Origin of the sequence: Streptomyces sp. NPDC005878, assembly GCF_040629815.1 — a bacterium.
GTDB lineage: Bacteria > Actinomycetota > Actinomycetes > Streptomycetales > Streptomycetaceae > Streptomyces.
Window position 1 is genome coordinate 113,892 of record NZ_JBEXWK010000006.1, and the last position, 111,694, is coordinate 225,585.

Sequence of the window (111,694 nt, forward strand, 5' to 3'; positions counted from 1 at the left end):
GGCCGGGACCCCGAGCACGCCCGCGAGGGGGTTGAGCACCGTCCGGACGATCGGCACGAAGCGGGCCAGGACGACCGCCCTCGCATGGCCGTACCTGGCGAGCAGCTCCTCGGCGCGGGCCGCGCCCTCGTGGAGCTTGCGGGACCGGGCGCGGGCGAGCAGGGCCCGGCCGCCGCGGCGCCCGATCCAGTACCCCGCCTGCGCCCCGGCGAGCGCACCCGTCATAGAGGCGAGCAGGACCTGCGGCAGGGAGAGCGAGACCGGCCCGTCGCCGCCCGGCACGCACAGCAGCCCGGCGGTGAACAGCAGCGAGTCGCCCGGCAGGAAGAAGCCGACGAGCAGACCGGTCTCGGCGAACAGCACGACGGCGACGCCGATCGCGCCGAAGGCCGAGAGCAGCGAGCCCGCGTCCAGCACGTTCACCGCCTGGGGGGTGGTGGCGAACAGGGGTACGGCCATGGCGGGGTGCCCTCCCATAATGGCTTCCGGGCCGAGAGCAGCACACGGCCCGACTGACTACAGTGCTGTAGACGGTCTACAGAACTGTAGACGAAAGATCGAGGAGGATCGTTCCCATGGGCGTCGTTGACGGGTCCGGCCCCTTCGCCGGCCGCGCGGGCGGCGACGCGCGGCGGCCCTCCGGGGAGCTGGAGGCGGGCGTGCTCGCGGCGCTGTGGGCCGCCGACGGCCCCCTGACACCCGGCGAAGTCCAGGGCGCCCTCGGCGGCGGCCTCGCCCGTACCACCGTGACCACGATCCTCACCCGGCTCTACGAGAAGGGCGCCGTCACCCGCGACCGCTTCGGCCGGGGCTTCGCCTATACCCCCACCGAGGACTCACCGGGCCTGACCGCCCGCCGGATGCACACCGAACTCGCCAAGGAGGAGGACCGCTCCACGGTCCTCGCCCGCTTCGTCTCCCAACTCAGCGACGAGGACGAACGCCTGCTGCGGACCCTGCTGGAAGGGGAGGCCGGCGCGTCCGGCGGGGCGATACCCGGCGACCGGACCGTTCCCCGCCCGGAATCGAGACCGCTCAGGGCGAGGACCGACCTGCCCCGCGACTGAGGACCCCGGCGGCCCGGCGACGGCGTTTGCGACCCGTACGGCCCAGCAACACCGGGGCCCCGGGGCCCGCGCCACGGAGAGTGGAGTGGGTACGCCCATGGGGGCGTGCCGCGCCACGAACGGCCACCGCGGGAGGCAGCCATGACATGCATCAACCGACGGGACCTGGGACTGCTGGTCCTGCGGGTGGGCACCGGTGCCGTGCTCGCGGCGCACGGCAGCCAGAAGCTCCTGGGCTGGTTCGGCGGCGGCGGGATCGAGGGCACGGCCGCGGCGATGGAGCACATGGGGTTCCGGCCCGGCAGGCAGAGCGCGGTGGCCGCGGGCCTCGGCGAGGCGGGCGGCGGCGCGCTCCTGGCCCTCGGGCTCGCCACGCCGGCGGCCGGGGCGGCGGCGGCAGGGGCGATGGCGGGCGCGGTCTCGGTGCACGCGCCGGCGGGCTTCTTCGCCACGGCCGGCGGCTTCGAGTATCCGGCGTTCCTCGGCTTCACGGCCGCCGCGATCGGCGTGGCCGGCGCCGGACGCTACTCCCTCGACCACGCCACCGGCCATGTCCTGGACCGCCCGTGGACGGTCGCCCTGGCGTTCCTCGCCAGCGCGGCGGCGGCAGCGGTGGTGGTGGGACGGCGGGCACAGGGGCAGGGCGGGGGAGGGGACGAGGACGCGGGGGCGGACGCCTCCCCGGAGGCGGGGGAGCCCGCGTAACGCTCCGGGGCCGCGGGGGCCGGGCCAGGGGAGGCGACCGGGACGGCACTCGAAGAGGGAGGGGGAGGGGGAGGTCACAGAGCCACGGGGCGGACAGGGGCCTTACTCTGTCAGGCGACGGCGCGTACCCCGACCGGGGCGCGACCCTTTGTCCGGCAGGAGTGACGCTGTGCTGCGCACCATGTTCAAGTCCAAGATCTAGCATTTGGACGTCTGCGCAGGTCAGGGGCATGATAGGGGCCCCTCGGGTCAGCAAAAGGTCAGCATGCGTCGCAGCTCTGTCTCCGCTTGCTGACCTTCCGCCCTCTGCGCAGCGACTGTGCATGGTTCCTCGCTCCCGCTCGGAAGGTTCGACACATGGCTCGACAGCTCGCCCGCGGCATGGGCTCCTTCTTCAAGGAATGTGACTGCGCCAAGCCCACCCGCTGCCCGCACCCGTACACGATTCGCTTCAGGGACGCGCTCGGGAAGCAGCGCGAGGAGTCCGGGTACGACACGCAGGACGACGCGATCGAGCGCCTTACGGAGATCTACAAAGAGAAGAAGAGCACGGCGCCATCCGTCGCCGAGGCCCGCCGTGAGTTGGGCCAGCAGACGGTCGAGGAATACGCGAAGCAGTGGCGACCCCGGCAGCGCAAGATGACGGAGTACTCCACGGGCGAGCACGTCGACAGCTCGATCAACGTGCACATCGTTCCCCGCCTCGGATCGCGAAAGCTGAACTCGGTTACGCCTATCGTCGTCGAGCGCTTCTTGGACGAACTGGAGACCGACAAGGTCGGTCGCGGAAATCAGGTGAACATATTCCGCACCCTTAAGGCCATCTTGCGAGACGCTTACGGCAAGGGCGCCATGGCGGACGACCCCGTGAAGGGAGTTCAAGAACCGGAGTACGTCCGTGAGAAGGTGGTCATCCCGTCCCTCGCCTATGTGAAAAGGGCTCTGACGGTCGCTGACGAGAAGCTCGCACTCGAAATCGCGATGATGGTGGGCTGTGGCCTGCGAAACGGTGAGGCCCGGGCGGTGAACGTCAACAACGTCGTGGCAGACGACGTCTACAGAGTGCACGAGCAGATCCATTCCAACACGCACAAGCCGGCGAAACTGAAGCACCGGAAGGCGGGCGAGTTCCGGGAGGTTCCTCTTCCGCGCTCCGTGCGGGAGGCCCTGGAGCGCTACGAGCAGCAGCACGGGACCACGAAAGATGGCTACCTGCTCCATGGACCCAGCGGGTACTACACGGAGCCGATGGAACGTCGCCGTGTGCAGCGGCTATTCGAGAACCTCCCTGCAGCGGAAGGCGTCGGAATGTATAGCTTCCGTCACTATTTCGCCTCGAACGCTCTCGGGAGCGGCATACCTATTACCGACGTGGCGGAGTGGATGGGGCACAAGTCCATCGAGGAGACGTACCGAACGTATCGACACCTGATGCCGGGCAGCATCACCAAGGCAGCCCGGATCCTGGATGCTGGCCTCTGGGAAGCGGCCTGATGAGTGCATAGAGGGAGGATGATCTGCGGCACCAGGGGAGATTGTCATGAAGTTGCCTACGTGTTGGTGCTGACCTGCATCGATGCGGCTGCACCCACCCCTGACCTGCGCGGATAAGTCGTTCAGCGTCTTTCTTCGCGGTCGATTCTCCCCACGCGCTCCCCAGGCCCGTCGTTACTTCCCCAGATTCTCCCCAGGGAGTGTCGTTGCGGCGGGCTGTGGTGGCAGCAGACATCAGCCCATCGGAGGCGCATCGTGGGCCACGCTGAGTGACTGCCTGAGTGGACAGGGCAGAAGCCTGTTGCCAAGCGGATGAGGACAAGGTCTGACGCTGCCCGAGCAGGCTCACCTTCGAACCCCGCTTTTGGAAGCCCACGTCCTCCCGATGACGCATCACGTGGAGTGCGTGGCGATCCTGAACCGGTTACGAAGGGCTCCTGACCTGCGGTTTTGCCTGTGCGCATTATGTGCGGTGTGGGCGTTACGGGCGATATCTTGACGCCGAAATGACGCTCGTGACGCTCATTTGACGCTCGTTCTGATGGGGTGTCAGGTGTGTTGCTTCGCTGGTCAGGGCATCCGTAAGGACGGAGGTCGCAGAGCTCTTAGAAAAGGCCATGACGACGTTAGGGGGTGCCCGTAAAGTCATGACATGGGCAAGTCCTCCAAGAAGTCGAAGCTGAAGCGCCGCCACCACACCGTTCCGCGTCTGCTTTTGCGACGCTTCGCCGATGGCGAGCGGATCATCCGCGTGCCTCTTGACGGGGGCGAGCGCCGTTCGGTCGGGATCGCCGACGTCACCGTCCGCCGCGACTTTTATTCGATGGTGGATCAGGAAGGCCAGCTCGACGACACTGTGGAGGACCTGCTCGCCGAGCTTGAGGACAAGGCGGCGAAGGTCATCCGCAAGGTCATCAACGGGGCGTGGCCCCTACCGATTGACGAGCGGGCGGTCCTAGCCGAGTGGATCGCGGCACAACACGCGCGGATCCCTGCTGCCCGTGCGAGAAATAACGAGATCGCCGATCATCTTGGCAAGGTCCTGATTGCCATGGGCGGCAAGCCCGAGATCCGCAAGCGCCTCGAAAAGAAGACCGCAGAGCCCGTCCAGGAGAAGGAGGTCGAGGCGCTCTGGGAAGAGCTAACGGACTTCGAGGGCTACTACGCCGAGATATCAGTCAACGACCACATGGCGGCGATGGGCCAGTCCATGAAGACGGCGTACGAGGTGTTCATGGCGCGCTCCTGGGGTCTGATCAAGTTCGAGCGCCGAACGCTGCTCATGCCAGATCATCCGGTGACGCTGGTGCGTGAAGAGAACATGCCGAGGTTTTTGGGCGTCGGCGTCGGCAACGCAGCTGCGATCCTGATCCCCATCGATCGCCGGGCGGCCATCATCATGGCGTCGCCGGGACACGATGACTTCGTAGTGCGAACCCATACCAAGCTGGCCAAGGAGCTGAACCAGCGCTTCGCATGCAACGCGCGCAGGGAGCTGTTCCACCACCCCGACGACACCCCTTTGCACGGAGTTGAACTGCCGCCGGTGCGTGACCGCGAGATACAGGTCAGTCAGCAGCCCCAGCGGTATCTGATGCCCGACGGGCCCTCCGACGCCTTCAAAAGCGCGATGAGCGATGTCCATGATCCGCCGCCCGATGCCCAACCGCCACGGTTCGCGAAGGAGTAACGGCATAGGCCGAGGGAAAAGCCCCCTCGGCATCCGAGCAACAACAACCTGCCGACGTGGTCTAGTGTTTGCCCTTCAAATCCTTGACGCCGGGGGGCACTCGGGGTGATCGATCTGAAGGAAGCCATCCAGGCGACGTATGACGAGCTGACGGCTGCGGCACAAGGGGGCGCCAATAACCCCCTGCGCTTTCGCTACAGCAGCATCGAGCTGGAGATGACCATCGCGCCATGAGCGACCCACGAGAGCGCAGGGCGGACTGAAGGTTTGGGTCTTGGATGGCTTCCGGAAGTGGATTCGCGGCAAGACCTCTACACATATGGTCCAGGGCGCCATCGAGCCGCACCTGGTCCGGGTTCCAGACGCCTTCGCTGGTCGCGTCGGAGGTGTGAAGGTTGGGCCGTGGTGCCGGTATCGCACAACACCGTGGCCCAACGGGCCGACATGGTCGAAAAGTATTACGGAGCGCTGGGTCGGTCCCGGCAGATCGCGGTAAAGTCGCAGGCGGCGCAGGTGCCGCACCATGAGGTCTTGCGGGGCATGTCGTTGTGACGGAGTTGGTCCCCGGCCTTGGCGACCTTGCCGGAGATCTCGTTCAGCAGGGTGTCGTTGACCTCCTCGCGGCTGCTGCGGCTGCCCTCGTCGAGGTTCAGGACCTCGACGAGGTCGGCGCGCTTGCCGCTCAGCTCTTCGTACCCCGCAACGTAGATGTGCAGTTGATCGCGGGTGACAGCGTCAGCCTGGGCGCGCTCCTTGGACTTGAAGTCCACGATGGACTGCTCGCCCGTGTCGATCCGGCGGATCAGGTCGATGCGTCCGCTGACGGTCACCCCCGGCGTGAGGTGCACCTCCACCGGCTGCTCGGAGTGCTCGGTGAGCGCCAGTCGAGAGCCGTTCTCGCGGAGGTAGCGGTGGACAGAGCGGATGGCCGCGTTGCGCAGCTGTTCCTTGAGCGGCTCCGGTGCGAACGGAGCGTGCAGGTGCCGGTCGACCAGCGCCTCCACCTCCGTCTTGTCGACGATGTCGCCCTTCACGGCGCGCTTGTGTACCTCCGCCATCACGTCATGGAGCGACTTGCCGTACCCGAGTTCCTTCTGCAACGGCGAGTCGAAGCCGTACAGGAACCGCAGCTTGAACTGGTACGGGCATTCGAACAGGTACTTGAGCTCACTGAAGCTGAACACGATGTCGGGTGTGTCGGCCAGGGCGGTTGAAGGCAGCCGGTTCAGCGTGGATTCGTCGGGCCTGGCGGCCTCCCGGGTCAGGACGTATGTGTTGCGGGTCGCCTCCGCGAAGAACTGCGACTCCCGCTGGTAGAACTTGCCCGGCCCGGGGGAGAAAGAGATGGCGAGGTACTTCTGGGCTCGGGTCGCGGCCACGTAGAAGAGCCGGCGCTCGTCGTCCTCGCTGCCGCGGTAGCGGTCGGCGTCGTTGACGGCTACCTCCGGGACGATGTGGAACACACCGAGTCCGCCCTGCCGTTTGCTGGGGAAGCGGTTGCGGCGCATACAGGGCACGAACACCGCCGGCCACTGCATGCCCTTGGCTTGGTGGACGGTGGCGATCGTGACGGCGTCGGGCCGGGCGTATCCGGCGTCGGCGTCACTCTCCTCGTAGTAGTCGCCGGCCTGGTGCTCAAGCCACTTTGCGAAGGCGGCGAACCGGTCGGGCGGGCTGCTGAGGAAGTGGATGCGCTCGTAGTCGCCGATGGCGGTGCTGAACCGCCCCAGGTTGTAGAAGGCGAGCTCACTGCGCTCGCGGCCGACCTCGGCCGTGAGGTGTTCCTCGCGGACGCCGACCTCGCCCAGGAAACGCTGGTAGGTGCCCTGGATCGTGTAGGTGTCCCAGGGCATGTTCTCCGCCCAACCGCGGGCCTCGTCGAGGATCTTCACCCCACGCTTCAGGGCCTCCTGGCGGAGTCCGAGCCGGGCGTCCGTCCAGGCCGTCACGACGGCGTCGCCGTCGACGGTTCCGGCGATGTAGTCGAAGCAGGTCTTGGCGGCCTGGACCTCGGGCGTCTGGAACAGGCGGCTCAGGCCCTTGATGATGTAGCGGATGCCCCTGGCGCGCATCTCCGTGACCAGCGGATCGGCGTCACCTGACACGCTGCGGAAGAGGACGGCGAAGTCCGAGTACGCCAGGCCCCGTGGTGGCGCGCCGGCACGGTCGGTGAAGGGCAGGCCGATCATCCACTCGATGCGGTCGCAGATCCAGGTGGCCTCCTCCTGCGGCGTGCCGAAGGAGAGGGCCAGCAGGTCGCCGCGGTCATAGCTCTGGTGGCCACTGGCGATCATCGACTTGCTCAGCCGATGCGAGGGATCGATGCCCTCCGCCACCCGGCGTGCAAGGTCCACCACCGCTTTGGACGAGCGGAAGTTCTCGTTGAGCGTCACGGTCTTGGCGCTGCTGTGGCGGGTGGTAAACGTCAGGATGTTGTTCACCGCGCTTCCGCGCCACTGGTAGATCGTCTGGTCGTCGTCCCCCACGACGCACAGGTTCGCGCCGAACTGGATGAGGCCGGCGATCAACTGCTCCTGGACGGGGTTGGTGTCCTGGTATTCGTCCACCACGACGTAGCGGACCGTGTCCCGCACGTGGGCGCGCAGATTGACCACGGGTTCGGTGGCCGGCCCTCCGATACTCGGCGGCGGGAGCAGCAGGTCCGCGGCGAGGCGGAGGATCTCGCTGTAGTCGAGGTAGTGAAGGCGCTGGAGCAACGCTCGGTAACTGCTCAGGCCGTCGAGTACGTCCGACGGCAACTCGTCCTGATCGATCTCGTCCTCGCGGAGCATGCCCAAAACGCGTTGGTAGAGACGGGAGTTGACGTACCGCTTCATCGGGCGGGTCGGTTTGCCCTTGGTGCGGATCTGTGTTGTCGTCAGGCCGCTGGCTCGGCTGTTGCGGTCGATCAGAACACGAGCCTGCACATCGCTGAGGACAGTGCATTTGAACGTTTCCGGTACCTGGGACTGCAGCATGCTCAAGGCGTAGCCGTGCATGGTGCCGACGAAAAGCTCGGCCAATCCACGGACATCTCCCAGTTCCTCTCGGACGCGAGAGACGATGCGCTGCTTCAGCTCTCCGGCCGCCCGGTCGGTGAACGTGAAGGCGACGATGTGCCGAGGCTCCACACCTGGCAGTCGGAGCAACTTCACCACCCGCCGGGCGATGACTTCGGTCTTTCCGGATCCAGCGCACGCGACGATTCCCAGGTGCCTGTCCACGGTGTCGATCGCTGCCAGCTGATTTGAGGTCAGTTGCACCGAGGTGCCTCCACTCGTCACGTCGGGGACCTGCTCCCCGAGCGACGAACTGTGTACCAAGCGGCACTGACAGTCGCTTCATTGCTGCAACGCGTTGTCTATCACCAGTTCGAATTCCGCTTGGTGCGTCTGTCGGGCAATCCGTCTAATGGCCTCTGATGATTTCCATCGAAGGTGCATTAATCGCCTCACTCCAATGGGTGTGCCTGTTCGATGTCCGTCTCTGGTGTGTTCGATGCGCCCATCGGGGCTGGGGTGGCGGCGGCATGCCGGGGTGGCTCCCGCGCCAGGAGACGTACCCCGCCCTCGATTGCAGCTTCGAGATTTCGTTGACGAGCAGCGAGGTTTGACGGAATGAGTCGTAAGTCCGTGCGTCCGTGCGGGCATACAGATGAGAAATGGCCAGGTAGTGGTACGAATGACGCGGTGCCGACGGCGTCGGCTGACGTCCGAACGATCGCCGTACAGCGCAAGCGACTTATGCCGGAAAATCGAGCCTGAGTCAGGATGGTGCCGCTAGCGCAGATGTATCGCGCCGTGCCGAAGGCGCCAGGCGCTTAGAAGGCACGTGCTCTATCCGCTGAGCTACGGGGGCTGACCTGCGTAAACGCAGCTTCCGGGTGCTGTCCCCCGGGCGGCGGGGGACGCATGGGGGAACCGTGGTCTCCCGGTGATCGGGGGCGTGGGCGCTCCCTGATCGGCCGTACGCAGGGTCTCACACTATCTTCACGTCCCCGAAGCCTCGCGCGGAAACAATCCCGCACCTCCTCGGTGTTGTTGCTCTCCTAACCGAGGAGGGGAAGGTGTCGGGCCTGAAGCTGTTCCGCACGGACACGACGAATAGCGGCATGACCGAGGTCATGCCGCGACTTGCTGAGATCGAGGCGGATGTGCAGGGTCTCGTCGAGACTCACATGGAGACGCTGTTGGGTGTCCGGTTCCTCGCGAGCGAGTACAGCACCGGACCGGTGCACGGGGGCCGGATCGACTCGCTCGGGCTGGACGAGAACGGATCGCCGGTCATCGTCGAGTACAAGCGCGGCACGGATGCCGGCGTGATCAACCAGGGCCTGTTCTACCTGGCCTGGCTGATGGATCACCGGGCCGAGTTCGAGCACCTGGTCCGCGACCGGCTCGGGGGGACGGCCGCGTCCCAGGTGCTGTGGAGCGGACCGCGCCTCATCTGCATCGCCGGCGACTTCACCCGCTATGACGTGCACGCCGTACGCGAGCACCGGCGCTCGATCGACCTGGTCCGCTACCGACTTTTCGGCAGCGACTTACTCGGCCTTGAGACCGTGGCCTCCGTCACCGGGCATCCGGCGCCAGCCAAACGGGTACGCCGCCGTGGGGCTGGGGCGTCCCCGGTCCGGAAGCAGGGCGGCCCGATGGTCGAGCTTGCCGACGCGGTCGACGAGGTCCTGGTCGGGCTCGGGGACGGCGTCACCCGGGTGCAGCGCAAGCAGTACCGCGCTTATCGACGGCTGCGGAACTTCGCCAGCCTCTGCCCGCCGCAGCAGACCAAACTCCTCGTCTACCTCAAAGCCGACCCGAAGGAGGTCGACCTCGTCCCCGGCTTTACCCGGGACGTGACGGGCCTCGGTCACCACGGCACGGGCGACCTGGAGCTGCAACTGCGCACGGAGCGGGACCTGGAACGTGCTGGAGACCTCCTCCGTCTCAGCTACGACGCGGCATGAAGGTTCTCGCCCGGGTGGGGCCAACTCAGGCGGAATGTGGCGTTGTGGGCTGTCGTCGTGGTGGCCTTTCGACGTGACGGGCAGAGAGTGGCGGTGGACCACTAATGGTCCGGCGGATCCCCGGTTTTGCTAACCGGGGATCCGCCGTTATATTGCCGCGTTCACGTCGCCTGGTCGGTCGTCAGCGGAGCAGACCGCCGCTGGGGTGTCGGCGGTGGCCTGCCGATACAGGGGAGGGGCGATATGGGCTGGAAGCGCACCCGGACCGAAGTTCTGCACGAGGGCTCCTTCGTCTCCCTGCGGCGGGACGAGGTGATCCGTCCCGTTTCCTGGGGTTCTTCGCCCTGTAGTGGGACGTGGCGCCCGCTGGTGTCTCAGCTTGTTCTGCGACAACTCCGTGACTGTGTGGTTCACGTGGCGGTTGACGTACACGTAAACCAGGACATACGGAGTCGAACGTGCAAGCATTCCCGATCACCCTCCCCTCCGGGGCGCGGTACTGGACAGTTCTGGATGCGGACTACGACGTCGTCGCGGAGGCTGACAGCCATCTTCGGAACCTGAGACTTGCCAGGGACCTTGCCGAGCTGACGACGAAGACGTACGCCCACTGCATCGCTCTTTACCTGAGGTGGTGCGAACGCACGGGCCGCGACTGGCGGACTGCCGCTGCAGACCTCGGCATGTTCATCCTGTGGCTGCGGCACACTCCGCGGGAGTTAGCCGCCTGCGACGCTGATCCCGGAAACGTGCTGGTCGTTCCGGGTGCAGGTGCCAAGCCGGTACGCGGCGGAACGCGGATCAATCTTGTGCTGACCGCGGTCCGTGGCTTTCTCCGACATGCTTCACAGGTTCGGGCTGTGCCGTCGTGGGTGGTGCCTGCGCTCTACGAGGGTGCGGCCCTCCCGGAGGTCGAGCCGCGGGTGCAGGCCGGCGGGGAAGCGCGTTGCCACGTGCGTGCGACGCATCGGGTGCGGTCGGAGTCGAAGGCGGTCGACCGAGCTTCTGATGAGGAGGTTTTGGCCCTGTTCAGGGCTTGCCGCTCGCGCCGTGATCGTCTCATCGTGCTGCTGATGGCCCGTGCCGGTCTACGCCGTAGCCAGGTCGTCGGGCTCCGTCGTTCCGACGTGCACTTCGCAGTGGACTCCTCGGCCCTGGGATGCCGGTACCAAGGTGCCCACCTGCACGTGATCCGGCGGCAGAACGTTAACGGTGCGTGGTCCAAGTCCCGTCTCAGCCGGGTGGTGCCGGTCGATTTCCTGGTGGTGCAGGCCCACGACGGGTACGTCTTCGAGCGGGCCGGATACGCCGGCGCGGAGGCGAGCGACTTTATGTTCGTCAACCTCTTCCGCGAACCCCTCGGCGTGCCGATGAAGCCCGGTGCCATCAACGAGCTGGTCACCGGGCTCGGCGCCCGGGCGGGCCTGGAGCGGCACGTGACGCCGCATCAACTGCGCCACGCTTTCAGCGGGAACGTCTTGGACGCCGGCGGCACGATCGACGAACTGCAGGTGCTCTTGGGACAGTCATCGCCCAGGTCATCCCTGCCCTACCAGCACCCCGCCGAGCAGCGTCTGCGGGAAGCCGTGGAGCGGGTTGCCACGCCGAGGCTGGAAGGGGAGGCGGAACTGTGAGGGCGGGAACGGCCCTGCGCGTTCTGCCCCTGCACCGGGCGCCAGGCGGCGGGGAGGAGGAGGCGACGCGGCTGAGCGGCATGATCAGCGACGCCTTCCTGTGCGAGGCCGGGTGGGACGCCGAGCAGCAGGTGCTGCGGTTGCCGGCGGAGCACCCGCTCCTGGGCCGGCCCGTGTGTCGCGTCGACGACTGCACGAAACACGGGGTGGGGCTTCGGCAGCTGTGCGACTCGTGCGGGAACCGCTTCGAGGTAAGCCGCCTGCCCTTCGACGAGTTCCGAGTGCTGCCGAGACCCGCGCGGAACACGCGGCAGGTCATGTGTGCGGTGGCCGACTGCGGCCTTCCCCGCATGACGGCCCCGGCGCAGATGTGCCGCATCCACCACTACCGGCGCACGAAGCTGCAGTTGTCGCTGGAGGACTTCCTGGCGCATCCCGGGACCGTCGCGTTGGCCGGCTTCGGGCCGTGCCTGGTGGTGGCCTGTCTGCGTGTACGCGAAGGCGCCGGTCCTTACTGCACACCCCACCAGAACCGGTGGGCGAGGCTGAGCAAGCGCGGGAGCGGAGTCAGCGAAGAGCTCTGGCGCCGGACGAGTCCGGGCATCGCCCAGGAGGGCGAGGTCAGCCTGCGCGGGCTGTCGTCCTTCGCGGTCGTCCAGGTGCTGCTCGGCCTGCAGATGAGAACCCGAGACGGCACGAAGACGAACGACGATGCCCTGCGCATCCTGTGCGACCGGCTACGCGAGCGTCGTGCCGCAGCCCTCCGGGACCTTCCTGAGCACGGCTTGTCCAAGACGCAGCTGAACCTGCTGCGCATGCTGCGGCGTTACGTCGAGCAGGCGCTGCTCGATCCGGAGTCGGAGCGGCGCAAGTCCTGCTGGGACACGCGTGCCTTCGGGCATTCGGGACTGCTCGACTTCAGCAGGATCACCCAGCAGTGGCTTCGGCAGGGCTGCATGCGGTGGGCGGCGGATAACCTGCCGAAACGGCGTGGCAAGAACGTCACCTCGCGGGTGCGGATGCAGCTCGACGGCATGGTACTGCTGTCTGACAGCCTGCGTGCCCAACGTGTCGACAACGGCGAGGTGCCTGCTGTCCTCGGCCGCAGGGACATCGAGAACTTCCTGGCCCGACTGGCGCTCCTGGACAGCTGCGGGGAGCTCAGCGCCTACATGCGCCACCGGGCATGCAGCGCGGTACGGCTCGTGCTGGGGCGCATGCGCTCACTGGGACTGACCCGGCCTGGCGAGCCCGCGGAGGCGTTGCCCGACGACTTTCACCTCGGCCGGGCGGACATGCCGGCCGAGCCTGACCGCAAGGACGAAGAACGCGATCTTCCTCAGGAGGTGATGCGGCAGCTGTGCGCCCGCCTCCCCGCGATCGAAGCCGACGGCGCCGACCGGCAGACCCGCGTCGCGATCGAGCTCATGATCGACACCGGACGGCGCCCGGACGAGATCTGCGCCCTGCCCTTCGACTGCCTGAGCTCGGACCGAGACGGCAAACCGCTGCTGATCTACAACAACTACAAGGAGCACCGGTTCGCCCGCCGGCTGCCGATCGCGCAGGCCACCGCTGACCTCATCGCCGACCAGCAGCGCCTCACGCACAGCCGGTTCCCCGATACCTCGCCGTCCCGGTTGATGCTGCTGCCCTCACGGGTACGCAACGCCGACGGCAGCCGCCCCATCGGCGAGAACGGTGTCGCCGCTCGCCACCGAACCTGGGTCGACGCGATGCCGCCCTTCACGGTCCTCGTCGGCGACACCACCGTGGAATTCGACAAGGCCCGCATCGTCTTGTACGCCTACCGGCACTGCTACGCGCAACGGCATGCTGACGCGGGCGTGCCGGCCGACGTTCTGCGCGAGCTGCTGGACCACGAAGGCTACGACTGTCTCCAGCGGTACTACCGCGTGAGCGAGCAGCGGCGCCGCCAGGCCGTGGAGAAGGTCACCTCCATGCAGTTCGACCGGCACGGCCGACGCATGTGGCGCGAGGCGGTCCACATCCTGGCCGCCGACCGCGCCCGCCACAGTGTCGAGGAGGTCGCTGTTCCCTTCGGGCGCTGTACCGAGCCGAGCAACGTGCAAGCAGGAGGCGGCTCCTGCCCCATCCGCTACCGCTGTGCGGGCTGCGACCACTTCACCACCGACGTCTCCTACCTGCCCGACCTGAAGGCGTACCTGGACGATCTCCTGCGCAGCCGTGAACGCATCCGATCCATGGCCGCGGCCGACGCCTGGGCCAAAACCGAGGCAACACCCTCCGACGAAGAGATCCGCCGGATCCGGCGCCTCATCAGCCGTGTCACCCAGGACCTGGACTCCTTGTCGCCCGAGGAACGCGAACAGATCGAGCGAGCCTGCGCGACCGTCCGTAAGAGCCGTCAGACCCTCCTGGGCATGCCCCGGGTCCGCCCGCCACTGCCCGACCTACGACCGGAGCGTTCCGATGCCCCGTAGCACCACCGCCATGATGCAGGGCCGCCGAGCCGACTCCGAACGCCGGCGCCAACGAGTTCTGGAAGCCGTCCGCCTCAGCGAGCAGCGCGGCCAAGAACTCACCGCTACCTCCATCGCCCGGAAAGCCAAGGTCGACCGTACCTTCCTCTACCGGCACCGTGACCTCCTGCAGATCATCCACGCGGCACAGCAGGAACCCACGGCGACTGCGGGCACGGCTCCCGAAGCCTCTAAGGCATCACTTCGCGCTGATCTCCTCAACGCCCGGGAGCGAGCGGAACGGCTGAACAGGCGCGTGCTCCAACTGGAGAAGAAGCTCTCCGCCGTCCTCGGCCAGCAGGTCTGGCAAGCCGCGGGCAGTGGAACCCATCCCGAACACGACCTGGACACGCTGCGGCGCCGTGTCGCCAGCCTGGAACAAGAGTGCGCCGACCTCCGCCTCCAGCTGGAAGAGCGCACGGAAGAACTCGCCGCGGCTCGCGCCGCCAACCGCGAACTCATGCTGGGGTTGAATGCCCGTTCCTGATACTCCAGTCGGACTTCTCTAGTTGTCCTGGTCAACGGCCTGGCGGTGGTGTTCGGCAGGTCGTGCGGAGACCACTGCTGACCAGAACGGGGACCAGGCCGCGCTCCGTTCGTGAAGGGTGCTTGGCACCCTCATCGCTTCATGATCGGCAAGGAGAATGAGGGCCCCTTCTATCGGGTGACGTCGGCCCCGGCCCGGGCCAAGACGCGGGTGTTCTCGCTGACGAGGCCGCCGATGGCGATAGCCTGTGTGTCACCGCCTGTCGGCCCGCGTCCCTGACAGCGCGCCCGCTCCCTGCGCATGGGGGCCCGCATACAACTTTCCCTGATGAACACGCAGTTGGGGAGGGAGTAGCCGGTCGTTGCGCTAGGCAACTTTGAATAGGTGGTGCGTACTCGGCACCTTGCCTTCACGTCCGAGATCCGGGCCTTGAAGAGCACCTTCCCCTAGCCCTATGGCAGAGGACCCCGGTGGTTTCGCCGGGGTCCTCCGCTGTGCCACCCTTGCTCCGAACGTTACCGAAGAGGTCGGCAGGTATTAATCCGTGGCGGGCGTGAAGTCAGAAGGTCTGCACACCAATCCAGTTGACATGGAAACCGTACTGCTGGGCCTGGGCGACCGTGACGGTTGGGTTGGAGCGGTCCATGTCCCGCAGGTAGACCCTGAAGCCGTTCAAGGTCGGCTCGTAGACCGCCGAGGAACCTGAGCTGTCCCACATGGTCCCCTGGCCGCCGAGCGAGATGGTGTAGACCGGTGTGCCGAAAGCCGGAGAGAACTGCGCCGCACTGGCGTTGACGTCGATGAAAATACCCAGGCCCCCGGGGGTCGGTTGCCAGCCCTGGCCAGGCGTAGTGCTGCCAGAACCGATGACATTATTGGGCATGCTGCTCCTTCTGCTGTGACTTACAAGACTGCTGACGCATCGGCTACGGAGCCGGGACGGGGACCGTCCCGAGAGTTCCCCGCTTCCCTTTCTCGCTGCGTCGGTCTCATCGCTTCAAGCATTTCTGCGGCGGCCTGTCGGTATGCCGTTCCAACAGGTCGCAGCCGGAACCTGTCGCCACAGCGGTGCTTTCTCCCCTGGCTCGAAATCATGCACCGCTCGGTACGGGGACGGGCGCGCCGGTGAGTGCGGACCTGGCTCCCCGGATCGCAGAAAGGTTTGCGCGCGCAGAAGGCCGACCCGTGCACTCGCGGCACAGAGACAGTGGGCGCCATGTGTCGCACGATCGAATCTCAAGCGCCATCCTGAATGGGCCAGTTGCGGGTCACCGTAGGTGGCAACCGCCGACGCAGAGGGCTGGATCTCGTTCACTCCCAGGTGTGACGAGCAGTCAACGAGTGTTGAGTACGGGGCAAGTTCAGCCAGTTGACAGCGACCAAGACCGGTTTCCCCACGTACGGCCAGTAACCAGTAACTCCCCGCTGGCGGCCCCCGTCGGCGGCCAATTTGGGGCGGATCCCCGGTTTCGCCAACCGCGGATCCGCAGCTATGTATGGGAATGTGTGCGTCAGGGCTAGCCCAGCGATCGCGGCCCGGGTCGCCGCCGACATCGGCGCCGAACTTGTCGTGGTCGAGTCGGACCCGAACGCAAGTGCATTCACCGCACCCGTGAGGAGCTCGGCATCGCCGCCTGATCAACCAGCTCACCCCTCCTGGTGTGGCTCGCAGGACTCGCCCAACAGAGCGATCAGACGCTTCGCCTCGCTGATGTGGGGGATGTGGGGTTGGCCGCGGGCCATCACCCTGGCCAGCCGCTTGCGGTGATCGAAAACGGCAAACCCGGCGGCCTCCTCGATCAGGTGGAGGTGCGCGTTGAACGTCGTGCGGGCGACGCCGATGGTGAGGGCGGCTGAGCGGTGTGTTGGCAGTGACAACTACTGAACGGTACCGCTGTCCACGATCATGCGGAAATGCTCGAACGGTGCTCGTGATTGCGCGGAATTGCTCACGCAACTGCGGTCCCTAGAACACGCAACGTCACCAGGCGCGCTGGAGTGCCCACCCGTGACGACCGACAGACTCCCTGGGACGCTGATCTTGTCCTCATTGCCCTGGCACCCGTCTGGAGCAGCCAGTGGCGTCTGGGGTGGCGATGCGGGGTAGGGATGGGCTCCGGATACACGGTGAAGGAGTGAGGATCCATGGCGGTGCTTGAGGTGACGAGCGCGGAGCAGTTCGAAGAGATGCTCCGCGCGAACGAGAAGGTGGCCGTGATGTTCACGGCCACGTGGTGCGGACCTGGCAGGCTCATCAGCCCTGCCTTCAAGCAACTCTCCGAGCAGTACAAGGACATCATGTTCGTATCTGTGGACGCCGACAAGGTTGCCCCCGCGGCTCAGAAGCACAGCATCCGATCCATGCCCACCTTCATCTACTTCAAGAACGGCGAGAAGAGCGGCGACTTGTTGGGCGCGGACAAGACGGCGCTTGAAGACAAGGTGAAGATGTGGGCCGCGTAGTACCCGGTGCATGGCCGACGACCGTCAGGCGAGCCGTGGTCTTCCTCGGAGGCCCCGACCTCGCCTCGCGAGGACACTGAAGGACCTCCCCGGGCCGCCGTTGGAGAGCGGATCCCCGGGGTGCCGGCCATTGTCACTGATATTTCTCGTGGCCAGGTGACTTCCCGTCAGGCGATGGTCGCGGGGGAGAAAGATCGCTGCACTTCGTTGCCGTGCGCGCTGCGCCGGTCGGGTGAACTTCCGGCGAGTGGCACGCCCGTCAGCTGACGGAGAGCCGACCATCAGCGGAGGTAGTTCGCACGAGGGAAAGGTCTTCCATGCGTCGTGCACTGATCATTGTTGATGTGCAGAAGGACTTCTGTGAGGGCGGCAGCGTTCCGGTGAAGGGCGGCGCGGATCGGGCCGCCGCCATCGCCGAGTTCGTGCGGCGCGCCGACGGGCCGTACGCGTTCGTCGTCGCCACCCGTGACCATCACGTCGACCCGGGCGCCCACTTCTCCGAGAACCCCGACTTTAAGGACTCGTTCCCCGTGCACTGCGTGGTCGGCAGTGAGGGAGGCGAGTTCCATCCGGACTTCGTGCCCGCCGTGGAGTCCGGGCACGTCGACGAGGTCGTCTTCAAGGGCGCGCACTCCGCCTCGAAGAGCGGTTTCGAGGGCTTCACCCAGGACGGTACGACACTCTCCGCCTGGCTGAACGCCCGCGACATCACTGACCTCGACGTCGTCGGCATCGCGACCGATCACTGCGTGAAGGCCACCGCACTGGACGGAGTGCGCGCGGGCTTCAGCGTGCGGGTCCTGCTCGACTACACCGCCGGCGTCGCCGCCGACACCACACACACCGCACTCGACGAGCTGCGTCGGGCCGGTGTCGCACTGAGCGGTGAACCTGTCGTCATCGCCTGAACAGGCGGGGCTGCTGAGCGCCCTGCGGCAGGCTGGGCGGAGTATCGCAGCCCCATATCTAGGGTCTGTCCGATAGGTCCTGCCGACAGCAGTCAGCCAGCCTCGGCGCCACCCCTGGTTTGGGCCGGGGCTTGTCGCAGATGGGTTCGATGGAGTCCTGGTCGGCGAACCGATGGTGTGGCTGCGCGGCCCTCAGTAACGTCTCACTCATGACAGAGAGCCAGGCCATCAAGGCCGAGCACATGATTACTGGCGGCTGGTATCAAACCTGGCCGGAGGAGTCCAAGGGGTGGGTCTATAACTACGCATTCACCATCGTGGCCAACAAGGCGCCTGTTCCCTTCTGGGAGCTCGCATTTGAAGTGGCAGAGGGTGTGCAAGCGCAGATGAACCCCCAGGATGCAAGCGGGCAGTTCGAGATCGTCGATAACGGACCGAGCAGGTTCGTCCTCCGGACCCGCAGCAACGAGCACGCGCTTGAACCGGGCCAGGAAATCCAGGTGGCCATCCAAGTGCTCTTCCCCGGCCGCGCACATCACGAAGTCGGCGACGGAGAGCTGTATGACGTAACCGTCACCGAAGTTGAGTCGCTCTAGAAACCGCCTGGCAGGTCGTCAGCGGAGCCATAGTCGGATCGCGGCGAGGGTGACCGTGCCCTGGAAGACATACGCTCTCTTGTCGTATCTGGTTGCTACGGCCCGGAAGCCTTTGAGGGCGTTGATCGTGCGTTCGACTTCGTTCCTGCGGGAGTAGCGGGCACGGTCGAAGCCGGCAAGCCGGCCGCCGCGGCTTCCACGCCGTTGGCGGTTGGCCCGCTGATCCCGGCGTTCAGGGATCGTGTGCCGAATCTGCCGTCGTCGCAGGTAAAGACGGTTGCGGCGGGAACTGTACGCCTTGTCGCCGCAGACATAGACCGGGCGCGTCCTCGGATGCCCTCCAGCCGGGCGCGGGACACGGATTCGGTCCAGGACCGGGATCATCTGCCGGGCGTCACCCCACTGTCCTGGTGTGATCAGGATGGCCAGCGGTCGGCAGCCTCCCTCACTCGCCAAGTGAATCTTCGTTGTGAGTCCGCCCCGTGAACGGCCGATCGCCTCGTCGTCCCGATGCCAGGTAGCAAGACGGCGCCGTCCCGGTATCCGTGCTGGCCGTCGCCGGGCCCCGGCGGCGTGCTGGTGAACACGGCACACCGTGGAGTCCACACTCACCACGCTCCAGTCGATTCGTCCCTCCGCATCAGCATCTGTCTGGACGACCCGCAGGACCTTCTCCCACGTGCCGTCTGCTGACCACCTGCGATGCCTGTCGTGGCAGGTCTTCCACTTCCCGAACCGAGCGGGGAGGTCACGCCACGGGATACCGGTCCGCTGACGGACGAGAATCCCGTTGATGACCACGCGGTGGTTCTTCCAACGCCCGTCCCGCCCCACGCTCTTCGGAAGGCACGGCTCCAGCCGACTCCACTCCGCGTCCGAAAGATCACCCCGCCCCACACCGAGCGGAACGAGGACCGATAGCGGTAGTCACGCGACCCGTCGGACAGGCCCTAGGGCAACCGCCGAAGCCTTGGCTGAACTCTGGCACCGGGTCAGCTGATGGCCCCGGTGCCGTTGACCGCGTGGTGATCGACACGGTGGTCGTTCGTGCTGGTACGGCTCACGGCGGCGAGGGTGGTGCGTATCGCCTGGGCAGCGAAGGCGGTGTCGAGGACGCGGTTGTATCCGGTCCCGCCGACAGCCGGCGCAAGCCAAGCGGGCGAGGGGTCCCATGAGCCGTCGGGGTGCTGCGTGGCGAGCAGACGTTCGTAGTCGATGGCGTTGGGGACGCGCAGGGCACGGCTCATGATGACGCGAAGTGCCTGGGCGGCGGGTTCGTTTGTTGTGCCGATGCGTTAGCTGAGCCGGGTAACCAGCAGGCTTTCGAAGCGGTCACGGAAGCGGGGGGAACGAAGGGCGATCCGGAAGAGGGCGTAGAGGAAGAAGTCGGGGGAGGGGGTGTAGAGGGTGCCGTACTCGTAGCCACGGTTGTCCAGCAGGGCGTGGAGGAAGTCCTCCGTGGCCCGGGCAGCGGGAGCGCCGTCGCGGCCGGCCACGTGCAGCAGGCACAGGGCACTGGCGCAGACGACGCTGTCGATGCGGGGGCGTTCGGGGGTGAAGTACAGCTGGAGCAGGCCGTCGGCGTCGGCGTTGGCCAGGATGCGGTCGGCTGCGCGTTGGAGGGTGGACTCGTCGGCCAGACCGTGGGTGTACAGGACGGTAAGGGCCAGCGCGGTGTCGTCGGCGTCCAGGGGCATCGTGCCGAGTGCGTCCTGCGGTGCAGTGAGGAAGGTGTAGAGGCCGTCGTGTCCGAGAGAGGCGATCCAGCGCAGGAGGGCCTGGCCGGGTTCGGTCCGGGCGATGGTCTGGTGGGCATCGAGGAGGTAGAGGGGGGATGAGATCTCCTCCACGGGGAGACGCTCACCGGTGCCGAGGACTACTTCGGAGCCCAGGGTGTTGGTGAGGACAGCATCGGCGACGAAGTCCTGGGCGGCCTTCAGCCGGCCGGCCTGGTCGCGCAACCGCCACAGGTCGGCAGGGGTGCGGTAGCGGACGGAGAGGATGCCGTGCGCGCGGGTGAACTGAAGGACGTGCTGATCCGCTCCGAGGTAGACGGTGTCGTCCGGGGGGATGTCCCAGTGGCGGCACAGGCGGGCGACACCGCTGCGGCTTGTGAGGCCGGTGCGCAATGCGGCGGTGGTGACGACGCTGGTGAACCGCAGCCACAGGTCGGGCATGCGTTCGCGAAGGAGGGCATGGTGGGCCGCGGGCATCAGAGCGACGCACAGGCGCCTGCCCTGGGCCGTGAGGGCGTCGAGCATGCCGGTCAGTCCGGGTGGGCTGCGCCAGCTGTGCGTGTGCGCGGTGACGGCGTCCGCGACTGCGGCCGCACTCACGTTCAAGGTGGCGGCGATCGTGCCGAACGCCTCGTGTTCGGAGAGCTCTCCGCGGCTGTGGCGCATCCAGGCGGTGCTATGGAAGATCCTGCGGACAGGCACGCCGGCGAGTTCCCCGGTGAGGCTCTGCCCGCCGTGGAAGAGGACTCCCTCGGCCTCGATGACGATGTTGGTGCGCCCTGTAGGGGTCAAGCGGTGCACGCTCCTTCGTCGTGGCGGCACGGAGTGGGGACGGAGGCTGTGCCCAGCGTGGTGGCGGTGAGCGTGTGGCGGTCGGCCAGCGGCCAGCCGTGACGGCGGGCGGCGGCGGCCAGGCGGGGACCGGCCTCGAAGGCGACGGGGTGTCCGACACCGGCGAGGAGTTCGATGTCGGTGGAGGAATTGCCGACCGCGGCGCAGTGCGCGAGGTTGCCCTCGCCGCCGATCAGCTCAGTGGCGAGGGCGAGTTTCTCGTCGGTCATCGCGGGGGTGTGCAGGTAGGTCCCGGTGTAGTGGCCGTTGCGCGAGGCCAGCACGGCGCCGCGCCAGCGGTGGAAACCCAGTGAACGGGCCACCTGCTCCACGATTTCGTGAGGGCTGCCGGAGATTAGGACCAGGGTGGTGCCCCGCGCACGCAGTTCTTCAAGGAGCGGGGCGGCGTAGGCGAAGACCCGGTGTCGCTCCCTTTCCCACAGCAGGCGGGCCCGGTCCCGTACCTGCCGGGCGTCGCAGCCGCGCAGGGCCTGGGCGTGCAGCCTGTAGGCCGTGCCGACCCTGTCGGGTTCGTGCAGCTGCTCATGGTCGAAGGCACGCAAGAACGCGAACAGGCGTTCCGCCGGCTCGCGTGCGCAGATCCCGGCGGCGTGCAGGTCCCTCAGCAGGAGGATGCCCAGGACGTCCGGGTGGAGCGTGCCGTCGAGGTCGAAAACCGCATGCCGCACAGCGCGCGTCGCACCGCCGTACGGGGGGTGCCCGGCCTTGTGGTCGGATGTCCCGGTCATGAGCACGCCTTCCCCTGGCCATGCGCGTTGAGAAGCCTCCCTCTCCGTGCCCAGCCGCACCGCCCACCATGCCGAACCGGAACAGCGCACATACGGTCGACACAGGGACCCGCCTTCGGCCCCGTAGCGAGCACACGGGGGCGGAGCCGCCGTCGCGTCTGGCCCTCCGGCCAAGGGCGAGCCGAACAGGGGGGCGGCGGAATGATCTCGGCCTTGCCCAGGAGAGCTGCCGCCGAGAGCCCATTGCCCGATGCCGCTAGAGATTGCACTCGCGGTGGTTGTGACTTGCAAGATGAAGCGTCCACCTCCGCGCTGGGCGCCGTGGTTGTGCAGATCTGCCTTGCATTTTGGGGCTGCGAGGAGAGGCGCCCCGGCACAGGTGAGGGCGAGGACTGTTGTGCTCCTCGCCCCCGTGTTCGGCATCAGTGCTTGGCGATCACATCCTTGGCGACGTCGATGTACTTCTGCGTCGCATCGGTCTGCGTCATGCCCGCCAGGTTATTCCAGGCGTTCCACTTCGCTTTCCCGGTGAAATCCATCATCCCAGGTGCATCGGTGGTGTTGTCACCGACGGTCGCCTGTTTGAAGTAGGCATAGAGCTCCAGAAGGGTGTCGTTGCCCGGCTTACTGCTCACGTTCTTCACATCTTCGGCCAACTGCTTGAACTCGGGGTTGTCCAGTCCTACTGACATTCCTGTCCTTCCGTGGCTGCTCGGGTACCGAATGCTCCCGTGCGTCTGCTCGGGTCAACGACCGCTGCTGGTGGCGAGTGACGCTTGGCTCGGGCGAGTGTGACGCTGCTGAGAGGCGGCATCGTCAGCCCAGGTAACCGAGCCTCTCACCGTTGGTGGCGCCCTACGTTTTTCCTATGGCGCGATCGAGCCATTCGTAGGGTGCTGTCACCCGGGGGCGCTGGGTGTAGCTGTGATGGCGCTGCCGCTTGCGTGGCTGAAAGAGCTTGGCCGCTCAGCGGCCCGCGACGACTCGACCGCTCATGGGGATGCGCGAACAAGATCGCCGGGTAGGGCCACGACGGCGAGGCCGTCTGCGGGACAGCTGACGGAGCCAACCGGAGTGGAGGCATCGCAGTGGGGGCGATAGCCCCGATGCGGTGCCGCGCAGTGCCGCATCCGGAATGAACCCGGGCTCCGGTGTCCGAATGCGGCGCAGACGGGCGTCAGGAGGTGCGCTCCTCCACGTAGGCGATCAAGTCGCCGACCGTTGTGAGGTTCTTGGCCTCGTCCTTGGGCAGCTGGATCTGCAGTTCCGTTTCGATCTGCCGACGCAGCAGCGCGGACTGCTTGGCGTCGATTCCCAGGTCAGCGGCGAAGGCAGCCGCAGCGGTCACCTCTGCCGGGTCGATGCCGAGCTGGTCGGCGACGATACGGGTGACCTGTTGCTGGACGGTACTCATGGCTACTCCCTCGCGGCTACGCCTGGTGGACGGTGACGTAGTCGATGGCGGCCTGCACGGTCCTGATCTTCTCGGCCTCTTCGTCGGGGATTTCGGTGCCGAACTCCTGTCCCAGGGCCAGGGCGAGTTCAACAGTGTCCAGTGAGTCCGCTCCCAGGTCCTCGACGAAGGAGGCGCTGTTCATCACCTCTTCCTGCCTGACACCCAGTTGCTTGGCGACGATGCGCTTCACGCGTTCTTCGATGGTGGACAAACCGTGGTCTCCTCTTTCCGGCCTCGAACGGGACAAAAAGAACTTGGAGCGGAAACAGGCCACTCAAACCCTCCCGGTCGGCAGAAGCACGAAGTGACCTGTTCCTTACTCTCAGGTGGCCGGATTGCCTCCAACGGCCCAGGCTCACAGTTGTCCGTCGGACGGGAAGCGGCTGCCCGGGGGCAGGGAGATGCCGTTGTCCGCTCTCAGCCGGGTTCGTCGACACAAGCCAGACCAGATGAGAACCAAACCGTCCTGAAGGTGGAAAACCGGACGCAGATCTACATGCCCCACCGAGATCGACCGCACCGGACGCAACCTCGCCTGAGAACAACAGGCTTCGCCGACACGGGATAGAGACTGAGCAGGCGTATGCAAGATCGCCCTGCACTGCGCAACCTCTCATGCGAGGTAGAGCTGCAAAGTGCAAGGTCCACCTGGACAAGACACCCATCATCTGTTGGAGACGCCCCAAGAAGACCCGGACATCATCGTGTTACGGCTCGTAGCGCACACCGCGGCCGGCGGGCACAGTGGTCGGCCATGGGCAGCAATTGGCAACGCACCGAGCACCGCCGCGTCCTCTACGAAGGGGGGCCCGGCGGTCGCATCCGACTGACCGTCGACCAGGCCGTACGCCCCGACGGCAACACCGTGGCCTACCCCTACGTGCAGACACCCGACACCGTCCGCGTCCTGGCTGTGCACCGCGGCCGGATACCGCTGGTGAGACAGCACATCTACCTCCACGACACTGTGCTCCAGGACCTACCCGGCGGGATGGTCGATCAAGACGAAACCCCCGAGGCAGCTGCCCGCCGCGAGTTGGCGGAGGAGACCGGCTTGACCGCCGCGTGGCTACACCGGCTCGGCACGGTCGTCACCGCCCGTTCGGCATGCACCGAGACGGCCCACCTCTACCTCGCCCACGCCTTCACATGCGGTCCGGCCGCCACAGAACCCGGGGAGGACCTCACCACGCAGTGGCGGACCTGGCACGAGCTCCTGACGCCGACTGGAGCTGCGGGAGAATCCTCTGACGCGTCCTCCCTCGCCGCCATCCTGTACGCAGACGCCCTTCTGCGCCGCACCACCGGAACCCTCCCGGCCGAGGGACAGCTCCCCGCCACAGCCCACGCGGCATACACCGCCATCCGCACACGGAACCCTGCGGTCGACAGTCGCCTGCTGCTGTGCTGGCTGGACATCGCGCTCGGAGCCCACCCGCCGGGGCGCCGCGTCGTCAGCGAGTGTGAGGAGAACAGCCACACCGCCGGCTGGAACGCAGCGTGGCTCCAGGCGGAACTGCGACTCTCCAAAATGGTCGGGCATCCCGACGAACCGTGACTCGGACACGCCCACCCATCCTTGCACCACGGGTGTTGCGCTCGGTACCTTGTCGCTCACCGCTGCTGAACTGCGCAAATACGAGACGTCCGGCACGACTTGCGGTTGACCCCAAGAGAAGGCCGGATGGCAGCCCGGGTACGTACGAGCACGTGTCTGTCGTAGACAGTGTGCGAGTGGTCGCTATCGATCGCGGGCAGCACGTGGCCCTCGTCGAGGACGATTTCTATCTTCAGGGTCGCCGTGTGCTGCACCTGCCAGGCGGGGGGACGGATGGTCAGACTCCCCGCGTTGCGGCTGTGCGGGAGTTGGAGGAGGAGACGGGGCTGGTTGCCAACGTCGTGCGGCCCCTGGGCGTCATCGACCCGCTGCCAGCGACCACGGCCGCGCGTACGTACCTGTTCCTGGCCACAGGGTTGGCGCCGGGTTCCGCGCATAGGGACGCCACTGAGGCTGGCATGACGCTGGAGTGGAGGCCCCTGTCGGCCGTGCTCAACGCCATCGAGAACGGTGAGATCACGGAAGCGGGGAGTGTGGTGGCATTGCTCCTGGCCGAGCGCATACTTCGCTCTACGCCGCCAGCCAAGCTGAGGCAGTGACGTCGCGACCACAGAACTCCGCAAGCTCTGCCTGGAGTTGCGCGATCCTCGTGGTCGCACGCCCGTGGGCGGCCTGGCCCTCGGCGAACCGTGGCCAAGCGCGCACGAGGTCCGCGGATACCCACTGGCGGGACATTTCACTTCGACTGTCGCCGGCGTCTTGGACGAGGGCGAGCGTGTCGTTGCAGTAGGCGATCCACGAAGGCCGTAGCACCAGCAGGCCGGATACTGCCGAGAGTGCGACGGCTGTCGACGCGGCCACCGGCCGGGTGGGATGGAGGCCATAGGCCAGCGTGGTGTGAGGGCTTCATGGACCGCCTCGCTGTCGTAGACCGACTCGCCGATCAGCGAATCTGGGTCGTCGTGCAGCGATGCGGCGACGGTAGGTGCGAATGATGCGCAGATCGCGACGGACACCTGGGTCTGCCAGGCCAGATCGCGCTCCTGCTTGGACCCGATGAGCATGATGCCCTCCCCTCGTCGACAGCACATGCAGCGCACGGAATGTCTACCTGACCGCGTGGCCTCCTCACAATGAGGAGTGCGGGGGCGAGCACGTTGCCCTGCTGTCCTATCGGCCGAAACTCAGACACACGAACAGGGCACCCAGCAGCGTGAAGGCCCCGGTGATGAGGACGCAGAAGAGGTGGCCGAACAGGGGCGACCAGGTGCCGCCTTGGCCCATGATCGTGGCGGACCGTGCGGGGTTGTTGGGCAAGGTACCGCACGGTGACGGTGCCGCCCGGTTCGAGGAGCAGAGCATCTTCCTCGAACTCGACGTACTGCCCGTCGAGGGTGGTGAAGGCATGGACGTGGTGCCAGGAGGTGTTGCCTTCGCTCCCTTCTGACGAGTATCGGCGGATGCAGCGGCCTTCGACGGCGACGCCGCTCGTGACGGAGCGCAGGCGGCAGATCAACCGACGCGAGAGGGAGAAGCAGAGCATCCCGAAGGCGGCCACGATGGCGAGGCCGACCCAGAACATCGTCATCTGCACCGGGTTGAGGCTCATCGACTGCGCCCGGGAAGGTGGACGGCCTGCGGCGCTGCTGCTACCCGTGCTGGGGCTTGTGCGGTGCGACGCACTGGGCCCCGAGTAGCCGGATGTACGAGGCGGCTTCCATGGCCCTCGGTCATTTCGAAGGCGATGTCGTGCACCAGGGTCATCGGTGTGTGCGTGGACAGTCGGAGTGCCCAGACGGGCTGGTGGGCGGCGTGGCCGCCCCAGAAAGTCCATATGGGAAGGGAGCCGTCGGCCTTTTGGATGTCGAACGCATCGAAGAGCATGCCGCCCTTTTGGGGGCCGGGGGCCTCCCAGGCGATGTAGCGCCCGTGAATGGACTGCTTCCAGCCCGCATCCGCGAGCGGACGGGTCGCCTTGGCGATGTCAGCCTCGGTAACGCGGGTGGACGGACCGCGGCCCCAGACGTCCTCGGTGGTGACCGTGTCCAGCAGTGCGCTGATGATCGCGGTCGGCGTGGAGGCGGTGGCTGTGCCGTGCCACAGGCGGTCGCCCACGGGGGTCTCGTAGGCGGCGACGGTCCAGTTGATGTCGCGCGGCCCGGTTTCGTGCTCGAACTCCAAGCGCAGGGTGAGGGATTCGTGGCTGGCGATGGTGCTCTCGTCGTACGGGCGGTACTTCTCCCAGGCGGGTTGGGAGTTGAGGAAGTCCTTGAGGAGCGCTTCGTGGTCGCCGGGGTCGGCGGCGTACACCGGTACCAACTCCGTCTTCAGCGCCTGCGATTCGACCGGGGTGTCGGTGTCAGCGGCGGTGGCTGCCCCCGACGCCGAGGTGCCGGCGAGAGCTTGGGTGGCCTGCCGTTCTGTGTCGGTGGGCGGAGGCGGGCCGGGGCGGATGACGGCGCCGTACAGGCGCTCGAAGTCGGCGATGGCTTCGCTGGGGGTGTCGTAGGAGCCGCTGACGACCCGCAGGTGGTCCTCGCCATGGAGATGGACGCTGTCGGCATGCCGGTAGGTGCCGACCGCGCCGGTGGTGTGGCCGTCATGGGCGTGGAGGTGGATGGTGAGGAAACCCGAGGCGATGTCGTCGTGGATCTTCTGGGCGTCGGCGGAGACGAGCCGGATCTCATCACGGTCGAGCCAGGTCATTGGGTGGCTCGCCCAGGTCCACTCGGTGTTGATCTCCTCCCGCAGCGGCTCGGTGATCTCAACGGAGATCCCGGCGTCGCGTAGGAGATCTGCGGTGATGTTGGCGTAGTAGGGCTCCTCGTGGTCGATCCGGACGAGGAGCATCGTGGTCTCGGTGACCGGCTGGAAGCCTTCCGAGGCGAGGGTGGCGCAGGCGGTGTGGAGCGTGTTGCCGCTGAGGGTGGCGACGACGGCGCTGGGGTGCTGGGGGTGCAGGGCGAGGCGAACGTGGGCGTCGGGTGCGGTGTCGGGCATAGCGGGCTCGTTTCGCCGGTCCGGGCAGACGCGGAGGTCGGCCCGGACCGGGGGTTCTAGCGAGTGACTCGGACGGGGAGTGGGGCGGTCCGTGGTGACGGCCCAGCCCGAGGAGCAGCGGGGGTGCGGGCCGGACGTGCGGTGCGCGGTGCGGCTGGGCTGGTGGCCTGGTGCCAGCGGGAGCGCACAGCGGTCAGGTCGGCCAGCGCCCGCCGGCTGCCGGTGATGAGCTGGTGGGGGCTGTTGGCGGGGTCGTCGGTGAAGGCGGCGATGGTCACGGCGACGCTCTGGGCGCGGCTGAGCAGGGCACGCTCAAGGACCTTCTCGCCCCAGTGTTCGGGGGAGCCGACCGGCGTGGACAGCAGGGCCAGCAGATCCGCAGGAGCGATCCCCTTTACGAGGGGGCCGCGGTGCTGGGCTTCCCAGAGCACCGTGATCGGGTCGACCGGATCGCCGCGATGGGAGAGCGCGGCCACACATCGCCACAGCGTCGCGTGCACCGGAAGCGCGAAGTCCTCGGGGACAAGCCAGCGCATCTGGCTGGCCTGGGCAGGGTGGGCGGTAGCGGTGGCGATGAGGAGACGTTCCTCGTCGAGGGCGTCCTCGCTGGTGTCCCGGGCCGGGGACGGTGGCAGCGCGGTGCGCGGCACAGAACCCGCGTGCGGGGCGAAGCGGCCCGCCAGGTCATCCAGGAACCGGGTTAGGGCGTCGGCCTGGCGGACCGTGTCCTTCGCACGGTGGGGCAGGGTGATGTCCATCGCGGTCTGGGCGAGGCGTTCGGCGTGGAGGCGCAGGCTGCGGCGGGCATGGTCGGCGAGGATCATCCGCGCGTACGCGGCTGCGTGTTGGGGCCAGGGGCAGACCTGGATGAGCAGGTGCAGGTAGGAGACGGTCAGTCCGGGGGCGTGGGGGCGGGCCGCGGCCAGGACTGTGTTCAGCCAGGCCGGGCTGGTGCGGTGCTGCTCGGCGTCCGGGGCCGGCACCGTGCGCATCGCGCGGAACACTTCGCCGTGCGCTTGATGGGAGAAGTGGCCCGGATCTATGGGGCCGAGTTCGTCGAGGCGGTGGGGGTCGAGCAGGAGGGCGCCGAGCAGGGCTTGTTCGGCGTAGTGCACGGGCGCCGGCGGCGGGGCGTCATCCAGGTCGTCGTTCTCATCGGGTATGGGGTTGGGCATCAGGCGGCCAGGGTGAAGTCGTCGGGGGTGAGGGTTTTGCCGAGGTGGGGGGCCAGCAGGTGGGCTGCGAGGCGGGGCGGCACGGCGTTGCCGACCTGGCTGAAGACCTGGCCCTTGTTGCCCTGCCAGGGGTAGTCGGCGGGGAAGGTCTGAAGGATGCCGGCCTCGGCGGCGGTGATCCGGATCGGATCAGGAGCGCGGGCGGTGCCGGGCGTCGCGGGGGCAACTGGTTCGGCCTGCCACACACATTCGTTGACACGGTGGCCGAAGAACAGGGTTCCGGCCGGCTGGTCGAGGGTGCGGGTCGTGGCGTTGGCCTGGCTGTTGCTGCGCAGACTCCAGCGCCACGCGGTCGCCGTGCCCGCGGAGGGGTGAGGGAGACGGTTGGTCTTCTCCACCGGACAATGCGCCTCGGGCCGAACGGAGTTGGCGGGCGGGTGCGGTTTCCAGGTGCCGCGGTCACGGGCGTCGCGGAGGGTCTTGCGGGAGCCGGAGGGGAACGGCTCGGGCCCGCCACCGGGTCCGCCTCCGGCACACACAGTGGGGACGGGGCGGTCGGTGGCGCCCCAGCCGAGGGCCTCGGCCATGGACACCCACCGGGCGCGGCCCGGCCCGAACAGCGAGTCGGGCTCGGCCAGTTTGGCGTGGGTGGGTGGCGGGGGCCCGGCGGTGCACGTACGTGAGGCGAGCAGGATTGCCCGCCGCCTGGTCTGCGGGACCCCATAGTCGGCGGCGTTCAGGATCCCGGTCCACACCGAGTACCCCCAGGTCCGCAGGATCGCGGCGTACTGACGCCACAGCGGAAGGACGTCGGGGACCTCCTCCATCGCGACCCATTCCGGCTGGCCGTGCTGGTGGAAGGCGTGCAGGTAGCGCATGGGTTCGGCGGCGAGCAGACTCCGCGGATCCTGGCAGGCGGCCAGGAGCTGGGCACGGGTGTCGAAGCCCCGGGCGAGGTCAGCGACAGCCTGGTGGACCAGGGGCTGGTCGAGGAGCCCGAGGCGTTTGCCGGCCATCGACCATGCCTGACAGGGCGGTGACGCGATCAGCCCGGTGATCCGGCCGAGAAACGGCCACAACGGGTAGGCCGCGACATCGGTTTGGATGGTCAACTGCCCGGCTGCGGCACGGGTTTTGCATGCCCAGGCGTCCCATTCCAGGCCCACGTCCCGTGCGCCCAGCACGGTCAGGGCCTGGCTCCATCCGCCCGGGCCGGCGAACAGATCAAGTATCAAGAGGCCAGTCCGAAGCCGTCCTGGACCACGTCGGTTTCACCGCGGCAGGCCCATGGGGAACAGCCGTCGACAACGCCGTCTTCCAGGTCTTGGGCTTCTGCTTCGCTGTCGCCGAGTTCCTGCTGGAGGGCTGCCCATTCGGCGGCGGTGACGTGGTCGATCGGCGCTTGGTCGAGTGGCACGCGTGAGCGGTGGAGGAATGCCTCGCCCAGCAGCCGGTTGCCGCTTGCGTTGGCGCGTGCGTTGCCCTTCCGGATGGCCGCGTCAAAGGCCACCACGTCCTCCCACTCCTGTGGCGAGGAGTCGCGGATGGATCTCCACTGCGCGTTTCCGTGGAAAGGGCATCCCAGGCAGCTCGATTTGGGTGTATCCGCCAGGCCGAGTGACGTCAGGTATTTGATGCAGTCGGCCCTCGACCAGTCCATATCGATGAGAGGGTGCCGGTTGCGCATGTATTTGACGTCCGAGTCCTTGGCCCGATGAAATTCATCCGTTGAAATGCCGACCCACTGCTCCACGAAGACATCGCGTGGGATGCGGATTGGATACGGGTATCCGAGGAGTTCACGCACCTGCTTCTTCAGTGGCTTAATTTTATATTCGCCGGTGCATTGACGCCTGGTCATCCCGGCCTTGCCGTCCTGGTTCAGGATGTACAAAGGCATGGAAGCGAAGCGGTGGTGCGGGTCGAGTGCGTCTTGTCGGATGTTCCCGGAGGAGACGCGCAGGATGGGAATTCCGGCGGGAGCGGCTATGTCCCGCTCCAGCCGGTCCAGATGGCGATAAACGGCCTGCGGCTCCCAGCCGGTATCTGCGAATATAGCGTAATCGACCCTGGGGAGGTCGCCCTTCGCGGACAGGGCGAGCAGGGCGCTGGATTGCACTCCGGCGCCCAGAGAAATTATTCGGAGGGCAGGTTCAGGCATGAAGGAGTTTCTGTTCGGGGAGCAGGGGTGCGCGTCGGTGACGGCGGATTCGCCTGGTTTTCCGGCGTGTGGCCAGGAGTAAATGGCGAGTGGGGTCAGTGCCGTGTTCGGCCCGCGCGGGGCGAGGCGGCGGCCATGCGGGGTAGGGGGCGCGGCGTCGACAGCGCGGTGTGGGCCTGACTGGCCCGGCGGGCCTGGGCGGTGGCTGCGATGTAGCGGGGGAGGAGGCGGTCGGTGATGCGCCAGGCAGCCGGTGCCGGTTCGGCGGGCACGGCCAGGGACGGCGGGGCGCTCATCCGGTCGCTGAGGTCCTCGTGGATGTCGTCGGGGACCAGGGGGCAGACCAGGATGCGACTGGTGCGGTGGCCCAGGAGGTAGAGCCGGAGTCCGTCGGGGCCGGTGAGTACGGCGTCCTCCAGGCGGTGGAAGCCGGCGAGGGGCGGCCGGGCGCCACTGGGTGTCCAGACACGGGCTATGCGTTCGAACCGGGAGGCAATGGTTGCGTGTTGCTGGACGTCTGCGGCCCAGTGGCCGGGCAGTCTGGCAGCCAGCTTGCGGGAGAAGTCGGCAAGGTCAGGGATGGGGTGGTTCCCTTCAAATCGACCGGCGGCGCCGTCCGGGGCAATGAGGACCTGAGCACCGCGCGGAGACCAATGGAAGCGACGGCGCCCGTGGAGGTCTCGTCACAGAGGGCGTGGGCAACGGGGGCGCGAGCCGACCCGGGACGACGTCCTGCGGCCCACGGATTACGCAATGCCGTCGGTGGGCGGTTGGAGGCCCTGGTTGTACCGCGGTGCCGCCAGGCGGCTCACAGTGAGGTGGACGACGAGGCGCGGGGTGAGGTGGAGCGGCTGTGGTGTCATCGGGTGCGCGGCCGGGCGAGGGCCGCGCTCGTGGCAGGTAGCGCCGACGGGATGCTGTTGGTGCGCCGATGGGCTGCCGTGCCGCGGATGGTTTCGAGGTAGGCGCCATTTTCGGCGAGGCGCCAGAAAGTCCATCCCGTGCGGATCGGTGAGATCTCCGGGCGTAGCGCTGTGACGACAGCGCGGGCGGCGCCGCTGGCGGTCTTGTAGTGACCTGCGCCTGGACCTGCGGGGATGGTCAGGGCACCAGTGGAGAGGGTGAAGTGGCCCTCAATGCGCGTGCGCTGGTAGATGGCATACACGGGAACGACCGTGTCTGGGCCGTCTGGTGTTGCGGGTGCGGGCTGAGCGTAGGCACGCAGGAGGTGAGCGATGACATCGCTGGTACTGAGCCCCAGGGCGCGGCCGAGGAGGGTCAGTTGATCGTGCGTCTCTGTGTTGAGAGGGAGGTGCTGAGGGCCTGACGTCAGAGGGTCCTCCTGGAGGGTGCTGGCGTGACGACTGACTACGCTGGCGGCGGGGGTGGCGGTTTGGTCACGGCGAGCGGACTTGGTGCGGTTCACGGGGGCGGTGGCAGTCAGCCGAGCGGGCGGCGTGGAGCCGTGCCGGGGCCGCAGGACGCTGATGACGGCGGGGTGGTGGAGCTTCTCGGCGCGGAGGGATGCGAGCTGGGGGCCGGCAGGGCGGAGGACGGTGCGGGGGTGAGGCGTACCGCGTGGTGGGTGACGCCCTGCGGCAGGTGGGCCGGGTCCCGCGGGGCGGGTTCGGGATCGGTGAGCGCACGGACGAAAGCGGTGACCACCAGGGCGGGGGTGCCCTCGGTGAAGGACGCCTCCCAGCGGTGGATGAATCGACCGGCCTGGATCCGTCCCGTCACCGTCCAGCAGGTCAGGGCGTCTTCGGGGGTCGTGGGCTTCGGTTTCGCGCAGCAGGGACGCGGTGTGGTCGGGCGAGGTCAGGCGCACGGTGCCGTGCGAACCGGTGGCACTCCATCCGGCGTTCCGCAGGGCCTGGACCGGGTCAACGGGGAGCGCCGGGTGGTGGGGTGCGGCCAGCGCGTGGAGCAGATCGGTGAGGATCTCGGCGGGGACGTTCCGGGTGAACTCGCCCGACCATGCCGGTGCTCCATCGGCGTCCGGCGCGCCGTACAGCCGCCAGGCTGGGTGCGGGAACGGGGCTGTGACGAGGGCGAGTTGCTGGTCGGGTGCTCGGTAGACGGTGTGGCCGTAGACCGGGTCCTGGGCTGCGCTCCAGTGGTGCTGGCGGGTGAGGACGTCGGTGACCTGGGTGGGGTCTCCGGGGCCGGCCAGGTGGCGGGGCGTGACCAGTACGTGCCCCGCGGGCAGCGGGGTGGAGGTGTTCACCGGCTTCGCCGGGCCGGGGAGCCCGGTTGCCGGGCAGCACAGCAGGGTGATCGTGGCCGGTCATGGGGACGGTGTCCTTGGCAGGGCTGCTTTGGTGGTGAAGTCAGCGAGGTGCGTGGCGGGTTGAACGGGAGAGGCCGGGACGGTCGGGGTTGGCGGGTGTCATGTCGTCGGGCTCGGGGGCGTAAGCGTCGATGAGGGTGCCCTGCCAGGGGCTTGCCACAGAGTGCGGGCGATCTGGGCGGTCCCGCGGTCGGTCCGTGGCCGGGACGGTGTGTGCCAGCCCGGCCGTGGAGGACGCTGCGCTAGGACGCGCCATCCGGCGCCGCGCAGCGAGGCACCGCTCTCACCTGCCTGCGTGTAGGTGATCAGACGCCGGTATCCGAGCGCCTTGGCCGCTCTCCAGGCGGCGCCGTAGAGCAGGGAGTTGGCGTTGCGCGCGCCGTCACTGGCCGTGCGGGTGACTTCGAGGGTGGTGCCGTCGTCCAGGTGCCGTGCGACGGGGCGGCCGACTACGGCCACGGCGCGCAGGATGCCGTCCTCGTCGGCGGCGCCGACCGAGAAGATCTGTCCGGCAGGCGGAGGGTGGTGCCGATGCCAGAGGCGGACGAACTCCTTGGCATCGCGTGAGCGGACGGGCACCAGATGCATGCGGGACTCGCTCATGCCGCCGTCCCGAAGTCGGACTGCACGGGGGCGTGCTTCGCGACGGCACGGGTGGTGATCGCCTTCGAAGCGCGGGCGGAGGCGGCGGACAGCTGGTCGGCGCCGGGTTCGAGATACCAGGGGCGCAGGTCGAGCATGGCCGCCCGCAGGCCGGTGGCGAAGCAGAGCGCGGTGCCCTTGGGCAGCGCGCGGATGGCGTCGGCGGCCAGGATTCGCTCCTGGCGCATCGACACCGACGTGCTCTTGCCGGACTCGGAGTGCGAGGTGGAGGTGGTCTCGACGTCGTGGTCGCCGATCAGACGTGAGAGCTTGTCGGCGAAGTCGGGGTCGTCGATACCCGAGCCGATGACCTTGATGGTGGAGGCGGACCACATGGCGTCCATGGCCGCGTCCCCCCAGACCTTCTGGCCCTGGCGGTAGGACTGCAAGATCGTGATGGGGATGATCCCGCGGCTGCCGAGGTGGGAGTACAGGTCCGGCAGGTCACTGATCTTGCAGACGTTCGCGGCCTCATCCAGGATCGCGAGCATCGGCGGGTCCAGACGGCCGCCGGCGCGTTCGGCCTGGGCGGTCGCGGCCCGCATCACGGAGTCCGCGCACGCGGCGATCAGGGCGCTGGCTCCGCCGCCGCCGTCCTTGGAGAGCAGGTACAAGGTGTCGGTGGAGGTGACGAACACCTCCGGCCGGAACTCCTCGGCATCCTTCTGCGGCGTCACCCACGCCGCGATCTCCGAGTTCAGCAGCGCGGCGGCGTACTGCCGCGCGGTCTCGTAGATGCCGTCGCGGGTCTCCGGCGGGCCCTCCACCGTGCCCTTGAGTTGAGCGGCGACCGCGGTGAAACCGTGGTCGCGCAGGATGTCGAGAGGGGTGCGGTCGGCGGGGAAGGCCAGCCACTGCATCACGTCGGTGATGGGACGCTCGTCCAGGGCTGCGGCGAGGAACAGCTGGGAGAGGATGTTGGATCCGGCCTTGGACCAGAAGTCGCCCTGCTGGCTCGCGTCCACGCTCGCGGCGAGGAAGTGGCCGGCGAGCCTGCCCGCCCCGTCGAGGGTCTTGGCGGTGGCGAGCGGATTCCACCACATCTCTCTCTGGGCGTGGGCGATCTGCTGCGGGTCCATCGACCAGGTCCGCCCGACTGCCGCCCGCGCGTCGAGCGTGGCGGTGAAGGCATCGCCCGCCGCCTTGTTCGAGGTGAGCAGGACTGGGCCGGGCGCGCTGAGGATGGAGGGGATTGCCAGGGAGGTGGTCTTGCCGGAGCGCGGCGCCATGATGGCGACGGCCACGTCCTCGTACCCCATGCGCACCTCGTACTTCGTGCCCTGGAGATTGCCGAGAAGGATGCCGGTGTCCCGGGCGTCGATGTGCTTGGCGTCCTTCAGGCTCGGGCGCAGCGAGCGGGCTTTGGAGGTGATGGCCTTGGCCATCAGCGGCTCGATGTCCGTGTGCTTGGCCATGCCCTCGATGCGCTTCCTGCGCCCGCCACTGCCGGCCTTGTACCGCTTGTAGAGCACGGCGGCGGTGATACCGAGGGCGATCAGGACGGCGCAGGGCAGGACGCGCGTGCCGAATAGAAGGAACGTTTCTTCTGTGTTGGGCCAGAGTCGGGCGGGGTGCAGGAGGGCCTGCACGGGCTGATAGGGGGCGCCTGGCCCGGAGCCGGTGGCCCAGGCGGTGATCTGCCCGCCGAGCCAGGCGAGGTTGGCCAGGGGAACGCCGACGGCGAGCGCTCCGAGAAGGATTTTGAACGCGATGTCGGTCGCGTCGGTGGACTTGGTGGAGGGCTGGGGCAAGAGGGCGGTTCCAGTGGGGAGTTGGGGCGCCTGCGGGTCAGCGGGGCCGGCGCGGCTTGGGCGTGTTCGGCGAGGAGGGCCCCGTGGCCGGTGGCGGAGGGGTGCGACGCTTGGCCAGGGTGGTGGTGCGGCGTTCCAGCGCGAAGGCGAAGGTCTCGGCGCTGACCTGGCCGGGGCTGGTGCGACCGTGAGTGGCGGCAAGGTGAGGTACGCGGTGCGGTTCGCGGATCAGGGGCGTTGTGTCGGCCAGCGCGCCGAAGAGCGCCGCGACCAGGTGGGGCGGGGTATCGCCGTCCACGTATCCGCGCCAGATGGAGGGGAGGTGGTGGACGGAGGTCTCGACGATCCAGCTGGCGGTGCGGCCGTCTTCGTGAACGGTGCGGTCGACGCGGGCCAGGCCGTCGGGTGCGGTCATGCCCTGGGGTGAGGTGTGACCGTCGTGGTGGCGGGGAGCGTGCCAGCCCGCCGCGCGCAGTGGCTCGTACGGGTCGCCCGACACCATCGGCTGTGGGCCAGGGGCGGTGAGGGCGTCGGTGACTGCGGCGATGATCTCGACCGGCGTGTGGGCATCGAAGGTCATCGACCAGGCCCGCTGGTCCCCGTGGCGTGCGTGGCGCAGGCTCCACCATGGCTCGGCCGGGTCCGGGTCGGGGGCGATGCGCAACTGGGCGAGCTGGTCGGGGCTGGTCAAGATGACCCGGGGGACCAGAGGGTCCTCGGCGCTGCTCCACCGGCAAGCGCGGTGGAGCGGGACGGTGACCCAGGCCGGGTCGCCGGGGCCGGCGAGGTAGCGGGGGGCGACCAGGACCACGTCGATGTCGTGCGGCATGCCGGTCACCTCCGGGCCGCAGAGGGCGCTGCTGCGACGGGAGCCGCAGGGCATGCGCGCGTCGTGGTTGGGGCCAGAGCCGGTGAGCGTGGCGGGAGATCTTGGGCGGCGGCGTGGATTTCCAGGAGCGCCTTGCCGTGGGTGGACCAGTCGTCGAGGTAGGACCAGGCTTCATCGTTGCGTTCCGCGACCGCGTCGTCGTACGCGAAGGTGCCGGGCCGGGCGGTCGGGGGCAGCGCGTCACGGGCTTCGAGCCAGTTCTCCTGTAGCGCGTCGAGCTGCTTGACCGCGTGGTCGAGAACACCTAGCTGCCAGGGCCAGCGGGACTGGAGGTGCGCGGGGTTGAGCTGCTGTACCTGGACCTCGGCGGTGGCCACCAGATCCTTGGCGAAGGCGCGGACGCGGTTGAAGGACCGCCAGGTGTCCGCGTCGCGTTTGACGGCACGACGGCTGTGTTCGTCATCGTCGAGGGGCCAGCCATCGAGGTCACTGTGCTCCTCTCGCCAGGCATCGAAGTCGGCGAGGATCTGCTCGCTTTCGCGCAGGAAGGCGGCGAGCTGGTGCAGGCGCTCGCGCTGGATTTCATCGGGGGCAGGGGCAGTTGGGGACAAGGACGCTCTCAGAGACGGAAGACGGGAAAAGGGGGGGCGGTGAGCTGGGCGGGGGCGCCGCCCGGCTCGATCAGCGGGCCCGGCCCAGGGAGGGAACGGCCGATGAGCGGAGGGACGTTGGTGGAGACGGGGTGAGTGCGGCGGGCCTTGCGCGCCACGGCACGCATCGTCTTGAGCCGCGCCTCGTGCGCGGCGGCGAGCTGCTCGCCCTGCGGGCCGCGCTGCTCCTGGGTGACCAGGTGAGTGTGCGGAACGTCGTACATGCCGCGTTGGACGGGCTCGCTGGTGGCCAGTGCGGTGGTGAATGCGGCGATCAGGTGGGCCGGCATCTGTTCGTCGAGGTAGGCGTGCTAAATGTGCCGGAAGCCACCGCCGCCGTTGGGCAGGGCGGCCTGGGCTCGCCAGTGAAAGGTCTCGCCAGGCTCGACGGCCCACCGCTCCAGGCTGAGGATGTTGTCAGGGTGGCGGGCGATCTCATTGCCCCGCTCGTCGCGCTCGTAGGACCAGCCCGCCGCTGTCAGGGGCGACCAGACGGGCGGAGCGTGTTCGGGGGCGGGTTCGAGCAGCGCGTCGGTGAGGGAGGCGAGGATTTCCACGGGGGTGTGCGCGCCGAACTCGGTGTACCACCGGCCGCCGTCCTCTTCCTGCCCGCGGATACGCCACCATGCCCCGTACGCCTCGGGGTCGGGCTCCAGCACCACGGTGTGCCGGTAGTCGGGGCTGACCAGCAGGACGTGGGGGAAGTCCGGATCGGAGCGGTTGGCCCAGCCTGCGGCCCGCAGCGCCTGGGTGATGTGCCGGGGATCTCCGCGCCCGGCGAGATGACGGGGCTGGGTCTCGAACCAGATGGTGCCGTGTGGGGAGTTGGCGCGGGTGGGCAGGTAGGGGTCGGTCATCGCCTTGGGGTGGCGGACTGCGTACGCAGCCGCTGTACGTCCCAGTGCAAGACGTGCCAGTCGGTGACCTCCTGGGCGGCCTCGCGGAAGGCTTCCATGGCCCGGAGGGTTTCATCGCTGACGGGGAGCGCGGCCTGCTGGCCGATGAGGTGCTCGGTGCAGCGCAGGATGCTGCCGAGCACGATCGGGACGCCGCGGTGCTCGTTGAGCAGCGGGGCCAGCAGCGGCAGCACCTCGGCGAGCGGGGGATGCTCCCGGAGATAGGCCGCCAGGTGGGCCAGGGTGTCGGCGGCCTGACGGATCCGCATGCCGCTAGGGGCCTGGGGTGTGTCGGAGGATGCCGGCTCCTGGGCGTCCGGGGCCGGGCGGCGGCCCCGGGGGGTGCGGGTGACGTGCGGGGCGAATGTGCGGAACTGCGCATCGAGGTCGTGGACCTGGCTCAGCAGGCTCCTCAACCGGTCGAACGCATCGTCGCTCTCGCCCTGCAGCTCAAAGGCGTAGCGGTCCTGGAGGGCGAAGTCGTTGCAGATGTCGCCGACCGCTTCGAAGATCTGCGTGAGGCGGCGAAGGGCTCCGTCATGTCGGTCGACGATCGGGGCCAGGGCCTCAGCGATGTCTGCCGGGCATTCGGCCCGGTCGAGCTGGTGGCTCAGGCGGAGCAGTCCGCTGGTGATGGCCTTGATGTCACTGGAGGAGAGGGAGTCGTCGTGCTGGGGCAAGGGTGATGGGCTTCCGTTGGGGTGTGCGGGGGTGTTCAGCGGCGGGCCCGGCCGCCTGCGGCGGTGTACGGCCCGGCGGTGGGTGTCTGGCGTCGTGGCCGGGTGGTGGCCCAGGAGTTGCGGGCCCAGGTAGCGGCGCGTGCGGCCTGGATGCGGGCCTGTTGCCAGGCGGACAGCTCCTCGGGCCGCACGGACACCGAGGTGGTGCGGATGCGGGTGGAGGGCGGCACGTGTCCGCGCGGGCGCATGACCTGCTGCGGGTCGGACAGGGCGGTACTGAACGCCTGGACGAGGTGCATCGGCGTGGTGGCCGTGAAGTGGGCGTCCCAGACGCGGCCGTGTTCATTGCGGGCGCCGGCCCACCAGTGCGCTTCGCCGGGCTTGGACTGGTGGAACTGCATCCAGGCGCCGCCGTCGGGGCTCATGGCGGTGACGTGCTGGTCCTGTTCGGTCGTCCAGTGCTGCTCGTGCAGGGGCGCCCACACGTTGGGTGCGTGCGCGGTGCGGGGGCGGGTGAGCGCGTCGGTGAACCCGGCGACGATCTCCACGGGCATCTGACGGGTGAAGGTCGCATGCCACGCTTCCTGGCCGGGGGTGGCCCTCCCGGAGATCGTCCACCCGCCGGGCTGGGTGAACGGGTCGTATCCGAGGCGGACGGACTTGTCCGGGCTGTCGAAGACCAGCGGCCCGCCGGTCTTGGACTTGTCGTTCCAGCCGGAGGCGCGCAGGAACTCGCTGACGTAGCGGATGTCGCCGCCGCCGGCGAGGTAGCGGGGCTCGACCAGGTAGTGCTGTTCGGCATGTTGGGCGCCGGGGCCCCAGCCGGTCCACTGCTGCTGTTTCACCGGCTCCTCCTGACGACCATGGGGGAGGCGACGGGGGTGGGCGGCAGGGTGCTTGCCGTGGTGGGCGGTGTCCCGAGCTGCTTGATGGCGTCGGCATGGTCGTCAAGGTCTATGCCGACGCTGTGGAGTTCGTTGGAGGCCCGGCCCATGGCGAGCCATACCTCGGGCGGGAGCATCCCTCGGTGGGCCTGGCTCTGGGCGAACCGGGTGCCGGTCTCCACCAGGTCGGTGACCCGGGTCAGGACGCCGCCCTCGGGGTCGAGGACTTTGCCGAGGATTTGGGCCGCTTGGCGAGGGGCGGCCTGGTCGAGGTAGTCGTCCAGGGTCTTGATGAGGCCGGCGATGTCCTCGGCGAGGCGTATGGGATAGGACGACAGGTCGGTCATGGGCCTCCTGGGGGCGAAGGGAAGGGGCGGTCAGCTACGTCGGCCGAGACGGCGGGCTTCACTGAGGGCGGCCTCTGGCCGGGCGCCGGCCAGAGGGAGGGGCCGCTCTGGGCTGCCGACAGCGACGGCGCGCAGGTAGCGGCGGAACAGGGCTGCCGCCAGGCGCGGGTTTCTGCTGACGGTGATGGGCGGGGGAGTGCGGTCGGGCGTGGGGATGAGCGTCTCTCTCGGATGACGGGCCGGCCCCCGGCAGCGGGGCCGGCCGGGGGAGGGTTACGGGGAGCGGCGGGAGGAGTGGCTTTCCGCTGCGGGCGGTGTTGCCGGGCGTGAGGCGGGGCGGGCGCGACCAGGGCTCTTGGACGCGAGCTGGGCGGCAGCCGGGGGCACGACGGCGGGACGGCTGGGGTTGCGGATGACCGCGACCGCTTCCTGGTAGGCGGTGGGGTCGAAGAGGTCATCGGGGATGTTGACCACGTATCCGGCCTGGAGCAGGGCGGGGATGGGCCGGGTAGCGGCCTTCTTCTGCTCGTCCTCGCTGAGGTGGCCGGGGACTTCGTGCCAGACGTAGACGGGTCCGGCCGTCACCGTGGTCTTGCGCTCCAGACCGAGCGTGTCGAGCAGCGCCAGCAGATGCTCGGGCGCCGCGGTGCGCGTCTCGGCGAAGATCGTGTCGGTTAGGGGCTTTCGGTAGATCTCGACATCACTGCCGTATTCGTCGGCACGGTTACCCATAGGGGCCTCTCCGTTCTGATGGGGTTATCGCCGCCGGACAGGCGACTTGGACGGGGCCGTGACCGCGGCGGTCTCCAACGCCGGCTTGGTCTGCGGGAGCCGCACGCTGACGCCGACACCGAGCCGGTCCAGCTGTGCTGCCGCGCGCTGGATCGCCTGGGCCTGTACGGCGGTGTCCTCACCGGACAGCACGAACGCGTTCAAGTCCTGGTCGTAGACACCGCCGTTGTCGGTGAGGATCTGTGCGGCGCCCGCCCGCTCGGGCTTGGCGACGTGGAAGTCGCGGCCCGCCAGCGTGATCACCACAAGCTCCGGCGGCGCAGGCGGAGTGAGACGTGCAGCGTGGTCATGGACCTCGGCGAGGGCCTTGTCGTAGCGGGGCAGCAGGTCGGTGGTGATGTCGGCTGCCGCCTTGACCGGGTCGTCGGGGACGACGATGCCGTCGGGCTCGCGTACGGTGCGGAAGGCTTCCGCGGGGATGCCGGCCGGTGCAACGGCGCCGACGAGGAACTCCTCGCCGCCGCGGGGACGTGCGATGACGTACAGGCGGGCGCCGTCCTCGCGGGTGAGGACCGCGTCCTGGTCCAGGACGTGCTCGGCAATCGCGTGGGCGAGAAGGTTCATGTCCCACACGTGTTCCGCGCGGGCGAACTGGTCGGGGTAGTGCGCATGCGTCTGGTGCTCGCTGGTCCAGTTGCCTGGGAGTTCATCGGCGAGGGCAAGGGCGAAGGACGCGAGATCGGGGGCGGGGTCGTGGTCGTGCATGGGTTCCTCGGGGATGGTGATGAGCGCCGCCGCTTGGGGGAAGCCGGGAGAGCGGGCGGCGGGCCGGGCGGCGTGGTGGTCCTCGGCGGAAGCGCGCAGCCGCACAGAGGCAGCGGGCCGGCAAGAGCCAAGAGCGCTGCGTCTTCGGGGGTGTTCAGCGGGAGCGGCGCGCGGAAGCCGAGTGAGGTGCGGGCGGTGTGACGGAGCGCGCTGCGGCGCGCTGGCTTGCTCCGGGCAGATCCGCGGTGGTGGCGTCGAGGTCCTGTTGGATGCCGTACAGGCGGCCGGCGATCCACTCCAGCTCGTGGGCCGCGTGGGGCCCGTAGGCGTGGGGCAGCTCATCGAGGCGGTGGGCGGCCTGTTCGATCAGACCGCGTACCGAGGCGATCGGCCCGTTGGCCTCGTCGGCGAGCTGGTGCATCAGCGTGGCGACCTGGGCCGCCACCGCAGACGGCGACTGATCCGCCGCCATCCACGGCAGCGCCGGGGGTCGGGCCAGCCGATGCGCGGTCGACGGACGTCCGCCGTGGCTCTGCGCCGGCACCAGGCCCAGGTCGGTTTCGATGCGCCGGCACTCTTCACTCAGCGTCCGCGCGAGCGGGTGGGGCTGCTGGGCCCAGGCGCCGTCGCCGCGGATGCGATTGGCAATCACGTCGAGTCGGTCGGGCCGGGCCTGAAGCGCGACCCACCGGCATGCGTGCTCATCTCCGGTGGGTGCGAGACCGGCGACGTGGGTCAGCCGTTGGGCGATCTCTGCCCACTCCGGCCGGTGCAGTGCCCGGTCGGAGGGGTGCAGCCGAACCGCCATGTGGAAGATCTCCGGCTCCATCCCGGTCGGCCCGTCGGCGTGCGGATGGAGATCCCGCGGTGCCTGCAAGTACTCCTCCCAGTCGGTGAACATCCACTCCTGGGGTCCGTCTTCGGCGACGGCGGGGTCCAGGGGTGCGTGGGTCACCACGGCATCGCCCAGCACGTCCTGTTCGGCAACCGGGATGCCCATCGCCGCCGACAGCGCGATGGCAGGGAAGAGCTGTTCTCCAACGATGTGCGGGATCACCGGCCACCCTCTGCATCCAGGACGTGCACGAGCTGGTTCAGTGCGGTGACCGAGTACCAACCGCAGTCGATCACGGCGCCTGCGTCGGCGAACTTCGGGATCAGGTAGTCCTCCAGAGCGCGCAGGTAAATCAGGCAGTCGGGACAGCGCCGCGAGAGATGGACCAGATAGCGGGGGTGGCCGGTGATGAAGGTCTGCTGCCCGCCGTTGGGGTCGCGCAGCCGCCACCCGTCCTCGTCGGTAGGCGTATGCCAGGACGGCGTCACCACCGTCATAGCGTCGCCCCACAGCTCGCCGCCTGCGACGCCCTTAAGGACGACGACCTGGTCGCCAGGCCGGAAGTGGCCATGGGTCATGTCCCTCTTGGGCGTGAGGATGTCGTCGGGAACGTACGGCGGACGAACAGCTTCGGGCACAGCGGGGGCTTCCTTCCACGAACGGCACAGGGTGGCGGTGGGAAGGACAATGGTCCGGAGGATCCCCGGTTTTGCTAACCGGGGAACGTGGGGTACAAGGCATCCCTCGTATGCCCCGGTGAGGCCACCGGCCCCCTAGCGGAAGGGATTTTCGTTGCCCCGGTCGGCTTCCGTGGCGGCGTCGAGAAGCTCGGGAAGGTCGCTGCCCTCGGCATCGCGCTGGTCGATCCACCACCCGGCACGAGTGATCGTGCGGATCGTCTCTTCGAGTGCGGACCAGTCCACCTCGTCCCAGGTGCCCTCGGTGACCAGCGCGGTGTAGGCGGCGGTGACCAGCTGGTGGCGCGTGCGTTCGCCCCACTCCAGAGCGCGGTCGGGGCCTTCGAGCGCGGGCATGTCGAACTGGGCGGCCCAGTCGGCAGCCGCCTGCTGTTCGGCGGCGCGACGGGCGGCAATCCACTCCTCCTTGCCGGCGCTGTCGTTGTCGCGGGCGGCCCTCCAGCAGTCGGTGCAGTCCTTCGATGCGAGCCAGCGGGCGAAGGCGGCCCGCTTGTCGGCGGGGCGGTCGGACAGGTTGTGGGTTATGGCGTGTCCACAGGTGTGGACAACTTCGTAGGACGTTCGGATTGCCACGTAATTGTTCCTGCTTTCTGTTTTCTAGGTCGTTTCAACGTGTCCTGCGGATGGCGTCTGTGGCCGCCGTGGCGATGGCGGCGGGAGCGCTGGAGGGCCGGGGCAGGTGCAACAAGGTGGTCCCCGGCAAGTGGAGAGACCTCGGGGCGAGGGTGAGCTGGAGTACGGCGCAGCCGGCGGTCGTGAGCTGCTTGACGCGGGTGACGGCTTGAGCGGTTTCGTCGGGGGTGTAGATGGCGTCGGTGACGATCACGAGGAGGCGGCCGGCGCCGGGGCGGGTGAGTTCGAGGCCGTGGTCGAGTGCGTCGATGGCGTCACCGAGGTTGTGACTGCTGCCGTTGGCACCGAACGTCGTCACGCGCTCCGGTGCTCGGTGGGTGGGTCGGGTCAACGCGGTCAGATGCGTGTCGTAGGCGATGGTGGCGGTGCGGGAGTCGGGGTCGGTCAGGGCTGCTGCGCGTGCCACGATCCAGGCAGCGGACGCGACGGGCGCGCAGGCGTCACGCATGGAGCCGGAGACGTCGACGGCTATACCCACACGCAGCGGTGGGGTGGGGGAGTTCCGGCGGCGGGTGTGGGTGAACGGTTCCGCGGTAGGGACCGACCCGGCCGCGCGCTGAGCGTCGCGGGCGAGGGCCGCGCGCATGTTGAGGCGGCCGGGCGGGGTGGGGCTGGTGGTCCGCTCCTCTGTCCGCTCGCGGTAGGCCGCGGCCCGGAGCGCGCGGCTCAGGCGAGCTGCGGCACTCTTCTCAGCGGCGGTAGGCCGACGGGTGCCGGTGACAGGGTTGCTGTAGGGCGCGGGTGTGCCGTCGGGGTTGACGGTGCCGCCGCCGGAGTTGAAGACGGACCTCGCGGTGGCGGCGGCCTGGCGTCGCCGACTGGCCTGCTGGGCACGGTCGTTGGCCTGTGCCCTTGACCGGGTGGCCATGGCGGCGGTCGCTGCGGCCTGTGCCGCGAGGTCGGCGGCGTCGGCGGCTGCCGCGTTGTCCATGACCACCCCCACCGCGCCGGACAGCAGATCGGCGAGGTTCTCCGGCACGGGCAGGGCAGGGGCCGCGGCGTCCAGAGCGTCACACCATTCTTGAGCGTGCGCGAGCATGGCCGTGGCGTCGTGGTCGGCGCACTGGTGAGCTGCGGTCCAGATGCCGGTGAGTGTGGCCAGCAGGTTTGCGCCCAACACCTTTTCGCACAGGTCGGCGACGGCCCGGGTCTCGCCGGCGTCCAGGATGCCGACATCACGGCGGCCGAGGATCAGGGCCGCCACGCCGGCGGCGTGCTCGATGCCCTGGAGGGTGGGGTGAGCGATGTCGGGCATGACCAGCGTGCGGGCACTGGTGCGCAGGTACCTGCGGTCCGTGGGCCGCGCGATGAGGTGTGCGCCTTCGACCCGGCTCTCCTCCAGCAGGAGCGCGGCCTCGACGACACGGGGGTCCGCTCCGGCAGGCTCCGTCCAGACGGAGTGGGCCGCGTGCGCGGCCTCGTGGACGAACACCCCCCAGGCGGCGGGATACCGCTCCTCATCGCCCACGATCCGCGGATGGATCTCGTGAGGCTTAAGCGGGGCGAACAGACCGGCGTCGAACTCGACCTCTCCCAGAGCGGGGAAGAACGCGGCCGGTGCACCACTGCGGGTGCCGGGGCGGCACGTGACGAGGAGGTCCTGACGGCCGGAAAGGGCGACCAGCCGATCGCCGAGTTCGGCTCCCACGCGCAGCCACGCGGCCGGGGAGGAACGCGGTTGCGCGGGCGGCGCGCCGTCGTCGTCCCATCGCGCGAGCTCGGCAGCATCGTCTGGCCTGGACTGGACGTGGCGGTGGGCGCTCATCGCGACCGTCCCCGGTGCGCGGAGCCGGTGCTGCCCGCGGGCTGCCGGACGGCCGAGGCGGAAAGCTGCTTGCCAAGGGTGAGGGGGCGGACCTCCTTGACGCCGACAGCCTTGATGACGGCGGCAGCGACGGCGTCGCGATCCTCCAGAGGGGCGATGCCGACCAGGTTCGCGAGGGCTGCTTTGGTGCCGAGGACGGCCTCGGTCTTCTGGTAGCTGAGCAACTCTCGCAGCTGAGGGGCCCAGCCCAGCTCTCCGAGTTCGACCTGGCGCGAGAGGTGCCGGGCGACCCGGACCACCCGCGCATCGATCCTCAGCGCCAGCGCGAGGTCATAGTCCGTGCCGATCTGGATCTGCACGCTGAACCGGCTCGCGAGCGCCTCCGTCAAAACCGCCCCGTGGACGCCGGGATTGTGGCCCGCCACCACGTAGAAGCCCGGCTCGGCCTTGATGGTCTCGCCCTTGTGGGCCTTGACCTGGATCTGCCTGCGCCCGTCCATCGCGGGATACAGCGCCGCCAGGACCTTCGGTGAGATCAAGGTGGCATCGTCGATCAGCAGGGCGCGGCCCTCGGTCATCGCGGTGACCAGCGGACCGTACTGGAAGACGTAGGCTCCCGCGTCGTCCTGTGTGTACTCGCCGATCAAGTCGCCGACCGTGGTGTCGCCGTCACCGGCGACGGTGAGCAGGTCCGGGAACGCCGCCTCGACCAGACTCGTCTTGCCGGTGCCCGGAGGGCCGTAGAGCAGCACCGGCACGTCGGCGTCGCGCAAGCGGTTCAACGCCTCAACGTCGGGCAGATCGGCCAGCTCCCGGGGGTGGTAGATCTGGCCCCCCGCGCGGCGGATCGGGCCGGTCTGCCTGGGAGTGGCTGCTGCGGGAATGGCCGTGCGGGCCGTCGCCGCCTGGGCGCGGGGAGAGTGGGTGCCCGGTGGGCTGATCACAGCGGTCTGCGCGGCTGCGGCGGTTTTGGCGTTCGCGCGGAACTTCGGTTGTCCGGTTCCATTTTGGTCGGCCTCGCCGCGTCGCACCAGGGTGAGGGCGGCGTTGCGGACGGCGCCGTGGGAGTGGCCCAGATGCCTGGCCATGTCCCCGATGGTGAGCGTGTCCGCCGGCCGGTCGGCCAGCAGCCGGGCCACCTTGGCCCGCAGTTCGCCGCCCTTGGTGCGCGCTGGACCGGTAGGCGTTCCGGGTGTGGTCAAAACGAGAATCCTTCAACAGGTGCGGGTGCGAACGGGGTTGGCGATGCGCTGGAGAGGCTGGCCGCTCTCGGAGCGGATCACGGACTGTGCCGACATCGGCGACCGGGCCAACCGGGGCGTACCGTCGGCGCTCACCAGCCGACCGTGGGCTCGGTCCAGGGGCACAGGGTGGCCGGCGACGAGCAGCTCGCTGGCTGCCGAGCAGGCCCGTGCGTCCGCTCCGTACCGGGTTCCGTCGCTCGGCAGGCGCAGCCTGGCGTCTCTTCGAAGCCGTCCTGGAGCAGGATCCGCCGGGCGGCGGCGTTGTAGCCGGTGGTGGTGATCTCGCCGGTGATGGCGTGCCGGATCGTCATGAAAGGCTCTGCTGGTGTTTCGGGCAAGGCGGATCTCCTATCGGTGGTGGCGGGAAAGCCGTGGGGTGTTGGCGAAGGCGAGGGGGGTCCGGAGCTTCCAGCACACAACGGTGCGTGGCTGGACCACGAACGATGGGAAATGCCTGCCGACATGCGGGCTTCAACGCCTCGCAGCGACCTGACTCGCCCTTCCGCACGTTCCGATAGCCGGGTGTACCTACAGCGGCCATAGACGAATCTCCTTTTAGGTAAAGGGCGTTCAGCGGGCAGCGTGCGCCGGAGCACGGCGATGCCGGCCCCGGCGGCGGGCGGCGGCTCCCGGGACCGCGAGGTGGCGGTGGGCGGCGACCAGGACAAACATGGTGAGCGTGGCGCCGACGGCGGGCAGGGCCGAACCGAGGTGAGGATGCTCGGCGAGCGCGCCAGCCACAGCGGTCCCGGCGGCCTGCCCGGTGCCGACCGCGGCGATCAGCCAGGCGTACCCCTCGGTCGTGGAGCCCGCAGGGGCGAGGGCGTCCACGGTCAGGAACGCCGATGTGATCACGGCGGTCAGCAGCAGTCCCGGCACTGCGGTCAGCGCGACGGCCGTGGTAGGGCCGGCGGCCACCACCAGGGGTGCCCAACCGGCGGCGAACAGGAGGGCCGAAGTAAGGAGTTGCCCGGTAAGCGTTCCCGGCCAGGTCCGGCGCCCGTACAGGAAGCCGCCGACGAGGCTGCCGGTGGACAGCGCGGCGGGGATCAATCCGGACAGCAGATCCATGCCGAGGGTGTCGGCGAGCGAGACGGCCCACACATTCATCGCGCCCAAGGCGAAACCCACGCCGCTCACCGCGACGAACAACCACCGAAGCCCCGGGTGGGCCAGGGGCCCGAGCGTCCCGGTGCGGTGCGCTTTGGGGGCGGGGCGCCAGTGGCGGGAAGGCGCGGCGCTCAGCACCACCGTGGCACCGACCAGCCCCAGCGCGGCGCTCACCACCATCGCGGTGCGCGGCCCGGTCGTCGTGGACAGCACGGCGACCAGTGGGGGTCCGGTGACGTAGATCAGCCCCTGGGCGCCGGTGTCGAGCGCGAGCGCCGCCCGGCGCCGCGCCTCGTCGGGCAGGACCACAGGCCACAGGGCCCGCAGTCCTGCCTCCAGCGGCGGGGTGCTCAGCCCGGCGGCCGCGACGAGACCGGCCGCGGTGCCCGGCCGGGCGGCGACCTCAACCATCGACAGGGCGAGCAGGCAGATCGTGGTGAGCAGGACCGCGGTGCCGGTGACCAGACTCTGTCCACGCCGGTCGACCATGCGGCCCAGGACCGGCTGCCCGACGGCGGAGACCAGTCCGTACAGCGCGCACAGCAGTCCGCCCGTCTTCAGCGAGCCGCCCTGGTCGGTGACGAGCAGGAGGATCGCGACGGGTGCCATACCGCTTGGCAGGCGGCCGATCAGGGTGCCGAACAGCAGGCGTGCGACGTGGCGTTGCGCGAGCAGCGGGCCCGAGCCGGTGGTGGAGGTCAACGCGTGCTTTCTGGGGTGAGGCACCCCGGTGGTGTGGGGGCGCTAACGACGGCGGGCAGCGCCGGGGGGCGGGGGTGCGGCAGGCCCTGCGGGCGGTGTGGGCGTAGGTGCAGGGGGTGGGGGAGGGAGGTGGAACAGGGGGTGGGGCGTGCGGTGGGGTGGCAGAACGCCGGCCCCCAGGCTCTCGGCCACGGACTCGATTTCCTCTCGCAGCGCGTCGAGCTGCCGCGCGAGGACGGACAGGCGGGCGGCTGAGCGCTGCCCCTGCTTTGTTTCCAGCGCGTCGGCGAACGATGCGGCCCGGTCCAGGAGTTCGGTCAGGCGGGGCAGCGGGCCGCGGGAGCGGCCGGAGGTGTCGACGGCGTCGAGCAGCGCCATGGAGACGTCCCCGGTGTGCCGTGCCTCGTCGACCTGCCGCACCAGCTTCACGACCGAAACCTCTGCTGCGGGAGGCTGGGGTGCGAAGGGCGCGAAGTCCCGGTTCAGGATGCCCGCGGGTACTGCGGGCGGGGATGCCTGGACCGCCTTGTTCACAGTGTCGTAGTGGCCAAGGACCCGCATCTGTTCGCTGCCGAGTTCACCGGCGAGCACCACCACGGTCGGCTCGCCGTCCTCGACGAGGTGCGCCACGGTGATCAGCTCGTTGTCGGCGCTGTACCACACATCGTCGGCATCCAAGTCCCCGCGCCGCCAGGCCGCCTGCGCCATATCCGTCCAGAGCTGTTGCTCCTCACCAGTCAGCGGCGGGCCGGCGGGGCGGTGCTGTTCGGCAAGGTCGCTGATGATGAAGGAGCGCTCGGCCCAGGCCAGGACGTAGGGCCACTGCTGGAGGTGACGGACGCTAGGAGCGTCGGCGTGGGGCTGGCCGGTGGGCGCGGACCGGATGCGGTGGATCTGCCCTGTGGCGTGAACCAGGTCGTCGATCAGCTCGTGCCAGGCAGCATGGTGTCGGGCCGGCGGCATCGCGTCCACGGCGCTGCGCGCGGCGGCCAGCAGCGTTTCCGCGTGCGGCAGGATGTGCCGCTCGAATGCCTCGACGCCTTCCTGACGCTGGCCGCGTGCAATGGCTGCCATGGTCTGCGAGGCGTCCGCGGCTGTGGCCGCGTGGGCCCAAGCGCGCTCGTAACGCGTGTGGATCAGCGTGAACTGGCCGCAGAAGAGGCTCAGTTCGTAGAGGGCAGTGCCGAGGGTTTCGGTGGGTCGGGCAGTAATCAGGTGCTCCGGGAGAGGGGTCAGCGGCGCGGGCCGGGGGCGGTTGCGACCATGGCCGGCGGGGGCAGCGTGGCGGCGGGCGGCGACTTGGGGGTGGCCCGGCGGGCAGACGCGGGGGGTGTGGCGGCGCGGGCCATCTCGATCAGTTCCTTGCCGTCGATGAGCCACACTGCCTTCGCGTCGGCGAGGGCCTCGGGATCCGCGTCATCCAGTTCTTGGAGACTCAGGCCGTCCTCTATACGGTCGAGGAAGATGGCCTGCTCGACCGGAAGCGGCGTGGCGCGCAGGGTGGCGATGAAGGCGACGGCGTGGGTGCGGAACCGGGAGAGCGCGGACTCCAACCCGACGGTGTCGTGCGTCCCGGATTCGCGTTCCTGGGCCCAGCGCAGGTCGTGCTCGGCTTCGTCGAGCCGAGAGAGGTGGACGGCCCGCTCGTAATCCGGCAGCAGGCGCCTCTGGATCAACCCGGCGGCGAGCCAGGCTTCGTCTGCGGTGATGCTGCGTGGGGCCGGTGCCGTCACACGGACGTAGTCAGGGCTCGGGACCAGGGCGCCGACCGCGTATGAGCCGTCCGAGGGATGCTCGATCAGGAGCAGCTCGGTGCCGCCGCCGTCACGAAGGACTGCCGCGAAGCCCGGACCGTTCTTGTCCAGGGAGTGGTTCATAGCGTCGGTCGCCCACAAGTACTCCCGCAGGTGGTGCTTGTCGTGTTCCTCGCGCAGGGGCTCGACGTCTGCCATCCAGTGGCCGGGCAGTGCCGCCACGATGGCCTCGGCGACGTCGCCGAGATAGGGGTGGGGGTGGGTGACGACGCTCACCTGGCAGTCGCGGGCGGTTTGGTGGAGATGCGTGAGTGCTTGACGCGCCCCGGCCTGGTCAGCCAGTGGCAGGGTGCGGACCTGGTCGTGGTTCCTGGTGAAGCCGGCCAGGTCCAGTGCGGTCTCCGCCCACCTGCGACTGGCCCCGCTCGCCAGGGCGATGATCTTGTCGTGGGCGCTGAGGTACAGCGTGATCTCGGCGGATGGGGTCATGGTGCCTTGTGTCGTGAGGGATCAACGTCGGTGAGAATGCGCAGAGGCGGGTGCAGGCGGCGCCGGCATCGAAGGTGCCGTGCGCGGCGGCCACCAGTTCACCGGCGAGCGGTGTCCGGCGGCGGGGAGCAGGTTCGGGTCGAGATCGACCTGGTAGCCCGCCGCGCTGAGCATCTGGACGGCATGGGTGGCCTGCTCGTTCTCGTGATCCTGGCCGGTGTCGAAGTGCAGCCGGATCCACATGCCGCGCAGGGTCGGGCGGAAGATGAAGCCCGCACGGTCGAGGATCCGGGCGGCGAACTCGTCAACGGGGCCCTCGACTTCGACTTCGCCGCCGCTTTTTCGGGCGATGCGGATCGGCTCGGTGCTCATGTTCACCGGCCCCGTGCCGGAGTGGGGCCATGGGGGCGTCCGCTGATGGCCGGGGCGGCCGGTTGTGCCGGAGGTCGTGCAGGGGCGGTGGTCAGCGCGGGGGCGCGTTGCGGTGAGGTGGCCGCCGCGGCGTGGGCGATGCGCTGGCGTCGCTCCATCAGCCCGTTGCGGACGTACGGGTGGGCGGGTTCGGGAGTGATCGCGGGGTCGAGCGAGTAGTCGGCCTGGACACTGAATCCGTGGCGGCGCAGGTCCTGTACGGCCTGGCGGGTGCGGCGCCGGCCGTCCTGTTCCGGTTGAGTGATCCGGTACAGACCCGGCAGGTCGGGGACGGGCTCGAACTGCTCGCGGATCAGGAACCACTCGGCCAGGTGCTCGGTGACCGCCGCCGTGGAGGCGGCAACGAAGCCGTATTCAGGGTGGACGGCGAAGTGGAAATGGTCGGACAGAAGGCGGATCCTTTCTGCGAGGGTCAGCGTGCAGGCCGCGATACGGCAACCGTGACCGCGAGGGGCGGGGGCTGAACGGGCTCAGGGGCCACCGCGACCGTGGCAAGCCGGGGCTGTTGGGCTCTGCCGCCGGCCTCCGTATGGAGCTGTGCGGCAGTGGCGACCAACTGGGTTCGGGCCGTGCTGCACTTCTCGGCCGCGATGATCCGCAGCGCCTTGGAGTCGCCTCGCAGGTGCGAGGTCTCCACCCCAGGGAGGGCTTCGCAGTAGAAGCCGGTGGAGGCGCAGTGGAGGGCTTCGGTGAGGTAGCCCATGGCGCGGGTGACGGCGGTCATTGCCTCGCCGAGCCGCACCAGAGTGTGGCGCTCGGGTAGATGCACCGTCTCGGGGGCGGCGAAGCGGTCCTGTGCGCGTTCGCTGGCGTAGGTGAGGTGATGGGCGAGCAGGGCGATGTCGTCGGCGAGCGCCGCGGCGTCCACGTCCGCATGGCAGGTGGGAAGTTGTGCGGCGATGTCGTTGAGCCGCCGGGCGAGATGGTCCAAGGTCGCCTGTGTGACGCCGGAAGTCATCAGACCGCCAACTCCAGCCCGTCGGTGCGCGAACGTTTCAGCGCGCTGCGCAGTGCCTGGCCGTGCCGGAACGCGAACTCTCGGGAGGGTCCCTCTAGTTCAAGAAATGCGGTGCCGCCGGCGGTCATCTGGGCGGGATGCTGTCGGTAGTAGTAGACGACGTGCGGCAGCAGCTCGCCCGGTGCGAGGTTGGTGACACCGTTGACCATGACGAAGTCCTCACCCTGGGGCAGCCCCCCATGCCCACCGGCGGCAACGACCAGTTCGGTGCGGGCCAGGAGCATGGTCTGGCCGAGCGGGATCTGGGCTTCGGGACTGGTCCAGTACCCGGTCACGTCACCGGGCCGGTGCACGCCGGGTGGCGTCGGGCAGCGCCAGATCGTGGTGGAGCCGTCCGTTTTCCGGCTGGGGCAAGGGCTGTTCGGGATGTTCGCCGAGCCAGTGACTGCGAGCGTCACGTACTCGTTTGCCGACCGCGGCCGTGATGTTCGCCATGTTGGTGAACAGGTCGGCTCGGAGGAACTGTGGTGCGAAAGCTGTCGGTTGGTCAACTCAGGGTGCAGTCGGTGCTGCACCGCGATGGTCGTGAGGCGTACACCATCTTCGACTCGCTGCGAGGAGTGCACGGCGGGGCGGACCTGTACCTGTCCGGCTATGCCTGCACGGGATCGGACCGGACGTACGCCTACCTCCTGGTCGATCACCTTCGGTGGCTGGAGCATGAAGGACTGACGCCGGAGGGCGTCGGGTACGGCGATCTTGAACGCTACATGGGTGCGATCGGAGCGAAGATCGCCGGGCCCTACGGACGTCCGTGGCGGGTGGGCAAGAGGCCGTATGGCAATGACGCTCTGCGCGGAGCCGCCGCGTGTGTGAAGGGCTTCTATCTGAAGCAGGCCGAGGCGGGCGTCAACACCGAGCTGGTGGGGGCGCTGAAGCTGCACCGGATGCCGACCCAGCGGGATCGGGACCGGTCGCTGCTCGGCCATCTGCAGCGGAGCATGCCGGCGAATCCGCTGGCGCCGAAGTCGGTGCGGCGCCGGCACAAGAAGATGCTGCCGGACGGTGCTCGGGCGGTGCTGCTGGATGAGGTCAACTCCTTGCGGGATCGGTTGGTGGTGGAGTGGCTGAGCGACGGCGGGTTCCGTGCCGGCGAGATGTGCGGCCTTCACCTGTGCGACCTGCATCTGCGGGAGGAGGCCGCGTGCGGGGAGTGCCGGGGGCCGCACGCCCACGTTTGTCATCGGGACGGGCTGGCCAACGGGGCGCGCGCCAAGACGAAGTGGGAGTGGGAGCTGCGTGACGGGGTGATCCACGGCGGTCTGATCAAGCGTGTCAGCCCGGCCATGGTCCATGCGTACTTCGACTACCTGACCCAGGAGTACCCGCGCGGCGCAGCCCACGGCATGCTGCTCGTTCAGCAGCACGGTCCCGGGCGCGGTCTGCCGTGGGCCCCGGAGGGGGCTCGCAAGATGCTCAAGCGGGCCGGCCGCCGGGCGGGCCTAGGGCTGATCAAGCCGCACATGTTCCGGCATACCTGGGCCAGCGCCGTTCTGGAGGCGGCCGAGGGGAACCTGTCCATCGTTCGTGACGCGGGCGGGTGGGCCTCGACTGCCGTTGTCGATGAGATCTACGCCCACGTCGACGTGAACGATCCGGTGTTTCATGGCGCCCTCCTGACGACGTGGGGTGAGTTGCTGTGAGCGAGACGCGGCGCATCCCTCTGCGCCTGCTGGCCAGCACGTCGGGCCGTGACCGGCGGGATCGGTTGGAGATCCTCACGGCTCTCCTGGCGGCCCCGGGTGTCGAGCCGGTCTACAGCGAGTCCGTGCTGCGCTGGGCCGGCGACCACCCGGTCTACGGCTGGTTCTGCCGGGTCAACGGCTGCCGCAACACCCGCACCAACACCGTCGATCTGTGCCATCCGCACCGGGCCGAGTGGCGAGCCGCGAAGCAGGAGCCCGGCGCCACACGCCGGGAGTTCCTGCGCACAGCACAGCCCAAGATCCTCGACCTTCGGCTGATGGAGCCGCCGGACTGCCGGTTCTGCCCTGAGCGCCCGTCCCGACATCTCGGACTGCGGCTGTGCCTGACCCACTTCAGCCGGTGGAACAAGGTCCTGTTCAGGAAGATGGACCGCACCTACGACGAGTTCGTCGCACTGCAGACCGAAGCACTGCCCGGCTACGGCGACTGTCTGGTCGCCTCCTGCGTCGGCCGGGCGGACAGCCCCCTGCGGCTTTGCTACATCCACGACGAGCGCTACCGCAATGACGGACGGCCCGGCGGAGCCCAGAGACCGGAAGGATGGGGCGGCGACCGGGTCGTCGGACGAGAGCCTGTCGAGATCGCCTGCACCGACCTCGACACCTTCCGAGACTGGTGCCGCACGGCCCGTCCCGCTTCGCGTGCCGGCACCACCAATCTCCTTGGCCTGCCGCCTCTGGTCCAGGCGGAGATCCGATGGGGGCTGCTGACTCATGCTCAGAAGACCCAGCGCTCTGCCTGGCCCCTGTGGCACATCCAGGCGGTGGCGAACCTGGCCCGGCTGCGCGGCGTCCAATCCGTGCTCGATCTCCTGGCCGATCCGGCGGTGCTCGCCGAACACGAACTGAGGATCCTGCGCGAGACCGCGGACGAACTGAGGATCGTCTACGTCACTCCGCAGGAGGCCAAGGCGGCCGGGTTCGTGGAGACCGAGCACTATGGCATCCGCTACCGGCGTCGCACCAGCCACTTCGACTTCACCGACGTACCGCAGCGCTGGCTGCGCGACCTGCTCTGGGATCGTGTCACCCGGCGCCTGCGCTCTCCGCAGTGCCCCCGCAGCCCGCAGCACATCGACTGCGGGCGCCGGGCGTGCGTCGAGCTCGGAGTCTTCCTGAGCGCCGTCGCTCCCGGAGGCGGCCATGATCCCGCCGTGCTCACCGAGGACCATATGCGGCGCTTCGTGGCCGATCAGAACAAGCGGGCGCGTGAGGGGCTGCCGTCGCTGGGGATCAGGCGTGACGGACGGCCGATGAAGGTCACCGGCTACACCCGCCGTCAGACCTTCAACGAGGCCCGGTCCATCCTGCGCGACGCCATGGACTCCGGCGATGCCGAACTCCTTGGCCTGCCGCGTGAATTCATCATCGCCCTGCCGACTGGGCCACGGGCCGACCGCACCCGCAACCCGTTCCCCGACCCGGTGGCACGTGCCCTGGCCGACGAGTCGAACCTGCAACTGCTGTCCGACCGCTTCGATCCGAGCGACATGGGCTATCGCGACGTCTGGGAGGCTCTGGTGTTCACCGGCCGCAGGGCCTCGGAGATCACCGAACTTCGGCTGGAGTGCACCTCGATCCACCGCAAGGTCCCCTTCCTCTGGCACGACCAGACGAAGGTGGGCAACCTCGACGAGGCCATCCGTATCCCGCAACGTCTCTACGAGCAGTTGGAGCGGCGCAAGGAGCTCACCGTCGGTCGCTTTCAGGACCTCTACGGCCGCGTGCCCCGGCCGAAGGAACGCAAGAGCCTTGCCCTGTTCCCCTCGTCCCAGAAGAACCCGGACGGCACGGTCGCGATCAGCTACAGCATTTTCGGTAACGCGTTCCGGGACTGGCTGGAGGCGCTGGACATCGGAACGTGGGTGCCACACCAGGCCCGCCACACGCTGGCCACGAACCTGCTGAAGAACGGCGCCGGCCTCCACCACATCAAGCAGTACCTCGGTCAGATCTCCGTACGGATGGCCGAGCACTACGCGAAGGTCGCCTCCTCGGAGGTCGACGACGCACTCGAGCGCGTCTGGGTCAGCGGGCCAGGCTCCGCAGCGCCGGGCATGCTGCTCGCAGCCCCGGGCGAGCACATGACCCGGGCCGAAGCCCAGGCCATGGCGATCGACCTCAGCCGCCGCAGCACCCCGGCCGAGGGCGGGTTCTGCACCTACCAGCCCGTGGTCCGCGGAGACGCCTGCCCGTGGAACCTCGACTGCCACAACTGCGACCAGTTCGTGATGTCCGGGGCCGATCTCCTCTACTGGCGCCGCAAGGCCGAGCAGTGGGCCTCGCTGGCCGAACGCGCCCCGAACGACAAGATCGCCGACTACCTCCACAGCCTCTTCGAACCCAGCGCCCGCGCCATCAGCGGCCTGGAGAAGGCACTGGCCGGCCTCGGCATGCTGGAGGACGCCCTCGCCCTGGACCTCAGGCGCCCCCAGGACTACTTCGACCGCATGTGGACGCTCGCCTTCAAAGCCAGTGACCTCGCAGCCATCAACCCCGATGACACCGACTCGTACGAGGAACCCGCATGACCTCTTCATCACAGCGCACCGCCCAGGCTCTCCGAGCACGGAGCCAGAAGACCGAAGCCAGCCTCGTCCGCATCAAGAGCGTCGTGGACCTGCTCGCCAAGAGCGGCGGCCCGATCACCGTTGCCGCGGTCGCCCGGCAGGCCGATGTCTCGCGCACCTTCCTTTACGAACACACCGAAGCCAGGAACGTCGTTGCCGAGGCCGCCCTCCGGACCCGCGGACTGCGAGCGCAGACGGATCAAACGCAACGCGAGGTGGTGGTGGCTTCCTGGCGTGAACGCGCACTCAACACCGAGGAGGCTCTCAGGACCACCAACGCGGAGGTCGTCAACCAGCGGGAGCGGATCGCCGAACTCCTCGGCCAGATCACTGAACTGCAGGGAGAGTGGACCGACGCCGATGTCGTGCGCATCACCAGCGCCAACGTCGCCCTGCAACGCGAAGTCAGGGCCCTGACGGCCGAACGTGACCGCCTCACCAAGCGTCTTGCTGCTGCCCGGGACAACGCACGGTTCGCCGACAAGCGAATCGCCGCCCTCGAAGCTCGGATTGCCGAGCAGCTCTCCGCCCCACCCTCCTAGAGACGCTCGGCCCTCACTACCGGGCTTGCAACCGGTACCCAGGTACAGGTTTACCGTCGTAGGTGTCTCCACCACCGGAGATGTGACGACGGGAGCGAGCGCGATGAGTGATCTTGACTGGGTGCCGCAGTCCTGCACGCTGCCCACCACGGAGCAGCCTCTCCGCGTCGCCGAGTGGGATGCGCTGTTCTCTGACCGCTTGAGGTCGCTGTCCCGGCCGCAGCCGCTCCACCTGCTCCTTGACCTAGCGGGTGGTGAGGGCGTCGACGGCCGGGTCCGTGACCTGGTGGAACGCGAAAGCGGCTGCTGCTCGTTCTTCATCTTCACCACCATTGCGGGCCAGGACCTGATCCATCTGGACATTTCGGTGGACCAGGCGCACGAGACGGTCTTGGACGCCCTGGCAGTGCGGACTGCTGCCGTCGTGGAGCAGCGATGAGTGCGGGGCTGCGCAGCGGGCAGGTCGCCGAGGCGGCCGGGGTGAACATCCAGACGCTGCGCTACTACGAGCGGCGCGGACTGCTGGCCGAGCCGGAACGCAGCAACGGCGGTCATCGCCTGTACGGCGACGATGCGGTGACCGCGCTGCGGGTGATCAAAGCTGCTCAGCGGCTCGGCTTCACGCTGGATGAGGTCGCCGACCTCCTGGACGCCGGCCGCCACCGGCATGGCCGACCCGTGGCCGGGCTGCAGGGCCGCGCCGCGGCCAAGCTCGCTGAAGTCGATGCGAAGATCGCCGACCTCACCACGATCCGCACGGCTCTCGCTGCCGCGGTAGAAGCGGGCTGCGACGACCTGACCGCGTGCGCCTCGATGGCCTGCTGCCCAATTCCCTTCACCGACCTCGCCGAGGAGAACCGCCATGCCGAACCCTGCTGCTGACCCTCGCCCCGGGCGTGCCCCGAAGGCACTGGGAGGTCTGGCCGCGCTCGCCTGCATCGCGTGCTGCGCGCTGCCCGTCCTGATCACCGCTGGGGTCATCAGAGCCGGAGCCGGAGCCGGAGCTGGGGCCGGGGCCGGGGCGGTGGTGGGCTGGTTGCCCGTCCTCGCTGTCGTCCTGGCGGTGCTCGCCGCCAGCACTTGGTGGCTCGGCCAGCGCCGCCCCTCCTGTTCCTGCGCACCCAAGACCGCAGGTGAGAGTGGGTGCAGCTGCAAGGGATCCGCCGCCCCGCTGAAGTTCAGCGGCACGGACCGCCGGTAGGGTCCGGCCGTATGACTGTCGCTCGTTCGGTTGCCCTGTTCGTCGTCGCCGCCCTCTTCGAGATCGGGGGTGCCTGGCTGGTGTGGCAGGGCATCCGCGAACACAAGGGATGGATCTGGATCGGTGCCGGCGTCATCGCCCTCGGCATCTACGGCGTCGTCGCCACCTGGCAGAACGACGACAACTTCGGCCGCATCCTCGCCGCCTACGGCGGCATTTTCGTCGCCGGATCGATCGCCTGGGGCATGGTCGCCGACGGCTACCGCCCCGACCGCTACGACATCACCGGAGCTCTGGTCTGCCTCGCAGGCATGGCCGTGATCATGTACGCGCCGCGCGGGCACTGACCATGCTCCTCGAAGGTGCGGCCGTCCCACAGCAGGCAGGGATCGCCACCAGCGAAGGTTCGCCTCAAGGCTATCGCCCAGACCCTCGCTACTCGCGCAACGGAGGCGCATGTGCACTGCAGGGAGCGCGGCTTCATGAGCACTACTTCCTGCGGACACACCGGAATCCGCGATCAATGCGTAGTGCGCGTGTTCAGTGGTCATGAGCAGAATCGCCCGCCAGGCTCTGAATAGTAGTCATTCCCGGTGGTGCGTTCTGTTGCCGAGGCCGCAAGGGGATGGATTTTCCATTTCTCCGCAGGAAGTTCGTGGTGTGGGGTTGAGCTTCAATGGTCGCTACGATCGCCGGTTACCCAAACCGGTGATCGTCGGCTATGTTGCGGTCGCTTGTATGGACGTTTGAGCGCGCGTTACCTCGTGGTTCCCGAGGAACGTCCGAGAGGGCAGCAGCCTGGCGACGGTGCGGTACGCGGTTCTCCAAGGGGCTGGGCTGTAGGCAGTGCGTGGTCAGCGGGCCCGGCGCATGCAAGCCCATGTTCCCCAGCTGGCTTCTGCTTCTATGCCCGTCGGGTGTGGGTGCCGGTGGCGGTCGTCACTGGTGCTTGCCGTGTTCGCCGTGGGTTTGGTCCTGGCTGGTGTCGGGGTCGCCGCCCATCATGCGGAGCATGTCGCGCCCGCCGGTGCGCAGGAAGCGGATGAGGAGGGCTGCGGCCAGGACGAGGAAGGCGATGTTGAGGAAGGTGGTGTAGTTCCAGGTGATGCCCTCCATGGGGAGCTTCGCGTCGGCCTGGTCGGGGATCAGACCGAGACCACCGAAGGTGAACTCCACGACGTACCCGGCGATGACGGTGGCGAGGTAGAAGGTGCCGAGGAGGAACAGGGCCATCTTCGCGCCGTAGTACTTGCGGTAGATGTTGAGGATCGGCAGGATCAGCAGGTCGGCGAAGATGAACGCGACGACGCCGCCGAAGCTGATGCCGCCCTTCCACAGCACGACCGCGAGGGGCACGTTGCCGATCGAGCAGACGAATGAGGCGATCGCGACGAGCGGGCCGATGATCGGGCCCCAGAGCTTGGCCGCGAGCGGGTGGCCTTCGAAGAAGAAGGTGCTCCAGAACGAGTCGGGCACCCAGGCGGCGATGGCGCCGGCGATGAGCAGGCCAATGACCAGATCGCGCAGGATCGCCGCCCATTCCATGACGAACACATGGCTCGTTGAGGTGAACCCTTCGGAGGACAGCAGTCGGCGGGCGAAGGAACCCTCGCGCTGGACGGACATGTCCATCGCGGCGTGGCCTTCCATGGACCCGGCCAGTCCGCGTTCGGCCTGCTCGCGAGCTTGGCGCAGGAGCTTGTCGCGCAGGAACAGGCGAAAGAGCACGGCCAGGACGACGATCATGATGGGGCCGCCGACGAACTCCGCCGCGGTGAACTGCCAGCCCATCAGCAGAGCGAGGATGACGCCGAGTTCGACGACGAGGTTGGTGGAGGCGATCTCGAAGGCCATCGCGGCGGTGAAGTTCGCGCCCTTGCGGAACAGCGAGCGGGCGAGTGCGACTGCGGCGTACGAGCAGGAGGACGAGGCGGCGCCGAGGCCGGCGGCGACGGCGAGGGTACGGGGGCGGTCGTCGCCGAGCAGGGAGACGACGGTGGACTTGCGGACGACGGCCTGGACGACGGCGGACAGGGCGAACCCGAGGATCAGGGCCCAGGTGATCTCCCAGGTCATGGAACCGGTGATCGACAGTGCGTGCAATACGGCGTGGATCATCTCTGAAGCCTTCCGAGGCGAGCACGAGATGGGGCCGACCGACACGTCGCACTTGCGCGGCGCGGGCGGCTGGGTGTGGGGGCGCCACCCGCGTGGGGTGGCGCCCCACGCGGGGTCAGCCGACGCTCAGGGTCAGGGCTGCGGTGTGGAGCTTGCCGCCGGTCTGGAACTGCAGGAACAGCCGCCAGTTACCGGACGTCGGCAGTTCCGCGTTGAAGGACAGCTCCGGCCCGCCGTGGTCGCCATCGACCTTGGTGATCGGGTGCAGGTGGGCGAACGCGGTGTCGCCCTCGTGGAAGGCGGTCAGGTGGGCGTACGTGTCGAGGTAGGGCTGGAGGTCGGTGACGGGCTTGCCGTCCTTGGTGACGGTCACCGTCATCGGGTGCTCCATCCCGGCCATCGGTTCGCCCTTGACGGTGACGGTGTAACCGTCGACCTCCGCGGTCTTGCCGGCGGCCGGCAACGGCGTCTTCGACGCCGTGCCCGGAACGGTGGCGGTGCGGGACAGGACGAGCGCGGTGTCCTTCCCGGCCCCGGTGTCGGGGGTGAAGGAGGCGAACATGCGCCACGAGCCGGGTGCGAGTGCGGCCAGGTCGGCGGTCCAGGTGCCGTCGGCGGCCATGGTCGGGTGGAGGTGCTGGAAGCCGGTCAGGTCGGAGCGGATGGCGTAGAAGTGCATCCGCTTGGTCTGGTCGACGGCGAAGCTGGTGACGGGCTTTTTGTCCGGGCCGGTGACCGTGAACCGGTACCCGGTCGGCTTGCCCGCCGCCAGCGTCGTGTCCTTGCCGGTGAGGCGGTAGCCGTCCTTGTTGTCCGCGAGGCCGTTGCCGGCGGCCATGTGGTCCATGCCGGGCATGTCGCCCATCGAGGGCGAAGTGCTGGCCGAGGCGGACGGGGACGACTTGGCGCCGTGGTCCATGCCCGGCATCGAAGAGGAATCGCTGGACGAGCCGCAGGCGGCCAAGCTCACCGCCAGGACAGCAGCGGTGCCGGCCGCCGCGAGAGCACGACGACGCACGGCGGGAAGGGAAGTAGCGAACATGTGAGTGGTCTTTCCGGGTGGGCGCACCACGCCGGGCGGGCGCGCGCAGATGAGCAGGACACGTCGCCGGCTCCCGGTGAACATCCGGGTTCCGGCACAGGTCCACTCAGGTCCGCGCGATGCACACCTGGAGCAGCAGGCTCCGCCCACCTGGCGGAGGTGGGCCGCGCCGTCCGGTCCGCCCCAGCGGCACGTGCCGGCCCACGATGAGCGCGATGGCCAGCACGGCGACGACGGTCATCAGGCCATCCGTCGGTAGCGGGTTCATGTCGCGGGCGGGCGTCGAGACGCACATCGCCCCATCCATCGAAGGCGTCGTTGATGCCTGCTGCGCACCGGCGTGGGGCATCGCCGGTGGTGTCGCAGATTCCATCGCGGCGTCTGCGTGGCCTTCGGCCATCGGAGCGTTCGCAGACATCGTGCCGTGGCAGCCTTCGGCGGCGGTGGCCGGTGCCCCGTGCATGAGGAACAGGCCGAACAGGACCGCACACAGCGCGAGTAGCCGGGCGATACGCCGCTTGCGCGCTGTGCTGGTGCCTGTCACCGTCGTCCCTTCCTCGTATGAGCGGGCGCGTTCAGGACGCGCAACTGGTCCAACAATACCCGGGCGGGGTATCTGGCGGAGGTGTCCCACTGCTGCCGGTCAAAGCGTATGGCGTTTGGCCAGCATCTCGCGTGGCGGGCCGGGGCGACATCGGGGAGCAGAGTGATGGGTGGCCGGGTGTCTCTAGGTGCGATGACGAGTGGGGGTGGTTTATTGGCGGCCGACTGCGGCGGCTTGCTGGGCGGCTGCCCTGGGGTTGAGGTAGGTACCGCCGGTGGCCTTGGGGCGCAGGCCCTTATCGAGGTCGTAGCGCAGGGGCTGCCCGGTGGGAATGTTGAGGATCTCTACCTCTGGCGTGGTGAGTTGGTCGAGGTGGGTGACCAGGGCGCGTAGTGAGTTGCCGTGGGCGACGACCAGGGTGGTGCGGTTGGCCGTGAGGTCTGTGCAGATGCGGTCGGCCCAGTACGGGAGCAGTCGTGCGTGGACGTCGGCCAGTGACTCGGTCAGTGGCCAGGCGTCGGGTGGCAGGCTGCGATAGCGGTCGTCGTTCCAGGGAGTGAGGGCTCCGGGCAGGGCGGCTGGCGGCGGGGTGGCCCAGGAGCGGCGCCAGGCGTGGTAGGTCGCTTCGTCGGTGCGTTCGCTTACCTGGGTTTTGGTGAGGCCGGTGAGGGCGCCGTAGTGGCGTTCGTTCAGTCGCCAGCTGCGGGTGACGGGGATCCAGGGGCGGTCCAGGACGTCCAGGACGATGTCGGCGGTGGTGATGGTGCGGCGCAGGAGCGAGGTATGGACGACGTCGGGCAGCAGGTCGGCGGCGGCCATCAGGTGGGCGGCGTCGTTGGCCTGCTCGTGTCCGGTGGGGGTGAGGGGTGCGTCGGTCCAGCCGGTGAAGATTCCGTCCGCGTTGGCGGTGCTCTCTCCGTGGCGGAGCAGGATCAGTGTTCCGGTCATGCTTGCTTGCCTGTGAGGCCGTAGGGGAGTTCGGGGTGGGATGCGGCGATGGCGAGGAGGCGGTTGTACTTGGCGACGCGTTCGCCGCGGGCGGGGGCGCCGGATTTGATCTGTCCGCAGCCGGTGGCGACGGCGAGGTCGGCGATGAAGGTGTCGGGGGTTTCGCCGGAGCGGTGGGAGACCATGGCCGCGTAGCCGGCGTCGCGGCAGATGGTCATGGCTTGGAGGGTTTCGGTGACGGTGCCGATCTGGTTGACCTTGATCAGGGCGGCGTTGGCGATGTGGTCTTTGATGGCCTGGGTGATGATGGCGGGGTTGGTGACGAAGTTGTCGTCGCCGACGAGCTGGATGCGGTTCCCCAGGGTGGTGGTGAGCTGCTGCCAGCCGGCGGTGTCGTCCTCGCCGAGGCCGTCCTCGATGGACCAGACGGGGAAGTCGGCGATGATCTGTTCGTAGCGGGCGATCATGTCGGCGCTGGTCAGGGCTTCGCCTGCCACGCGGTAGGTTCCGTCCTTCTGTCGGAATTCGCTGGCGGCGGGGTCCAGGGCGATGGCGATGCCGTCGCGGCCGGGGGTGTATCCGGCGTCGGTGATCGCGGCGACGATCATGCGCAGGGCGTCTTCGGGCTGGGCGATGTCGGGGGCGAAGCCGCCCTCGTCGCCGAGGCCGGTGGCGTGTCCGGCCTCGTGCAGGCGCGTGCGCAGGGCGGTGTAGACCTCTGCTCCGGCCCGGATCGCCTCGGGCAGGGAGGGGGCACCGAGCGGGGCGATCATGAATTCCTGGAAGTCGAGCGGGTTGGGGGCGTGCGCCCCGCCGTTGAGGACGTTGAAGTGCGGTACAGGCAGGCGCGGCGTGACACCGGGCGGGGCGAGGTGGGTGTGCAGTTCCTTTCCGGCGGACTGGGCCAGGGCGCGGGCCAGGGCGAGGGAGCAGCCGATGATCGCGTTGGCGCCCAGGCGCGCTTTGGTGCCGGTGGCGTCCAGGTCGTTCATTGCGGTGTCCGCGTCGGCGAGGGTGTCCCAGGTGCGGGAGCGCAGCAGGTCGGCGAGTTCGCCGTGGACGTGGTGGAGGGCGTGCTGTACGCCGGCGCCGTTGTAGCGGGCTCTGTCGTCGTCGCGGAGTTCGACGGCTTCGCGGGTGCCGGTGGAGGCCCCGGAGGGCACACCTGCGTCAGCGGTGGTGCCGTCCGCGAGGCGGAGGGTGACGTGGAGGGTGGGGCGGCCCCGGGAGTCGAGGATCTCGGTGGCGTCCAGTGCGCTGACGGTGAAAGTCATGATCTGCTTCCTTCTGTGAACGGGATCAGGCGGCGGGGCAGATGCGGCCCGGCCGGGTGATGGCGAGGAGGATTAGGGCGGCTGCCTGGATGCAGGCGGTGACGATGATCAGGGCGGGAATGGACACGTCGTACAGGACACCGGCCAGCGCGCCGCCGGCCGCGGTGGCGGCGCCGACGACGGCGGCGAAGATGCCATACGCGGTGGCCCGGCGGTGCGGGCCGACGAGGTCGGCGACGGTGGCGCGCAGGGTGGACTCCTGTACACCCATGGCAGCACCCCACACCAGCGCCCCTGCCACCGCGAGCGGGACACTGCGCGTGAACGCCAGGACGGGGACCGCTGCTGCCAGGAGGGGCAGGACGGCCAGGACTTTGGGGCCGATGCGGTCGTAGGCCCAGCCGGTGGCCAGGGCCGCTATCGCGTCGACTGCCATGGCCCCGGCGTACAGAACCGGCACGGCGGCGGCGGTGAGCAGGTGGTGGGTGACGAGGTGGAAGGACAGGACGCCGAAAGTGGCGAAGCCGGACATGGTCGCCGCGGTGAACGCCGCGTAGATCCAAAACGCCCGGGGCAGCCTCTCCCGGGCCTGTGCGCCTTGTGCGGGTTCGGCGGTGGGTGCGGGTGCTTCGTACTGGGTGGGGTCGGGTACCCGGGCGCGCAGCCAGAACAGCAGGATCAGGACGGCGAGGCCGGGCAGGGCCAGGACACCGAGTGCGGGGGCGTAGTCGTCGCCGGTGGCGGCCAGGATCCCCGCGACGACGAGCGGTCCGACGATGGCGCCGATCTGGTCCATCGCTTCGTGCACGGCGAAGCCCTTGCCGCGGCCGGTGACGGCCGCGGCGTGCGAGAGCAGGGTGTCCTTGGCCGGCGAGCGGACCGCTTTGCCGACCCGTTCCGCGATGACCAGGGCGCAGGCCACCCACAGGGCCGAGGCGAGTCCCAGGACGGGCACGGTGATGACGGTGAGGGCGTAGCCGGAGATGGTCCAGGCCCAGAAGCGGCGGGTGCGGTCCGCGAGCGGCCCCGATCCCAGGCGCAGGATGAGGGCTGCGGCTTCTCCGATGCCGGTGACGATGCCGACAACGGCGGCGGTGGCGCCGAGGTGGGCCAGGAGGGGGCCGGTGATGGAGCGGGCGCCTTCGTAGACGAAGTCCGCCAGGAGGCTGATGGTGCCGAACGCGATGACGAACCGCCATGCGCCCATGCCCGGGGTGCGCCGCCCGCCGGTTGTCTTGAGGGTGTCGGGCGGGGTCACGCGAACAGCGCCTGGGAGAGGGCGAAGCCGACGAAGACGGCGCCGAGACCGGCCACGATGGAGGCGGCGATGTTGGCGGCGGCGAAGAATTTGGCGCCGCTTTCGGCTAGGCGCAGCGTCTCGTAGGAGAACGTCGAGTACGTGGTCAGCGCCCCGCACAGTCCCGTGCCCAGCAGCAGCTGCACGGTGTGCCCGGCGGTGCCGGACAGGGCCGCGCCGGTAAGGACGCCCAGGATGAGGGAGCCGACGACATTGACGGTGAAGGTGCCCCAGGGGAAGACCGTGTCGTGGCGGGCCTGGACGGCCCGGTCGGTGAGATAGCGCAAGGGGGCGCCGACCGCGCCGCCGAGGGCCACCAGCAGGAAATCGCTCACCGGTCCGCCCGGTGTGCGCCGTCGAAGTGCACGACCTGGACGGGTTCCAGGGTGATCAGCCCTTCGATGTTCATCTCCTCCAGCTGCGGGACGAAAGCCTGGATACGTTCCTCGGTATCCACGATCACCACGGCCACGGGAAGGTCGTCGGCCATGGACAGCAGGCGGGTGGTGTGGACGATCTGCCGGCCGCCGAAACCTTCCATACCGTGGAAGACCGAAGCGCCGGAAAGCCCGGCCGCGTGGGCCCGGTGGACGATCTCGCTGCACACGGGCTTGTGGTGCCAGGTGTCGGTGTCATCGACCAGGACGGTCAGCCGCAGCGCCGCCTGCGTATGCCAGCTCATGACTCGCTCCACTTCGCCAGGATGCGGCGCGTGCTCCACGCGCCCACGGTCACCGCAGCCAGTGCGGCCACGGCGGTTGCCGCCAGATAGGTGAGCGCGATCCCCGCACGGCCGCCGGTGACGAGACGCTCGATGTCCACGCAGTAGGTGGAAAACGTGGTGAAGCCGCCCAGCACCCCGGTCCCGAAGAACGGGCGCAACAGGGGGTGGGTGGAGAAGACCTCGGTGACGGCGACGAGGAAGACGCCGATCACCAGGCACCCGGCGGCGTTCACCGCCAGGGTGGTGAAGGGGAAGCTGTTGGCCGGGGTCGGCCATGCCTGGGCGGCGCCGAAGCGGGCGAGCGCGCCCAGCGCCCCGCCGCACGCGATCACCGGCAGGACGCCGTAGTGCGTACGCCGCAGTTCTTGGCGCTGTTCGGCGTCCGTCAGGTCGATATCGGGGTCGGTGGGCTCCGCCGCTATCGACAGTCCCGTCTCGTCCGAACGCATACCTCTCCCTACACGTGGTGCCCTGTGCGCGTGCGCGGACAGGGTTCTTCACGGGTAGGGACTGTTGGCGGCAGCATTGCCGCGGTTCGGGTACGGCGAGCCCCACCGCCGTAGCGGCGCACAAGGGCACCGCTACGGATCAGGTTACCGTGCGCCGCCTCGCACACGTGGAGCAACGCCCGGCAGCGCCGGGGCAGTGTGGCTGGCAGGTCGGACGGTGTGTGGCTCAGGGCGGAAAGTCCACGCGGGGTGTGTTCGAGGTGCCGTGTGGTGCCTGGTCGTTATTGCGAGGTTGCTGCGGTCCGGCAGGTGGTGCAGGTGATCCGACGTGCGGCGGTCGGCAGCGTACTGACGCCCATGCCGGCCGTACGGTGCAGTGCCTCCCGGGCGATCTGTGCGTGGTCGACGCAGACCGCGGCCCCGCACTGCCGGCAGACGGCGACAGCGGCGACGACGGTGTGATGGGTGCTCTGGCAGTCGTAGCAGTGCATCACTGACTCCCTGCGGGTGAGGCGGACATGGTGGCGGCGCGGGCGCCGCTGCTGCGGACGGCGGTGGCTCGGCGGTCCCGGCGTGGATGAGGGCGCGTTGCATCCCCGGCAGCAGCCGTAGTGGCCGGGTGTCTGGGGGTGCGATTCCCGCGGGGGTTCCGGCGTCCTTCCGGGCAGTGCCGGACGACACGTCGCGGGCGCAAGTGAGCCGGGCATCGTCGCACGCGGCAGCGCGGGGGCGGATCGTCTCGTCGTGCTCGTCCTCGGTGTTCTCCCGGACGCGTCTGTTCGGGACGGTGCGGCGAGGGACACGACGGTGGATGAAGGCCATGTGGTCGCTCTCCTGAGGGCATGGGTTCCTGACGTCTTCGGTCAGGAAGCCATCAGCCCAGGAGGGCGGTTCGGGCTCTGCGTGGCCCAGGCGGGATCCATCGCCTGACATGGAGTCAACTGCGCGGCAGCAGAGAGGTCAAGGCCCCGCCCGGGTGCTACGGGGATACGCGCACCCTCGCCGTCTCAGCGCAGGCCGGCGAGTCCTGCCCGGGTCTTCACGGGGCACCGGATGGGTCGTGCTGGTAGACGTCGGGGATTCCGTCGCCGTCGGCGTCGCGGTTCTCCTCTTCGGACAGGCGCCGGTAGACTCGGTCACGTCTCTTGATCAGGACCGCGGCGATCGCGGCGGCGATCAGCGAGCCGACCAGCACAGCGGCTTTGGCCTGCTCCGCCTGTGCGGGGTCGGGGAAGGCCAGTTCGCCGATCAGCAGGGCAACGGTGAACCCGATCCCGGCCAGCACGGCCAGGGCGAACACATCAGCCCAGGCCAGGTCCGGATTCAGGCGCGCACGCGTGAAGCGCGCCGCGAGATACGTGCCGGCGAAGACTCCCACGATCTTGCCGACGACCAGACCGATCACGATTCCGAGGGGCTCGGGACGGGTGAAGACCCCTTGCAGGGACGGTGCCGACACGCTCACCCCGGCTGCGAACAGGGCGAACAGTGGCACCGCGATGCCTGCGGAGAAGGGCCGCAGCAGGTGTGCGGTGTGATCGCCGGGCGAGTGCTTCTCGGGTTTCCGGCCGCGCCGGCCCTCGTCCGGGCGGGTGCGCAGGATCAGCCCCATCGCGACTCCGGCGACCGTGGCGTGCACCCGGCCGTTGTACATCAGCGCCCAGATGACCACTCCGAGCGGCACGTACCACCACCAGCCCCGCACGCGCAGGCGCTGGAGGACGTAGAACAGGACGAGTCCGGCGAAGGCGCCGGCCAGCGCGTAGAGGTTGAGGTCGCTGGTGAAGAACACAGCGATGATCAGGATCGCCCCCAGGTCGTCGACCACCGCGAGGGTCAACAGGAAGGCGCGCAGCGCGGAGGGCAGATGCGTGCTCAGGACGGCCAGGACCGCGAGAGCGAACGCGATGTCGGTGGCCATCGGCACCGCCCACCCGTTCCGTGAGCCACCCCCGGCAGAGGCCACCGCGACATAGAGGACGGCGGGCACCAGCATGCCGCACGCGGCGGCGATGACGGGCAGGGCCGCTGTGGCGGGGGTGCGCAGTTCACCCACGACCAGCTCGCGCTTCAGCTCTATCCCGGCCACCAGGAAGAACACGGTGAGCAGACCGTCCGAGGCCCAGTGCCCCACCGACAGGTCCAGGCCGAGCGCCGGGATCCCGAAGTGCGCCTCGCGCACTGCTTCATAGGCCGGTGCCCACGGCGAATACGCCCATATCAGTGAGGCGATCGCGGCGGCCAGCAGCACCAGCCCGCCGACTGTCTCGGTCCGCAGGGCCTGCGCAACTACCCGGCGCTCGCCCCAGGGCAGCAGACCCAGAAAGGGCAGACGTTCACGAGGAGCGGCACACATCGGAAAGAAGCCTCCGGGCACGATCGGCCAGCGGACACAGCGGTCCCTTGTCGCCGACCAGACTTCCCGGCACACCAGCGCGCATCTTGACGCGTTCCCTACACCCTATGCGTCGGGGCGGTGTGCCGTGCCCTGACGCTACTGCCGGCCGTCGGCCGGGCGGGAGTGGGTGCGGCGCCGGGTCCGCAGGTATTCGAAGGCCACCGGCAGTACGGACAGGGCGACGATGGCGATCAGGATGAGTTCGATGTGCGCGTTGACGAAGTGGATCTGGCCGAGGAAGTAGCCGAGCACGGTGACGCCCACGGCCCACAGCGTGCCTCCGATGATGTTGAACAGTACGAAGGTGCGGTAGCGCATGGCGCTCACCCCGGCCACGATCGGAGTGAAGGTCCGCACGACGGGCACGAAGCGGGCCAGCACGATCGAGCGCGGCCCGTACGTGTCGAAGAAGGTGTTCGCCTTTTCCACGTTCTCCCGCTTGAACAGGCGGGAGTCGGGGCGGTTGAACAAGGCGGGGCCGGCCTTGCGGCCGAAGAGGTAGCCGGCCTGGTCACCGGCGACTGCTGCCACTGCCACGAGCAGGCACACCAGCCACAGCGGCTGGGTGAGGTACTGGTGCCCGGCGACCAGCAGCCCCGTGGTGAACAGCAGGGAGTCGCCGGGAAGGAAGAAACCGATCAGCAGCCCGGACTCGGCGAAGACGATGACCAGGATGCCGATCAGGCCGAAGGTGGAGATCAGGTAGTCGGGGTCGAGCCACTGCGGGCCGAGCGCGAGGGTGGTCACCGGTCGGTCCTCCTGTCCATGGACGAGCGGAAAAAGTAAAGGGCTCTGGGCGCTGAACAGCTCCGGGGCGGCGCGTGCGGGCCGGGCCGCTGTCAGGCGCCCAGGGTGCCGGTGGCCAGCAGGGCGAACAGCAGGACGCCGATGATGATCCGGTAGATGACGAACGCGTTGAAGGTGTGCTTGGCGACGAACCTCAGCAGCCAGGCGATGGAGGCGTAGGCGACGACGAACGACACCAGGGTGCCGACGATCAGCGGGGTGACGTCCACTCCGGCCCCGACCGCGTCCTTGAGCTCGTACAGGCCCGCCCCGGTCAGGGCAGGGATGCCGAGGAAGAAGGAGAGGCGGGTGGCGGCGAGCCGGTTCAGGTCGAGGATGAGGCCGGTGGACATCGTGGCGCCGGAGCGGGAGAAACCGGGGAAGAGAAGGGCCAGGATCTGCGAGGAGCCGACCAGCATGGCGTCCTTGAAAGTGGTGTCCTCCTCGCCGCGCTTGTGGCGGCCCATCTGGTCGGCGGCCCACATCAGGCCACTGCCGACGATCAACGATCCGGCGACCACCCACAGCGAGGCGAGCGGCCCCTCGATCAGCGGCTTCGCCGCCAGCCCGACGATCACGATGGGGATGGTGGCGTAGATGACCCACCAGGCGAACTTGTAGTCGTGGTGGTGACGCTCGTCCCGGTTGCGCAGACCGCGCCCCCAGGCGGACACGATCCGCACGATGTCCTTGAAGAAGTACACCAGTACCGCGGCAATGGCCCCGACCTGGATCACGGCGGTGAAGGCGACCACGGACTTGTCGTCCACCGGGATGTCCATCAGTCCCTCGGTGATCTTCAGGTGGCCTGTCGAGGAGACCGGCAGGAACTCCGTCACCCCCTCCACCACGCCCAGAATCACTGCCTGTCCGATACTGATCGCGCTCACGGGCGCTGCCTTTCCTTCGAAGTGACGGCACCGGTCTTCCGGCACCGGAGCCCATGAACAACGAGCGCGGCCGAACCGGCCCAGCAGGCCGCCAGCAGCCACCCGGCCAGCACGTCGGTCGGCCAGTGCACGCCGAGAACCACCCGGCTGACACCCACCGCCACCGCCCACACCACGGGCAGAGCGAGCAGGACGGGCCGAAGGCGACTGCGGGCCCTGCGGTGTGCGGCGACGGTGAGCAGGACCGCGACGGCCATCGACGTGGTGGTGTGCCCGGACGGCATGGCCCAGCCGCTCGCCGAGAAGGCCCAGTCCGCGGCCGGCGGCCGGGGCCGAGCCAGCACGGAAGCCAGCACGATGCGCGGCAGCTGTGCCGAAGCCAACGCCACAATCCCCAACAGAGCCCCGTACCAGCGGACGGTTCGCGCGGCGAGCGCTCCGGCCAGCGCCGCCAGCACATAGGCGGGCACCCCGCTGCCTGTCACCGTGATCCCCACCGCCCCATCCCGCACCCACGACGGGCGGTGAGCCAGCACCCATCCGTGCACAGGGGAGTCCACCCCGAACGGCGCACCATGCGCCTCGTCGGTGGCGATCACGAGCGCCGCAAGGAGGCTCCCGCACACCACTACCAGCCCGGCAGGAAGCCACCACGCACCCCTGGCGCGGGGGCCGTCCGCATCGGGAGGGGGCATCAGGCATCCTGTCGGCACGGGCCGCATCGGCGGTGCAGCCGGACGGCATGGGAGACTGGTCGGACACAGTAACTTCTATTCGCGAATAGAAGTTATGGGTGACTGTAGACGACGCGCGAGGGAGACAGGACCGTGGGTGCTGACGAGCGACTGCCCGGCCTCGGCGGCAGACGCCGGGCGAACGGCGCCCTGGAGGGCGAAATCCTGTCGCTGCTGCAGAGCGCCGAGACCGCTCTTACGCCCGGTGATGTGGCGGCGGGGCTGACCACACCGCTCGCCCACACGACGGTGGCCACCACCCTGGCGCGCCTGCACGCCCGCGGCGTACTGGAACGCACCCCGCAGGGACGCAGCTACGCCTACTCTCCCGTCACCGACGAGCCGGGCCTGACCGCCAGGCACATGCACCAGGTCATGAACGGGGGAACCGACCGCGAAACGGTCCTGACCCGATTCGTGGACGAGCTGTCCGACCACGACGAAGACCTGCTGCGCCGCCTGCTGGGCACCGACGAGTAGAAGGGCAGTCGCCGCGATGCATCTGGCCGTCTACCTGCCGCTGCTCTTCCCTCTGCTGGCCGGCCCGGCCGCCGGCCCGCTGTCCCGCCGTCTGGAACCACGGCAGGCGACCTGGCTGCTGACCGCCGCCGCCCTGATCCTGGCCGCCTCCAGCACCGTGGTCCTGGGCCTGCTGGCCCTGGCCGGCCTGGTCCGCATCCCGCTCGTGGCCGCCCTCAAGGACTACTCACCCGACGTGATCGCCCACGAGGACCCGGCCGCATGGCCCGCCGCCCTGGCCGGCGCCATCCTGCTCACCCTGGCCGCCATCGCTACGGTCCGCCTCACCGCACGCAGAGCCGGAGCCCTGTGGTCCGCGGCCCTGGACGCCGCCTGCCTGCCCGGCCCCAACCCCGTCGTCGTCACCGATGACGACAGCGCCGACGCCTACACCATGCCCGGCCTGCCGGGCCGCATCGTCATCTCCCACGGCATGCTCGACGCCCTCGACCCCGCCGGACAAGAGATCCTCCTCGCCCACGAACAGGCCCATCTCAACCACCACCACTACGCGTTCGTCTCCCTCGCGCAGCTCTCCGCCGCCGCCAATCCACTGCTGCGGCCGCTGGCCACCGCCGTCGCCTACACCGTCGAACGCTGGGCCGACGAACACGCCGCCCACCACACAGGAAACCGCCGCGCCGTCGCCGAAACCGTCGCCAAGGCAGCCGTCGCCACCAAACGCACCCGCACCCCACGCCGCATCCCGGCCGCCGCCCTCGGCATGCTCGGCCGCCACCCCGCCCCGGGCACCGTGCCCCGCCGCGTCACCGCCCTCCTCGCACCCCCACCCCACAGCCCGCCCCTGCTGCTCCTGGCCGCCGGAGCACTCCTGGCCGCCAGCGGCCTGTCCGCCGTGGAAGCCGCCCACGACCTCCACCAGTTCCTGGAACTCGCCCACGCCCACTGAACCCTCCGATGTGTTCGGGAACGAGTAGTAACCGAAGCAACGTCATCACTGTCGTCTACCTGCCGTGCACCGTCCGTCGTTCTCCCACGGACCTGTCAGTGGGGATGGACTTCGGTGAGCAGAACGTGGATGCGCTCCGATCTCGTCGCGGATCCCGCGGACCGAATCAACGCGCTGCCCGGCGAAGTCGTTGCAGGCCGTAGACGGCAGCCCCGAGGAGGAGAACTGCGGCGCCGGAGATGACGGTGCCCAGGGGCAGCGAGAAGGCGAGGACTGCGCAGCCGGCCAGGCCGATGACCGGGACGAGGCGGATGGGTCGGCCCTCTTGGGGGGTGAGGGTCCAAGCGGAGGCGTTAGCGATGGCGTAGTAGGCCAGGACGCCGAAGGAGGAGAAGCCGATTGCCCCTCGTACGTCGGTGGTGGCAGCGAGCAGGGCGACGACGGCGCCGACGGCGAGTTCGGCACGGTGCGGGACGCCGTAGCGGGGGTGGACGGCGGACAGGGCGTGCGGGAGGTGGCGATCGCGGGCCATGGCCAGGGTGGTGCGGGAGACTCCGAGGATCAAGGCGAGCAGTGAGCCGAGCGCGGCTACGGCGCCGCCGACGCGGACGACGGGCACCAGCCAGTCGGCACCCGAGGCCCGTACGGCGTCCGACAGCGGGGCGGAGGCGTCCGCAAGTCCGCCTGGGCCCAGCACGCTCAGGACGGCAACGGCGACGAGGGCGTAGACGGCGAGGGTGATGCCGAGCGCGATCGGGATGGCGCGTGGGATGGTGCGGGCGGGGTCACGGACTTCCTCGCCGAGGGTGGCGATGCGGGCGTATCCGGCGAAGGCGAAGAACAGCAGGCCCGCCGCGCGGAGTACGCCGCCGACGGTGGCGTCCGCGTCGAAGTCCAGCCGCGCGGTGTCCACGCCCTCTGAGGTCAGGGCCGTGACGGCCACGGCGGCGAGCACGGCCAGGACGACCGCGACGATCGCCCGGGTCAGGAGCGCGGACTTCTGGACCCCGGCGTAGTTGACCGCGGTCAGTGCCACCACGGCGGCCACCGCCACCGCGTGCGCCTGGCCGGGCCACAGGTATACGCCGACCGTGAGAGCCATGGCCGCACAGGAGGCGGTCTTGCCGACGACGAATGCCCATCCGGCCAGGTAGCCCCATACGGTGCCCAGTCGTTGTCGGCCGTAGACGTAGGTGCCGCCGGACTGCGGGTAGAGGGCGGCCAGCCGCGCCGAGGACGTGGCGTTGCAGTAGGCCACGACCGCGGCTAGGACCAGAGCCAGCAGCAGCCCGGAACCGCCCGCGCCGGCCGCCGGGCCGAGCGCGGCGAAGATCCCGGCTCCGACCATGGAACCCAGTCCGATCACCACCGCGTCGGACACCCCCAGACGGCGCTCTATCACGCCTTCCCCGCTCGGGTCTCGCACCGTTTTCATCCCTGACTCCTTCTCGCGCGGGCCTTCGCTCGGCGCACCGTAGCGGAGGAAGGTGTCCGACTGGGGTGCCGCCGCAGGCGTGGTCTGTCGTCCTGGCGTGGTCAGTTGTGGCAGGCGAGCCGTGTGCGCAGACGAGCAAGATGACAGCCAACGCGGGGATGAGCACCAAGACCTGTTCGGCGTACTCGGGCCGCATCGCCGTGATGTGTCCACTGGTCGCCGGTGCGGCGGTCATGCCGCGCCGATTCCGAGTTCGGCGAGCAGTCCGCGGATGCGTTGCTCGATGTCGTCCCTGATAGGTGGGACTGCTCCGACGCCTTGTCCGGCGGGGTCGTCGAGCTTCCAGTCGAGGTACCGCTTTCCGGGGAAGACGGGGCAGTGTCGCCGCAGCCCATGGTGATCACCACGTCGGATGCCTGCACCGCTTCCATGGCCAGCACCATTGCGGAACCTACATGCGTATAGGTTCCGCGACTTCATAAGCACTCAATCCTGCGGGAACGCCGGAATCCGCGTCTCATGAGCAGCGCTCGTTCGCGGTGATCATGAGCAGAATCGCCCGCCAGATCCTGGGCGGCAGCCACTGCCGGTAGCGGGACCTCGTGCCGTTGCCGCACCAAGGTCGCGTTCCGCCCGCGATTGGCTTGGAGCACACCAGGGGGAGTCGTAAGCGGCGAGCGGGACGCTTGGTGCGATCAGGAGCGTGCTGTCGCTGGGGGTTGGGCGGTGGCCGTGTCCGGAGGGGGGGTGTGTGCGACGAGGGCGTGGGCGGCGGTGGGGTGGGCGGGCAGCAGGGTGCTGAGCCCGGTGAGGTCCAGCAGCCGCTGAAGGCGGTCGGGGACGGCGGCAAGGACCAGGGTGCCGTCGGCGGTCTTGGCGCAGCGGTAGATGCCGACCAGGGCGTTGAAGCCGGAGGAGTCGCAGAAGGTGACGGCTGCGAGGTCCAGGATCAGGTGGCGGTGGCCTTGTTCGATCAGGGCCAGCGCCTGGGCGCGCAGTTCGGGGGCGGTGGCTACGTCGAGTTCGCCTGCGATGTGGGCCAGGGCGAGGTCGCCGTCGGTGTGCTGCGCGGTGAGACGGAAGTCGGTCACGGGCGGCTCTCCGGCATCTCGCCGGCGGGGGCGATGGTGTGGGCGGTGGCGCTGGCGGTGAGGCCGTCCGCAGCGTCGCCGACTGGGACGGACAGGGCCAGCAGGGCGACGTCGTCACCGGCCCCGTGAGGCGTGGCGTCGAGGAGGGCGACGGCGTCCTCGACGACTGCCGCCGCGCTCACCGGTGCGGTGCGGGCGGTAAGGAATGCGGCCAGGCCCTCTTCGCCGAGCATGCCCCCACCGAGGGTGCGGGCCTCGGTCAGCCCGTCGGTGTACAGCAGCAGTCCCTCGCCCGGGGCGAGGTGAATGCTGCGGGAGGCGAATCGCGCCTCGGCGATGGCGCCGATGAGCATGCCTCCATGGGCCTGCACCACCTCCACCGCCCCTGGCCCACGCAGGTGGTAGGCCGGGGGGTGACCGCCGGTGGCCACCGTGACGGTGAATCCTTGCTTCTCGTGCGGTTCGAGGAGGCCGAAGATGGCGGTGCAGAACCGGGTGCCGACGGCCGGGTCGAGGAGCAGCGCCTTGTTCAGCGCGGTGAGGACCCTTTCGGGGTCGGGGTTGATCTGCGCGGCGGCGCGCAGGGTGTAGCGGGTCAGGGAGGTGACGACGGCTGCTTCCGGTCCCTTTCCGCACACGTCTCCGAGGAAGAACGCCCACCTCTTGTCGTCGAGGGGAAAGACGTCGTAGAAGTCGCCGCCCACCTCCTGCGGGGAGGCGGTGGCGTAGTGGCAGGCCAGCTCCAGCCCGGCCACCACGGGCAGCGCCGGTGGTAGCAGGGTGCGCTGGAGGGTGGAGGCGAACCCATGGATAGCGGCCTTGTCACGCTCCGCGCGCTCGCGGGCCTCCTCCTGCTCGACGCGCCGCTCCTGTTCGGTGCGCAGAGCCTTCAAGGCCGCCAGGCGCATCTCCAGCTCGTCCAGCACGATCGCGGCCAGGTCCGCGAGGGTGGTCGTGTCGTCCTGGGTGATCAGACGAGGCTGGGTATCGAGGATGTTGACGGTTCCCAGCCGGTGGCCGTCGTGCGTGATGATCGGGGCGGCTGCGTAGAAGCGGACCGCCATCGGTCCGGTGACCAGGCCGTTGTCGCAGGCGACGGGGTCGGTGAGAGTGTCCGGAATCACCAGCGTCTCGTCGGAGAGGATGGCCGAGCCGCACAGGCCCGGCTCCCGGCCGATCTCGCTCACGCCCTCCAGGCCGTGGGCCGCCTTGAACCAGATCCGGTCCTCGTCCACGATCGTCACGCTCGCCACCGGCACCTTGAACAACCGGGCCGCCATCGCCGCGACGCGGTCGAACGCGCCGTCCGGAGGGGTGTCGAGGATGTCGTATCGGCGCACCGCCTCGATGCGGTCGGCCTCTTGCACCGCGCTGAGCGACCGGGGCCGCGGCGTGTCCGCTGGGCCGGTCGTATATCCCGCTTGCGGCATCGGCTGTCCCTCCTTGACGTGCCGGCCTCCCGGCCGAGGACGCAGGCAGCCTAGACCAGCCTCCCAGCCTCAAGAAATCCAGGGCGCCCAGATGGCTAACCGGAGGATCACAACCAACCTACTGAACGTTACCGCTGCCCATGATCACGCGGAAATGTCCAAACGGTGCCCATGATCACGCGGAAATGCTCACGGAATCGCGGAACCTACAATGCGGGCCTCCTTTCGCAGCGCCTCCAGGTGCTTTCCGTGCTCCCAAGCGAAGCGGCGGGCCTGCAGCTCCATGGCTGGATATTCGGGCTGGGAGGTCATCTGTTCCGCGTGCTTGCGGTAGTGGTAGACCACGGTCGGCAGCAGAGCACCGTGGGCGACCCCGGTGACGCCGACGAGGTACGCGTAGTCCTCTCCTTGAGGGAGGGCGGCGTAGCCACCGCTCGCGCGGACAATCTCGGTGCGCGCCATGAGCGTCGTCGGTCCGATAGGGATAGTCGAGTCAGGAGACGCCCAGTGGCGCCAGACATCGCCAGGCGCATGGAAACCAGGCGGAGTTGAACATTGCCACGTGTTGATCGAGCGGTCGGGGTAGAGGTCTGCAGACCAGCCTGCGCACCAGCCCAAGTCGTGCTTCTGTGCGTAGCGGAGGCGCGCGGACAACGACTGGGCGGGGAGTACGTCGTCATCGTCCGAGGTGGTGAGCCAGTCGGCGGTCACCTCGTTCACGGCGAAGTTGCGGGCAGCGCCGGCTCCCACCGGCCGCGGAAGCGCAACGACCCTCACACGGGCATCCGTGCGCAGGACTTCAGGCATGACCTCCTCGGACACGCCGTCGAGAGCCAGTACCCATTCCCAGGTCACGTCCTGCTCGCGCAGGCTCGCATAGAGCTCCATCAGGTACGCAATCCGGTCCGGGCGCAGTCGCGTAGGCGTGACAACGGCAACCTCGACATCGGGTGCGGATTGCACGGGGGATCTACCTTTCAGCGCCGCGACGGTACGCGCGGCGTTCGGCAACGGGTCTTCCGCAGTACCCGATGGAGTGGAGGCGGGCCTGATTGAGAGCGCCGTCGCGTACATGTCCGCTACGTTCAATCCCAGGTCACTGGCCACAGAGCGCCTCCGTCGGTCGGAAAACGTCCGGATGCAGATCGGCGCTCCAGCCCGCGACCCAGCCCAGACCGGTCTCGGTGATCCGCTGGTGCCGCACGGCGAGGCTGTCGTCCGGCACCAGATCGTCGTCGTCCATGTAACACACCAGCGGAGTGCGGACGGTGCGCAGGCCCAGATTGCGGGCGGCGGCAGCGCCGACCGGGCGGGGCAGTTCGACCACGCGGATACGGGAATCGACGGCCAGCGGCTCGGGCAGGAGCGCGCGATCGGCTCCGTCAAGGACGAGGACGGCCTCCCACGGAACGGTCTGCCGCATCAGGCTGGCGTGCAGTTCGGTGAGGTAGCCCAGGCGTTCGGGCCGCAGACGGGTGGCGATGACGACCGTAATGTCGGGGCGGGAGTGCGAGGACAGGACGTTCTCCAGGGACGAGGGTGCGAAGTCAGCGGGGGGTGGCGGGCCGTGCGGCCGGGAGGCTGGGGACGGCGCGGCAGGGGGGCGGGTCAGCGATGTGTGCGGGGGCGGGCGGGCGCTGCGCCGCATGCTGTCGCGGGTGGGGTCGCGCGGTGCGAGGTGAACGTGTGGCAGGCACGGGCCGGTCGAATCTCCACAGGATCTGCTGGTCGCTGAAGCGGCTGCGCGGATCGGTGTCCCAGGTGACGAAAGGGCCCACGTCTGCATGACGCAGCGGGACGACCTCGATGGCGTGCGGGTGCAGAATGTAGCCCCAGTCCAGGCCGTCGGTGTCGTCGGCATCGGTGATGCGTACCGGCGGATCCCCTGCGGGGCGGTCGGCGTATTGGGTGCCCGGAGACGTCCAGTTGACGGAGAGATCGGCCCGCAGGTGCGCGGGCATTCCGGTGAGCAGGTCGTTGCCGAGCGAGGACCAGCCGACGGGCACCCGGTCGATCAGGTACGCGGCGAGGTCGTCGACGTCACCGCCGAATCGGTGCTGGTAGGCGGCGAGGAGCAGGGGGAGGCGGGCGCTGGGGTAGCCGTCGTGGTGGACGTACACGCCGGTGAAGCCGACGCCGTGGGGGCGGGCTATGTAGGAGCGTGTGGACAGGTGGGGCCTCCGTCGGGCAGGGGGCGAGTGGGGGCCGGGCGTCGGCTGTGGGGACGCGGCCGGGGTGAGTCCGATCCAGGGAGTGCGGGGGTGAGGCGGGCGGCGCCTGCGGGTCAGCGCTCTGGGAGGCCGGAGGCTGCGAGCCCGTGTGTGGTCAGCTCGCCGAAGCCCGCGACGGCGAGGACAGCGGTGATACCGACGACGCCGGACAGGGCCATGTGCGGGGTGCCGAGGAGCGATGCCATGAGGTGAATCCCGGCCAGGGCAAGGCAGGTGGCCCACATCGCGAACCGGGGCGACGGGGATGTACGGCCGGTGGCAGGGATGAGCCGGCTGATGAGATAGGGCCCTGCTGAGAGCAGAGCGATGAGGGCGAAAATGAACGCGGTCTCGAAGGCGCCGGATTCTTCCCACGGTCGCGCGGTGCTGAGCGCTACGGTCATCGAAGTCGTGTAGAGGGCTGCGGACAGGAGTGCGCAGCCGCCGCTGAGCCAGAGGGCCAATTCGTTCAGGGGCACCAAGGGACTGGTGGCTGGTTCGTCCGCCGGGGGGTTCGCATTGTCGCTGTCGGGGTGTGAGGTCGTCACTGCGTACGGTGGTCCTTCGGCTGGGGTATAGGAGCGTGCGCGCTACACGCTGGGCAGGGAGACGGAGTTCACCGGTGGGCCGGAGGCGTCGGTGCGGGCGCAGGTGTAGCCCACGAGTGTGGAGGGGCCGGCCTTCGCGGGGACGGTGGCGGCGTCGTTGCAGACGAACTCGTAGCGGATGCTCGTGCGCGGGGTGTCGTGCAGCCAGGCCCGGTCGTCCTTGCCGGGGTTGAGCTGCAACCCGCGGTGGGTGACCGCGTCGGTCTGGGTGTGGGTGTGGGAGAAAAGGACCAGCGCACCGCCGTCGGCGGTCTTGAGCGCGTAGGCGTCACCGTAGCGGCTGGCGGCGCCGGCGAACGTGCTGGTGCCCTTGTTGCCGTACTGGGTGATGGTCTCGTCATGGACCTTGATCTGCTGGCTGCTCGCCTTGCTCTCGGTGAAGATCTTCTTCCCGGAGTTCTGGCCCCCGGTGGCGAAGTTGTCCAGGACGCCATTGCGGAGCAGGTCGGTCCCCGCGGCCAAGTCCTTGTTGCCGTTGGCCGCCACCGCGGTGGCATACCCGTCGGCGTCCAGGGCTACCTTGGGCAGGTCCGTGCCGTACAGATCAGCGGCGGAGACCAGCTCCCACCGATGGTGCTGCGGCTGCTCGGCGAAGACGGCGAGTCGGCTCGGGGCCTTGCCCTTGGTGCCCGAGAGCGCGGCGGCGAACCAGCGCGGCTGACCGTCCGCGATCCGCGGGATGTAGAGCTGGGCGCTCTGCGTGTCGTACGCCCACGGCTCGTACGCCGTGCGCTCGGAGGCGGTCAGGCCCTCGGATTCCTTGAACTCGGAGATCGACATGGCATACATCGGGCCGTCCTCGACCGTGTCGAGCAGACTGCGGTCGTTGTCGGCGTTGGCCTTGTTGTTGACTGCCGAGTACCGGTCGATCTCGGCGAGGGCCTGCTGCTTGGTCAGGGCCGGCGGTGGCAGCTCCTGCTGTTTGCGGGCACTGGCGGACGGGGCGGGGCTCTTGGCTGTGGGGCTGTCGCTGCCGCTGGTGCAGGCGCTCGCGGCCAGGGCCACGCATGCAGTGGCGATGGCCAAGGGAAGGCGGCGGGTGGGGCGGCGAATGGGGTGCTCCTCAAGAAGGGGATGGTTGGTGATCCGCCTCTAGAGTCCGGAGAATCCCCGGTTTCGCTAACCGGGGATTGTCCGCTATGTTGCCGCCTTCGCCCGCGCGGTCACACGGGTGCGACGCTGCCCTCCAGCGGGGGCGCGGCGTAGCGTCTGTGCAGGTCAGCGCAGGTTTCTGGAGACGGTCGGTGATGCTGGAGCGGGCACGGGCAGGGTGGCAGGCAGCTGGTTCGTGTGCGGGGGCGGTGGTGCAGGCCGTGAGCCGGATGGAGCCGCGACGAGCAGGTCGGCACCCCGGTGCAGGTTGCTGGCCGCGTCCATCAGGTGCCGGCGGGCACTGAACAGCCGGTCATCGATGGCCTGTGCTCGTTGGCACGTCTGTGGGCCGCCGCTGTTGTCATGGAGGCGGCTGACCTCGACGATGGCTTCGCCCATCTTGGCCAGCGCCCAGCCCAGAAAGCCGGTCGCCCGCGTCATCAGCGCGACTTTGCGGTGGTCAAGGGAATCGGCGGTGTCGAGATGCGGCTTCGCCCCCCGGTTGTGGACGGCGGCTTCATGTGCGAGGGAGACGAAGAGACCCGCAACGAGGCGGACTTGGTCTTCTACTTCCTCACCGATGCTGGCGAGCGAATGGGTGGATTGTGGGGTCGGCAGGTCATCGGCGGCGTGGCGGATGCGCTCGGCCAGCGCGTGCAGATGCGCCGCCTGATCCAGACCGGCGAGCGGGCCGGGCGACTCTGGCGCTGTCACCGGATGCGACCGGACGCGGGCGGCACCACCGTCGGCAGCACGATGCTGGAGCCCGCGACGCTCGCCCCAGCGGCCTGCCGCGCAGAGGGGCGGGGGGCCAGGGCGCGCATGCGGTCGACCGCGACGTGCAGGTCTTCACCGAGCCCGCGCAAGGTGGACGCGGCGTCCTCTAGGTCGTAGTGGAGGTCGAACCCGTCTTCCTGGTCGGACTCCTTGGCCTTCTCGGCCGCCGCTTCGAAGAACTCGGCGAGCCGCTCCAGGAGGCCGTCGGTCGGTTCCAGGATTTGGTCGGTCAGGGCAGCCACGTCCTCGAAGGACGTGGCTGCGTTGAGCAGGTCGGTGAGCGCAAGTACCTGACGGCCGTAGACATAACGGCCGCCTGGATCGGTGGGGGTGGTGACGCTGGCGGTGGGGACTGCGGGTATGGCGGAAGGTGTGGACAGGTGGGATCTCCTGACGGCGGGGCGGGCAGCAAGGCCCGCTGTGGAACTAGCGGCGGTGGGCGACGGGCGCCGTAGCCGGCAGGGCGGAGTGGGCGTTCGGCCGAGGCTGTGCGACGGGCGGCGTGCTGTGCCGGAGGTTGACGCCGATGCCGTCGGCGGCGAGCTGCTGGGCCGCGGTTTGGATGCGCAGGGCCTGTGCTCTGCGTGCGGCAAGGGCGGTGGCCCCTACCGGCGGGGTTTGCTTGGCCCGGACTGCGGCGGCGCCGGGGTCTGTGGCGGGGCCGCTGCCAGGAAGAATCGGTGGAATTCGAGGTGGGTGTTGAGTTCCTTGGCCGCGTCGCGGAGCGATTCCGAGGCGCGTCGCAGATAGGCCCGGGCCGTGGCGTGGTTGATGACCATGCGGTTCTCCCGGTACTGCTGGTCGGTGGGGCTGGAGGACCGGGGAAGGGAAAGGGCGCTCTCCGCGGTTTCGGCGAAGTGCGGCGCGGCCTGGCTCGACATGGTGACCGCCGTAGCGAGATGGGCGAGGACCACGCTGCCGGCACGGTTCGTACTGTGGGTGCTCCGGGCGAAGTCGGCAGTCAGTTGGACGACGTCGCGGGAGAGACCCTGGGCGGTGACGGTGTGCTGGAGCATACGAGGGCTCGGCCGGCACACGGCCGAATTCATCCAGCAGCTCGAACTGCGCGGCAGCGGCCAGGAGTTTGGCCTTCAAGCCGTCGAGCGCGTCGATGAGGTGGAGGGTGGTATTGCGGGGTATCAGCTCGCGCTGAACATCGAAGTTGATGGAACTGCCGGACCTTTGTCTCTATCCCCGTGAGTTGGTTGAGGCCAGCGAGGTATCGCTGACCAGGAGCCCCAGGTGGGCGGGGGTTCACCCCTGGGGCTGAAGAATCTGCCGTTCCGTCGAGATTCCTGACGGTCAGGCTGTATCTCTGACGGATGCGACAGATCTGCGAACCGAGCGGCCGATGAGCCTTGCGGTCGTGCGCAGCCTTTCGTCCGTCGGTGGCCTGCGGACACAGCAGGACATTGAGGACTTCGAGCAGGAGATCGTCGACCAGTACGCGCTCGCTATGGCGGCGGCAGGGCTGACAGATGGGCACGTCAGCAATGCCCGTACGGCTGTTATCGACTTCGCCCGGTCGCTGCCCGGACCGATCTGGACCGCGTCGTGTGACGATGCGGACCGGTTCCTGACCGACCTGCGACGAGAAGGCCGCGCCGCCAACACAAGAGCTGGCAAGGCCGGCATGGTGGCTCAGTTCTACGACTTCATGGTCAGCCGGTACCAGGGAGATATCCATGCCCTGACCGGCTGTGTTGTCGAGCAGCCGATCGACGAGTTCAACCGGCCCCCAGGGCGAACCCAGGGCGAGATTCGGGTGCCGCCCTCGAATACCGAAGTCGACCTGCTGTTCAGCCAGTGGCGGTCGTCGATCCCAGACGCTCGCAAGTACCTCCCCGCCGCCCGGAATTACTTCGCCGCGTCGCTGTGGCGGCGACTGGGGCTGCGGATTGGCGAGAGCGTCGGGCTCGACATCCGCGACTGGCGGCCAGACCTGGGTGAGTTCGGCAAGCTCCATGTCCGCTTCGGTAAGGGCTCCCGGGGACGCGGCCACAAGGCCCGACTGGTGCCCGCGATCAACGGGGCGGACCGACTGATCGACTGGTGGCTGGCCGAGGTCCGCCACCAGTACGGACCCGACTGGTCGGACCCCGATGCGCCGATGCTGCCCAGCGAGCGCTTCGACCGGGATCTCAACCGGTGTCGGCGGGTCGGCGACGACGCCCTGCGACGGGGCCTCGGCATCCAGACTCAGCTGTGGCTGCCGGCGTGGGCGGGCCGGCTCACTCCACACGTGCTTCGTCACTTCTGTGCCTCCTCGCTCTACATCGACGGCATGGACATCAAGGCTCTTCAGGAACTGCTGGGACACGAATGGCTGGCCACGACCAGCCGCTATATCCACGTCCACAGCGACCACATCGAGCAGGCGTGGACTCAGGCCAACCAGCGGCTGACGTCCCGATTCGGAATGGAGGTGTGAGGCCGTGCGCTGGAACCTTCGGATGAAGGCCGCGGAGCGAGGCATCTGGAAGTCCGCTGAGATGCGCAGGCAACTCTGCGCGGCGGGCCTGGAGATCAGCGCGGGGAAGATGTCGGCGCTGTGGACGGGGACGCCGACCACGATCCGGCTGGACGACCTGGATGTGATCTGCGAGGTCCTGAACTGCGACCCGACCGCGTTGCTGATCCGGGAGCCCGAGAAGGTGGCGGCACGCCGTCCGCGCCAGGAGAAGGCAGCGTCAGCCACCTCCGACGATGCCCCCGTCATCGTCACTCCCCGGTTCGGCAAGCCCAGGTCGGAGCCACCGCTGTGACCACGCCCCCACCCCGTTGCTTCAACTGCCGTACCAACTACGCCGCGTGGACCAAACCGCGGGTCGACTACTGCTATGCCTGCCTTCCCGGCGGACCCTTCGGCCCGCCGGCCTGCCGCCGCTGTGGCTCGACCGACTACTTCAGCCAGGGGCTGTGCGAGGTCTGCCACCCCGGCGGGCCCCGCTACCCAGGGTCGTGCCGAGGCTGTCTGGCCTGGGGCGTCCAACGGGCCTCGACCTGGAATTGCTGGGCCTGCCGCTGGTGGCGAGCCCACTTTCCGGTTGGCAACTGCATGTACTGCGGACGAGAAGCGCCGATCGGTCCCGCTGGTGCCTGCCGCCTGTGCCTTGAGGAAGGCCGCCGGAACAAGGAAGACGGACGGGCCATCAACTATGCCGCTATCGCCCGCACCGGCCAGCAGCTCTACCTGGCCAACCTGCACTCCACCTACTCCGAAGGAGCCGCCCGTAAGAACCACCGGCACAGACGCCCACGCATCACGCAGGTCCTGCGGCCTTCGACCGCCCCGCAGTTCACACCGGTGCTCTGGAAGCAGCTGATTCTGTTCCGCATGCCGCCTGACCGTGCTGCCCTCAAGCGCCGGGCCGAGGAGCCGGATACGGACATGCTGGCGTACTGCGACGCCATCCTGCGTGAGCACGCCGCCCGGCACGGCTGGAGCAAGAAGCTCACCAACGAAGTGAAACGCTCGATCAAACTGCTGCACGCGCTGCAGCCCACGCCGGGAGCGAAGATCCACGCTAGTGACGTCCTGGAACTTCCGCGGCTTGGTGGCACCGCCATGGCCACGATGGAGATCCTTGCGGCAGCCGACCTGTTGATCGACGACCGTACTCTCGCCGTGCGCCACTACTTCGCCAAGCACACCGCCGGCCTGCCACCCGCGATGACCCAGCAGCTGCAGACCTGGCTCGACGTCATGCTCGACGGCAGTCAGAAGGCCCCACGTCGACATGCCCGGCATCCGCAGACAGTCCACCTGCACATCCTCGGGATGGCGCCCATCCTGCGAGCTTGGGCCGAGGAAGGTCACGAGTCGCTCGCCGAGATCACCCGGGACGACTACACGAATGCCCTTCCGAAGCGAGGAGCCCACCGCAACTTCGCGGAGCAGGGCCTTCGCTCCCTGTTCACCATCCTCAAGGGCCGCAAGCAGATCTTCACTAACCCGACCCGAGGAATCCCTTTGACCCCCGTTGCCGGCACCATCCCGGTGCCGCTGGACACCGAGGCCATCAGAAGCGCGCTCAATTCGCCCGACCCTGCATGTGCACTGGCCGTGGCCATGGTCGCCTTCCACGCGCTCACCAGCCCGCAACTGGCATCGATGCAATTGACGGACATCCAGGACGGACGATTGCGCCTGGGAGACCGGAACTTCCCGCTGGCCGGACCTGTCCTCACCCGGCTCTCCGCCTACCTCGACTACCGAGCCAGGACCTGGCCGACGAGCATCAACCCGCACCTGTTCATCAACCGAAAGAACGCACCCCGGGCTGTGCCGGTCAGTCGCAACTTTCCGTGGGTGAAAGCCAAGTTGAAGCCGCAGGCGCTGCGGGAGGACCGCATCCTCCAGGAGATCCACGCGACCGGAGGCGACGTACGACGGATCTGTGACCTCTTCGGTCTCTCGATCGAAGCCGCCCAGCGATACAGGAACACAGTCGAGCATCCAGATCTTGCGGGAGGCAGTGTTTCGGGTTCGCGGAACCCACGGGTCCGATAGCCTCATTTATGCGACCCCACCCGTGGGTTCATCGGGATCAAGGGCCCAATATCCGGGAACTCGCGGGGGACTCAATGCATTCGGGCATCCGTATCGAATAGCGCCAATTCGCGTGGATGTAGTTGGTGTTGGACGATAAAGGATCTGCCTGCGACCTTCCAGAGACCGCGTCCTCGGTTGAGATGGGCGATGGCATCGCTCTCTACGGAGGTGAGGCCCAGCAGAGTTGCCGCGGCGTGGAGTTGGTCGGTCTCCTGGCGGTAGATGATCCGGGTGGAGCAGTCAGCGAGCAGGCCCTCGGCCAGGGCCCGCCCGCGGGATCCGGCGTCTCCGGCGGTGAGGAGGTCGCTCAGCCGGTGGATGACCATGAGGTTGGCGATGCCCAGGCCGCGGGAGAGCTTCCACTGGGACTGCATGCGCTGAAGCAGACCGGGATGGCGCATGAGACGCCAGGCTTCGTCGTAGACGATCCAGCGCCGCCCGCCGTTCGGGTCGGAGAGCGCGGACTCCATCCAGGCGGCGGCGCAGGTCATGGCGAGGACGAGGGCGGTGTCGTCGCCGGAGCCGCCCAGGCGCGACAGGTCGATGGTGAGCATGGGTGAGCTGGGGTCGAAGGCGACGGTGGAGGGGGCGTCGAACATGCCGGCCAGGTCGCCGTGGACGAGGCGGCGCATGGCGTGGGCCAGGTCGCGGGAGGCATCGCCGAGGCGGCCGGACATCAGTCCGCCGGCGGTGTCGAGGTCGTCGGGGTTGTTGAGCATGGTGGCGATGTCGCCGAGCAGCGGGGTGCGGCCGGTGGCTGTGGCGCGGGTGACGACGGCGTCCAGGGCGACGTCGAGTCCGGTGTGTTCCATGGGCAGCAGGTCCCGTCCGAGGACGGTGCGGGCCAGGGAGCCGAGGAGCAGCAGGCGCCGTTTGCGGATCTCGTTTGCCCAGTCCGTTGCGGAGACCGACGGCGGGCGTGGGGCTGCGTCCAGGGGGTTGAGCTTGCCGGGCAGGCCGGGGCCGAGCGCGATGGAGGTGCCGCCGAGGGCTGCGGCAACCGGGGTCCATTCACCCTTGGGATCGCACGGGACGTAGACCCGGTAGCCGAAGGCCACGGACCGCAGCGCGAAGGACTTCGCCAGGGCGCTCTTGCCCTGGCCGATGACTCCGGCCAACAACACGTTGGGGTTGGTGAACCCCTCGATCTTCCCGTACAGCGCGAACGGATCGAAACAGAAACTGGCCTCAGCATGCATGTCACGGCCGATGTAGATGCCCTCGGCGCCGAGCCCGCCTTCGGCGAGGAAGGGATAGGCGCCCGCGACGGTGGCGGTGGTCATGCGGTGCGCGGGCAGCTTGAGCTTGCTGCCGCGTGCGGAGGCGGGGCCGGGACGGCCGCCGGGTGGGAACAGGGCGGGCGGCGTCTGCTGCTCGCCCTGTTCGGGGCCGGCGCGGTGCAGTGCGGCTTCGGCGCGGGCCTTGGCGGCGGCCTCGGCGAGCTGTTTGCGGGCGGCTTTGCGGCTGGCGCGGTCGGTGCCGTTCGGGGTGAAGAGGGGGCTGGCAGAGGCGCGGCGGGCGCGGCGGGCGGGCCGGTGGGTCACAGGTGGTGCTCGATTCGGCGGGGTCGGCTCATATGGCGCAGCCGGTGGTGCGGGTGTGGCCGTGCAGCGGGGCATTGAGGTCGGTGGGGGTGGTCTTGCGGCGGATCGCGTGGCCGGAGATGAGGTGACGCTGGCAGATGGTCAGCACCGGCGGGCCTTCCGGTAGCCGCTCGGGCTCACACGGGGTGCCGCCGGCGTCGTCGGGCGAGGCGGGCAGTACGTGGAAGGCGTCGTGGACGGCGGCGGTGGCCTGCCAGAGCCGCAGGTGTGCGGTGCCCAGGTGCCGGCCCGCAGTGGGATGCGCGGGGCGGCTCGCCTCAGCGAGGTGGTCAAGGAGGCGGTGCAGGGCGGTGAGATGGGCGTGCAGCGCATCCAGGTGGACACGGTCGGCCGCGACGGCCGGGGCGGTGTGGGTGAGGGCGCGAGTGTGGTGGCGCAGTCCTGCGGAGGCGGCGCGCAGGTAGGGGTGTGCGTCAGCGACGTACGGAGTCGAGGTCAACGAGGAAGTCCTTCCTGCCTGCGGGCAGGGGTGAGAAGAGGTCACCGGGTGCGCCCGGGGCCCGTGGCCGGTGGGCCGGGCGGTAGCGACGTGTGGTTTGGGGTGCGGGCGGAGCGGACCGTCTTCTGCTCGGCGCGCAGGTCGATGTACGAGCCGGGAGCCCGCATGCCGGGATGGCTCTCGGCGGGGAGGTAGGCGCCGGAGCCGTCGGTGGCGCCGACGACGTCGTACTCCTCCAGCCAACGACGGAGACCGGGCAGTTCGAGCAGAGGGCGATGGGCGTCGTCGAGGTCGGTGTCGTTGGCGACGAACAGCGTGGACCGCGCGCCTTCCAGGTGGCCGGGACTGCGCAGTGCGATGGTGAAGGCGCGGGAGGGCCGCGGGGTCAGCACGAGCTCCAACTGCGCCGCCAGAGAGTCCAGGGCATCGGCGGCTTCGACCGCAGTCTCGTAGCGCACGTCCTCGTAAGCGGCGTACTCGCCTTCGAGCACCGCACCGTCCGCATCGCGGTGGACGTCGAGGCGCTGCCGGTGGCGCCGTTGCATCTCCTTGACGGACGCGAGCAGCGCGACCAGATCGTCGTACCCCGCCGATGTGAGCGCGCCCGGGGAGGGCCGGGGCGTCACAGGGCGGTCCTGGCGAGAGGAAGAGCAGCGAGCGTGAAGGCGTCCGGCTGCTGGTAGTAGAGGCGGCGCAGGTCGACCTGGGCGGTGACGGCGGCGGTCTCGATCTGCGCGCACGCAGCATCCAAAGCGGCGTCGGTTTCGGCGGAGACAGTGAGCAGTCCGGTCAGGGCGACATCGGCATGGCCGGCGATCAGCTGACGCTCGCGGGCCTTGACGTCGGCGTACTCGACGCTGTCGGCCTCGGAGTCGACCTGCCCGCGGCGGGAGCGCTCGGCGGCATCCGAGATGATCGCCGCCTTCTTGCGCTGGACATCGCGCATCGCCGATTCCAGTCCCTGGGGCACGTAGATCAGGGACAGGCTGCGCCGCACACCGGCGGTGAACATCAGCCCGTGAAGGAACCCGGCGCCGGTCTCCGTCCTTGGCCAGTCCTCGACCCAGAACGTCGCGTGGCGGGCGGAGTCGGTGGCCAGACGGTCGTACTCCTCGACCTGCACGACGGGCCCGGCGGCGGCGGGGTCTGCTTCGGCGCGCCCGCTGGGGGACCACTGTTGCAGGCTGGAGAGCGCCCCCGGGTCGTAGGCCGTGCGGATCACAGCGGCGATCTCCCGCGCGCTCAGCCAGCCGGTGACCATCAGGCCCGCGCTGCGAGCGGCCTGGGCGATGGCGCTGGTGGTCTGCTCCATCACCGTGAACGCTCCGGGCAGGCCGCTGCCAGCCTGACTGATCAACCGCTTGGCGGCTTTGAGGTCGAGGGAGATGGCCAGGTACGTCTCGTGCGGTGCGGCGGCAGGCCCGGCGGAGGCGACGAGGTCGGAGTACACCTGCCCAGCGACCGGGGTTTGGGGGTAGCCCTGCTGGGTCCAGTGGCGGGCGAGGGTGTCGCCGCTGTCGGGCACGGTCCGCTCCAGGACCTGCACCGAGGCGATATGGCCGGTCCGCGCGATGCCTGCCAGCGCTCGTCCCCACCCGCTGACGTTGTGGTTCTGGGTGGCGGGGTCGAGCAGGGCGAAGGCTCGGCTGGAGACGCGGGCGACGGCGGTCAGGGTCTGGTGGTGCGGGTCGTGGACGGCGGCGGCGCCGTTGGCCGAGTCCGAGGGGGTGACGACGCGCAGGGAGGCGGCGGTGCCCGGCAGGTGGAGGGTGCCGTCGTGGCGCGGGCGGGTGACGGGACGGGCCAGCCACAGGGTCTGCCCGCTGCGGCGGCGCCGGGTGAAGCGGACGACGATCGGCGCCCAGTCGATCAGTGACTTTCCGTCTCGGCGGATGGCGACCAGGGCAGCGACCGCGGCCCACAGCGGGGTGAGCACGATCGCGCCGAGCAGCCCGGTGCTGACGACCGTGACCAGGAGCAGCGCCAATGCCGAGGACACCAGGGTGAGTTGGGGGAGGGTGAGGCCGAGCAGGATGCCGCGCTTGGACCTGTGGGGGAATTTGACCGTGAGGGGAGTGATCGAGAGTTCAGACAAGGGCCGTTCCGGTGGTGCGCGGGCGGGGCCGGAGCGGCACACGCGAAGGGCATCGTGTGTGCCGCTCCGGTATGAGCGGGTCGGGTCAGATGCCGGTGGGCGGGGGCGGGGGCGCTCCGGCGCCGCTGGCACCCGGCGAGGATGCAGAGTGCGGGGCCGGGGGCGCGCCTTGGGGCGGGGGCGTGGTGGAGCCTGCCGGGTTCGACATGAAGCCGCCGCCGGACGGGGAGCCTGAGCCTGAGCCGGGACCGCCCTGGCCGGGACCGCCGCCGAACTGGCCGCTGGTGTCATCGGTGGCGCGCGTGGGCGGAGGCTGGACGGCCTTCTCCAGACCGCCCTTCATGCCCTGGCCACCCGAGCCGCCGCTCTCCTGACCGCTGCCACCGGTCGGGTTGGAGGCGATGTCGCCGGGGAATCCGCCGCCGGGCACCGCGTCGGGTCCCTGCGGGGCGGCACCCGCTCCGGCTGCCGCACCGCCGGTTCCGGCGGTGGCCGCCATCGCGGCGGCCTTCCGGCCCGCGCGTTCGGTGTGCTGCCGCGCGAGCTGGGCGCCAGCACCACCCGCACGGTGGATCGTTTCGCCGTCCGAACCCTCTGCGGCCCAGTGCACGAACTTGAACGTGGCGTACGGGCACAACAGGACCAGCACCATGATGACGATGCCGGACATGACGTCGGCGAGTGCGTCCAGGCCGTCCGCGGCCTGGGTCTTACCCATGGCGGAGATGCCGAGCACGAAGATCACAGTCATCAGAAGCTTCGAGACGACCAGGGTCGCCGTGGCTTCGATCCACCCGCGCCGCCACCGGCGGGCGGCCTCCCAGCCGCCGCCGGCACCGGCGAACACGGCCAGGGTGACCATGACGAGGATGCCGACCTTGCGGACCATCATCACGCACCAGTACAGGAACGCTCCGACGGCGGCTCCGACAGCGGCGAAGACGGCGACGAGCCAACCCATCCCGGCCAGCGCGGGAATCGCGCTCACCTTCACGATGCGCCTCACCGCCGATTCAATCGACAAGTCGGACGCCTTGAACAATCCGTCCGACAGTGCGTCGACGACTTCGATGGCGACCGTGGTCAGGGCGATGGCGCTGAAGGCGAAGATCACACCGGATGCCGTGCCGGTGAATGCCTGCATCAGGGCCTGGCCGTCGCGTTTCATCGCGGCGCGGACCAGCTGGGCGCAGAAGGTGGCGACGAGGATGATCAGGCCGATCGGCAGCAGCAGCTCGTAGTTGGACCGGAACCAACCCGCGTTCAGATCGACGCGGGTGGTGGCGTTGACGGCTTTGGCGGCGAGATCGGCTGCGGCGGCGGCGAGTTCGCCGGCGGACTTGGCCATCCAGTCGCCGATGACCTTGCCTGGATCACTGGCGAAGTCGATGGCGCCCTTGGTGGCGCCGGCGATGCCGCACACCTTGTCGGCGAGGGGGAGATCACAGAAACCCACAGGGAGTTGTCCTCCTTTCGTGTGTCAGGCGTGGGTCACTGCGTGACGCCCGGTGCGATGGCGGCCAGGGTGCAGTCGTGGCCGGGACGGCACTGGACGGCCAGGGTCACGTCGCGGTCCTCGGCTCCTGCGCCGCCCTTGTCCCAGGCGATCTGCTGCTTGCCGTTGACGGTGACGACGTAGATGTACGCCTTGGTGATCGCGGACGGGTCCTCGACGAGGGCCGCCTTGAACGCGGAGGGGAAGTGGCCTTCGGTGACCGTCGCGCTGGCGTGCTGGGCGTTGTCGGTCATGCGCGACCACAGCGTCGGATCTGGAACCTGAGCGGTGACCGAGGTCCAGTCGGCGTAGGTGGACTCCTTTGTCATCCACGCGTTCATGCCGGCGAGCTGCTGGTCGCGGGTCGTGTTGCGGGTGTCGTAGGTCCAGAGCATCTGGGCCGCGGCCTTGGCGTAGGCGACCGGCTCGGCGACCTGCGGAGGCTTGGGCACCGACCCCGTCCCGTTGCCCGGCTTCGGCGCCTGCTCGGAGGGCGAGGCGTTGCTCGCCGAGGACGGCGTACCGGCACCGGCTTCTGGGCCACTGTTGTCGTGGCCGGTGAAGAGCGCGACGGCTGCGGCGAGCGCCAGCAGGACGGTGAGGGTGATCGCGATGATCGCGATGCGGCGGTTGGCCGACCAGCCGACGCCGTAGGACGATAGGGAGAAAGAGGGGAAACGTTTCATCAGTGGACCTGCGATCCCAGGGCGCTGAAGAACACGACAATGCCATTGGCCGCGCCCAAGCCGAGGGCTGCGCCCGCGGCGACGATGGCGCCCTTCTTGCCGTTGGCTTCGGCCTGGTGGCCGCCGGTGTGGTGGCCCCAGGCCCACACACCGAGCGAGACGGCCAGGGCCCCGACCACGGCGATGATCCCGAACATGTTGATGCTGTTGACCACGTTCTTCAGGACGGAGAGGCCGGGAAGGCCGCCGCCCTGGGGGGAGATGCCGGGGTCGTAGGCGAGCCGGATGAAATGGTCTGACAGAGGCAGGGGCATGGGTGTGGCGGGACTCCTTGCGTGCGCAGGCCGCGTGCGGCCCGGCGAAGAGGGGAAGAGGCGAGAGGGGAGTGGCGCGGGCGGCGTCGAGAAGCGGCCGGCCAGGCCCGTGCGGTGCGGGGCCCTGGCCGGCGGGCGGCGTCAGATGACGCGGCGGGCGGCGAGAATCGCCCAGTCCTTCAGCGGGGTGATGCGCACCGGTTTGCCGGTCCGTGGAGCCTCGATGACGAGGCCCGTTCCCATGAACATCCCGACGTGTTCGGGCACGGCAGCGGTGCCCCGGCTGAAGATCAGGTCGCCGGGCCGCAGCTTGTCGGGCGAGACGGCTTTGCCCTCGTTGACCTGCGTGTACGTGGTGCGGGACAGGTTGATACCGGCCTTGGCGTACGCCTGCTGCATAAGGCTGCTGCAGTCGCAGCGGCCCATCGGGTCGGGGCCGTGCGCGGCGGTGCAGCTGCCGCCCCACTGGTACAGCGTGCCGAGCTGGTGCATCGCCCAGTCGATCGCCGTACGCGCCTTGGGATCGGCGTCCTTCGGGATCGTGTAGCCCTTGGGCACGCTGCCCTCGGGGATACGCCCGTAGGAGGAGCCGTCCTCGGACGGACCGCAGCCGGAAGTTGGGGCCTTGGTGTCCTTCGACGTGTCGCCGTCCTTGGCGGGCTGGTCCTTCTCCCCGCCGGGGAATGTGGCGGCGATGGCCTTCTGCAAAGCGGTGGCGAGCGGTTCCCACTGCGCGTACGCGTCCGGGAAGCCGGATGCCTGCACGGCCTGGGCGGCCTGGGTGACGGTCATCTGCTGCCAGCCCTTGACCTTGAGCAACGCCTTGTAGAAGCGCTCGCTGGCGTACACCGGGTCGCGGATCTGCTGGGCGGTGCCCCAGCCCATGCTGGGACGCTGCTGGAACAGCCCGAGGCTGTCGCGGTCGCCGGAGTCGAGGTTGCGCAGGCGTGATTCCTGCATCGCGGTGGCGAGCGCGACGATCTGCCCGCGCTGGGGCACGTCGAGTGAGCGGCCGGTGGCGACGATGGTCTGGGCGTTGGGGACCTGCTCGGCGGGCAGGGTCAGGCCCTCGACCTTCACGTCCTTGCCGGACGCACCGTCGAGGATCTTCGTCACCTGCTGGGTGACGGCGTCCGTGTCGATGTCACCCAGGCATCTGCTGAAGGAGCTGGTGCTTTCGGCGGCTTCGCTGGAGGCGGCGGCCACCATCATGGCCGTGCCGGCGAGCAGCATGGGGGAGAGGAAGACGACGCCGATGCCAGCGGCTATCGCCTTCAATCCGGCACGCCTCCCGGCGGCGGAGTTTCAGGCGGGGGAGGGGAGAGAGGTGTCACGGGGCGTCCTTGAAGGGTGAAGTCCCGTCCGCGCGGGCGTGCTTGGGGAGGGCCGCAGCGGGCGGAGGCGGGTAGATCCACGGTCCGGGCGCACGCGGCGAGTTGCACCTCGCGATGCGTGCGGCGGCCAGGTTCAGGCGGAGCTGGGCATGGTGGACCTCGGTTCGGGGCGGGGAAAGAGCCGTCGACAATGGCTGCCGGGCTCCAAAACCGTAGCCACGGATTACCGGTGAGCGGCATAACGCTCCGTCAGGAAACAATTTCCCGGGAATTTTGCCCGACGGCACGGCTCCACCGGGAATCGTGCCCTACGGTTTGGGCTCCTCCCTCGCACACTCCGCATCGCGGACCGTGGGCACCGTCGTGCCCGCGTCCCTGCGGCGGGATTTTGTGTGCGGGCCGGAGCAATTCAGCCCACTCTCACCCGAGCCGATTTGGGGTATCTCTTTGTCTTTTTCCCTGCACCAGGGCGACGCGCTGAGCGTCCTTGCGACACTGCCGGACCAGTGTGTGGACTCCGTCATCACCGACCCGCCGTACAACTCCGGCGGGCGGACGGCCAAGGAGCGCACCAGCCGCAGCGCGAAGCAGAAGTACACCTCGGCTGACGCGCAGCACGCACTGCCGGACTTCACCGGCGAGAACATGGACCAGCGCTCCTACGGCTTCTGGCTCACCCAGATCATGACCGAGGCACACCGGCTGACGAAGCCGGGCGGCACCGCTCTGCTGTTCACCGACTGGCGCCAGATGCCGACGACGACGGACGCGTTGCAGGCGGCCGGCTGGCTGTGGCGCGGCGTACTGGCGTGGCACAAGCCGCAGGCCAGGCCGCAGAAGGGCCGTTTCACCCAGAACTGCGAGTTCATCATCTGGGGCTCGAAGGGTGCCATCGACGGGTCCCGCAACCCGGTCTACCTGCCCGGCCTCTACTCCGCCTCCCAGCCCAGCGGCAAGAACCGCCAGCACATCACGCAGAAGCCGGTGGAGGTGATGAGGGAGCTGGTCAAGATCTGTCCCGAGGCCGGCACAGTCCTGGACTTCACCGCCGGATCCGGGTCCACCGGGGTCGCAGCCCTGCTGGAAGGCCGCTCGTTCATCGGGGTGGAGAAGACCCGCGAATACGCCGAGATCGCCGCCGACCGGCTGACCCAGACCGTGCAACAGAACCTGGCCCAGGACGACTTCGACCTGTCCGCCTAGGGCTTTACCGCCGCCCGGCACGGGTGACAGCGGACTGATGACCCCGTCAGGCCCCGTGCCCCGCGATGCGTTGTAGCACCGGATCCCCGGTTAGCGAAACCGGGGATTCTCCGGATCGTGGAGCCGTCATTCACACACCAACGGCCGCGCTTCAAGGAGACCCCTTTCGTGCCCGAATCCATAAACATCCCCGACGACGGGGAAATGGAACCCGTCCGGCTGCCGGACTCGAATCTGGAGAGCGTCGAGGCCACCGTCCGCAAGCTCATGGAGCAGCAGGCCGAGCAGGCCCGCCAGCTCGACAGCCTCTCCGCCCCTCCGGACCCCGCGCCCTTCGCCGCGTTCGGCCTGCCCAGCCTGCCCGGGATGCCCGGAGCACCGCTCCAGGCGCCGCCCGAGCCGCGCCCGATCCTGGAACTGGAGGGCGAGGAGTACGAGGACGAACTGGACGCGCTGACGGACTGGGTCGACGGCTTCCTCATCGAAACCTACGGCGCGGAGGTCACCACCGCCGCCCCGTGGTGCAAGCAGTGGCAGGAACACGACGACGTCGTCGCCTGGCTGCACGCCCTGTGGATGGCCTACCTACAGCACAAAGACCCCGAGGCCGGGCCGTCCGGGTTGTTCGTGTGGCACCGCGACTTCCTCACCCACTGCCTGGCCCACGTACGGGCGGCGGGCGGACCGCTCTCGGCCTGCCAGACGGACCCCGACCGCGACGCACACCGCTTGCTGCCCGGCCCCGCCTCCTCCCACCGCACCGCCCGCGCCGCCGCCGGCGACCGGCCAGAACCCGGCGAGCCGGACCAGGCCGCCGGATGAGCGGGCCCGAGCACCAGCCCGCCTTCGGGCTCTCCTTCGACCCGCGCGCCCTGACCGACCTCCTGGCCGCCCCCGGCGACATCCGCGACCTGGCTCTCGCTCAGATCCAGGACGTGGTCAACGCCCGTCGGTTCGGCCCCAAACTGCTCGGCGAACTCGCTGACTACCGCAAGCTGTACGTCGACAGCCGCAAAGCCTGGCGCATCGTCTACGCCCAGCGCCCGGCCCCGCCCACCTCCGCGCACCGCACCGAGATCCACGTGGTGGCCGTACGCCCGCGTGACCGCCACGAGGTGTACACCGTCGCCCGCAAACGCCTGGGCATCACCCGGCGCCCCACCAGTGCGCTCGCTCACGCCGCCCGAACGAGCTCTCCGCAACTGGAGGCCCGCCGCGCACGGCCCAAGCCGGGTCCGCCGCCCTCCGCAGTGCCTGGTCCGCCCCGCCCCGCCCTGCTCCCGACCCCGAAAGACCGCACTCTTTGACGACCCCCTTCCCCTCCGCCCCCAACGACCTCACGGCCGCACCCACCGGATTCGGCATCCCCCAGGAGAACCCGCACCACCGGACCATCACGGACAGCCGACGCCACGGCAGACAACTGGACGTGCAGCTGCTCGCCGTGGCCTTTGAGCCGAGCCGCTACCGGGCGGGCACGCGTGAACAGTTCACCGACGTCTTCCTCCTGCGGGCTCCCGCCGGCGACGAGCTTTAGGAGGTCTGCAAGTGCCCCGCAACACATCCGTGCCAAAGGCTCTGACCCAGCTGGACCTCCGGATCGAGGCGGCTGTCGGCCACAGCATCGACCGTCTGTGGCAGCACCGCGACCGCGACCTCCTCGATGAACCGCACACGCGCCTCGTTGACGCCCACCGCGCCCTCGTCCAGGGCGAGCTGAGCGTGACCGTCTACCGGTCCCAGCTCAACAGCCTCTCCTCCGGTGAGTACCCGGTGGACAGTAAATGGTTCGAGCGCATCGACCGAACGATTGACCTGCTGGAAGAGGCGGCCCGCACCCGGGACGAGCGGCAGGCGCATGCTGTTGCCGCGCTTGAACTCGTCGAAGCCGCCGCCCGCGACAAGGCTCCCCGCAAGGTGCCCGATCTGCCCGCACCCGACGTTGCCGCACTGCTGGCCATTACCCAGGGCGCCAAACTCCACCGGAACCTCCTGACACAGCAGATGTACGTCGTCACCGCATCCGGCACCCGCATCCCCTACAGCCAGATGCAGCGCCTCGAAGAACACGGCCTGGTGGACCGCGACACCTCCCACCACGTCACGGCAGGCCAGCCCGTCACGCTGACCGACACCGGCCGCGCGGCCCTCACCGCCCCGCGCTCGGCTACAGCACCGGGAACCGCTCCCGTGCCCAGGCCCGGCACCTGGCCCGCGGCTGCTCCCGCCCGCCGCTGAACACGCACACCCCGCCGGCCCCTCCCCCCGAAAGCCCTATGCCCTCATCTCCTGACTTTCGCCTCGACGGCTACGAAGCCGTCAACGACCGGGTCGCGGAGCGATTCTGGCAGCACATCGAGATCGAAGAAATGGACCTCGTCGTGCTCGCCGAGCACCACACCGACGACCAGCGTCACAGCTACTACGTCATGCACAACAGTGCGGTGACCTGGGGCATCCCCGGCGAACCGCAGCTGGTGGCCCTTCACCTTCAGCGCGACGTTGAGGCCGCCACCTTCCGCTTCCAGCACGAGCAGCTGCCCTTGGTGGCCATGGCGCAGAGCTGGCTGATCGCCCGCGGCTGCCCGAAGGGGGCCATCGCCCTGCGCCCGGGAATCGGTGCCGACCCGGCTGACGAGGCCACCAAGGCGCTGGAGGACCGTCTTACCTCGGACGGCGACCATTTCGCCCTGGTCACCAGCTACACCTCGGACGATCCAGACCGTACGCAGATCACGGTGCTCCTGGCCGCTATCGACGAGAACGCGCCGCAGCGCTTTCGGGTGCTGCTGGAAGACGTCGACATGGAGAACTGGTCGCGCACCCTGCGCGAAGGCGGCTTTTCGACGTACGAGGAGGCCACCGCCTGGTGGCAGGCCCACTGGTCCGGCGACGGCGTCCCCCTGCCGACCCCCCAGATAGCGGCCCGGCGCAGCGCACCGTCCGCGATGCCCGGTCTTCCTGCGGCTCCCGCGCCGCGCACAGGCCCAACTCGCTGACCGTAAAGCCGACTTTGCCCCTGCACCGCTTCCCTGTGGGAGGGCTCCGAGAGGTAGCTGCGGGCGGCGAAGCGCGAAACATAGCAGCACATCCCCGGTTAGCAAAACCGGGGATTCTCCGGACTCTTGAACCACTGCCCGCACGGCGCGAGCCGCGGGCGTGCTTCCGCGTCCCTTCTCTCTTTCCTGGAGGTCAATTCCTCATGCGCTCATCCCGCATAGCCGTTTCTGCTGCCGTTCTCGGCGCACTCGTCCTACCGCTCGTTGGTGCCACGTCCGCGAGCGCCGCACCCGTCCAAGCGCCGGCTTCCGCACCGACCAGCCGCGCGTGTGACCGGCCCGGACCGTGGGCCGTGCACACGCAGGCGGTGACGATCCGCTCGCAGGCGAGCGCGAAGTCCACCGCCGTCGGCGTGCTCTACCGCACCCACACGTTCACGGTCCTCAAGACCAGCGGTAACTGGCACTACATCACCGACAAGAGCACGGGCGTAAAGGGCTGGGTCTCGGGCTCGTATGTCTACCGCGACGCCTACATGTGTCTCGACTAGTCGTCCGGACAAGCGAGTTCACCGAACTGCCAGCACCACTCTTCCCCCTTGTCGCTGAACGCGAATGCAGCGCCGTTGATTTGCCCCACATATTTCCAAGGAAAGGATCAGTGCCGTGCCCGACGACGCCGACGATGTGATGGGCGTCATCACCCAGCAGATCGAGGCCCGCTTCCAGATGCCGCTGGCCGACCTGCGACGGGCGGTGGCCGCCGCCCCGGGCGCCAACGACGACGCCACGGTCGTCGTGAAGTGGTACGGAATGCTCGCCGAGGCCCAGGAAGCACTGAGCAAAGCCGAGGACGCCCTCGTCGCGGCCCTCGACACCGCCCCGGGTGACGTGCTGGATGATCCGGTCATGGCGCTGGCCCACCAGGTCAACGCCGCCGTGGCGGTACGTGACGGGCGAGCCATGGTGGTGCGCCACTACACCGACCCGAACTCCCCGGGCCGCCGGGGGCCCGGAGCATGGCGGGGGGCCGAAACTGCCCCCCGGCGTGGTCCGGCCCTGACGACGGCCCCGGCGCCGAGCGTGCCTGTGCCGGCTGTCCCGGTGCGAGGAGCGCTGCGGTGAGCGTCGTACACAAAATCACCAGCCAGGACGAGGTCCTGGTCCGCGCCTTCGGTGCCTCGTTGAGCGAGTTGTACACACAGGCCGCCGGACCCGAGGCATCTGCCGCCCTCACGCGCGCCGTGGAGCTGCGCTCCTGGCTGGCGGTGGCCGAGGAACAGGTCGCCCGGGTCCGCGACTGCATCCACGACGCCACGGCCGCCGACCGCGACATGGGCGAACTGTCCGCCGAAGACCTTCGCTTCGACGCGCAGTGGCTCGAGGCGGCCCTGTCCGCCCGCGACGGATACGCCACCGCCCTGACCGGTCTGCTGAACACCATGCCGCCACCCGGAGACCGCCCCGTACGACCGGTGCAGCTCGCCCAGCCCAGGCTCACCACCACGCTCCCGCCCGCCCCGGCACCTATGCGTGCCGGGGCGGTGCGGGCCCGCCGCCCCCGAAAGCCCCGCCGATTGCCCCACACCCTCTCCCAGACCATCGCCGACCGCATCGAGGACCTGTACGGCCAGCCGATCGCCGCCCTCGAAGCTCAGGCCGACACCCATCCACGCGGCAGCATGCTCGCCGCCCTGACGAACAGCTACAGCGATGTGCAGCTCGCCGAGCGGAACGCGCCTTTCAGCTCCAGCGCCTGCGTGAATTCGCCCAACCAGAGCGCGAAATAGGCAAGTTCGAAGCGGGCCACCTGCTGGACTGCGCGCGCCGGATCGCAGAATCCGTCGCCACCCGGGACGCCCACGCCAAGACAGTCAGCGCCGTCCTCGCCGGCCTGCACCGCGTCCCCGCCACACCCCCCCGCCGTCCGCGGCACCCGCGTCCGCTCCAGCGACCGCTGCCACCCGCACCCGCTGATCCGCCCGTCCCGCCCTAGGAGTTACCCCCTTGGCCACCACCGGTCTGCCCCGCTCCACCCAGGTTGACGTCGCCCGCGTCACCGAGTCGCTGGAGATGATCGCCCCGCTGTGGAGCGTGTGGATCCTGATGACTCTGTCCGCTCAGCCCCTGCGCTACGCGGAGATCAAGCCGCGCCTGCCCTGGCTGAATGACGGCACCCTCCACCCCAAGCTGCGCAAGCTGTCCGACGCAGGGCTGGTCGAGCGCACCGAAGTCTCCCAGGGCCACGTCACCTACGGTCTGACCGCACGCGGCACCGACCTGATGCCTGTCCTGACCGTGATCGCGGCCTGGGGCGAGACGTACCTGGAAAAGCCGGTGGTGAAGAACAAGGACACCGGGAAGCTGGAGCCGCTCGTCACGGTCGCGCCGGCGCAGAACATCGAGGATGCCCTCGCGCTGATCGGTCCCCGGCACGCCACGCCGATCCTGTGGGTGCTCAAGGACCGCGGCGCCTCCAGCGCCAAGGCCCTGTCCGCCGCGGCGATGCCGGGCTACCGGCTCAGCAACGTCTATCCCCAGGTGGACCGCCTGGTCGGGGACGGCCTGGTCCGCAAGAACGGCCGGGCCTACGAGCTCACCGCCACCGGCCACGCGCTCGCCCCGGTCTACCGGGCTCTGAGTGCCTGGGCCGCGGGACGCCCGCTCGACGACGCCGACACCCACCCCCTGTGGGGCGCGGCCCCCGTACCGGTGGTGACGCAAGCGGCGTCCGGTCCCTGGCTGACGACCCAACCCCGCGTATCGGCACCTGCCACTGCCGTGACCTCAGCCGCGTACCCCGCCGCGCTCGCCATTCAGCCTGCGGTCTCATCGGCCACAGCCTGGAAGGGCGGCGACCTGTTCTCGCACCAAATACCGGCGCGCCCCATCGCCCTCCCGCAGGCTCAGGGGCCGCGCCGATGACCCACAGCATCCTCGCCAACCAGCCGCAGGCACGCCGCGCGATCCGGGCATTGTCGCTGCCCGCACTGGTCCGCCTGATCACCGAGATAGACGACAACGGCCCCATCAGCCGTCGCCGCGGCAGCCTACAGAGCGCCTTTGACGACCTCAGTGCCCACCAACTGCGCCACGCCATCGACCGGGCTCGCGAGTTCGGCCTCGTCTACGGCGACGAGGACGAACGAGTCCGCTACCGCCTCACCGACCGCGGCGAGGAACTGGCCGAGGTGTACGACACGGCCGCCCGCTGGGCCCGCGCCCATCAATTCCCCACGCTGGCCACGGACTTCGTCACCCGGGTCCAGCACACCCTCGACCTGCTCAGCCACACTCCGGCACTCGCACATGCCACTGCCCGGATCGGCGACGCGAGCGGCATGCTCACCCCTGGGGGAGCGGTCCTTGGCCGTGACGCCATCGTCGCCCTCGATGGCCCGCAGAGCGCCTTGGACGCTTGGCTCAAGGCTCATGCGTACGCCCTGCACCACACGGCCCTCCACTCCTCCCATGCGGCGGATGAGTGGGAGATCGCTGCGTGAGACCCAGTGCCGGGCCACGGCATGCCCGCCGACAGGCCCCCACCCTGCTGCGGGGCATCTACCTGCCCCGCAGCATGGATGCCGGCGCCTTCGCGATGACGACGTACGGGATCCCGCTGCTGGTGCTCGCCACCACCAACTCCGCGCCCCTGACCGGACTGGCGTTCGCGCTTGAGTGGGTGCCGCGACTGGGCGCGTTCGCCGTAGCCGGAGCGATGGTCGACCGCCACGGCACCACCCGCGTGCTGTGCACGGCTTCCTTCCTACGGGCCTTGGCGGTCGTGGCCGCCGCCTTCGCCCTGCCACAGATGAGGACCGGGGTAGCCACCACCGCCGCTGTCATGCTGCTCGCCGCCACGAGCGGCGTGCTCACGGAGTTCTCCTACATCGCCGCCGAGACGGCGGGAGGCATCGCCAGCCGCCAGGCCGGCGAGCGCGCCCACCGGGTGCAGTCGGTGCTCCTGGGCATTGATCAGGTCGGCACTCTGGCCGGACCGGCTGTCGCCGGCCTGCTGCTGGAGCGGGCGGGAGCCGACGGAATGCTCGTCACGATCGCCGTCTTCTCGCTCCTGGCGTGCATCTTCGCCCCCCGGCAGTACACCACCCGCGCCGAGAAGCCGCAGCCGGTCCTCGCCGGGCTGCGCACCGGATGGACGACCTTGCGCGCGCTGCCCGCGCTGGGCTGGCTGGTGTGCGGACTGACCCTCTCCAACTTGGCGGTCGGCCTGCTCCAGGCCGCTGCCCCCGTGATCGTGATGAAGGAGTTCGGACACTCCAGCGCTGACGTGGGCCTGATCTGGTCGGTGGCCGCCGTCGCTTCCCTGATCACGGTCGCGGTGTGCCGCCGAGCGATCGACCGTTTCGGCCTGTGGCCGGTCGGGGCGCTCTCCGCCACCGTCGCGGCCAGTGCGTGCCTGGCGGTCTCCCTCGCTCAGACCTACACCGCCTATCTCGTGCTCATCGCGGTGCTCATGGCCGGCGAGGGCGGCATGACAGTGGTGCTGCGCACCCTGCGCTCCCACCTCATCCCCGCGTCGGTATTCGGCGCCACCCTCTCGGTGACGATCCTGCTGCTCCTGCTGCCGTTTCCGCTGGCCGGTGTCCTGGTCGCATCGGTGCCGCCCGCCCTGCTCGGCCACGTGATCACCGCCTGCGCGGTGCTACAGGCCCTGGGCCTGCTCACGGCCTTCTCCCGGCTGCGCACCCTCCCTGTTCTGCGCGCCCATCTCGCCTGACCTCACCCCACCCCTGCTGTCCGCTCTCCCGGAGACCAACCCGATGCCCATGCCCGCCGCCCAGGCCCTCATACCCGTCGCCCGCCCCTCCTTTCGCGCGGGATCCAGGCCCACGATCACCGATCAGTTCCTCGCTTTCGACGCCGCTCATCCCTACGTCTACCGGGCGCTGGAAAAGCTGACGGCCGAGCGGATGGCTGCCGGTGCCACCCGCATCGGGCTGAAGGGGTTGTTCGAGGCCCTGCGCTGGCGTCTCCCGCAGGGGCTGCGCGGGCTCAACAACAACTACACCGCGCTGTATGCGCGGCAGCTGGTCGCGGACCACCCCGAGTGGGCCCACGCCTTCGAACTGCGCCGCCGGCGCACCCCCTGAACTGCCACGCCGAAACCGAACTGCCCTCTACATGAACCTATTTGGAGCGTTCTTGCCCACGATCCTCGTCGTTGCCACCACCGGCCCGGAGGCTCAGGACTACCGCGGATACTGCCTCGAAGCCGTCGCCCAGCGGTACGACATCGTCCTGATCACTCCCGCCGAACCCACGTGGGAGCGAGAGTTCATCATCGACTTCGAGATCGCCGATCCCGACAACGCCCAGGCATTGGTTGACGCAGGCCAGGCCCTCGCCGAGCGCCACGACCTGGCGGGGGTGGTGACGTGGACCGAGTGGTACTTGGCCCAAACCGCGCGTCTTGCCCGGCGTCTGGGCCTGCCGTCGAGCGGACCCGAGGTGATGGAAGGCGCCCGCAACAAGGCAGTGGCCCGCTCCCTCTTCGCCCGCCACGGAGTGCCCTCCGCAGCCTCGATGACCGCACGCTCCCTGCTGGAAGCGGCGCTCGCCGCCGAGACGATCGGCTACCCCATCGTGCTCAAGCCCGCCGCCCGTGCGGCCAGCATCGGCGTCATCCGCATCGACCGCGTCGAAGAACTCCCCGACGGCTTCTCGTTCGCCGCCGCCGGCGCACGCGACGGCATCGAGAGCACCAAGGTCCTGGTGGAGGAGTACCTCGACGGTCCCGAGGTCTCCGTCGAGTGCGTCACCCATCGTGGTCACACCACTGCCGTGGCCGTCACCCGCAAGACGCTCGGCGCCCCGCCGTTCTTCGAGGAGATCGCCCACAGCGTGGACGCCGCCGATCCGCTGCTCGACCAGGTGGCGCCCGTCGCCGCCTCGGCCATCAAGGCGCTCGGCATCACCGACGGGGTGAGCCACGTCGAGATGCGGCTCGTGAACGGCCGCCCCCGCCTGATCGAGGTCAATGCGCGCCTCGGCGGCGACATGATCGGCCACCTCGTGCAGCTCGCCACCGGCGTGGACCTGGCCCGCGCCGCCGCCGACACCGCCTGCGGCCAGCCCCCCGAACTCGCCCGCACCCGCCACAGCGCCGCCGCGATACGGCTGCTCTACCCGAACACGTCCGGCACCCTCACCCGCTGCCACCTCGACGACGACTTCGCCGCAGACGCGCCCTGGCTGGACCAGATCACCTTCCAGCGCACGGTCGGCGACACGGTCACCCTGCCGCCCGACGGCGACATGTTCAGCGCCCGCGTCGGATTCCTCATCACCACAGCGGCCACCGCGGCGGAGGCCCAAGAACGCGCCCGGACCGTGCAGGAACGCCTCGACCTCACCACCGAGCCGCACGTTCCCGGCCCGCGGTCCGTCCACACGGGGCATGCGTGAGCGGCGGCCGTGACTACCCCTTCTTGGGACTCCACCCCTTCGTGCCCGCCGACGCCGCGTCCCGACAGCAATACGACGTGCTGATCGCCCTCGGCGACCGCTACCAAGTTCGGGAGACCCTCGGTACCCAGGACGCCCGCCACACGTACGCCCTGCTGCTGGACAAGGCCGGACGCTGGGGCCTGGCGGGCGGCAGCCCGATCGTGGCCGTCCACGTGCTGCGCAACACCATCGCCGGGACCTTCCGTATCGAGCGCGCCGAACTGCCCACCCTCGCTGCGGCACAGGACTGGTTCGAGCAACGTGAGATGGGCAATCACCGGATCCTGAGCGACAGCTACGGCGGGCGGCCCGCCGACGGCCTCACCGAGGCCATTGACCGTGAACGCGGCCGACACCACCCGCAGTACAACCTCACCAAGGACACGCTCACAGGCCCCGACCCAAACGACTCCTATCTCCTGTTCGAGCCCTCGGGAGCCGCCACCACCGAGGTGCACTGGCTCATCCGGCGCAGCCAACTGGGCGACGGTTTCTTCCGGTTGCGCGACGTGCTCCTGCCCAGCGCCCTGGCCACGCACCACTGGCTTACCGACCACGGCATCACCCGCACACCACCGCGGCGTTCCCGAGCCCGGCTCGCCACGGCACCCAGCGCCGCGCAACCAACAGCGCGCCGAACCGCAGCACGCCGCTAAGCCGCCGACGGCAGCACCGGCTCACGCCCCCGACAGACCTCCCCAACCTGGAGTTCCTCCTTGCCTACCCGCTCCGCCCGTTCCCTCTCCGCTGTCGCCCTTACCGTCGCCACTACCGTGACCGGCACGCTGGCCTGGGCCCCAGCGGCCTCGGCCCATGCTCCCGAGCCCACCCCATCCGCCCCGGCCACGGCCGCCCCGAGGAACATGGTCGAGTACGGCGGCATCAAGATCCTCAAGAAGGACCCCGGCGGCGACCTGATGGCCGGCGCCGCCTTCACCCTCCTCAACTCCTCCGGCAAGGAGGTGTCCACGGGCAAGACCGACGCGGATGGCCAGCTCGTCTTCAAGGACCTAGCCGCAGGCGTCTACCGCCTCAAGGAGACCAGCAGCGGCAGCCCCCTGCACAACACCGTCGCCGACCAGGACGTCATCGTCACCCCCGGCAACGGCACACCCCTGACCGTCATCGACCCCTTCAAGCCCGCCGACTTCACCGTCACCAAGACCGACAAGGACAGCGGCAAGCCACTGCCCGGTGCCGTGATCAACATCATTCCGGCGGGCAACGGCGGCGACCCGGTCACCCTGACCACCGGCAAGGACGGCACCGCCAAGGCCCAGCTCCCGGTCGCCTCCCGCAACGGCACCGCCTACACCGCCACCGAGACCACGGCCCCCGACGGGTACCAGCTCGATTCCACGCCGCAGAAGTTCACCGCGAAGCCCGGCTCACCCGTTGCCGTCACCCTCACCGACACCAAGAAGGCGAAGCCCACCCCGCCGCCCACCATCCCGCCGACGGTGCCGCCCACGAAGCCACCGGTCACCCCGACGGACAAGCCGACCCTGCACACGACGCCGTCACCCTCTGCACCGGCCACCCACATGCCGGCCCCAGACGAGACCCCTGCGACCCCCGAGACCTCGACGCCGGAGGGCTCCCTCGCCCACACCGGCGCTGACGCCACCCCGTGGCTGATCGGCGGGGCCGCCGTCCTCCTCGCTGCCGGCGCAGGTGCCGTCCTGGTCGCTCGCCGACGTCGGTCGGACGACTCCGAGCATGACGGCTCCACGGAGAGCTAACACCCGCCCCCCCTTCGAATACAGCCCCCGGAATTCGCTCTCGAATCCGGGGGCTTCGTCGTGCCCAGCTAAGGCACCGTTGGGTCGCGACCTCCGCACCCTCGGCCCCTCCGGGGTGATTAGGCTGCGGCGGTGACCGAACCCTCGCCGCTCCCTGGCGACCCCGCCGAGCTGCACCTGCGTTTCGTCTTCGCCGATTCGCTCAGCGACACCCCGCACGCGGACACTCTCGAAGAGTGGCGCGTCGAGGTCCTCCACCGGCGCCGGAGGCACGACAACAGCCGTTGTCCAACCGCGCCCGGTGCGTGCGAAGCGGACCATTGTCCGGCGTACACCTTGAGCGACAGTGCCGTGGGTTCGATGACCTTCTTCCGCGTGCACCTTGACCGTGGGCGCAACGCGCACGCTGCGCTGGCAGATGAATCGGAGGACCTGAACGAGATTGCGCAGGTCCTCCTCGACCCCGTCACCGGCTACTTCACCAACGAGGTCAGCGAACTGCTGGAATACAGCGGATCAGCCCTGCTCGTCATGGACCGGGTCACCCTGCGCGAGGAGTGGCGGGGGCAGGGCTTGGGCACGATCCTCGCCTCGGAAGCCATCTTCCGGCTGATGCCCGGGTGCCGGGCCGTCGCCTGCTCGCCCGGGGTCACCGACCTCGACAGCCGGAGCTTGAAAAATCGAGCTGAATGGGATCGCGTGAACACCAAGATCGCCTATGGGTGGAAGAGCATTGGATTCCGCCTCTACCGTGACAACATCTATCTCCTCTCAACCGTCTCCGAGGACCTGGAGGAGCAGCGCGGCGCACTTCGCGGACGGCTCGTGGAGCTGGCCGCATCTTGGCGTACGGCCGTCTCCTGACGGGCCCGCTGCTACGGACTAGGACCCTGATTGCCCTCGTCCCGTGAGCTGTGCCCGTTCACCGAATGGAACGGGCACTCGCAGGACTGACGGTGCCCACTGCTTCCTATGGAACACGAGATCCGCCGCGCTCGAGCCAGCGGTCGACCCACGTGGGCACGGAGAGGGCAAGGCGCTGTTGGGCAGCGTAGGTCGCCGGGCCCCAGTCCCGGATTTGCTTCAGGCGTTCGCCGCATCGCTGGATGGCGCGAACCTCCAGCACTCCGCGCCATTCGGCCTGGCCGGCGGTGACGGTGGTGCATTGGTCGCTGTAGCCGGGCGGCAGATGGCAGACGCAGTGTTCGTCCGCAGGGGCAAGGGGCAGGCCCCAGCCGGGCGCCGCGAGCAGTGCCATCAGCCGCCGGTGGCCGGTGGCGCCGGCGCCTTCCGCGAACGTGGGGTCGATGATCCAGCGTTCGCCGCCGTTGCGTTCGTGGTGACCGAGCCAGCCCGTTACGGCCAGCGGCGTGCCCAGGGTACGGATCAGGCCGACCCGGCGCAGCAACCCGCTGGTCAGCCAGGCCGAAGCCGCGGTACCCCGGCGGCCCGGCCGCCGGTAGGGACGCTCGGCAGGGTGCCACCGGGCTGGCTGGTCGCGGTGGCACGGCCTCATGCCATAGGCGCCCAGTTGCCGATCCTGGACGTCGACGGCGCGCAGCCAGTCGTCGGGGTCCAGACCCAGCAGAGTGACGGAGGCGGACGTGTCCAGCACGCGCAAGACCACCTGACCGCCCTCGACGTAGGTACGGGCCCCTGGCACCCCTTTGACGTCACCGTATTCGTCGGCGCGCGGCAATAGCGCCTCGGCCAGGTCCAGGGCCTGGGTCTCGTCTGGGTCGGGCCGCTCGCCTGGGTCAGCCTCGAAGCGGATCAGGAGGCGGTCGGGTCGCGGGTCGACGTATTCGATGCCCCAGGGGTGCAGCGTGGTGATCCGACGCCAGGCCAGTGCGGCCATCACCCGGGCCTCCAGCAGCAACTGGTCTGCGCTCGGTTGCGGGATAAGCAAAGAGCCGGGCGAAGCGGCTTCAACCCGGCGCCGGGCGGATTGCCAGGGCAGACCGGTGTACAGACGCAGCAGTTCGGCGCGACGTTCGACGGCGGTTGTCTTCATAATTCGAAGCCCCTCAACACCGCAGGGCCGTCCCGACACAACCCGCGGCACAGAGCTACGAGGAACAACCGGACCACGCAGCGGTACCGGCCGAGTTGGCTTCTCCACGGCGTGCTCGATGTCGGGTCGAGCACAGGGCACGGACCCCGCCGGGCCCACCGCTTCAATCCGATCACATCGGCCGAGGGCTGGACCCGGTCACAGGCGTGGCGCGCCGTCTCGTCACTCCAATGCCGCCCCACCCGTGTCCAAAGGTCAGTTCGCCGGGGGCAGACAGGAAAGAGCACGCAAGGACTGGTGGAAGAGGCCAGGGGCATGTCAACGTAGACGACCTTCCCCCGAAACCCCAGGTCAGAGAGGTGATGCCTGTGACCGTGGACGCGTCCACCCCCGGATTTTCCACCACCACCGAGGCGCTGCGGCTGCGTTGGTGGCAGCTCGGCGCCGGCCAGCCGACGATGGTCACCAACCTGTTCACGGCAAACTTCTTCCACCTCGTCGTGGACGACCGGGCCGATGTCCATGTCAGCAGCAAGGACGGTCGCTTCTATCTCGGGTGGTTCCCGCTCGGACGCCCCGGCACCGACGGTGACGGCTGGACTCTCGCCGTCACCGGAACCGCCACGGTTCCCGGTTACCGGGTCCGCTTCGGCACCGAGACGCCGGCGGAGATCGTCGCGGCCACGGTCCAGCACGTGCTGGCCACCTCCCGGCCGCTGTGAACCTGTGTCACCGCGCGGCTGGGAGCTGCCGCTCGGCCACGGCACGTACCCTGCCCTCGGCCCCTGGTGGGGCGCCCATTACTGCGAGGAGATGCGTCTTGGCCCCGGAGCTGACCGTCGGCGACCTGCTGGAGAGCCTGTCCGCCGGTGACCGCGACGTGGTGGTCCGCCTGTGGATCAACCCCTTCGCGCGTACCGCCCGCCGTCTGGGAAGCGTGGTCCCCACCCGGGATGACGCCGACCGACCCGTTGTCTTCATCGCTGAGGCCAAAGGTGCCCCGGCGTTCGGCACATTGCCCGAGCCGACCGTTGGCGACCTGCTCGACCAGTTGTCCGCCTGTGACCACAGCGCCGTCGTACAGCTTGCTCTCAACCCCGATTTCCCGATGGCCCACCGCGCAGGCCCCGTCGCCGCCCGCATCGAGGAGGGGCATCCCGTGCTGTTCCTCACCGAGCCGGACGTGGAAGAAGCCGAACAGTTCGGCCCCCTCCTGCCCCACGTCGCGGTCGCGTTGAGCTGGCACGAGCCGACCGAGGCCCCGCCGCGCCGGCGGCGCGGCGCACGCCCCAGCGGCGGGCAGTGAACCACCGACGAGACCACGGAGGCGCCCCTGCACCCGCACCATCCCTCTGACTCCTCCTACCCCGTTTCGCCTCATCCGGTGCGCTGGGTCACCCCGCGCCACTTGGCCGGCGACGACGACGTCCTTGCCGAGCAGATCGGCGACACCCTGACCGGGCTGGGCTGGCGCATGTGGCCGACCTCCCGCGACACCCTGCTGTACGTGAGCCCGGACGGGCTGAGCGCAGCCGAATGGATCCTGGCCAGCAGCCCCTTCACGCTCGGTGGACTCCAGGTCGCCCTGCAAATCTCCGCCCGTCCGACGGCGGGCAGCGTGCTGGTGCAGTGGAACGCCTACTTCACCACCGGCGTGCCGCCTGAGGCGCTGCACGACTTCCTCATCGCCCTCGACGCCAGTGCGCTGCCCGATACCGGCTTTGCGGAGTACGAGGTGGTCGTGGCGGCGTTGAGCAGGCAGGGCTGGATCCGTGACGTGGACCGCCCCGGCACCGCCGCCACGGACCCGGGCTTCGCCTCGCACGTCTCGCTCGAATTGCTGCCGGACCTGATCGCGGACGCCGGCTTGGAGGAAGACCGGATGGGCTGGCAGGCGTGGGCTGAGCCCACGTTCGGCGCTCCCTACCTCTGGTGTGCGAACTTCAGCCCGAGCGTTCCCAACGAGCTGGTCGCCATCTTCGCTGCCTCGCTCGCGTCCCCGGCCCCGGTGGCACGCCACTGTTTGCCACGCAGTGCGGAAGAGCGCCTCACGATCGTCCGTCGGGACTGACCTTGGGCCCGGCCGCCAACACCGGCCGGGCACCGGCGCCTTCCTGCTACACCCCGCCTCAGTCCTTGAAAGAGGTGTTCCCGATGCACCCACGCCCTGCCTACGACGCCCAGCGCTGCGAGCGCTGCCGCTCCATCGGCTTTCTCGCCCGCAACCGCGACCTCGCCCATGCACCCGCCTGGTGCGTCAGCTGCCATGAACGGGCCGCCACCACCCAGGCCCGAGCCGGTCATCCCTGCGAAGACGGTTGCGCCTGGCCACCGACCACGACGGCCTGTGCGCCGTACGCGTCTGACCGTCTGCTTCTTCCCCGCCGTCTACCTCACGGAGGTCTTTTGCCCCGGCCACTGATCCGGTTCGCCATCGGGCGTACGAACGGTACCGCCCACTACGGCGTCCTGCTCGCCGATGCCCAGCCTGTGACGGCATGCGGCACCCACGCCCCCGGCCTCCAGCCCATTGGTGAGCACACGGCCCATACGTTGTGCCAGAGTTGCACGCGCGCCTGGCTCATCCTCACCACGGCACCCCACCCAGGGGGCGAGCCGGAGTTCCGCCCGGCTGCGGGCGCGGGCAAGAGTGCATCTTCACACCGGCCCATCCCTGGGCACCTGCTCGGCTTCTGCGGCAAACCGCTCGACGACCGGCCCTCCGCCGCGCGACGCGTGTGCGCCAACTGCAACACACTCGACGCCGCTCTTGACCGCTTCCACCACACCGCTGGCGAGCTGACGCTGCCCAGCGGCGAACCGTGCCATGTCGACGAGGCTGTGCTTTGGGCCCCGAAAGGCTGCGGCAACCTCGTCACAGGCCATTACCGCGACGCGACCACCAGCACCGGGTACTGCGGGCAGCCGCTTGAGCACCCCCACCACGGTGCCGAGACGTGCGCGCCCTGCCGACGCCGCTGGGAGGAGACGGAGGTGCTGCGGCAGATCCAGACGCTGCCCTGCTCGCGGGAGGCGGCGGCAGGCTGGCAGGACCGGGCACGGGACACGTTCTATGACGTTGCTTCTGCGCTGGAACCCGGCGACGCCTACACCCTGTCCGGATGCGC

The 111,694-nt window shown here is 69.1% G+C and carries 121 protein-coding genes and 4 pseudogenes (2 of these 125 only partly in view); 47 read left to right on the forward strand and 78 right to left on the reverse strand.

Translation table 11 applies throughout. The features are described 5' to 3' along the window. Positions 1-459, reverse strand: the 5' portion of a protein-coding gene (locus tag ABZ404_RS12665; RefSeq protein ID WP_358830643.1) for a DedA family protein. Its footprint begins 207 nt before the window's first position; only the first 459 of its 666 coding nucleotides appear in the window; it begins with the start codon at positions 457-459; the stop codon falls past the left edge of the window. 116 nt (positions 460-575) lie between these two features. Between ABZ404_RS12665 and ABZ404_RS12670 the strand changes: the two genes are divergently transcribed. The 5 genes from ABZ404_RS12670 to ABZ404_RS12690 all read left to right on the forward strand — a co-directional run bounded on the left by ABZ404_RS12670 (position 576) and on the right by ABZ404_RS12690 (position 5,190). Then, positions 576-1,067, forward strand: a complete 492-nt coding sequence (locus ABZ404_RS12670) for a BlaI/MecI/CopY family transcriptional regulator (RefSeq protein ID WP_358830644.1) — start codon at positions 576-578, stop codon at positions 1,065-1,067. A gap of 141 nt (positions 1,068-1,208) precedes the next feature. Further along, positions 1,209-1,772 (forward strand): DoxX family membrane protein, encoded by a 564-nt coding sequence (locus ABZ404_RS12675; protein ID WP_358830645.1) that lies wholly within the window; start codon positions 1,209-1,211, stop codon positions 1,770-1,772. 357 nt (positions 1,773-2,129) lie between these two features. Then, positions 2,130-3,266, forward strand: coding sequence for a tyrosine-type recombinase/integrase (locus ABZ404_RS12680; protein WP_358830646.1), 1,137 nt, complete (start codon positions 2,130-2,132; stop codon positions 3,264-3,266). Positions 3,267-3,918: 652 nt separating this feature from the next. Beyond that, positions 3,919-4,956, forward strand: coding sequence for a DUF4238 domain-containing protein (locus ABZ404_RS12685; protein WP_358830647.1), 1,038 nt, complete (start codon positions 3,919-3,921; stop codon positions 4,954-4,956). A gap of 105 nt (positions 4,957-5,061) precedes the next feature. After that, positions 5,062-5,190, forward strand: coding sequence for a trypco2 family protein (locus ABZ404_RS12690; RefSeq protein WP_358830648.1), 129 nt, complete (start codon positions 5,062-5,064; stop codon positions 5,188-5,190). Between the two features lie 224 nt (positions 5,191-5,414). Here the strand turns inward: ABZ404_RS12690 and ABZ404_RS12695 are convergent, their stop codons facing one another. Then, a complete protein-coding gene (locus ABZ404_RS12695; RefSeq protein WP_358830649.1) occupies positions 5,415-8,240 on the reverse strand; it encodes an ATP-dependent DNA helicase in 2,826 nt (941 codons plus the stop codon). Positions 8,241-9,022: 782 nt separating this feature from the next. Between ABZ404_RS12695 and ABZ404_RS12700 the strand changes: the two genes are divergently transcribed. The 4 genes from ABZ404_RS12700 to ABZ404_RS12715 all read left to right on the forward strand — a co-directional run bounded on the left by ABZ404_RS12700 (position 9,023) and on the right by ABZ404_RS12715 (position 14,544). After that, positions 9,023-9,919 (forward strand): DUF5655 domain-containing protein, encoded by an 897-nt coding sequence (locus tag ABZ404_RS12700; protein WP_358830650.1) that lies wholly within the window; start codon positions 9,023-9,025, stop codon positions 9,917-9,919. 458 nt (positions 9,920-10,377) lie between these two features. After that, positions 10,378-11,553 (forward strand): tyrosine-type recombinase/integrase, encoded by a 1,176-nt coding sequence (locus tag ABZ404_RS12705; protein ID WP_358830651.1) that lies wholly within the window; start codon positions 10,378-10,380, stop codon positions 11,551-11,553. Then, entirely contained in the window at positions 11,550-14,018 is a 2,469-nt protein-coding gene (locus ABZ404_RS12710; RefSeq protein ID WP_358830652.1) for a tyrosine-type recombinase/integrase, read from the forward strand. Before ABZ404_RS12705 ends, ABZ404_RS12710 begins: the two co-directional genes overlap by 4 nt. Continuing rightward, on the forward strand, positions 14,008-14,544 hold the full coding sequence (locus ABZ404_RS12715) for a DUF6262 family protein (RefSeq protein ID WP_358830653.1): 537 nt from the start codon (positions 14,008-14,010) through the stop codon (positions 14,542-14,544). Before ABZ404_RS12710 ends, ABZ404_RS12715 begins: the two co-directional genes overlap by 11 nt. A 559-nt stretch (positions 14,545-15,103) precedes the next feature. Here the strand turns inward: ABZ404_RS12715 and ABZ404_RS12720 are convergent. Then, the gene (locus ABZ404_RS12720; RefSeq protein ID WP_358830654.1) at positions 15,104-15,427 is read right to left on the reverse strand and encodes a hypothetical protein; all 324 of its coding nucleotides are present in this window, start codon (positions 15,425-15,427) and stop codon (positions 15,104-15,106) included. Positions 15,428-16,191: 764 nt separating this feature from the next. Beyond that, positions 16,192-16,422: a hypothetical protein gene (locus tag ABZ404_RS12725; RefSeq protein ID WP_358830655.1), complete on the reverse strand. Its 231-nt coding sequence runs from the start codon at positions 16,420-16,422 to the stop codon at positions 16,192-16,194. Positions 16,423-16,689: 267 nt separating this feature from the next. Here ABZ404_RS12725 and ABZ404_RS12730 point away from each other — a divergent pair, with 267 nt between their 5' ends. The 3 genes from ABZ404_RS12730 (at position 16,690) to ABZ404_RS12740 (ending at position 18,511) form a co-directional block, all read left to right on the forward strand. After that, entirely contained in the window at positions 16,690-17,007 is a 318-nt protein-coding gene (locus ABZ404_RS12730; RefSeq protein WP_358830656.1) for a thioredoxin domain-containing protein, read from the forward strand. 317 nt (positions 17,008-17,324) lie between these two features. Next, positions 17,325-17,915 carry an isochorismatase family protein gene (locus ABZ404_RS12735; protein ID WP_358830657.1) on the forward strand — a complete coding sequence of 197 codons (591 nt, stop codon included), beginning with the start codon at positions 17,325-17,327 and terminating at the stop codon, positions 17,913-17,915. Between the two features lie 209 nt (positions 17,916-18,124). Further along, the gene (locus ABZ404_RS12740) at positions 18,125-18,511 is read left to right on the forward strand and encodes a hypothetical protein (RefSeq protein WP_358830658.1); all 387 of its coding nucleotides are present in this window, start codon (positions 18,125-18,127) and stop codon (positions 18,509-18,511) included. An 18-nt stretch (positions 18,512-18,529) separates the two neighbouring features. On the opposite strand, the gene ABZ404_RS12745 is transcribed toward ABZ404_RS12740, so the two are convergent. From ABZ404_RS12745 to acpP, 7 genes are all read right to left on the reverse strand, one after another. Beyond that, positions 18,530-19,408 (reverse strand): IS5 family transposase, encoded by an 879-nt coding sequence (locus ABZ404_RS12745; protein ID WP_358830659.1) that lies wholly within the window; start codon positions 19,406-19,408, stop codon positions 18,530-18,532. Between the two features lie 95 nt (positions 19,409-19,503). Further along, positions 19,504-19,758: a hypothetical protein gene (locus tag ABZ404_RS12750; protein WP_358830660.1), complete on the reverse strand. Its 255-nt coding sequence runs from the start codon at positions 19,756-19,758 to the stop codon at positions 19,504-19,506. Between the two features lie 48 nt (positions 19,759-19,806). Further along, positions 19,807-21,039, reverse strand: a complete 1,233-nt coding sequence (locus tag ABZ404_RS12755) for an HAD family hydrolase (RefSeq protein ID WP_358830661.1) — start codon at positions 21,037-21,039, stop codon at positions 19,807-19,809. Beyond that, positions 21,036-21,827 (reverse strand): HAD family phosphatase, encoded by a 792-nt coding sequence (locus ABZ404_RS12760; RefSeq protein ID WP_358830662.1) that lies wholly within the window; start codon positions 21,825-21,827, stop codon positions 21,036-21,038. The genes ABZ404_RS12755 and ABZ404_RS12760 overlap by 4 nt, the downstream gene beginning before the upstream one ends. Before the next feature lie 422 nt (positions 21,828-22,249). Continuing rightward, entirely contained in the window at positions 22,250-22,519 is a 270-nt protein-coding gene (locus tag ABZ404_RS12765) for an acyl-CoA-binding protein (protein ID WP_358830663.1), read from the reverse strand. Between the two features lie 485 nt (positions 22,520-23,004). Further along, positions 23,005-23,241 carry an acyl carrier protein gene (locus ABZ404_RS12770; protein ID WP_358830664.1) on the reverse strand — a complete coding sequence of 79 codons (237 nt, stop codon included), beginning with the start codon at positions 23,239-23,241 and terminating at the stop codon, positions 23,005-23,007. A 16-nt stretch (positions 23,242-23,257) separates the two neighbouring features. Beyond that, positions 23,258-23,494: an acyl carrier protein gene (acpP, locus tag ABZ404_RS12775; protein ID WP_358830665.1), complete on the reverse strand. Its 237-nt coding sequence runs from the start codon at positions 23,492-23,494 to the stop codon at positions 23,258-23,260. 543 nt (positions 23,495-24,037) lie between these two features. On the opposite strand from acpP, the gene ABZ404_RS12780 reads away from it, so the two are divergent. Continuing rightward, complete coding sequence (locus ABZ404_RS12780; protein ID WP_358830666.1) at positions 24,038-24,841, forward strand: NUDIX hydrolase; 804 nt, start codon at positions 24,038-24,040, stop codon at positions 24,839-24,841. A gap of 176 nt (positions 24,842-25,017) precedes the next feature. Further along, on the forward strand, positions 25,018-25,440 hold the full coding sequence (locus ABZ404_RS12785) for an NUDIX hydrolase (protein WP_358830667.1): 423 nt from the start codon (positions 25,018-25,020) through the stop codon (positions 25,438-25,440). 344 nt (positions 25,441-25,784) lie between these two features. Here the strand turns inward: ABZ404_RS12785 and ABZ404_RS12790 are convergent, their stop codons facing one another. The 30 genes and pseudogenes from ABZ404_RS12790 to ABZ404_RS12935 form a co-directional block, all read right to left on the reverse strand. Next, the gene (locus tag ABZ404_RS12790) at positions 25,785-26,450 is read right to left on the reverse strand and encodes a DUF3592 domain-containing protein (RefSeq protein WP_358830668.1); all 666 of its coding nucleotides are present in this window, start codon (positions 26,448-26,450) and stop codon (positions 25,785-25,787) included. Further along, a complete protein-coding gene (locus ABZ404_RS12795; RefSeq protein WP_358830669.1) occupies positions 26,447-27,841 on the reverse strand; it encodes a DUF317 domain-containing protein in 1,395 nt (464 codons plus the stop codon). Before ABZ404_RS12795 ends, ABZ404_RS12790 begins: the two co-directional genes overlap by 4 nt. A 56-nt stretch (positions 27,842-27,897) precedes the next feature. After that, positions 27,898-29,016, reverse strand: a complete 1,119-nt coding sequence (locus ABZ404_RS12800; protein WP_358830670.1) for a DnaB-like helicase N-terminal domain-containing protein — start codon at positions 29,014-29,016, stop codon at positions 27,898-27,900. After that, positions 29,016-30,251 carry a DNA cytosine methyltransferase gene (locus ABZ404_RS12805; RefSeq protein WP_358830671.1) on the reverse strand — a complete coding sequence of 412 codons (1,236 nt, stop codon included), beginning with the start codon at positions 30,249-30,251 and terminating at the stop codon, positions 29,016-29,018. Before ABZ404_RS12805 ends, ABZ404_RS12800 begins: the two co-directional genes overlap by 1 nt. Next, positions 30,248-31,120 carry a hypothetical protein gene (locus tag ABZ404_RS12810; RefSeq protein ID WP_358830820.1) on the reverse strand — a complete coding sequence of 291 codons (873 nt, stop codon included), beginning with the start codon at positions 31,118-31,120 and terminating at the stop codon, positions 30,248-30,250. The genes ABZ404_RS12805 and ABZ404_RS12810 overlap by 4 nt, the downstream gene beginning before the upstream one ends. Before the next feature lie 152 nt (positions 31,121-31,272). Then, a complete protein-coding gene (locus tag ABZ404_RS12815; RefSeq protein WP_358830672.1) occupies positions 31,273-31,473 on the reverse strand; it encodes a hypothetical protein in 201 nt (66 codons plus the stop codon). A gap of 563 nt (positions 31,474-32,036) precedes the next feature. Next, a complete protein-coding gene (locus ABZ404_RS12820) occupies positions 32,037-32,342 on the reverse strand; it encodes a hypothetical protein (protein WP_358830828.1) in 306 nt (101 codons plus the stop codon). A 275-nt stretch (positions 32,343-32,617) separates the two neighbouring features. After that, positions 32,618-32,932: a DUF317 domain-containing protein gene (locus ABZ404_RS12825; protein ID WP_358830821.1), complete on the reverse strand. Its 315-nt coding sequence runs from the start codon at positions 32,930-32,932 to the stop codon at positions 32,618-32,620. 160 nt (positions 32,933-33,092) lie between these two features. Continuing rightward, a pseudogene (locus ABZ404_RS12830) lies at positions 33,093-33,404 on the reverse strand (DUF317 domain-containing protein); the annotation flags it as partial. Between the two features lie 162 nt (positions 33,405-33,566). Further along, on the reverse strand, positions 33,567-34,070 hold the full coding sequence (locus ABZ404_RS12835) for an XF1762 family protein (protein WP_358830673.1): 504 nt from the start codon (positions 34,068-34,070) through the stop codon (positions 33,567-33,569). Next, positions 34,067-35,860 (reverse strand): TraM recognition domain-containing protein, encoded by a 1,794-nt coding sequence (locus ABZ404_RS12840; RefSeq protein ID WP_358830674.1) that lies wholly within the window; start codon positions 35,858-35,860, stop codon positions 34,067-34,069. Before ABZ404_RS12840 ends, ABZ404_RS12835 begins: the two co-directional genes overlap by 4 nt. Before the next feature lie 37 nt (positions 35,861-35,897). Then, the gene (locus ABZ404_RS12845; protein ID WP_358830675.1) at positions 35,898-36,689 is read right to left on the reverse strand and encodes a DUF317 domain-containing protein; all 792 of its coding nucleotides are present in this window, start codon (positions 36,687-36,689) and stop codon (positions 35,898-35,900) included. 5 nt (positions 36,690-36,694) lie between these two features. Further along, on the reverse strand, positions 36,695-37,300 hold the full coding sequence (locus tag ABZ404_RS12850; protein ID WP_358830676.1) for a hypothetical protein: 606 nt from the start codon (positions 37,298-37,300) through the stop codon (positions 36,695-36,697). An 8-nt stretch (positions 37,301-37,308) separates the two neighbouring features. Beyond that, positions 37,309-37,638, reverse strand: a pseudogene (locus tag ABZ404_RS12855) (hypothetical protein); the annotation flags it as partial. A gap of 12 nt (positions 37,639-37,650) precedes the next feature. Next, positions 37,651-38,196 carry a DUF317 domain-containing protein gene (locus ABZ404_RS12860; RefSeq protein WP_358830677.1) on the reverse strand — a complete coding sequence of 182 codons (546 nt, stop codon included), beginning with the start codon at positions 38,194-38,196 and terminating at the stop codon, positions 37,651-37,653. Further along, entirely contained in the window at positions 38,193-38,915 is a 723-nt protein-coding gene (locus tag ABZ404_RS12865) for a hypothetical protein (RefSeq protein ID WP_358830678.1), read from the reverse strand. The genes ABZ404_RS12860 and ABZ404_RS12865 overlap by 4 nt, the downstream gene beginning before the upstream one ends. Positions 38,916-38,950: 35 nt before the next feature. Continuing rightward, positions 38,951-39,760: a DUF317 domain-containing protein gene (locus ABZ404_RS12870; RefSeq protein WP_358830679.1), complete on the reverse strand. Its 810-nt coding sequence runs from the start codon at positions 39,758-39,760 to the stop codon at positions 38,951-38,953. Next, on the reverse strand, positions 39,757-40,146 hold the full coding sequence (locus ABZ404_RS12875) for a hypothetical protein (RefSeq protein WP_358830680.1): 390 nt from the start codon (positions 40,144-40,146) through the stop codon (positions 39,757-39,759). The genes ABZ404_RS12870 and ABZ404_RS12875 overlap by 4 nt, the downstream gene beginning before the upstream one ends. 273 nt (positions 40,147-40,419) lie before the next feature. Further along, on the reverse strand, positions 40,420-40,878 hold the full coding sequence (locus ABZ404_RS12880) for a hypothetical protein (RefSeq protein WP_358830681.1): 459 nt from the start codon (positions 40,876-40,878) through the stop codon (positions 40,420-40,422). A 24-nt stretch (positions 40,879-40,902) separates the two neighbouring features. Further along, positions 40,903-41,748, reverse strand: a complete 846-nt coding sequence (locus ABZ404_RS12885; RefSeq protein WP_358830682.1) for a hypothetical protein — start codon at positions 41,746-41,748, stop codon at positions 40,903-40,905. A gap of 49 nt (positions 41,749-41,797) precedes the next feature. Continuing rightward, positions 41,798-42,700 carry a hypothetical protein gene (locus tag ABZ404_RS12890; RefSeq protein WP_358830683.1) on the reverse strand — a complete coding sequence of 301 codons (903 nt, stop codon included), beginning with the start codon at positions 42,698-42,700 and terminating at the stop codon, positions 41,798-41,800. After that, entirely contained in the window at positions 42,697-43,056 is a 360-nt protein-coding gene (locus tag ABZ404_RS12895) for a hypothetical protein (RefSeq protein WP_358830822.1), read from the reverse strand. The genes ABZ404_RS12890 and ABZ404_RS12895 overlap by 4 nt, the downstream gene beginning before the upstream one ends. 195 nt (positions 43,057-43,251) lie before the next feature. Next, positions 43,252-43,749, reverse strand: coding sequence for a hypothetical protein (locus tag ABZ404_RS12900; RefSeq protein WP_358830684.1), 498 nt, complete (start codon positions 43,747-43,749; stop codon positions 43,252-43,254). A 34-nt stretch (positions 43,750-43,783) separates the two neighbouring features. Next, complete coding sequence (locus tag ABZ404_RS12905; RefSeq protein ID WP_358830685.1) at positions 43,784-45,574, reverse strand: hypothetical protein; 1,791 nt, start codon at positions 45,572-45,574, stop codon at positions 43,784-43,786. After that, positions 45,571-46,713, reverse strand: a complete 1,143-nt coding sequence (locus ABZ404_RS12910) for an AAA family ATPase (RefSeq protein WP_358830823.1) — start codon at positions 46,711-46,713, stop codon at positions 45,571-45,573. Before ABZ404_RS12910 ends, ABZ404_RS12905 begins: the two co-directional genes overlap by 4 nt. A 194-nt stretch (positions 46,714-46,907) precedes the next feature. Further along, positions 46,908-47,129: a hypothetical protein gene (locus tag ABZ404_RS12915; protein WP_358830686.1), complete on the reverse strand. Its 222-nt coding sequence runs from the start codon at positions 47,127-47,129 to the stop codon at positions 46,908-46,910. A gap of 259 nt (positions 47,130-47,388) precedes the next feature. Continuing rightward, the gene (locus ABZ404_RS12920) at positions 47,389-48,630 is read right to left on the reverse strand and encodes an MFS transporter (protein WP_358830687.1); all 1,242 of its coding nucleotides are present in this window, start codon (positions 48,628-48,630) and stop codon (positions 47,389-47,391) included. A 42-nt stretch (positions 48,631-48,672) separates the two neighbouring features. Further along, the gene (locus ABZ404_RS12925) at positions 48,673-49,704 is read right to left on the reverse strand and encodes a hypothetical protein (RefSeq protein WP_358830688.1); all 1,032 of its coding nucleotides are present in this window, start codon (positions 49,702-49,704) and stop codon (positions 48,673-48,675) included. Positions 49,705-49,862: 158 nt separating this feature from the next. After that, a complete protein-coding gene (locus ABZ404_RS12930; RefSeq protein WP_358830689.1) occupies positions 49,863-50,873 on the reverse strand; it encodes a hypothetical protein in 1,011 nt (336 codons plus the stop codon). A gap of 21 nt (positions 50,874-50,894) precedes the next feature. After that, positions 50,895-51,245 carry a hypothetical protein gene (locus ABZ404_RS12935; RefSeq protein ID WP_358830690.1) on the reverse strand — a complete coding sequence of 117 codons (351 nt, stop codon included), beginning with the start codon at positions 51,243-51,245 and terminating at the stop codon, positions 50,895-50,897. 131 nt (positions 51,246-51,376) lie between these two features. Between ABZ404_RS12935 and ABZ404_RS12940 the strand changes: the two genes are divergently transcribed. Then, positions 51,377-51,769: a hypothetical protein gene (locus ABZ404_RS12940; protein ID WP_358990372.1), complete on the forward strand. Its 393-nt coding sequence runs from the start codon at positions 51,377-51,379 to the stop codon at positions 51,767-51,769. On the opposite strand, the gene ABZ404_RS12945 is transcribed toward ABZ404_RS12940, so the two are convergent. Continuing rightward, positions 51,718-52,263, reverse strand: a complete 546-nt coding sequence (locus ABZ404_RS12945) for a hypothetical protein (RefSeq protein ID WP_358830692.1) — start codon at positions 52,261-52,263, stop codon at positions 51,718-51,720. The genes ABZ404_RS12940 and ABZ404_RS12945 overlap by 52 nt on opposite strands. After that, entirely contained in the window at positions 52,263-52,721 is a 459-nt protein-coding gene (locus ABZ404_RS12950) for a hypothetical protein (protein ID WP_358990375.1), read from the reverse strand. Before ABZ404_RS12950 ends, ABZ404_RS12945 begins: the two co-directional genes overlap by 1 nt. Positions 52,722-52,790: 69 nt before the next feature. Here ABZ404_RS12950 and ABZ404_RS12955 point away from each other — a divergent pair, with 69 nt between their 5' ends. From ABZ404_RS12955 to ABZ404_RS12980, 6 genes are all read left to right on the forward strand, one after another. After that, positions 52,791-53,966, forward strand: a complete 1,176-nt coding sequence (locus ABZ404_RS12955; RefSeq protein ID WP_358830694.1) for a tyrosine-type recombinase/integrase — start codon at positions 52,791-52,793, stop codon at positions 53,964-53,966. Then, on the forward strand, positions 53,963-56,560 hold the full coding sequence (locus ABZ404_RS12960) for a tyrosine-type recombinase/integrase (protein ID WP_358830695.1): 2,598 nt from the start codon (positions 53,963-53,965) through the stop codon (positions 56,558-56,560). Before ABZ404_RS12955 ends, ABZ404_RS12960 begins: the two co-directional genes overlap by 4 nt. Continuing rightward, on the forward strand, positions 56,557-57,141 hold the full coding sequence (locus ABZ404_RS12965) for a DUF6262 family protein (protein WP_358830696.1): 585 nt from the start codon (positions 56,557-56,559) through the stop codon (positions 57,139-57,141). The genes ABZ404_RS12960 and ABZ404_RS12965 overlap by 4 nt, the downstream gene beginning before the upstream one ends. A gap of 103 nt (positions 57,142-57,244) precedes the next feature. Then, a complete protein-coding gene (locus ABZ404_RS12970) occupies positions 57,245-57,580 on the forward strand; it encodes a hypothetical protein (RefSeq protein WP_358830697.1) in 336 nt (111 codons plus the stop codon). Next, complete coding sequence (locus ABZ404_RS12975; RefSeq protein ID WP_358830698.1) at positions 57,577-58,023, forward strand: MerR family transcriptional regulator; 447 nt, start codon at positions 57,577-57,579, stop codon at positions 58,021-58,023. Before ABZ404_RS12970 ends, ABZ404_RS12975 begins: the two co-directional genes overlap by 4 nt. Positions 58,024-58,353: 330 nt before the next feature. Then, positions 58,354-58,689, forward strand: a complete 336-nt coding sequence (locus ABZ404_RS12980) for a YnfA family protein (RefSeq protein WP_358830699.1) — start codon at positions 58,354-58,356, stop codon at positions 58,687-58,689. 592 nt (positions 58,690-59,281) lie between these two features. Here ABZ404_RS12980 and ABZ404_RS12985 read toward each other — a convergent pair. The 14 genes from ABZ404_RS12985 to ABZ404_RS13050 all read right to left on the reverse strand — a co-directional run bounded on the left by ABZ404_RS12985 (position 59,282) and on the right by ABZ404_RS13050 (position 71,411). Continuing rightward, complete coding sequence (locus tag ABZ404_RS12985; protein WP_358830824.1) at positions 59,282-60,457, reverse strand: permease; 1,176 nt, start codon at positions 60,455-60,457, stop codon at positions 59,282-59,284. Positions 60,458-60,575: 118 nt separating this feature from the next. Further along, on the reverse strand, positions 60,576-61,478 hold the full coding sequence (locus ABZ404_RS12990) for a hypothetical protein (protein WP_358990378.1): 903 nt from the start codon (positions 61,476-61,478) through the stop codon (positions 60,576-60,578). Between the two features lie 130 nt (positions 61,479-61,608). Next, the gene (locus ABZ404_RS12995) at positions 61,609-62,046 is read right to left on the reverse strand and encodes a hypothetical protein (protein WP_358830702.1); all 438 of its coding nucleotides are present in this window, start codon (positions 62,044-62,046) and stop codon (positions 61,609-61,611) included. 210 nt (positions 62,047-62,256) lie between these two features. Then, the gene (locus ABZ404_RS13000; RefSeq protein WP_358830703.1) at positions 62,257-62,994 is read right to left on the reverse strand and encodes a 2,3-bisphosphoglycerate-dependent phosphoglycerate mutase; all 738 of its coding nucleotides are present in this window, start codon (positions 62,992-62,994) and stop codon (positions 62,257-62,259) included. Continuing rightward, on the reverse strand, positions 62,991-64,268 hold the full coding sequence (gene eno / locus ABZ404_RS13005; protein WP_358830704.1) for a phosphopyruvate hydratase: 1,278 nt from the start codon (positions 64,266-64,268) through the stop codon (positions 62,991-62,993). The genes ABZ404_RS13000 and eno overlap by 4 nt, the downstream gene beginning before the upstream one ends. Before the next feature lie 25 nt (positions 64,269-64,293). Continuing rightward, positions 64,294-65,526 carry an MFS transporter gene (locus tag ABZ404_RS13010; protein WP_358830705.1) on the reverse strand — a complete coding sequence of 411 codons (1,233 nt, stop codon included), beginning with the start codon at positions 65,524-65,526 and terminating at the stop codon, positions 64,294-64,296. Beyond that, entirely contained in the window at positions 65,523-65,900 is a 378-nt protein-coding gene (crcB, locus tag ABZ404_RS13015) for a fluoride efflux transporter CrcB (protein WP_358830706.1), read from the reverse strand. Before crcB (ABZ404_RS13015) ends, ABZ404_RS13010 begins: the two co-directional genes overlap by 4 nt. Then, positions 65,897-66,247, reverse strand: coding sequence for a DUF190 domain-containing protein (locus ABZ404_RS13020; RefSeq protein WP_358830707.1), 351 nt, complete (start codon positions 66,245-66,247; stop codon positions 65,897-65,899). Before ABZ404_RS13020 ends, crcB (ABZ404_RS13015) begins: the two co-directional genes overlap by 4 nt. Beyond that, positions 66,244-66,738, reverse strand: a complete 495-nt coding sequence (crcB, locus tag ABZ404_RS13025; RefSeq protein WP_358830708.1) for a fluoride efflux transporter CrcB — start codon at positions 66,736-66,738, stop codon at positions 66,244-66,246. The genes ABZ404_RS13020 and crcB (ABZ404_RS13025) overlap by 4 nt, the downstream gene beginning before the upstream one ends. Positions 66,739-67,019: 281 nt before the next feature. Next, positions 67,020-67,229, reverse strand: coding sequence for a DUF2180 family protein (locus ABZ404_RS13030; protein WP_358830709.1), 210 nt, complete (start codon positions 67,227-67,229; stop codon positions 67,020-67,022). A gap of 548 nt (positions 67,230-67,777) precedes the next feature. Continuing rightward, positions 67,778-69,094 (reverse strand): Na+/H+ antiporter NhaA, encoded by a 1,317-nt coding sequence (nhaA, locus tag ABZ404_RS13035; RefSeq protein ID WP_358830710.1) that lies wholly within the window; start codon positions 69,092-69,094, stop codon positions 67,778-67,780. A 138-nt stretch (positions 69,095-69,232) separates the two neighbouring features. Then, entirely contained in the window at positions 69,233-69,883 is a 651-nt protein-coding gene (locus ABZ404_RS13040) for a VTT domain-containing protein (RefSeq protein ID WP_358830711.1), read from the reverse strand. Positions 69,884-69,975: 92 nt separating this feature from the next. Further along, positions 69,976-70,812, reverse strand: coding sequence for an undecaprenyl-diphosphate phosphatase (locus ABZ404_RS13045; protein WP_355866818.1), 837 nt, complete (start codon positions 70,810-70,812; stop codon positions 69,976-69,978). Beyond that, a complete protein-coding gene (locus ABZ404_RS13050) occupies positions 70,809-71,411 on the reverse strand; it encodes a phosphatase PAP2 family protein (RefSeq protein WP_358830712.1) in 603 nt (200 codons plus the stop codon). Before ABZ404_RS13050 ends, ABZ404_RS13045 begins: the two co-directional genes overlap by 4 nt. Before the next feature lie 228 nt (positions 71,412-71,639). On the opposite strand from ABZ404_RS13050, the gene ABZ404_RS13055 reads away from it, so the two are divergent. Beyond that, positions 71,640-72,026, forward strand: a complete 387-nt coding sequence (locus ABZ404_RS13055; RefSeq protein WP_358830713.1) for a BlaI/MecI/CopY family transcriptional regulator — start codon at positions 71,640-71,642, stop codon at positions 72,024-72,026. A 16-nt stretch (positions 72,027-72,042) separates the two neighbouring features. Next, positions 72,043-72,975 (forward strand): M56 family metallopeptidase, encoded by a 933-nt coding sequence (locus ABZ404_RS13060; RefSeq protein ID WP_358830714.1) that lies wholly within the window; start codon positions 72,043-72,045, stop codon positions 72,973-72,975. Between the two features lie 166 nt (positions 72,976-73,141). Here ABZ404_RS13060 and ABZ404_RS13065 read toward each other — a convergent pair whose 3' ends face one another. From ABZ404_RS13065 to ABZ404_RS13120, 12 genes and pseudogenes are all read right to left on the reverse strand, one after another. Next, positions 73,142-74,410, reverse strand: a complete 1,269-nt coding sequence (locus ABZ404_RS13065; protein WP_358830715.1) for an APC family permease — start codon at positions 74,408-74,410, stop codon at positions 73,142-73,144. 231 nt (positions 74,411-74,641) lie between these two features. Beyond that, positions 74,642-74,850 (reverse strand): annotated as a pseudogene (locus ABZ404_RS13070) (phosphotyrosine protein phosphatase); the annotation flags it as partial. A gap of 255 nt (positions 74,851-75,105) precedes the next feature. Next, complete coding sequence (locus ABZ404_RS13075) at positions 75,106-75,501, reverse strand: STAS domain-containing protein (RefSeq protein ID WP_358830716.1); 396 nt, start codon at positions 75,499-75,501, stop codon at positions 75,106-75,108. Further along, on the reverse strand, positions 75,498-76,868 hold the full coding sequence (locus ABZ404_RS13080) for a GAF domain-containing SpoIIE family protein phosphatase (protein ID WP_358830717.1): 1,371 nt from the start codon (positions 76,866-76,868) through the stop codon (positions 75,498-75,500). The genes ABZ404_RS13075 and ABZ404_RS13080 overlap by 4 nt, the downstream gene beginning before the upstream one ends. A gap of 252 nt (positions 76,869-77,120) precedes the next feature. Continuing rightward, positions 77,121-78,038 (reverse strand): glycosyltransferase, encoded by a 918-nt coding sequence (locus tag ABZ404_RS13085; protein WP_358830718.1) that lies wholly within the window; start codon positions 78,036-78,038, stop codon positions 77,121-77,123. Beyond that, positions 78,028-78,579: a glycosyltransferase gene (locus ABZ404_RS13090; protein WP_358830719.1), complete on the reverse strand. Its 552-nt coding sequence runs from the start codon at positions 78,577-78,579 to the stop codon at positions 78,028-78,030. The genes ABZ404_RS13085 and ABZ404_RS13090 overlap by 11 nt, the downstream gene beginning before the upstream one ends. Beyond that, positions 78,479-79,051: a hypothetical protein gene (locus ABZ404_RS13095; RefSeq protein WP_358830720.1), complete on the reverse strand. Its 573-nt coding sequence runs from the start codon at positions 79,049-79,051 to the stop codon at positions 78,479-78,481. The genes ABZ404_RS13090 and ABZ404_RS13095 overlap by 101 nt, the downstream gene beginning before the upstream one ends. A 164-nt stretch (positions 79,052-79,215) precedes the next feature. Then, positions 79,216-79,545, reverse strand: a complete 330-nt coding sequence (locus ABZ404_RS13100) for a hypothetical protein (RefSeq protein ID WP_358830721.1) — start codon at positions 79,543-79,545, stop codon at positions 79,216-79,218. Positions 79,546-79,731: 186 nt separating this feature from the next. Then, entirely contained in the window at positions 79,732-80,754 is a 1,023-nt protein-coding gene (locus ABZ404_RS13105) for a hypothetical protein (protein ID WP_358830722.1), read from the reverse strand. 213 nt (positions 80,755-80,967) lie between these two features. Further along, the gene (locus tag ABZ404_RS13110; protein WP_358830723.1) at positions 80,968-81,555 is read right to left on the reverse strand and encodes a hypothetical protein; all 588 of its coding nucleotides are present in this window, start codon (positions 81,553-81,555) and stop codon (positions 80,968-80,970) included. Then, positions 81,552-81,860, reverse strand: a complete 309-nt coding sequence (locus ABZ404_RS13115; protein ID WP_358830724.1) for a hypothetical protein — start codon at positions 81,858-81,860, stop codon at positions 81,552-81,554. The genes ABZ404_RS13110 and ABZ404_RS13115 overlap by 4 nt, the downstream gene beginning before the upstream one ends. A gap of 363 nt (positions 81,861-82,223) precedes the next feature. Continuing rightward, positions 82,224-82,634 (reverse strand): hypothetical protein, encoded by a 411-nt coding sequence (locus ABZ404_RS13120; protein ID WP_358830725.1) that lies wholly within the window; start codon positions 82,632-82,634, stop codon positions 82,224-82,226. Positions 82,635-82,969: 335 nt separating this feature from the next. Between ABZ404_RS13120 and ABZ404_RS13125 the strand changes: the two genes are divergently transcribed. The 3 genes from ABZ404_RS13125 to ABZ404_RS13135 all read left to right on the forward strand — a co-directional run bounded on the left by ABZ404_RS13125 (position 82,970) and on the right by ABZ404_RS13135 (position 86,131). Next, positions 82,970-84,049, forward strand: coding sequence for a tyrosine-type recombinase/integrase (locus ABZ404_RS13125; protein WP_358830727.1), 1,080 nt, complete (start codon positions 82,970-82,972; stop codon positions 84,047-84,049). A 4-nt stretch (positions 84,050-84,053) separates the two neighbouring features. Then, positions 84,054-84,383 carry a helix-turn-helix transcriptional regulator gene (locus ABZ404_RS13130; protein WP_358830728.1) on the forward strand — a complete coding sequence of 110 codons (330 nt, stop codon included), beginning with the start codon at positions 84,054-84,056 and terminating at the stop codon, positions 84,381-84,383. Between the two features lie 293 nt (positions 84,384-84,676). After that, entirely contained in the window at positions 84,677-86,131 is a 1,455-nt protein-coding gene (locus ABZ404_RS13135) for a hypothetical protein (protein ID WP_358830729.1), read from the forward strand. A gap of 71 nt (positions 86,132-86,202) precedes the next feature. On the opposite strand, the gene ABZ404_RS13140 is transcribed toward ABZ404_RS13135, so the two are convergent. The 8 genes from ABZ404_RS13140 to ABZ404_RS13175 all read right to left on the reverse strand — a co-directional run bounded on the left by ABZ404_RS13140 (position 86,203) and on the right by ABZ404_RS13175 (position 94,084). Further along, positions 86,203-87,717: an ATP-binding protein gene (locus tag ABZ404_RS13140; RefSeq protein WP_358830730.1), complete on the reverse strand. Its 1,515-nt coding sequence runs from the start codon at positions 87,715-87,717 to the stop codon at positions 86,203-86,205. A 28-nt stretch (positions 87,718-87,745) separates the two neighbouring features. Next, the gene (locus ABZ404_RS13145) at positions 87,746-88,216 is read right to left on the reverse strand and encodes a DUF6238 family protein (protein ID WP_358830731.1); all 471 of its coding nucleotides are present in this window, start codon (positions 88,214-88,216) and stop codon (positions 87,746-87,748) included. Between the two features lie 41 nt (positions 88,217-88,257). Next, positions 88,258-88,842 carry a hypothetical protein gene (locus tag ABZ404_RS13150; protein ID WP_358830732.1) on the reverse strand — a complete coding sequence of 195 codons (585 nt, stop codon included), beginning with the start codon at positions 88,840-88,842 and terminating at the stop codon, positions 88,258-88,260. After that, a complete protein-coding gene (locus ABZ404_RS13155) occupies positions 88,839-90,311 on the reverse strand; it encodes an SCO6880 family protein (protein WP_358830733.1) in 1,473 nt (490 codons plus the stop codon). Before ABZ404_RS13155 ends, ABZ404_RS13150 begins: the two co-directional genes overlap by 4 nt. Before the next feature lie 85 nt (positions 90,312-90,396). Further along, positions 90,397-91,767, reverse strand: a complete 1,371-nt coding sequence (locus ABZ404_RS13160) for an ATP-binding protein (RefSeq protein ID WP_358830734.1) — start codon at positions 91,765-91,767, stop codon at positions 90,397-90,399. Between the two features lie 35 nt (positions 91,768-91,802). After that, positions 91,803-92,495, reverse strand: coding sequence for a hypothetical protein (locus ABZ404_RS13165; protein WP_358830825.1), 693 nt, complete (start codon positions 92,493-92,495; stop codon positions 91,803-91,805). After that, complete coding sequence (locus ABZ404_RS13170) at positions 92,492-92,806, reverse strand: DUF6112 family protein (protein ID WP_358830735.1); 315 nt, start codon at positions 92,804-92,806, stop codon at positions 92,492-92,494. Before ABZ404_RS13170 ends, ABZ404_RS13165 begins: the two co-directional genes overlap by 4 nt. A gap of 141 nt (positions 92,807-92,947) precedes the next feature. Then, complete coding sequence (locus tag ABZ404_RS13175; RefSeq protein ID WP_358830736.1) at positions 92,948-94,084, reverse strand: NlpC/P60 family protein; 1,137 nt, start codon at positions 94,082-94,084, stop codon at positions 92,948-92,950. Between the two features lie 503 nt (positions 94,085-94,587). On the opposite strand from ABZ404_RS13175, the gene ABZ404_RS13180 reads away from it, so the two are divergent. From ABZ404_RS13180 to ABZ404_RS13260, 17 genes and pseudogenes are all read left to right on the forward strand, one after another. After that, positions 94,588-95,343 (forward strand): site-specific DNA-methyltransferase, encoded by a 756-nt coding sequence (locus tag ABZ404_RS13180; RefSeq protein WP_358830737.1) that lies wholly within the window; start codon positions 94,588-94,590, stop codon positions 95,341-95,343. A 204-nt stretch (positions 95,344-95,547) separates the two neighbouring features. Continuing rightward, the gene (locus tag ABZ404_RS13185) at positions 95,548-96,165 is read left to right on the forward strand and encodes a DUF4913 domain-containing protein (protein WP_358830826.1); all 618 of its coding nucleotides are present in this window, start codon (positions 95,548-95,550) and stop codon (positions 96,163-96,165) included. Next, positions 96,162-96,650, forward strand: coding sequence for a hypothetical protein (locus ABZ404_RS13190; protein ID WP_358830738.1), 489 nt, complete (start codon positions 96,162-96,164; stop codon positions 96,648-96,650). The genes ABZ404_RS13185 and ABZ404_RS13190 overlap by 4 nt, the downstream gene beginning before the upstream one ends. Beyond that, positions 96,647-96,880: a hypothetical protein gene (locus ABZ404_RS13195; RefSeq protein ID WP_358830739.1), complete on the forward strand. Its 234-nt coding sequence runs from the start codon at positions 96,647-96,649 to the stop codon at positions 96,878-96,880. The genes ABZ404_RS13190 and ABZ404_RS13195 overlap by 4 nt, the downstream gene beginning before the upstream one ends. 29 nt (positions 96,881-96,909) lie before the next feature. Then, positions 96,910-97,581, forward strand: coding sequence for a hypothetical protein (locus tag ABZ404_RS13200; protein WP_358830740.1), 672 nt, complete (start codon positions 96,910-96,912; stop codon positions 97,579-97,581). Positions 97,582-97,619: 38 nt separating this feature from the next. After that, on the forward strand, positions 97,620-98,342 hold the full coding sequence (locus ABZ404_RS13205) for a hypothetical protein (protein ID WP_358830741.1): 723 nt from the start codon (positions 97,620-97,622) through the stop codon (positions 98,340-98,342). Positions 98,343-98,545: 203 nt separating this feature from the next. Continuing rightward, positions 98,546-98,893, forward strand: coding sequence for an SH3 domain-containing protein (locus ABZ404_RS13210; RefSeq protein ID WP_358830742.1), 348 nt, complete (start codon positions 98,546-98,548; stop codon positions 98,891-98,893). 115 nt (positions 98,894-99,008) lie between these two features. After that, positions 99,009-99,467, forward strand: a complete 459-nt coding sequence (locus ABZ404_RS13215) for a hypothetical protein (protein ID WP_358830743.1) — start codon at positions 99,009-99,011, stop codon at positions 99,465-99,467. Then, positions 99,464-99,904 (forward strand): annotated as a pseudogene (locus ABZ404_RS13220) (hypothetical protein); the annotation flags it as partial. The gene ABZ404_RS13215 and the pseudogene ABZ404_RS13220, both read left to right, overlap by 4 nt. Before the next feature lie 445 nt (positions 99,905-100,349). After that, positions 100,350-101,267, forward strand: a complete 918-nt coding sequence (locus ABZ404_RS13225) for a winged helix-turn-helix transcriptional regulator (protein WP_358830744.1) — start codon at positions 100,350-100,352, stop codon at positions 101,265-101,267. After that, positions 101,264-101,845 (forward strand): hypothetical protein, encoded by a 582-nt coding sequence (locus ABZ404_RS13230; protein WP_358830745.1) that lies wholly within the window; start codon positions 101,264-101,266, stop codon positions 101,843-101,845. Before ABZ404_RS13225 ends, ABZ404_RS13230 begins: the two co-directional genes overlap by 4 nt. Further along, complete coding sequence (locus ABZ404_RS13235; RefSeq protein WP_358830746.1) at positions 101,842-103,080, forward strand: MFS transporter; 1,239 nt, start codon at positions 101,842-101,844, stop codon at positions 103,078-103,080. The genes ABZ404_RS13230 and ABZ404_RS13235 overlap by 4 nt, the downstream gene beginning before the upstream one ends. A gap of 43 nt (positions 103,081-103,123) precedes the next feature. Then, positions 103,124-103,453, forward strand: coding sequence for a hypothetical protein (locus tag ABZ404_RS13240; RefSeq protein ID WP_358830747.1), 330 nt, complete (start codon positions 103,124-103,126; stop codon positions 103,451-103,453). 61 nt (positions 103,454-103,514) lie between these two features. Further along, complete coding sequence (locus ABZ404_RS13245; RefSeq protein ID WP_358830827.1) at positions 103,515-104,768, forward strand: ATP-grasp domain-containing protein; 1,254 nt, start codon at positions 103,515-103,517, stop codon at positions 104,766-104,768. Further along, on the forward strand, positions 104,765-105,466 hold the full coding sequence (locus ABZ404_RS13250; RefSeq protein WP_358830748.1) for a hypothetical protein: 702 nt from the start codon (positions 104,765-104,767) through the stop codon (positions 105,464-105,466). Before ABZ404_RS13245 ends, ABZ404_RS13250 begins: the two co-directional genes overlap by 4 nt. Before the next feature lie 117 nt (positions 105,467-105,583). Further along, complete coding sequence (locus ABZ404_RS13255; RefSeq protein WP_358830749.1) at positions 105,584-106,552, forward strand: SpaA isopeptide-forming pilin-related protein; 969 nt, start codon at positions 105,584-105,586, stop codon at positions 106,550-106,552. Between the two features lie 132 nt (positions 106,553-106,684). After that, positions 106,685-107,416, forward strand: coding sequence for a hypothetical protein (locus tag ABZ404_RS13260; RefSeq protein ID WP_358830750.1), 732 nt, complete (start codon positions 106,685-106,687; stop codon positions 107,414-107,416). Positions 107,417-107,522: 106 nt separating this feature from the next. Here ABZ404_RS13260 and ABZ404_RS13265 read toward each other — a convergent pair whose 3' ends face one another. Then, positions 107,523-108,566, reverse strand: a complete 1,044-nt coding sequence (locus ABZ404_RS13265) for a hypothetical protein (protein ID WP_358830751.1) — start codon at positions 108,564-108,566, stop codon at positions 107,523-107,525. 368 nt (positions 108,567-108,934) lie between these two features. On the opposite strand from ABZ404_RS13265, the gene ABZ404_RS13270 reads away from it, so the two are divergent. The 4 genes from ABZ404_RS13270 to ABZ404_RS13285 all read left to right on the forward strand — a co-directional run. Beyond that, entirely contained in the window at positions 108,935-109,288 is a 354-nt protein-coding gene (locus ABZ404_RS13270) for a DUF317 domain-containing protein (protein WP_358830752.1), read from the forward strand. Positions 109,289-109,386: 98 nt separating this feature from the next. Further along, a complete protein-coding gene (locus tag ABZ404_RS13275; RefSeq protein ID WP_358830753.1) occupies positions 109,387-109,872 on the forward strand; it encodes a hypothetical protein in 486 nt (161 codons plus the stop codon). Between the two features lie 102 nt (positions 109,873-109,974). Next, positions 109,975-110,637, forward strand: a complete 663-nt coding sequence (locus ABZ404_RS13280; RefSeq protein ID WP_358830754.1) for a DUF317 domain-containing protein — start codon at positions 109,975-109,977, stop codon at positions 110,635-110,637. A 335-nt stretch (positions 110,638-110,972) separates the two neighbouring features. Next, on the forward strand, positions 110,973-111,694 hold the 5' portion of the coding sequence (locus ABZ404_RS13285) for a hypothetical protein (protein ID WP_358830755.1). It continues 166 nt past the right edge of the window; the window shows 722 of its 888 coding nt (coding positions 1-722); it begins with the start codon at positions 110,973-110,975; the stop codon falls past the right edge of the window.

Bases quoted from the DNA above. Each gene is read 5' to 3' on its own strand.
- ABZ404_RS12905 (WP_358830685.1), bottom strand. From the start codon at position 45,574: ATGAGCGCCCACCGCCACGTCCAGTCCAGGCCAGACGATGCTGCCGAG.
- ABZ404_RS13020 (WP_358830707.1), bottom strand. From the start codon at position 66,247: ATGAGCTGGCATACGCAGGCGGCGCTGCGGCTGACCGTCCTGGTCGAT.
- ABZ404_RS12860 (WP_358830677.1), bottom strand. From the start codon at position 38,196: ATGACCGACCCCTACCTGCCCACCCGCGCCAACTCCCCACACGGCACC.
- crcB (WP_358830708.1), bottom strand. From the start codon at position 66,738: ATGCGTTCGGACGAGACGGGACTGTCGATAGCGGCGGAGCCCACCGAC.
- ABZ404_RS12895 (WP_358830822.1), bottom strand. From the start codon at position 43,056: ATGACCCATGGCCACTTCCGGCCTGGCGACCAGGTCGTCGTCCTTAAG.
- ABZ404_RS13090 (WP_358830719.1), bottom strand. From the start codon at position 78,579: ATGCGGCGCAGCGCCCGCCCGCCCCCGCACACATCGCTGACCCGCCCC.
- ABZ404_RS12815 (WP_358830672.1), bottom strand. From the start codon at position 31,473: ATGAGCGCCCCGCCGTCCCTGGCCGTGCCCGCCGAACCGGCACCGGCT.
- ABZ404_RS12760 (WP_358830662.1), bottom strand. From the start codon at position 21,827: ATGACCGGGACATCCGACCACAAGGCCGGGCACCCCCCGTACGGCGGT.
- ABZ404_RS12975 (WP_358830698.1), top strand. From the start codon at position 57,577: ATGAGTGCGGGGCTGCGCAGCGGGCAGGTCGCCGAGGCGGCCGGGGTG.
- ABZ404_RS12980 (WP_358830699.1), top strand. From the start codon at position 58,354: ATGACTGTCGCTCGTTCGGTTGCCCTGTTCGTCGTCGCCGCCCTCTTC.
- ABZ404_RS12880 (WP_358830681.1), bottom strand. From the start codon at position 40,878: ATGGGTAACCGTGCCGACGAATACGGCAGTGATGTCGAGATCTACCGA.
- ABZ404_RS13000 (WP_358830703.1), bottom strand. From the start codon at position 62,994: ATGACCGGAACACTGATCCTGCTCCGCCACGGAGAGAGCACCGCCAAC.
- ABZ404_RS12770 (WP_358830664.1), bottom strand. From the start codon at position 23,241: ATGAGTACCGTCCAGCAACAGGTCACCCGTATCGTCGCCGACCAGCTC.
- ABZ404_RS12875 (WP_358830680.1), bottom strand. From the start codon at position 40,146: ATGACCGACCTGTCGTCCTATCCCATACGCCTCGCCGAGGACATCGCC.
- ABZ404_RS12780 (WP_358830666.1), top strand. From the start codon at position 24,038: ATGGGCAGCAATTGGCAACGCACCGAGCACCGCCGCGTCCTCTACGAA.
- ABZ404_RS13205 (WP_358830741.1), top strand. From the start codon at position 97,620: ATGCCCTCATCTCCTGACTTTCGCCTCGACGGCTACGAAGCCGTCAAC.
- ABZ404_RS12945 (WP_358830692.1), bottom strand. From the start codon at position 52,263: ATGACTTCCGGCGTCACACAGGCGACCTTGGACCATCTCGCCCGGCGG.
- ABZ404_RS13265 (WP_358830751.1), bottom strand. From the start codon at position 108,566: ATGAAGACAACCGCCGTCGAACGTCGCGCCGAACTGCTGCGTCTGTAC.
- ABZ404_RS12930 (WP_358830689.1), bottom strand. From the start codon at position 50,873: ATGACCCCATCCGCCGAGATCACGCTGTACCTCAGCGCCCACGACAAG.
- ABZ404_RS13125 (WP_358830727.1), top strand. From the start codon at position 82,970: ATGAGCCTTGCGGTCGTGCGCAGCCTTTCGTCCGTCGGTGGCCTGCGG.
- ABZ404_RS12720 (WP_358830654.1), bottom strand. From the start codon at position 15,427: ATGCCCAATAATGTCATCGGTTCTGGCAGCACTACGCCTGGCCAGGGC.
- ABZ404_RS12750 (WP_358830660.1), bottom strand. From the start codon at position 19,758: ATGAGCCGTGCCCTGCGCGTCCCCAACGCCATCGACTACGAACGTCTG.
- ABZ404_RS12795 (WP_358830669.1), bottom strand. From the start codon at position 27,841: ATGCCCGACACCGCACCCGACGCCCACGTTCGCCTCGCCCTGCACCCC.
- ABZ404_RS13120 (WP_358830725.1), bottom strand. From the start codon at position 82,634: ATGCTCCAGCACACCGTCACCGCCCAGGGTCTCTCCCGCGACGTCGTC.
- ABZ404_RS12680 (WP_358830646.1), top strand. From the start codon at position 2,130: ATGGCTCGACAGCTCGCCCGCGGCATGGGCTCCTTCTTCAAGGAATGT.
- ABZ404_RS12970 (WP_358830697.1), top strand. From the start codon at position 57,245: ATGAGTGATCTTGACTGGGTGCCGCAGTCCTGCACGCTGCCCACCACG.
- ABZ404_RS13100 (WP_358830721.1), bottom strand. From the start codon at position 79,545: ATGACCGTAGCGCTCAGCACCGCGCGACCGTGGGAAGAATCCGGCGCC.
- ABZ404_RS13230 (WP_358830745.1), top strand. From the start codon at position 101,264: ATGACCCACAGCATCCTCGCCAACCAGCCGCAGGCACGCCGCGCGATC.
- ABZ404_RS12740 (WP_358830658.1), top strand. From the start codon at position 18,125: ATGACAGAGAGCCAGGCCATCAAGGCCGAGCACATGATTACTGGCGGC.
- ABZ404_RS12800 (WP_358830670.1), bottom strand. From the start codon at position 29,016: ATGCCCAACCCCATACCCGATGAGAACGACGACCTGGATGACGCCCCG.
- ABZ404_RS13210 (WP_358830742.1), top strand. From the start codon at position 98,546: ATGCGCTCATCCCGCATAGCCGTTTCTGCTGCCGTTCTCGGCGCACTC.
- ABZ404_RS12735 (WP_358830657.1), top strand. From the start codon at position 17,325: ATGCGTCGTGCACTGATCATTGTTGATGTGCAGAAGGACTTCTGTGAG.
- nhaA (WP_358830710.1), bottom strand. From the start codon at position 69,094: ATGTGTGCCGCTCCTCGTGAACGTCTGCCCTTTCTGGGTCTGCTGCCC.
- ABZ404_RS13135 (WP_358830729.1), top strand. From the start codon at position 84,677: ATGTACTGCGGACGAGAAGCGCCGATCGGTCCCGCTGGTGCCTGCCGC.
- ABZ404_RS12675 (WP_358830645.1), top strand. From the start codon at position 1,209: ATGACATGCATCAACCGACGGGACCTGGGACTGCTGGTCCTGCGGGTG.
- ABZ404_RS12965 (WP_358830696.1), top strand. From the start codon at position 56,557: ATGACCTCTTCATCACAGCGCACCGCCCAGGCTCTCCGAGCACGGAGC.
- ABZ404_RS12935 (WP_358830690.1), bottom strand. From the start codon at position 51,245: ATGAGCACCGAGCCGATCCGCATCGCCCGAAAAAGCGGCGGCGAAGTC.
- ABZ404_RS13065 (WP_358830715.1), bottom strand. From the start codon at position 74,410: ATGAAAACGGTGCGAGACCCGAGCGGGGAAGGCGTGATAGAGCGCCGT.
- ABZ404_RS12685 (WP_358830647.1), top strand. From the start codon at position 3,919: ATGGGCAAGTCCTCCAAGAAGTCGAAGCTGAAGCGCCGCCACCACACC.
- ABZ404_RS12790 (WP_358830668.1), bottom strand. From the start codon at position 26,450: ATGAGCCTCAACCCGGTGCAGATGACGATGTTCTGGGTCGGCCTCGCC.
- ABZ404_RS12765 (WP_358830663.1), bottom strand. From the start codon at position 22,519: ATGTCAGTAGGACTGGACAACCCCGAGTTCAAGCAGTTGGCCGAAGAT.
- eno (WP_358830704.1), bottom strand. From the start codon at position 64,268: ATGACTTTCACCGTCAGCGCACTGGACGCCACCGAGATCCTCGACTCC.
- ABZ404_RS12845 (WP_358830675.1), bottom strand. From the start codon at position 36,689: ATGCCGCACGACATCGACGTGGTCCTGGTCGCCCCCCGCTACCTCGCC.
- ABZ404_RS13240 (WP_358830747.1), top strand. From the start codon at position 103,124: ATGCCCATGCCCGCCGCCCAGGCCCTCATACCCGTCGCCCGCCCCTCC.
- ABZ404_RS13185 (WP_358830826.1), top strand. From the start codon at position 95,548: ATGGAACCCGTCCGGCTGCCGGACTCGAATCTGGAGAGCGTCGAGGCC.
- ABZ404_RS12730 (WP_358830656.1), top strand. From the start codon at position 16,690: ATGGCGGTGCTTGAGGTGACGAGCGCGGAGCAGTTCGAAGAGATGCTC.
- ABZ404_RS12835 (WP_358830673.1), bottom strand. From the start codon at position 34,070: ATGAGCGAGTCCCGCATGCATCTGGTGCCCGTCCGCTCACGCGATGCC.
- ABZ404_RS12670 (WP_358830644.1), top strand. From the start codon at position 576: ATGGGCGTCGTTGACGGGTCCGGCCCCTTCGCCGGCCGCGCGGGCGGC.
- ABZ404_RS12715 (WP_358830653.1), top strand. From the start codon at position 14,008: ATGCCCCGTAGCACCACCGCCATGATGCAGGGCCGCCGAGCCGACTCC.
- ABZ404_RS13190 (WP_358830738.1), top strand. From the start codon at position 96,162: ATGAGCGGGCCCGAGCACCAGCCCGCCTTCGGGCTCTCCTTCGACCCG.
- ABZ404_RS12915 (WP_358830686.1), bottom strand. From the start codon at position 47,129: ATGACGATCCGGCACGCCATCACCGGCGAGATCACCACCACCGGCTAC.
- ABZ404_RS13060 (WP_358830714.1), top strand. From the start codon at position 72,043: ATGCATCTGGCCGTCTACCTGCCGCTGCTCTTCCCTCTGCTGGCCGGC.
- ABZ404_RS12925 (WP_358830688.1), bottom strand. From the start codon at position 49,704: ATGGCAGCCATTGCACGCGGCCAGCGTCAGGAAGGCGTCGAGGCATTC.
- ABZ404_RS13170 (WP_358830735.1), bottom strand. From the start codon at position 92,806: ATGCCCCTGCCTCTGTCAGACCATTTCATCCGGCTCGCCTACGACCCC.
- ABZ404_RS13030 (WP_358830709.1), bottom strand. From the start codon at position 67,229: ATGCACTGCTACGACTGCCAGAGCACCCATCACACCGTCGTCGCCGCT.